The sequence below is a fragment of the Corynebacterium sp. Marseille-P3884 genome, assembly GCF_017942225.1.
Lineage (GTDB): Bacteria > Actinomycetota > Actinomycetes > Mycobacteriales > Mycobacteriaceae > Corynebacterium.
In genome coordinates this window covers 1-112,313 of sequence record NZ_JAGKSD010000005.1, presented here as the reverse complement: position 1 = coordinate 112,313, position 112,313 = coordinate 1, and the positions used below count along the sequence as shown (strand labels likewise).

General features: G+C 62.5%; 109 protein-coding genes and 1 tRNA gene (1 of these 110 running past the window's edge). 59 read left to right on the top strand and 51 right to left on the bottom strand.

The window, feature by feature from the left end; genetic code table 11:
• Both glpR and J5Y21_RS04430 read left to right on the top strand, forming a co-directional pair.
• Window positions 1–564: the 3' portion of a gephyrin-like molybdotransferase receptor GlpR gene (gene glpR / locus J5Y21_RS04435; RefSeq protein WP_210573222.1), read on the top strand. Its footprint begins 495 nt before the window's first position; only the last 564 of its 1,059 coding nucleotides appear in the window; its start codon lies beyond the left edge, outside the window; it ends in the stop codon at window positions 562–564.
• Between the two features lie 46 nt (window positions 565–610).
• Complete coding sequence (locus J5Y21_RS04430) at window positions 611–1,126, top strand: hotdog fold domain-containing protein (RefSeq protein ID WP_210573220.1); 516 nt, start codon at window positions 611–613, stop codon at window positions 1,124–1,126.
• Here the strand turns inward: J5Y21_RS04430 and J5Y21_RS04425 are convergent.
• Window positions 1,107–1,529 carry a DNA-3-methyladenine glycosylase I gene (locus J5Y21_RS04425; RefSeq protein ID WP_210573218.1) on the bottom strand — a complete coding sequence of 141 codons (423 nt, stop codon included), beginning with the start codon at window positions 1,527–1,529 and terminating at the stop codon, window positions 1,107–1,109. The two genes, J5Y21_RS04430 and J5Y21_RS04425, sit on opposite strands and share 20 nt — an antisense overlap.
• Before the next feature lie 55 nt (window positions 1,530–1,584).
• Between J5Y21_RS04425 and J5Y21_RS04420 the strand changes: the two genes are divergently transcribed.
• Window positions 1,585–1,992: a DoxX family protein gene (locus tag J5Y21_RS04420; protein ID WP_210573216.1), complete on the top strand. Its 408-nt coding sequence runs from the start codon at window positions 1,585–1,587 to the stop codon at window positions 1,990–1,992.
• On the top strand, window positions 1,985–2,581 hold the full coding sequence (locus J5Y21_RS04415) for a zf-HC2 domain-containing protein (protein WP_210573214.1): 597 nt from the start codon (window positions 1,985–1,987) through the stop codon (window positions 2,579–2,581). The genes J5Y21_RS04420 and J5Y21_RS04415 overlap by 8 nt, the downstream gene beginning before the upstream one ends.
• Here J5Y21_RS04415 and J5Y21_RS04410 read toward each other — a convergent pair whose 3' ends face one another.
• Entirely contained in the window at window positions 2,582–4,102 is a 1,521-nt protein-coding gene (locus tag J5Y21_RS04410; RefSeq protein ID WP_349236939.1) for a phospholipid carrier-dependent glycosyltransferase, read from the bottom strand. It lies immediately after the preceding gene.
• A 67-nt stretch (window positions 4,103–4,169) separates the two neighbouring features.
• Here J5Y21_RS04410 and rsmI point away from each other — a divergent pair, with 67 nt between their 5' ends.
• The 3 genes from rsmI (at window position 4,170) to metG (ending at window position 8,743) form a co-directional block, all read left to right on the top strand.
• Complete coding sequence (rsmI, locus tag J5Y21_RS04405; protein WP_210573212.1) at window positions 4,170–5,012, top strand: 16S rRNA (cytidine(1402)-2'-O)-methyltransferase; 843 nt, start codon at window positions 4,170–4,172, stop codon at window positions 5,010–5,012.
• A gap of 62 nt (window positions 5,013–5,074) precedes the next feature.
• Entirely contained in the window at window positions 5,075–6,871 is a 1,797-nt protein-coding gene (locus J5Y21_RS04400) for a BCCT family transporter (RefSeq protein ID WP_210573210.1), read from the top strand.
• An 18-nt stretch (window positions 6,872–6,889) separates the two neighbouring features.
• On the top strand, window positions 6,890–8,743 hold the full coding sequence (gene metG, locus J5Y21_RS04395; protein WP_246874939.1) for a methionine--tRNA ligase: 1,854 nt from the start codon (window positions 6,890–6,892) through the stop codon (window positions 8,741–8,743).
• A gap of 6 nt (window positions 8,744–8,749) precedes the next feature.
• On the opposite strand, the gene J5Y21_RS04390 is transcribed toward metG, so the two are convergent.
• A complete protein-coding gene (locus J5Y21_RS04390) occupies window positions 8,750–10,108 on the bottom strand; it encodes an HNH endonuclease signature motif containing protein (RefSeq protein WP_210573206.1) in 1,359 nt (452 codons plus the stop codon).
• Between the two features lie 240 nt (window positions 10,109–10,348).
• Here J5Y21_RS04390 and J5Y21_RS04385 point away from each other — a divergent pair, with 240 nt between their 5' ends.
• Entirely contained in the window at window positions 10,349–11,059 is a 711-nt protein-coding gene (locus J5Y21_RS04385; protein WP_210573204.1) for an ASCH domain-containing protein, read from the top strand.
• On the opposite strand, the gene J5Y21_RS04380 is transcribed toward J5Y21_RS04385, so the two are convergent.
• The gene (locus J5Y21_RS04380) at window positions 11,056–11,445 is read right to left on the bottom strand and encodes a DUF3806 domain-containing protein (protein ID WP_210573202.1); all 390 of its coding nucleotides are present in this window, start codon (window positions 11,443–11,445) and stop codon (window positions 11,056–11,058) included. The genes J5Y21_RS04385 and J5Y21_RS04380 overlap by 4 nt on opposite strands.
• Window positions 11,446–11,469: 24 nt before the next feature.
• Between J5Y21_RS04380 and J5Y21_RS04375 the strand changes: the two genes are divergently transcribed.
• From J5Y21_RS04375 to J5Y21_RS04325, 10 genes are all read left to right on the top strand, one after another.
• Entirely contained in the window at window positions 11,470–12,306 is an 837-nt protein-coding gene (locus tag J5Y21_RS04375) for a TatD family hydrolase (protein ID WP_210573200.1), read from the top strand.
• Window positions 12,307–12,477: 171 nt separating this feature from the next.
• Window positions 12,478–13,596: a resuscitation-promoting factor gene (locus tag J5Y21_RS04370; RefSeq protein WP_210573198.1), complete on the top strand. Its 1,119-nt coding sequence runs from the start codon at window positions 12,478–12,480 to the stop codon at window positions 13,594–13,596.
• 11 nt (window positions 13,597–13,607) lie between these two features.
• A complete protein-coding gene (rsmA, locus tag J5Y21_RS04365) occupies window positions 13,608–14,465 on the top strand; it encodes a 16S rRNA (adenine(1518)-N(6)/adenine(1519)-N(6))-dimethyltransferase RsmA (RefSeq protein WP_210573196.1) in 858 nt (285 codons plus the stop codon).
• Complete coding sequence (locus tag J5Y21_RS04360; protein ID WP_210573194.1) at window positions 14,462–15,451, top strand: 4-(cytidine 5'-diphospho)-2-C-methyl-D-erythritol kinase; 990 nt, start codon at window positions 14,462–14,464, stop codon at window positions 15,449–15,451. The genes rsmA and J5Y21_RS04360 overlap by 4 nt, the downstream gene beginning before the upstream one ends.
• Window positions 15,452–15,487: 36 nt before the next feature.
• Window positions 15,488–15,718 (top strand): ribbon-helix-helix protein, CopG family, encoded by a 231-nt coding sequence (locus J5Y21_RS04355; RefSeq protein WP_210573192.1) that lies wholly within the window; start codon window positions 15,488–15,490, stop codon window positions 15,716–15,718.
• Window positions 15,719–16,080: 362 nt separating this feature from the next.
• Window positions 16,081–17,880 (top strand): ABC-F family ATP-binding cassette domain-containing protein, encoded by a 1,800-nt coding sequence (locus tag J5Y21_RS04345; RefSeq protein WP_210573182.1) that lies wholly within the window; start codon window positions 16,081–16,083, stop codon window positions 17,878–17,880.
• Window positions 17,881–17,956: 76 nt separating this feature from the next.
• On the top strand, window positions 17,957–19,984 hold the full coding sequence (locus J5Y21_RS04340) for a neutral/alkaline non-lysosomal ceramidase N-terminal domain-containing protein (protein ID WP_210573180.1): 2,028 nt from the start codon (window positions 17,957–17,959) through the stop codon (window positions 19,982–19,984).
• A gap of 17 nt (window positions 19,985–20,001) precedes the next feature.
• Complete coding sequence (locus J5Y21_RS04335) at window positions 20,002–20,322, top strand: putative quinol monooxygenase (protein ID WP_210573178.1); 321 nt, start codon at window positions 20,002–20,004, stop codon at window positions 20,320–20,322.
• 81 nt (window positions 20,323–20,403) lie between these two features.
• The gene (locus J5Y21_RS04330) at window positions 20,404–21,633 is read left to right on the top strand and encodes an NRAMP family divalent metal transporter (RefSeq protein ID WP_210573177.1); all 1,230 of its coding nucleotides are present in this window, start codon (window positions 20,404–20,406) and stop codon (window positions 21,631–21,633) included.
• Window positions 21,624–22,403: a putative hydro-lyase gene (locus J5Y21_RS04325; protein ID WP_210573176.1), complete on the top strand. Its 780-nt coding sequence runs from the start codon at window positions 21,624–21,626 to the stop codon at window positions 22,401–22,403. Before J5Y21_RS04330 ends, J5Y21_RS04325 begins: the two co-directional genes overlap by 10 nt.
• A 9-nt stretch (window positions 22,404–22,412) precedes the next feature.
• Here the strand turns inward: J5Y21_RS04325 and J5Y21_RS04320 are convergent, their stop codons facing one another.
• The 3 genes from J5Y21_RS04320 to J5Y21_RS04310 are packed head-to-tail and all read right to left on the bottom strand — an operon-like array spanning window position 22,413 to window position 26,459.
• Window positions 22,413–24,155, bottom strand: coding sequence for a biotin carboxylase N-terminal domain-containing protein (locus J5Y21_RS04320; protein ID WP_210573175.1), 1,743 nt, complete (start codon window positions 24,153–24,155; stop codon window positions 22,413–22,415).
• A gap of 4 nt (window positions 24,156–24,159) precedes the next feature.
• Window positions 24,160–25,701, bottom strand: a complete 1,542-nt coding sequence (locus J5Y21_RS04315) for an urea amidolyase family protein (protein WP_349236935.1) — start codon at window positions 25,699–25,701, stop codon at window positions 24,160–24,162.
• Window positions 25,698–26,459, bottom strand: a complete 762-nt coding sequence (locus J5Y21_RS04310; RefSeq protein ID WP_210573303.1) for a 5-oxoprolinase subunit PxpA — start codon at window positions 26,457–26,459, stop codon at window positions 25,698–25,700. The genes J5Y21_RS04315 and J5Y21_RS04310 overlap by 4 nt, the downstream gene beginning before the upstream one ends.
• Window positions 26,460–26,637: 178 nt before the next feature.
• Between J5Y21_RS04310 and ppk2 the strand changes: the two genes are divergently transcribed.
• Window positions 26,638–27,483 carry a polyphosphate kinase 2 gene (gene ppk2 / locus J5Y21_RS04305; protein ID WP_210573174.1) on the top strand — a complete coding sequence of 282 codons (846 nt, stop codon included), beginning with the start codon at window positions 26,638–26,640 and terminating at the stop codon, window positions 27,481–27,483.
• Here ppk2 and J5Y21_RS04300 read toward each other — a convergent pair whose 3' ends face one another.
• From J5Y21_RS04300 to J5Y21_RS04270, 7 genes are all read right to left on the bottom strand, one after another.
• On the bottom strand, window positions 27,484–28,041 hold the full coding sequence (locus J5Y21_RS04300) for a DNA-3-methyladenine glycosylase (protein WP_210573172.1): 558 nt from the start codon (window positions 28,039–28,041) through the stop codon (window positions 27,484–27,486).
• Between the two features lie 176 nt (window positions 28,042–28,217).
• A complete protein-coding gene (locus tag J5Y21_RS04295; protein WP_246874954.1) occupies window positions 28,218–29,111 on the bottom strand; it encodes an HtaA domain-containing protein in 894 nt (297 codons plus the stop codon).
• A gap of 98 nt (window positions 29,112–29,209) precedes the next feature.
• Window positions 29,210–30,073 (bottom strand): HtaA domain-containing protein, encoded by an 864-nt coding sequence (locus J5Y21_RS04290; RefSeq protein WP_210573168.1) that lies wholly within the window; start codon window positions 30,071–30,073, stop codon window positions 29,210–29,212.
• Window positions 30,074–30,182: 109 nt separating this feature from the next.
• Entirely contained in the window at window positions 30,183–30,992 is an 810-nt protein-coding gene (locus J5Y21_RS04285; protein WP_349236934.1) for a heme ABC transporter ATP-binding protein, read from the bottom strand.
• A complete protein-coding gene (locus J5Y21_RS04280; protein ID WP_210573167.1) occupies window positions 30,989–32,053 on the bottom strand; it encodes an iron ABC transporter permease in 1,065 nt (354 codons plus the stop codon). Before J5Y21_RS04280 ends, J5Y21_RS04285 begins: the two co-directional genes overlap by 4 nt.
• Complete coding sequence (locus tag J5Y21_RS04275; protein WP_210573299.1) at window positions 32,053–33,081, bottom strand: ABC transporter substrate-binding protein; 1,029 nt, start codon at window positions 33,079–33,081, stop codon at window positions 32,053–32,055. Before J5Y21_RS04275 ends, J5Y21_RS04280 begins: the two co-directional genes overlap by 1 nt.
• 63 nt (window positions 33,082–33,144) lie before the next feature.
• Window positions 33,145–35,121, bottom strand: a complete 1,977-nt coding sequence (locus J5Y21_RS04270; RefSeq protein WP_210573166.1) for an HtaA domain-containing protein — start codon at window positions 35,119–35,121, stop codon at window positions 33,145–33,147.
• Window positions 35,122–35,213: 92 nt separating this feature from the next.
• Between J5Y21_RS04270 and J5Y21_RS04265 the strand changes: the two genes are divergently transcribed.
• Window positions 35,214–35,669, top strand: coding sequence for a hypothetical protein (locus J5Y21_RS04265; RefSeq protein ID WP_210573165.1), 456 nt, complete (start codon window positions 35,214–35,216; stop codon window positions 35,667–35,669).
• On the opposite strand, the gene J5Y21_RS04260 is transcribed toward J5Y21_RS04265, so the two are convergent.
• The gene (locus tag J5Y21_RS04260; protein WP_210573164.1) at window positions 35,666–36,331 is read right to left on the bottom strand and encodes a biliverdin-producing heme oxygenase; all 666 of its coding nucleotides are present in this window, start codon (window positions 36,329–36,331) and stop codon (window positions 35,666–35,668) included. The two genes, J5Y21_RS04265 and J5Y21_RS04260, sit on opposite strands and share 4 nt — an antisense overlap.
• 163 nt (window positions 36,332–36,494) lie before the next feature.
• Window positions 36,495–37,301: an HAD family hydrolase gene (locus tag J5Y21_RS04255; RefSeq protein ID WP_210573163.1), complete on the bottom strand. Its 807-nt coding sequence runs from the start codon at window positions 37,299–37,301 to the stop codon at window positions 36,495–36,497.
• Here J5Y21_RS04255 and J5Y21_RS04250 point away from each other — a divergent pair.
• From J5Y21_RS04250 to manA, 3 genes are all read left to right on the top strand, one after another.
• Entirely contained in the window at window positions 37,183–38,343 is a 1,161-nt protein-coding gene (locus tag J5Y21_RS04250) for a 3-hydroxyisobutyryl-CoA hydrolase (RefSeq protein ID WP_349236933.1), read from the top strand. The genes J5Y21_RS04255 and J5Y21_RS04250 overlap by 119 nt on opposite strands.
• 83 nt (window positions 38,344–38,426) lie before the next feature.
• The gene (locus J5Y21_RS04245) at window positions 38,427–39,866 is read left to right on the top strand and encodes a glyceraldehyde-3-phosphate dehydrogenase (RefSeq protein ID WP_210573297.1); all 1,440 of its coding nucleotides are present in this window, start codon (window positions 38,427–38,429) and stop codon (window positions 39,864–39,866) included.
• A 16-nt stretch (window positions 39,867–39,882) separates the two neighbouring features.
• Window positions 39,883–41,004 (top strand): mannose-6-phosphate isomerase, class I, encoded by a 1,122-nt coding sequence (gene manA, locus J5Y21_RS04240; protein ID WP_210573159.1) that lies wholly within the window; start codon window positions 39,883–39,885, stop codon window positions 41,002–41,004.
• Here manA and J5Y21_RS04235 read toward each other — a convergent pair.
• Together J5Y21_RS04235 and J5Y21_RS04230 are read right to left on the bottom strand one after the other, a co-directional pair.
• On the bottom strand, window positions 40,962–42,110 hold the full coding sequence (locus tag J5Y21_RS04235) for a glycosyltransferase family 1 protein (RefSeq protein ID WP_210573157.1): 1,149 nt from the start codon (window positions 42,108–42,110) through the stop codon (window positions 40,962–40,964). The genes manA and J5Y21_RS04235 overlap by 43 nt on opposite strands.
• Before the next feature lie 2 nt (window positions 42,111–42,112).
• A complete protein-coding gene (locus tag J5Y21_RS04230) occupies window positions 42,113–43,303 on the bottom strand; it encodes an NAD-dependent epimerase/dehydratase family protein (RefSeq protein ID WP_210573155.1) in 1,191 nt (396 codons plus the stop codon).
• A 108-nt stretch (window positions 43,304–43,411) separates the two neighbouring features.
• On the opposite strand from J5Y21_RS04230, the gene J5Y21_RS04225 reads away from it, so the two are divergent.
• Window positions 43,412–45,073: an FAD-binding dehydrogenase gene (locus tag J5Y21_RS04225; protein WP_210573152.1), complete on the top strand. Its 1,662-nt coding sequence runs from the start codon at window positions 43,412–43,414 to the stop codon at window positions 45,071–45,073.
• Here J5Y21_RS04225 and J5Y21_RS04220 read toward each other — a convergent pair whose 3' ends face one another.
• On the bottom strand, window positions 45,074–46,294 hold the full coding sequence (locus tag J5Y21_RS04220; protein WP_210573150.1) for a D-serine ammonia-lyase: 1,221 nt from the start codon (window positions 46,292–46,294) through the stop codon (window positions 45,074–45,076). It lies immediately after the preceding gene.
• A gap of 92 nt (window positions 46,295–46,386) precedes the next feature.
• On the opposite strand from J5Y21_RS04220, the gene J5Y21_RS04215 reads away from it, so the two are divergent.
• Window positions 46,387–47,586 (top strand): MFS transporter, encoded by a 1,200-nt coding sequence (locus J5Y21_RS04215; RefSeq protein ID WP_210573148.1) that lies wholly within the window; start codon window positions 46,387–46,389, stop codon window positions 47,584–47,586.
• A gap of 9 nt (window positions 47,587–47,595) precedes the next feature.
• Here the strand turns inward: J5Y21_RS04215 and J5Y21_RS04210 are convergent, their stop codons facing one another.
• A complete protein-coding gene (locus tag J5Y21_RS04210) occupies window positions 47,596–48,054 on the bottom strand; it encodes a hypothetical protein (protein WP_210573147.1) in 459 nt (152 codons plus the stop codon).
• A gap of 49 nt (window positions 48,055–48,103) precedes the next feature.
• Here J5Y21_RS04210 and J5Y21_RS04205 point away from each other — a divergent pair, with 49 nt between their 5' ends.
• From J5Y21_RS04205 to J5Y21_RS04190, 4 genes are all read left to right on the top strand, one after another.
• Window positions 48,104–49,240, top strand: a complete 1,137-nt coding sequence (locus J5Y21_RS04205; RefSeq protein WP_210573145.1) for a YihY/virulence factor BrkB family protein — start codon at window positions 48,104–48,106, stop codon at window positions 49,238–49,240.
• Window positions 49,241–49,266: 26 nt separating this feature from the next.
• Window positions 49,267–50,133: a patatin family protein gene (locus tag J5Y21_RS04200; RefSeq protein ID WP_210573142.1), complete on the top strand. Its 867-nt coding sequence runs from the start codon at window positions 49,267–49,269 to the stop codon at window positions 50,131–50,133.
• 27 nt (window positions 50,134–50,160) lie between these two features.
• Window positions 50,161–51,027, top strand: coding sequence for a patatin family protein (locus J5Y21_RS04195; RefSeq protein ID WP_210573140.1), 867 nt, complete (start codon window positions 50,161–50,163; stop codon window positions 51,025–51,027).
• Between the two features lie 221 nt (window positions 51,028–51,248).
• Window positions 51,249–51,791, top strand: a complete 543-nt coding sequence (locus tag J5Y21_RS04190) for an LppP/LprE family lipoprotein (protein ID WP_210573138.1) — start codon at window positions 51,249–51,251, stop codon at window positions 51,789–51,791.
• Between the two features lie 65 nt (window positions 51,792–51,856).
• Here the strand turns inward: J5Y21_RS04190 and J5Y21_RS04185 are convergent, their stop codons facing one another.
• Window positions 51,857–53,500, bottom strand: a complete 1,644-nt coding sequence (locus J5Y21_RS04185; RefSeq protein ID WP_210573136.1) for a peptide chain release factor 3 — start codon at window positions 53,498–53,500, stop codon at window positions 51,857–51,859.
• 182 nt (window positions 53,501–53,682) lie between these two features.
• On the opposite strand from J5Y21_RS04185, the gene J5Y21_RS04180 reads away from it, so the two are divergent.
• Entirely contained in the window at window positions 53,683–54,216 is a 534-nt protein-coding gene (locus J5Y21_RS04180; RefSeq protein WP_210573134.1) for an NAD(P)H-dependent oxidoreductase, read from the top strand.
• On the opposite strand, the gene J5Y21_RS04175 is transcribed toward J5Y21_RS04180, so the two are convergent.
• Both J5Y21_RS04175 and J5Y21_RS04170 read right to left on the bottom strand, forming a co-directional pair.
• Window positions 54,213–54,875 carry a hypothetical protein gene (locus J5Y21_RS04175; RefSeq protein ID WP_210573132.1) on the bottom strand — a complete coding sequence of 221 codons (663 nt, stop codon included), beginning with the start codon at window positions 54,873–54,875 and terminating at the stop codon, window positions 54,213–54,215. The two genes, J5Y21_RS04180 and J5Y21_RS04175, sit on opposite strands and share 4 nt — an antisense overlap.
• An 8-nt stretch (window positions 54,876–54,883) precedes the next feature.
• Window positions 54,884–55,546 (bottom strand): hypothetical protein, encoded by a 663-nt coding sequence (locus tag J5Y21_RS04170; protein ID WP_210573131.1) that lies wholly within the window; start codon window positions 55,544–55,546, stop codon window positions 54,884–54,886.
• A gap of 84 nt (window positions 55,547–55,630) precedes the next feature.
• Here J5Y21_RS04170 and J5Y21_RS04165 point away from each other — a divergent pair, with 84 nt between their 5' ends.
• Together J5Y21_RS04165 and J5Y21_RS04160 are read left to right on the top strand one after the other, a co-directional pair.
• The gene (locus tag J5Y21_RS04165; protein WP_210573129.1) at window positions 55,631–56,368 is read left to right on the top strand and encodes a hypothetical protein; all 738 of its coding nucleotides are present in this window, start codon (window positions 55,631–55,633) and stop codon (window positions 56,366–56,368) included.
• The gene (locus tag J5Y21_RS04160; protein WP_210573127.1) at window positions 56,368–57,138 is read left to right on the top strand and encodes a hypothetical protein; all 771 of its coding nucleotides are present in this window, start codon (window positions 56,368–56,370) and stop codon (window positions 57,136–57,138) included. The genes J5Y21_RS04165 and J5Y21_RS04160 overlap by 1 nt, the downstream gene beginning before the upstream one ends.
• Here J5Y21_RS04160 and pth (J5Y21_RS04155) read toward each other — a convergent pair.
• Complete coding sequence (gene pth / locus J5Y21_RS04155; RefSeq protein WP_349236932.1) at window positions 57,135–57,737, bottom strand: aminoacyl-tRNA hydrolase; 603 nt, start codon at window positions 57,735–57,737, stop codon at window positions 57,135–57,137. The genes J5Y21_RS04160 and pth (J5Y21_RS04155) overlap by 4 nt on opposite strands.
• Window positions 57,738–57,777: 40 nt before the next feature.
• On the opposite strand from pth (J5Y21_RS04155), the gene J5Y21_RS04150 reads away from it, so the two are divergent.
• On the top strand, window positions 57,778–58,728 hold the full coding sequence (locus tag J5Y21_RS04150; RefSeq protein ID WP_210573124.1) for a nitronate monooxygenase: 951 nt from the start codon (window positions 57,778–57,780) through the stop codon (window positions 58,726–58,728).
• Between the two features lie 7 nt (window positions 58,729–58,735).
• On the opposite strand, the gene pth (J5Y21_RS04145) is transcribed toward J5Y21_RS04150, so the two are convergent.
• Complete coding sequence (gene pth, locus J5Y21_RS04145) at window positions 58,736–59,299, bottom strand: aminoacyl-tRNA hydrolase (protein ID WP_349236931.1); 564 nt, start codon at window positions 59,297–59,299, stop codon at window positions 58,736–58,738.
• Between the two features lie 40 nt (window positions 59,300–59,339).
• Window positions 59,340–59,915, bottom strand: coding sequence for a TetR/AcrR family transcriptional regulator (locus tag J5Y21_RS04140; protein ID WP_210573120.1), 576 nt, complete (start codon window positions 59,913–59,915; stop codon window positions 59,340–59,342).
• An 86-nt stretch (window positions 59,916–60,001) separates the two neighbouring features.
• On the opposite strand from J5Y21_RS04140, the gene J5Y21_RS04135 reads away from it, so the two are divergent.
• Window positions 60,002–60,976, top strand: a complete 975-nt coding sequence (locus J5Y21_RS04135) for an ABC transporter permease (RefSeq protein ID WP_210573118.1) — start codon at window positions 60,002–60,004, stop codon at window positions 60,974–60,976.
• A gap of 76 nt (window positions 60,977–61,052) precedes the next feature.
• Here J5Y21_RS04135 and J5Y21_RS04130 read toward each other — a convergent pair whose 3' ends face one another.
• The 5 genes from J5Y21_RS04130 to J5Y21_RS04110 all read right to left on the bottom strand — a co-directional run bounded on the left by J5Y21_RS04130 (window position 61,053) and on the right by J5Y21_RS04110 (window position 67,172).
• Window positions 61,053–61,712, bottom strand: coding sequence for a 50S ribosomal protein L25/general stress protein Ctc (locus J5Y21_RS04130; protein WP_210573116.1), 660 nt, complete (start codon window positions 61,710–61,712; stop codon window positions 61,053–61,055).
• A gap of 213 nt (window positions 61,713–61,925) precedes the next feature.
• Window positions 61,926–63,305, bottom strand: a complete 1,380-nt coding sequence (locus J5Y21_RS04125) for an MFS transporter (RefSeq protein WP_210573113.1) — start codon at window positions 63,303–63,305, stop codon at window positions 61,926–61,928.
• 146 nt (window positions 63,306–63,451) lie between these two features.
• The gene (locus J5Y21_RS04120; RefSeq protein WP_210573111.1) at window positions 63,452–64,429 is read right to left on the bottom strand and encodes a ribose-phosphate diphosphokinase; all 978 of its coding nucleotides are present in this window, start codon (window positions 64,427–64,429) and stop codon (window positions 63,452–63,454) included.
• Window positions 64,419–65,888, bottom strand: coding sequence for a bifunctional UDP-N-acetylglucosamine diphosphorylase/glucosamine-1-phosphate N-acetyltransferase GlmU (gene glmU, locus J5Y21_RS04115; protein WP_210573109.1), 1,470 nt, complete (start codon window positions 65,886–65,888; stop codon window positions 64,419–64,421). The genes J5Y21_RS04120 and glmU overlap by 11 nt, the downstream gene beginning before the upstream one ends.
• Window positions 65,889–65,939: 51 nt before the next feature.
• Window positions 65,940–67,172 carry an MFS transporter gene (locus tag J5Y21_RS04110; RefSeq protein WP_210573107.1) on the bottom strand — a complete coding sequence of 411 codons (1,233 nt, stop codon included), beginning with the start codon at window positions 67,170–67,172 and terminating at the stop codon, window positions 65,940–65,942.
• Between the two features lie 57 nt (window positions 67,173–67,229).
• On the opposite strand from J5Y21_RS04110, the gene J5Y21_RS04105 reads away from it, so the two are divergent.
• The 3 genes from J5Y21_RS04105 to J5Y21_RS04095 are packed head-to-tail and all read left to right on the top strand — an operon-like array spanning window position 67,230 to window position 70,355.
• Window positions 67,230–68,603, top strand: a complete 1,374-nt coding sequence (locus J5Y21_RS04105; RefSeq protein ID WP_246874936.1) for a multicopper oxidase domain-containing protein — start codon at window positions 67,230–67,232, stop codon at window positions 68,601–68,603.
• A 54-nt stretch (window positions 68,604–68,657) separates the two neighbouring features.
• Complete coding sequence (locus J5Y21_RS04100) at window positions 68,658–70,118, top strand: multicopper oxidase domain-containing protein (RefSeq protein WP_210573102.1); 1,461 nt, start codon at window positions 68,658–68,660, stop codon at window positions 70,116–70,118.
• 45 nt (window positions 70,119–70,163) lie between these two features.
• Window positions 70,164–70,355 carry a hypothetical protein gene (locus J5Y21_RS04095; RefSeq protein WP_210573100.1) on the top strand — a complete coding sequence of 64 codons (192 nt, stop codon included), beginning with the start codon at window positions 70,164–70,166 and terminating at the stop codon, window positions 70,353–70,355.
• A 51-nt stretch (window positions 70,356–70,406) separates the two neighbouring features.
• Here J5Y21_RS04095 and J5Y21_RS04090 read toward each other — a convergent pair whose 3' ends face one another.
• From J5Y21_RS04090 to J5Y21_RS04080, 3 genes are read right to left on the bottom strand one after another with little or no spacing between them, the layout of a single operon-like run.
• A complete protein-coding gene (locus tag J5Y21_RS04090; RefSeq protein WP_210573098.1) occupies window positions 70,407–71,825 on the bottom strand; it encodes a hypothetical protein in 1,419 nt (472 codons plus the stop codon).
• 18 nt (window positions 71,826–71,843) lie between these two features.
• Window positions 71,844–72,470 carry a hypothetical protein gene (locus tag J5Y21_RS04085; protein ID WP_210573097.1) on the bottom strand — a complete coding sequence of 209 codons (627 nt, stop codon included), beginning with the start codon at window positions 72,468–72,470 and terminating at the stop codon, window positions 71,844–71,846.
• A gap of 2 nt (window positions 72,471–72,472) precedes the next feature.
• Entirely contained in the window at window positions 72,473–73,684 is a 1,212-nt protein-coding gene (locus tag J5Y21_RS04080; RefSeq protein ID WP_210573096.1) for a hypothetical protein, read from the bottom strand.
• Window positions 73,685–73,913: 229 nt separating this feature from the next.
• Between J5Y21_RS04080 and mfd the strand changes: the two genes are divergently transcribed.
• A complete protein-coding gene (gene mfd / locus J5Y21_RS04075; protein WP_210573296.1) occupies window positions 73,914–77,531 on the top strand; it encodes a transcription-repair coupling factor in 3,618 nt (1,205 codons plus the stop codon).
• Here mfd and J5Y21_RS04070 read toward each other — a convergent pair.
• Window positions 77,521–78,153 carry a type II CAAX endopeptidase family protein gene (locus tag J5Y21_RS04070; RefSeq protein WP_210573095.1) on the bottom strand — a complete coding sequence of 211 codons (633 nt, stop codon included), beginning with the start codon at window positions 78,151–78,153 and terminating at the stop codon, window positions 77,521–77,523. The two genes, mfd and J5Y21_RS04070, sit on opposite strands and share 11 nt — an antisense overlap.
• A 55-nt stretch (window positions 78,154–78,208) precedes the next feature.
• Here J5Y21_RS04070 and J5Y21_RS04065 point away from each other — a divergent pair.
• Window positions 78,209–78,282: transfer RNA gene (locus J5Y21_RS04065), tRNA-Leu, on the top strand.
• Between the two features lie 9 nt (window positions 78,283–78,291).
• Here the strand turns inward: J5Y21_RS04065 and J5Y21_RS04060 are convergent.
• Window positions 78,292–79,284 carry a suppressor of fused domain protein gene (locus J5Y21_RS04060; RefSeq protein ID WP_210573093.1) on the bottom strand — a complete coding sequence of 331 codons (993 nt, stop codon included), beginning with the start codon at window positions 79,282–79,284 and terminating at the stop codon, window positions 78,292–78,294.
• A 155-nt stretch (window positions 79,285–79,439) separates the two neighbouring features.
• Here J5Y21_RS04060 and J5Y21_RS04055 point away from each other — a divergent pair, with 155 nt between their 5' ends.
• Complete coding sequence (locus tag J5Y21_RS04055; RefSeq protein WP_210573091.1) at window positions 79,440–80,312, top strand: Bax inhibitor-1/YccA family protein; 873 nt, start codon at window positions 79,440–79,442, stop codon at window positions 80,310–80,312.
• Between the two features lie 186 nt (window positions 80,313–80,498).
• A complete protein-coding gene (locus J5Y21_RS04050; protein WP_349236930.1) occupies window positions 80,499–81,569 on the top strand; it encodes an HNH endonuclease signature motif containing protein in 1,071 nt (356 codons plus the stop codon).
• A gap of 102 nt (window positions 81,570–81,671) precedes the next feature.
• On the opposite strand, the gene J5Y21_RS04045 is transcribed toward J5Y21_RS04050, so the two are convergent.
• The 3 genes from J5Y21_RS04045 to J5Y21_RS04035 all read right to left on the bottom strand — a co-directional run bounded on the left by J5Y21_RS04045 (window position 81,672) and on the right by J5Y21_RS04035 (window position 83,174).
• Window positions 81,672–82,028, bottom strand: coding sequence for a hypothetical protein (locus tag J5Y21_RS04045; RefSeq protein WP_210573085.1), 357 nt, complete (start codon window positions 82,026–82,028; stop codon window positions 81,672–81,674).
• Between the two features lie 62 nt (window positions 82,029–82,090).
• Window positions 82,091–82,612, bottom strand: a complete 522-nt coding sequence (greA, locus tag J5Y21_RS04040) for a transcription elongation factor GreA (RefSeq protein WP_210573083.1) — start codon at window positions 82,610–82,612, stop codon at window positions 82,091–82,093.
• A 79-nt stretch (window positions 82,613–82,691) separates the two neighbouring features.
• A complete protein-coding gene (locus tag J5Y21_RS04035) occupies window positions 82,692–83,174 on the bottom strand; it encodes a DUF4307 domain-containing protein (RefSeq protein WP_349236929.1) in 483 nt (160 codons plus the stop codon).
• Between the two features lie 81 nt (window positions 83,175–83,255).
• On the opposite strand from J5Y21_RS04035, the gene mca reads away from it, so the two are divergent.
• The 3 genes from mca to J5Y21_RS04020 are packed head-to-tail and all read left to right on the top strand — an operon-like array spanning window position 83,256 to window position 85,254.
• A complete protein-coding gene (mca, locus tag J5Y21_RS04030) occupies window positions 83,256–84,125 on the top strand; it encodes a mycothiol conjugate amidase Mca (RefSeq protein ID WP_210573080.1) in 870 nt (289 codons plus the stop codon).
• Window positions 84,125–84,433: a hypothetical protein gene (locus J5Y21_RS04025; RefSeq protein ID WP_210573078.1), complete on the top strand. Its 309-nt coding sequence runs from the start codon at window positions 84,125–84,127 to the stop codon at window positions 84,431–84,433. The genes mca and J5Y21_RS04025 overlap by 1 nt, the downstream gene beginning before the upstream one ends.
• 44 nt (window positions 84,434–84,477) lie before the next feature.
• A complete protein-coding gene (locus J5Y21_RS04020; RefSeq protein WP_349236928.1) occupies window positions 84,478–85,254 on the top strand; it encodes an isoprenyl transferase in 777 nt (258 codons plus the stop codon).
• A 19-nt stretch (window positions 85,255–85,273) separates the two neighbouring features.
• On the opposite strand, the gene coaA is transcribed toward J5Y21_RS04020, so the two are convergent.
• Entirely contained in the window at window positions 85,274–86,200 is a 927-nt protein-coding gene (coaA, locus tag J5Y21_RS04015; RefSeq protein ID WP_210573076.1) for a type I pantothenate kinase, read from the bottom strand.
• Between the two features lie 108 nt (window positions 86,201–86,308).
• Here coaA and glyA point away from each other — a divergent pair, with 108 nt between their 5' ends.
• On the top strand, window positions 86,309–87,598 hold the full coding sequence (gene glyA, locus J5Y21_RS04010; RefSeq protein ID WP_210573074.1) for a serine hydroxymethyltransferase: 1,290 nt from the start codon (window positions 86,309–86,311) through the stop codon (window positions 87,596–87,598).
• Here the strand turns inward: glyA and J5Y21_RS04005 are convergent.
• Window positions 87,595–87,939: a DUF5997 family protein gene (locus tag J5Y21_RS04005; protein ID WP_210573072.1), complete on the bottom strand. Its 345-nt coding sequence runs from the start codon at window positions 87,937–87,939 to the stop codon at window positions 87,595–87,597. The two genes, glyA and J5Y21_RS04005, sit on opposite strands and share 4 nt — an antisense overlap.
• Before the next feature lie 22 nt (window positions 87,940–87,961).
• Between J5Y21_RS04005 and J5Y21_RS04000 the strand changes: the two genes are divergently transcribed.
• From J5Y21_RS04000 to J5Y21_RS03985, 4 genes are all read left to right on the top strand, one after another.
• Window positions 87,962–88,726 (top strand): LysR substrate-binding domain-containing protein, encoded by a 765-nt coding sequence (locus J5Y21_RS04000; RefSeq protein WP_210573070.1) that lies wholly within the window; start codon window positions 87,962–87,964, stop codon window positions 88,724–88,726.
• A gap of 65 nt (window positions 88,727–88,791) precedes the next feature.
• On the top strand, window positions 88,792–89,373 hold the full coding sequence (locus J5Y21_RS03995; protein WP_210573068.1) for a hypothetical protein: 582 nt from the start codon (window positions 88,792–88,794) through the stop codon (window positions 89,371–89,373).
• Window positions 89,374–89,565: 192 nt separating this feature from the next.
• Window positions 89,566–90,894 (top strand): PhoH family protein, encoded by a 1,329-nt coding sequence (locus J5Y21_RS03990; protein WP_210573293.1) that lies wholly within the window; start codon window positions 89,566–89,568, stop codon window positions 90,892–90,894.
• A 66-nt stretch (window positions 90,895–90,960) separates the two neighbouring features.
• Window positions 90,961–91,494: a GNAT family N-acetyltransferase gene (locus tag J5Y21_RS03985; RefSeq protein ID WP_210573066.1), complete on the top strand. Its 534-nt coding sequence runs from the start codon at window positions 90,961–90,963 to the stop codon at window positions 91,492–91,494.
• A 26-nt stretch (window positions 91,495–91,520) separates the two neighbouring features.
• Here J5Y21_RS03985 and J5Y21_RS03980 read toward each other — a convergent pair whose 3' ends face one another.
• The 4 genes from J5Y21_RS03980 to glpX all read right to left on the bottom strand — a co-directional run bounded on the left by J5Y21_RS03980 (window position 91,521) and on the right by glpX (window position 96,316).
• Window positions 91,521–93,059 carry an MDR family MFS transporter gene (locus J5Y21_RS03980; protein ID WP_210573065.1) on the bottom strand — a complete coding sequence of 513 codons (1,539 nt, stop codon included), beginning with the start codon at window positions 93,057–93,059 and terminating at the stop codon, window positions 91,521–91,523.
• On the bottom strand, window positions 93,053–93,640 hold the full coding sequence (locus J5Y21_RS03975; protein WP_349236927.1) for a TetR family transcriptional regulator: 588 nt from the start codon (window positions 93,638–93,640) through the stop codon (window positions 93,053–93,055). The genes J5Y21_RS03980 and J5Y21_RS03975 overlap by 7 nt, the downstream gene beginning before the upstream one ends.
• Before the next feature lie 119 nt (window positions 93,641–93,759).
• Window positions 93,760–95,157, bottom strand: a complete 1,398-nt coding sequence (locus tag J5Y21_RS03970; RefSeq protein ID WP_210573062.1) for a class II fumarate hydratase — start codon at window positions 95,155–95,157, stop codon at window positions 93,760–93,762.
• Between the two features lie 151 nt (window positions 95,158–95,308).
• Window positions 95,309–96,316 (bottom strand): class II fructose-bisphosphatase, encoded by a 1,008-nt coding sequence (glpX, locus tag J5Y21_RS03965; RefSeq protein ID WP_210573061.1) that lies wholly within the window; start codon window positions 96,314–96,316, stop codon window positions 95,309–95,311.
• Between the two features lie 162 nt (window positions 96,317–96,478).
• Between glpX and J5Y21_RS03960 the strand changes: the two genes are divergently transcribed.
• A complete protein-coding gene (locus tag J5Y21_RS03960) occupies window positions 96,479–97,096 on the top strand; it encodes a DUF4245 domain-containing protein (RefSeq protein WP_210573060.1) in 618 nt (205 codons plus the stop codon).
• A gap of 5 nt (window positions 97,097–97,101) precedes the next feature.
• Here J5Y21_RS03960 and J5Y21_RS03955 read toward each other — a convergent pair whose 3' ends face one another.
• Together J5Y21_RS03955 and xseA are read right to left on the bottom strand one after the other, a co-directional pair.
• On the bottom strand, window positions 97,102–97,377 hold the full coding sequence (locus J5Y21_RS03955) for an exodeoxyribonuclease VII small subunit (protein WP_210573059.1): 276 nt from the start codon (window positions 97,375–97,377) through the stop codon (window positions 97,102–97,104).
• A gap of 15 nt (window positions 97,378–97,392) precedes the next feature.
• Complete coding sequence (xseA, locus tag J5Y21_RS03950) at window positions 97,393–98,652, bottom strand: exodeoxyribonuclease VII large subunit (RefSeq protein WP_210573058.1); 1,260 nt, start codon at window positions 98,650–98,652, stop codon at window positions 97,393–97,395.
• An 88-nt stretch (window positions 98,653–98,740) separates the two neighbouring features.
• Here xseA and J5Y21_RS03945 point away from each other — a divergent pair, with 88 nt between their 5' ends.
• Complete coding sequence (locus J5Y21_RS03945) at window positions 98,741–99,700, top strand: 4-hydroxy-3-methylbut-2-enyl diphosphate reductase (RefSeq protein WP_210573057.1); 960 nt, start codon at window positions 98,741–98,743, stop codon at window positions 99,698–99,700.
• 3 nt (window positions 99,701–99,703) lie between these two features.
• Here the strand turns inward: J5Y21_RS03945 and J5Y21_RS03940 are convergent, their stop codons facing one another.
• From J5Y21_RS03940 to J5Y21_RS03930, 3 genes are read right to left on the bottom strand one after another with little or no spacing between them, the layout of a single operon-like run.
• Window positions 99,704–100,351 (bottom strand): DUF6542 domain-containing protein, encoded by a 648-nt coding sequence (locus tag J5Y21_RS03940; protein ID WP_210573055.1) that lies wholly within the window; start codon window positions 100,349–100,351, stop codon window positions 99,704–99,706.
• A gap of 52 nt (window positions 100,352–100,403) precedes the next feature.
• Window positions 100,404–101,558 carry a DNA recombination protein RmuC gene (locus J5Y21_RS03935; RefSeq protein WP_210573053.1) on the bottom strand — a complete coding sequence of 385 codons (1,155 nt, stop codon included), beginning with the start codon at window positions 101,556–101,558 and terminating at the stop codon, window positions 100,404–100,406.
• Between the two features lie 21 nt (window positions 101,559–101,579).
• Window positions 101,580–103,076: an AI-2E family transporter gene (locus tag J5Y21_RS03930; protein WP_349236926.1), complete on the bottom strand. Its 1,497-nt coding sequence runs from the start codon at window positions 103,074–103,076 to the stop codon at window positions 101,580–101,582.
• 179 nt (window positions 103,077–103,255) lie between these two features.
• On the opposite strand from J5Y21_RS03930, the gene J5Y21_RS03925 reads away from it, so the two are divergent.
• The 8 genes from J5Y21_RS03925 (at window position 103,256) to J5Y21_RS03885 (ending at window position 112,169) form a co-directional block, all read left to right on the top strand.
• Window positions 103,256–104,743, top strand: a complete 1,488-nt coding sequence (locus tag J5Y21_RS03925) for a metallophosphoesterase family protein (RefSeq protein ID WP_210573052.1) — start codon at window positions 103,256–103,258, stop codon at window positions 104,741–104,743.
• Window positions 104,744–104,763: 20 nt separating this feature from the next.
• Window positions 104,764–106,356: a metallophosphoesterase family protein gene (locus J5Y21_RS03920; protein WP_210573051.1), complete on the top strand. Its 1,593-nt coding sequence runs from the start codon at window positions 104,764–104,766 to the stop codon at window positions 106,354–106,356.
• A gap of 86 nt (window positions 106,357–106,442) precedes the next feature.
• Window positions 106,443–107,531: a redox-regulated ATPase YchF gene (gene ychF / locus J5Y21_RS03915; RefSeq protein ID WP_210573050.1), complete on the top strand. Its 1,089-nt coding sequence runs from the start codon at window positions 106,443–106,445 to the stop codon at window positions 107,529–107,531.
• Between the two features lie 18 nt (window positions 107,532–107,549).
• The gene (locus J5Y21_RS11655) at window positions 107,550–107,954 is read left to right on the top strand and encodes a recombinase family protein (RefSeq protein ID WP_246874935.1); all 405 of its coding nucleotides are present in this window, start codon (window positions 107,550–107,552) and stop codon (window positions 107,952–107,954) included.
• Between the two features lie 227 nt (window positions 107,955–108,181).
• Window positions 108,182–109,966, top strand: coding sequence for a hypothetical protein (locus J5Y21_RS03900; protein WP_246874934.1), 1,785 nt, complete (start codon window positions 108,182–108,184; stop codon window positions 109,964–109,966).
• 112 nt (window positions 109,967–110,078) lie between these two features.
• Window positions 110,079–110,687 carry an ATP-binding cassette domain-containing protein gene (locus J5Y21_RS03895; RefSeq protein WP_349236925.1) on the top strand — a complete coding sequence of 203 codons (609 nt, stop codon included), beginning with the start codon at window positions 110,079–110,081 and terminating at the stop codon, window positions 110,685–110,687.
• Between the two features lie 174 nt (window positions 110,688–110,861).
• On the top strand, window positions 110,862–110,975 hold the full coding sequence (locus tag J5Y21_RS03890) for a helix-turn-helix domain-containing protein (RefSeq protein WP_175935304.1): 114 nt from the start codon (window positions 110,862–110,864) through the stop codon (window positions 110,973–110,975).
• A gap of 171 nt (window positions 110,976–111,146) precedes the next feature.
• Window positions 111,147–112,169, top strand: a complete 1,023-nt coding sequence (locus J5Y21_RS03885) for a DUF4192 domain-containing protein (RefSeq protein WP_210573048.1) — start codon at window positions 111,147–111,149, stop codon at window positions 112,167–112,169.
• 51 nt (window positions 112,170–112,220) lie between these two features.
• Here J5Y21_RS03885 and J5Y21_RS03880 read toward each other — a convergent pair.
• On the bottom strand, window positions 112,221–112,313 hold a 93-nt coding region (locus J5Y21_RS03880; protein ID WP_210573289.1), incomplete at its 5' end, for an IS3 family transposase.

Below are 112,313 nucleotides of genomic sequence, written 5' to 3'. Positions count from 1 at the left end.
CCGGAGGATTACGGCTACACCACCGTGACTCAGCTGGAAGAGCGGACAGAAGAACCCGAAGAGGAACCGGAAGAAGAGCACGAGCCGACTGCGCAGGAGCCTACTGAGGACGAGCTTGCCTTTGCTCGCTCGCGTCGCGGCCGTGGTGGCTGGGACCCGGAAAAAGCGAAGCGGGTGCGCGAGGACAGGTTCCGTCGCCGCCAGCGGACGTTGCTCGGCCTCGTCGTGCTGCTCGGAGTGACCTTCGTCTTCGGCATCGTTTCGGGTGGATGGGCATGGCTGGCACCGGCCGCGGCAGCAGGCCTGCTGATCTGGTTCATGACAGCGTTGCGCACGACGGTGAAGAAGGAACGCGCACTCCAGGCACGCCGAGTGCGTCAGCTGCGCCGCGCACGACTCGGTGTCATCACCGCGGAAGAGGACGCACCGCTGCCGCCGCACATGCGTCGCCCGGGAGCCGTGGTGGTCGAGGTCGACGACGAGAGCGCCGACTTCGCTAACCTGCCCGCCTACACGGCACCGCGGACCGAAACGGAAACCGAGCAGGTCCGCGAAATCGCGTAGTTTTTCCACCAATACGAGGTCGTTATAGCCGGTAATATCGCCGGGTATGACGACCTCTTTTTCTACCAAGGTAAACGATAATCCCGGTAAGTCTGCCCAGCTGTGGGAGAAGTTCAGCGACACGAAACTCAAGCGCCTGATCTTTTCAGCTTTCTACTCGGTGAAGGCGCCGTACTTCCGCACCGTGATGCCGCGTGTCCAGGTCGCTGAGCCAGGCCGCTGCGTGGTGCGGTTGGGTAAATGGTGGGGCGTGCAAAACCACATCGGCACCTTCCACGTCATCGCCGGCCTGAATGGGGCAGAGGCCGCCATGGGTCTTTTGTGCGAGGTGACGGTGCCGGATACGCACCGTTGGATTCCGCGCGGAATGCGCGCCGATTACCCGGCGAAGTCCACCGGTGGTTTGACCATCACCGCCACCGGCGACTTCCCGGACTTCTCCACGATCACCCGCGAAACCGGCGGCCAGCTGGTCACCATCAACTGCGAGATCGTCGACGATGCCGGGGTGGAGCCGATTACCGCGGAGATCGATGTGTGGGTCACCGCGAAGAAGAAGTGACCATCTCGATAAGTCCGTCCATCGTCGTCGGCCCGATGTAGACAAAGCCATAGGGGCGCAGATAGGCAGTCAGGCCTAGTCCGTCCCCGAAGTTATCGTGCTGGATATACCAGTTGATCAACTGCGATAAAGAGCGCTTTTCCCGCATCGCGACAGTGGCTTTGGCATTGGTCACCACCGCCTCGACTTTGCGGCGGTTGCGGATGAGCCTCGGGTCGGTCAACAGGTACTCGATGTCGTCTTCGTCGAATTCAGCAATGAGGTCGGGGTCGAAATCACAAAACGCGTCTTTCAGTGCTTCGCGTTTCTTCTGGATCAGGGCCCAAGACAGGCCGGGGAGAAATACTTCGAGGGTGAGCAGTTCGAATGCGTGGGTGTCGTCGATAAGCAATTGTGTTGTCATACATACTTTGACTGCCGTCACCGTCCAAAAGGTTCCACGTTGTAGTGTTTAACTCATGAATAGTCCCGCCCTCCGCGATTTCGCACTGCTCGTGGCGCGTCTCGTGCTCGGTGTCGTATTCATCGCGCACGGCTACCAGCACTGGGTCGGGACCGGGATGCGGCGCACAGCTGAAAGCTTCGCCGAAGCCGGAGTCCCGCAGCCGCGTCTGTCTGCGTATCTTGCTGGCTCAGTCGAACTCGTCGGTGGAGCGCTGCTTATCATCGGGCTGCTGACCACCATCGTTGCTGGTGTGCTCGCACTATTGATTGTGGCCGGGGCGTATTTCGTTCACCTCGACGCCGGTTTCTTCGCAGCCGACGGCGGCATCGAATACCCGCTGGTGCTCGTTGTTTTGCTGGTCCTCGTCGTGGTGTTCGGCTCCGGGCGCGTCAGTTTGGACAAGGTGCTCATCGATGATTGACCACAGTGACATCCAAGCGGCGCTGTCTGCGCGCATCGACGGGGAGGACTCTAACCTCGACGACGACATCGTCGATGCGCACCTTGCGGAGTGCGACGAATGCCAGAAATACTGGGAACAGTCGCTGCAGCTGTCGCGCTCGCTCAATTTCGCCGCTGGCATGTCTCCGCCGGAAGATCTCACGGAACTCATCTACGCCGGCGTCGAACCTGAATTCCGCCGCGTTTCCGCGCGCCGCATCATGCTTCTGACGGTGTGCCGCGTCGTCCTTGCTCTGCTGGCGTTGGTCTACGTCGTGTGGGCGGGGCGCATCCTCGGCACGGATCTCGAGGGCGCGGCTGTGCGCGTCGGCATCGCCGTAGCATTGCTCTTCGTTTCTTGGAAGCCGTCGCAAATCCCCGGCGTTCTTCTCATCGTCGGAGCGATGTTCGGTTTCAGCCTCAGTTTCGCGGTGCTGGAGGCCATCACTGGGGGAGCCGCACCATGGGCGCAATTGCTGACATTGCTGTTCACCAGCGTGGTGCTGGTGGCCATGTGGGTCGTGGACTACGGCAATCCACTCAAGGTGCTCAACGCGAAGCCGGTGTAATTATTTCCAGCTCGGCAGCCACATGAGCTGCTCGTAGATGCCGTTCGGAATCCGGTACCCGTACAGGATCGGGGAGAAGTACAAGAACATTCCGATCACGGTGGCGAGATACACGACGACCGCGAGCCGGCCCGACGTGATGGGGCCGATTTGTCTGCTCACCCAGTTGAGTTGTTTCCCACGCTTAGACAGCTCGCCCAGTGCGAGTGCGATAAGCACGATCGTGAACGGCACGAGGGGAGCGGCGTAGAAGAAGTACATCTGGCGGTCGAATGCGGCCAGCCACGGAAGGAAACCGGCGCCGAACGCGACGAGGGGAATAATGACCCGACGGTCTTTTCGCGTGATCCAGGCCCACGCAGCCCAGAGCAGAATCGGCACGGTCAGCCACCAGATGGCAGGCGTGCCGAACAGGTAGATCATGCGCCGGGAATCGTCGCTGCTGGTGGAGGAGTAGTACAGGATCGGGCGGGAGGCCACCAGCCACGACCACGGCTTGGAATCCCATGGGTGGGAGTGCCCTGAAGAGGAAGTCAGCTCAGAGTGAAACTTCAGCACCGAGAAGTGGTAATAGAACCACCCGGCAGCCGCCTCAGGCAGCTTGGTCAGCCAGGACCAGTCGGAGTCGGCGATCGTGCCGTCGGAAAGCGCGTGGCGGTAGACCGCTGTTTCGGACGCGAACCACGCGCGCCAGGACCACACGTAGAGCACCGCCGGAATCAGCACGATCGACGCGAGGGCGGAAGGAACATCTTTCAGCAGAGTTTCCCGCACCGGGTTCTTCACTCCGTAGCGGTGGCGCAACCACAGATCGTAAAACGACGACAGCAGGCCGAAGAATGCGATGTAGTACAGGCCCGACCACTTCACCGACAGCGCCAACCCGAGCAGCACGCCCGTGGCGAAACGCCACCAGCGGAAGCCCAAGCGGGGATTCACGATGCCTTCCTCGTACGCGTCGTGGAAGCGCTGGTGCACCTGCCGCATGTCGCCGGCCAGCGTCCAGGCAGCCATGACGACGAAGAGCAGGATGAACACGTCGAGCATGCCGAAACGGCCGATGACCAGCAACACTCCGTCGCAAAGCGCGATGGTGCCCGCAAACGCTGCTATGAGCCACGATTGAGACAAGCGTCGCGCGAGAAGCATCGTGAATATGACGACGGCGGAAGAAAATAGCGCGGCCACGAAGCGCCACCCGAGCGGGGTGTAGCCGAAGACCATCTCGCCGAGCGCTTCCAGCCGCTTCGCCAGCGGCGGGTGAACGACAAGGCCGTAGCCCGGATTCGACTCGATGCCGCCGAGGACCGGGTTGAACCACGACCGTGCGATATCCCATGCTTGCGGCACGTAGTGCTTCTCGTCGAAGACCGGAGTGCCGTTCGAACGTGCCGATGTCAGGCCCACGAAACGGGTGAAAACCGCGAGGATCCCGATGACGACGGTTGAGACAGTGTCGCGCTGCGTCCATGGCACCGTCACGGGCGCTGTCGGCTTTGGTTTTGAAAAGCCAGTTTTCACAGTCTCGGCTGTCGCTGTCGAACTCACGGGAATGATCTTAGCCGGTGGCTGTGTAAAGCTTTAAGGCATGGAAACGGTATCTCTTCCTCCGCGCGGAATTATTCTCGCGGCGACCCCGCTCGGAAATATCGGGGACGCGTCGCCTCGTCTCGTGCATGCGCTCGAACACGCGGATGTCGTCGCCGCGGAAGACACAAGGCGCACACGCAACCTCGCGAATTCCCTGGGGGTGGAGATTCGCGGCAGGATCGTCTCCAATTTCGACCACAACGAGGACAAGAGGGTCGCCGAGCTTATCGACGTCGCCCGCAACTCTTCCGTCCTCGTCGTCACCGATGCGGGAATGCCGTTGGTGTCCGATCCGGGGCACTCACTTGTCGCTGCGGCCCACGACGCGCAGATCCCCGTGACCTGTTTGCCGGGCCCGTCTGCAGTGACCACCGCACTCGCGTTGTCTGGTCTCGGGGTCGGCCGGTTCATTTTTGACGGGTTCGCTCCCAGAAAGCCTGGTGCTCGCAAGGCATGGTTGGAATCCCTGCGTAACGAGAGTCGCGCCGTGTGCTTTTTCGAGTCACCGCACCGAATTGCAACGACGCTCGCGGAAGCCGCTGAGATTCTCGGTGACCGTCAGGCCGCTGTGTGCCGCGAACTGACCAAGACCTACGAGGAGGTCAAACGGGGTACTCTCGCTGAGCTCGCGGTCTGGGTCGAGGAAGGCGTGCGCGGCGAAATCACCGTCGTGATCGACGGGGGACACGAAACGCCGGAGCCCGAGGACGTCCTCGATCTCGTGCAACAGCGGGTCGACGATGGGATGCGACCGAAAGACGCGGTCAAGGAAGTCGCGAAAGCTGCGGGCCTCAAAGCGGGCGAGCTTTACGACGCCTTCATTGCTGCTCGCAGCTCCTAGTCAGTAAATGTGCACCCTGTGCACATTTCTATTACCGTCTTTGGGGTGAGAAAGGAGCCCCATTGAGTAGTGAAGAGAAGCTGACAGACCCGCACGATCCGAATGCCGAGCCGCATGCGGACGATCCGATTGTGACCCAAAACCGCCCCGCTACCGCCGAGTTGCAGGACCTCCTGGACGCGCGGAATGAGGGCGAGCAGCAGAAGATTTCCGACCCGGAGGACGCCATCGAGCGTGCGTCCGAAGACGAAAACCTGAAGATCGACTGGGCGATCGTCGGCCCGCTCGCCGCGATTGTCATCGCAGTAGTCGTCTGGGGCCTCGCCGCGAAGGAGAGCTTCAGTGCTTTCTCCTCCGCCTCGTTCAGCTGGGTGATCGAGAACCTCGGTTGGGCGTACGTCTTCTTCGGCACCGTTTTCGTCGTCTTCGTTCTGGTGATGGCCGTCTCCAAATTCGGCAAGATCCGTTTGGGGGCTTCCGACGAGCAGCCGGAATTCTCCACGATGTCGTGGATCGCGATGATGTTCGCCGCTGGCATGGGCATCGGCCTGATGTTCTTCGGCGCTTCTGAGCCGCTCAGTTTCTACCGCGATGGTGTCCCAGGCATGGATAGCGCGGATGCGGTCGGCACCGCCATGGCGCAGACCATGTTCCACTGGACCCTGCACCCGTGGTCCGTATACGCGATCATCGGCCTTGCCGTCGCGTACTCGACGTTCCGCCTCGGCCGCAAGCAGCTGCTTTCGAGCGCGTTCATTCCGCTCATCGGGCAGAAGCTTGCGGACGGTTGGCTGGGCAAGCTTATCGACGGCCTCGCCATCTTCGCCACCATCTTCGGCACCGCCTGCTCCCTGGGTCTTGGCGCCCTGCAGATATCGACTGGTCTGGAGGCTTCCGGACTCGTCGATTCCCCGTCGACCACGCTGACCGTCGGCATCGTCAGTGTCCTGACCCTGGCCTTCCTGCTGTCCGCCATGTCCGGTGTGGGCAAGGGCATCCAATGGGTTTCCAATTTCAACCTGGTCGTGGCTGCCGTGCTGGCCATCTTCGTGTTCATCTTCGGGCCGACCCTGACGCAGCTCAACCTGCTGCCTACTGCCATCAGTTCTTACCTGGACCAGTTCTTCCTCATGGCGTCGCGCACCGCCGAATCCGCCGACACTGAGGCAGGGGAGTGGCTCGGTGGCTGGACCATCTTCTACTGGGCATGGTGGATCTCCTGGTCCCCGTTCGTGGGCACCTTCCTGGCCCGTATTTCCCGTGGCCGCACCATCCGTGAATTCTTGATCGGTGTCACCCTGATTCCGGCTGGTCTGTCCACCGTCTGGTTCTGCATCTTCGGCGGCACCGCTATCCATCTCGAGCAGATCGGTGAATCGATCTACGGTGAAGGCACGTCCGAGGAGCAGCTGTTCAACCTGCTGCACACCTTCCCCGGCGGCTTCGCCATGGGCATTGTGGCTCTGATCCTCTTGAGCACCTTCTTCATCACCTCCGCCGACTCCGCGTCGACTGTGATGGGCTCCCTGTCCCAGAACGGCAAGACCGACGCGAAGCCGATGCTGACCGGCATGTGGGGCCTCGCTACCGCTGCCGTCGGCCTGACCCTGCTCATCGCAGGTGGCGACGAGGCTCTGGACTCCCTCCAGAGCGTCACCATCGCGGCGGCCACCCCGTTCTTGGTGATCCTCATCCTGCTGATGTTCGCCATTGTGAAGGACGTCAGTAACGACACCATTTACCTGGACATGAAGGAGCAGCAGCGCTTCGCCCACCAGCTGGCGATCGAGCGCCGTATGCACCGCGACGCACTCGCGAAATCCCGCAAACGCCAGCGCATGTTCGGCACCAAGCGGTAGTCACTTATGCTGGGGCGTATGACTGTCTCCCCGAACAACGCCACCTCCGAAAATGTCCTCGTGTGTGTGGCGTGGCCCTACGCGAACGGGCCGCGCCACATCGGCCATGTCGCCGGTTTCGGCGTCCCGTCCGATGTGTTCGCGCGCTACCAGCGCATGGTGGGAAACAATGTGCTCATGGTGTCCGGCACCGATGAGCACGGCACGCCCCTTTTGGTCCAGGCGGATAAAGAAGGTGTGACGGTCAAGGAACTCGCTGACCGGTACAACCGTCAGATCGTCGACGACCTCGCTGGTCTCGGTTTGTCATACGACTTGTTCACCCGTACCACTACCCGCAATCACTATGCGGTGGTGCAGGAATTGTTCAAGGGGCTGTACGACAACGGCTACATGATCAAGGAGACCACGCAGGGCGCTATTTCCCCGTCCACGGGCCGCACCCTTCCGGACCGCTACATTGAGGGCACCTGCCCGCTGTGCGGCGCCGACGATGCCCGTGGCGACCAGTGCGATAACTGCGGTAACCAGCTCGACCCGGTCGACCTGATCAATCCGGTGTCCAAGATCAATGGGGAGACCCCGGAGTTCATCGAGACCGAGCACTTCATGCTCGACCTGCCCTCGCTTCACGACGCCCTCAAGGCATGGCTCGAGGCCCGCCAGGATTGGCGCCCCAACGTCCTCAAGTTCTCCCTGAACCTGCTGGAGGACATGCGCCCGCGTTCCATGACCCGCGATATCGACTGGGGCATTCCCGTCCCCGTCGAGGGCTGGGAGAACGACCCGGGCAAGAAGCTTTATGTCTGGTTCGATGCCGTCATCGGCTACCTCTCCGCCTCCATCGAGTGGGCGGCCCGCACCGGAAATCCCGACGCGTGGAAGCAGTTCTGGCAGGATCCTGCCACCAGCGGCTTCTACTTCATGGGCAAGGACAACATCACCTTCCACTCCCAGATTTGGCCGGGCGAGCTCCTCGGTTACGCCGGCAAGGGTGCGAAGGGGGGAGACCTTCACGAGCTCGGCGAGCTCAATCTCCCCACCGAGGTCGTTTCCTCCGAGTTCCTCACCATGTCCGGCTCGAAGTTCTCCTCGTCGAAAGGCGTGGTCATCTATGTCAAGGACTTCCTCGCCGAATTCGGCCCTGATCCGCTTCGTTATTTCATCGCGGTCGCCGGCCCCGAAAACAACGACACGGACTTCACCTGGGACGAATTCGTCCGCCGCGTGAACAACGAGCTCGCGAACGGCTGGGGCAACTTGGTCAACCGCACCGTGTCCATGGCACACAAGAACTTCGGGGAGGTGCCGGAGCCGGGCGAGCTTATCGACGCCGACCGCGCCATCCTCGATCTCGCCTCCCAGACCTTTGACTCCGCCGGCCACGAGCTCGGACTTGCCCACTTCAAGGCTGCAATCACCAAGGTCATGCATGTTGTCGGTGAGGCAAATGCCTACATCGCTGATCAGGAACCCTGGAAGCTCGCGAAAGACGAGTCCCAGCGTGAGCGTCTGGCAACCGTATTGTGGACCGCCCTTCAGGTGGTCTCGGACTGCAATGCTTTGTTGACTCCGTTCATCCCGCACACCGCGCAGAAGGTTCACGAGACTCTCGGCCGCGACGGCATCTGGGCCGCATCCCCACGCGTCGAAGAAGTTACCGACGACGAGTATCTCGAACTCGTCGGCGTTGGTTTGCCCGAGAAGGGACAGACCTACCCAGTCATCACCGGTGACTACGCCTCTCAGCAGGCAGTGTGGTCTCGCGTCGATGTCGTGCCGGGCACGAAATTGGAGAAGCCGAAGCCGCTGATTGCCAAGCTCGATCCGGAGCTCGGTGAGACCGGCCCGGAGTGGGCGCCTGTTCAGTAGTTTCCACTAGTTCGCCTCCGGGTAGAAGGGGAACTCGAGGCGGTACTCCCGCTCCAGTTCAATGAGTGCCGCCACGCATGCTTCGTAGTCGCGGTCGATGTCGTACGCGTCCAGGATGGCGTGCCCCTTGGCGAAGAACTGTTCGCGATCCCGCTTGATGCGCTGGATATCGTCGAGCGTGCACTTCCAGCGCGGTGCCGTCGGCGTGGTGTGCCGCGCGAAGAGTCCCTCGGGGTCGACCACCGCGTACGTTCCGTCCGCGAAGAGCCACACGATGTCGCCCGTGACCGGATCGGGAACGTAGAACGCCCGGCGATCGGTTTTCACGTTGTGATGGTGCTGGCAGAGCGAGAAGAGGTTCGCCGCGGTGGTCTGTCCTCCTTCCTCATAAGGAACGCGGTGGTCGAGCTGGCACTTCCATGCGGGGTGTTCGCAACCGGGGTAGATGCAGGTCCCGTCGCGACCCTGCGCGTATGCGCGGACCGAGTCGGGCGGAACATATCCGGCGATCGTGTGGTCTTTAGCGCTCCGGAGGTCGACGATGGTCGAGCCCATGGCATGAGCCATCTCGGTGCCAGCTGCCGTCGTGTGACCGAAGCCGGGGACGTAGGCCGATGCAGATTCGTCGATAGTTCCATCCTCGCCCAGCGGCGCGTACGCGAAGATCGTGACGTCCGCCGGCGGAGTGATCTCCCCGGTGATGAGTTTCACCAGGGCCTCGACGGGCGCGATATCGTGCTCCTTCGATGCCTCGAGGATGAACTCCTTGATCGCCGCCATCGTGACATGGTCGGCAGTGAGCGTCATGCCGGAGGTGCCGTGGGTGCCGCCGACATGGAAGTCGAGGTCGCACTGGCCGGGTGCCTCGCTTTCGCGGGACTTCCGCTTGCGCTTGTCGTGCGCGACGGACGAGTCGATGTCACCGATCAGTTTGTTGAGTCGGCTCGTGACCTTATGGGCGCTCGGCAGTTCCTCGTTCGGCTTCGTCGGCGTGAAGAGGTCCACGAGCATCTTGTCGATGATGTCGTAGTTCTCCTGGTCGACGACGCTGCCCAACATGCTCACTGCGCGATCGATCGCCTTGAGCCGCGAAATGTCGAGGCGTGCCGTGTCCTCCTGCAGCTGCCGGAGACGCGGCAGCGAAGCAAGCGTCATGTACGAATAGACTCCCGACTTCACTTCGTTCAGCGGAAGTCCGGTGGTGGAGCGCAACCGTGCCATTTCGGTGTCGTGGTCGGCGGAGCCGTAGAACTCCTCGCCGTCCTCCGCATACTGGCGGAAGACCGCGTGGTGTGCCCTGCGCAGCGCCATTCCGTTCACGGCATCCGGATCGTCCAGGTTCTCAGTGGCGAAGAACGGTTTCATCTTGGTCCCTCCCTTCCAAGCTCGCGATCCTGCGGTTTCAGCAGTGTCATGATTTCCCCCTAAATGTGACTGCGTTTTCTGTTGTGCGAACAGTCTTTCACATAGGGTGAACCATACCTCGTGAAAAGCGTTCGAGGATCGAACAAGTATGCGAAAACTTGGGTAAAGTCCCAGGTCGACAGAGAACGCCCTCGAACAGTGCGGCGCGGCTCCGATCGAAATAGGCGTTAGGGTGGGGGAATGATCACCCATGAATTGCGGGAATTGGCCGCGAGTGCCAAAGAACACGCGGCGCGTTTCAACGATGGAAACGACCATACGGTCTCGGCGGCGTTGCTGACTGCATCAGGAAGGCACGTGCTTGGTCTCAATGCATTTCATTTCCTGGGAGGTCCATGCGGGGAAGTCTCTGCTCTAGCCGCTCATGCGGCCACGTGTCCCGAGGATCCGGTGCGGGCTGTAGTAGCGGTGTACGGGCCCACAGGTAGCGTTATTCCGCCGTGCGGGAAGTGCCGGCAGGTCCTGTTTGACCTTGATCCAGGAATTCAGTGCGTGGTCCGAACAAGTAATGGCTTCGAGGCGCCTACTGTCGCTGAACTGCTTCCCAACGCGTTTGACTGGCGGAATTTGGGCGGGGATCAGCGCGTGTACATGTGGGAGGGTTACGAAGAAGCAATTCGAAGTGGAGCGAAGCGGCAAACAATCCGTGTGGATGACCCCTTCCGGGGAGGTGGTGCGCAGCTTGTCTTCGAAAAAGAGTCCGGAGTCACGGTGACTATGCCTGCACGGATTGTCTCGGTTGCCACAATCCAACGGTCCAGCCTGACAGAAGAACATGCAAAACTGGATGGATTTGCTTCGCTGGGTGAGCTGCACGAGGCGTTGGACGCACATTACCCGGGGCTGGCTCCGGAAGACCCAGTCGACGTCGTCAGCTTCGAGATCGGTTAACCCAAGAACTGCTTGATAAAAGCAGTCAACTTGCCCGGTTCCTCGTCCTCGAAGCGGGTGTCCACGACCACCAGGGGTGCGGTGTACATGTCGTGGTCGGGGGAGGTGACGACGAGGTCGGTGCCGTAGTCGTCGATAAGCAATTGCCATGCGAAGTTGTGCTCGCGGATGAACGCGTCGCCGAGCGCTGTGCCGTACATGCGCGCGATGTCGCCGCGGGAATATGCGCGGCGGAGGTCGGGGTCGAGGGCGAGGTAGTTGCCTAAGGTCTCTTCGAATGAGGCGACGATGTCATCGATCGACCCGTTGATGCCGGCAACGGCGGCTTCGGCGAGGTCGCGGTCGATCTGGGAGCGGGTGGCGGCATCGATGTCGTGGAACTCCATGCGCCCGAGGATAGGCTGGAACACATGTCGAAGAAGAAACCGCGCCCCACGCCCGTTCCGGCCGAGCGAATTGCTGGGCTTATCGACGCCCACACTCACCTCGCTTCCACGGGTGCCCGCACCAAAGACGATGTGGATGCGATGGTTGAACGCGCAGTCGATGCTGGTGTTGAGAAAATCTGCACTGTCGGCGACGGGCTCGACGAAGCTGAATTGGCACTACAAGCTGCTCATTTCAATGACCGTGTGTTCGCGGCGTGCGCGATCCACCCAACGCGCGCGGGCGAACTCGATGATGCGGCACGGAAGCGTCTGACGGAGATGGCTGCGGACGAAAGGTGCGTGGCGGTGGGGGAGACCGGCATCGACACGTACTGGATCAAGCATGATCCTGATCGGACTGCGCCGCTGGACGTCCAGGAAGAGGCATTTCGCTGGCATATCCAGTTGGCCGTTGATTCCGGCAAGGCGCTCATGATCCACAACCGTGAGGGGGACGAGGAGATGATGCGGATTCTAGCCGACTCGCCGCGCCCGGAGCACGTCATGTTGCACTGTTTTTCCTCGCCTGTCGACGTCGCGCGGGAAGCTATCGAGCGTGGATACGTCTTGTCCTTTGCTGGAAATGTGACGTTCAAGCGAAACGATGATCTCCGGGAAGCGGCGAAACTCGCCCCAGTCGGACAGCTGCTGATCGAAACTGACGCGCCGTACATGACACCGGAGCCGTTCCGCGGGGCGCGCAACGAGCCTTCCTTGATCGGGCACACGGCGAAGGTAGTAGCGGGAGCGCGCGGAATGGCGGTGGAGGATCTCGCTACGGAAGTGGGCGGGACCTTCGGGCGTGTCTTCGGTGTGTGAGGTAGCACACTTTTGTATTTGCGCAGGTTGGTGGTGGCGCACGTGTTTGCGGTGGCATGTGTGATTCTTGTGGTGTCAAGCAGCACCCTGGCCAGGTGAATTTCTGGTGTAAGAGCGGTCTTTACCGTATCGTTATATAGGTTCGCTTCCCCTAACTGAGGATTTCTTTCCATGTCGCGTCATCGTCGCATCAATAAGACCTCGACCACCCGCGCCGTCATCGCCTCCACGGCAGTGGGTGCCCTCGCCATCGGTGGAGCCACCACCGCAGTCGCCGCGCAGAAAGCGGTGACCGTGGACGTCAACGGCGAGCCCATCGAGCTGACCACCTACGCCGGTAATGTCGGCGGAGCGCTCCAGGCCGCCGGCGTTGAGGTAGGCGAGAAAGACCTCGTCTACCCCGCACCGTCGGATGCCCTGAATAGCGGCGACACGGTGACCGTCCGCACCGCTAAGCCTGTCGCGGTCACCATTGACGGAGGCGAAGCCCAGGAGTTCACAACCACGGCGCTGACCGTGTCGGATTTCCTCAAAGAGCTGCCGGGCGCAGGTGGTTCTTCCCACGCTTTCGCTGAAGACGATGTGCTCACCGACAACATGACCATCGATCTGACCTCCCCGAAGATCGTGGCTATTCATGACGGAGGCAAGACCACCTACGCTGCCGCAGCCGCCAAGACGGTTTCCGAGCTGCTCAGCTCCCGCGGTGTGCTGGTCGACTCGAACGACCGCGTGACCCCGGGAATGGATGCGCCGGTCACCGGGAATATGGACATCACCATTGACCGCGTCGACTACGACGAACGCACCACCGTCGAGGAATTCGACGTCGAGCCGCACTACGTCGAAGACGAAAGCCTCGCCCCGGGTGAGGAGAAGGTCCGCGAGAAGGGTGAGAAGGGCAAGCGCGAAACGACCCGCCGCATCGTCACGGTGAACGGCGAGGTGGAATCCGATGAGATCGTCAAGCGGGAAGACACCCGCAAGGGGCGCGCGGCTGTGATCGCTCGCGCCAAGAAGGAATCCGCTCCCGCTGTCGCAGGCGGTTCGGTCTGGGATTCGCTCGCGCAGTGCGAGTCCGGCGGCGACTGGTCCATCAACACCGGCAACGGCTTCTACGGCGGTCTCCAGTTCACCGCGTCGACGTGGGCCGCGTACGGCGGCACCCAGTATGCGCCGACCGCGAACTTGGCCACCCGCGAGCAGCAGATCGCTGTCGCGTCGAAGGTCCAGCAGGGCCAGGGCTGGGGTGCATGGCCTGCCTGCACCGCGAGCCTGGGAATCCGCTAACCTCGGAGGACATGACTAGCCCCGATATCCAGTTGCTCGGCCCGGTGGAAATCCGGGCGCTCGCCGACGAGCTCGGGGTGACCCCGACGAAGAAACTGGGGCAGAATTTCGTTCACGATCCGAACACGGTGCGGCGTATCGTGGCGGCGGCTGATATTAGCGCTGACGACACCGTTTTAGAGGTCGGTCCCGGCTTGGGGTCGTTGACGCTCGGCCTGCTCGAGGTCGGGTGCCGGGTGTCGGCTGTCGAGATCGATTCGCGGTTGGCGGAACGACTGCCGCAGACTGCCGCAGAATTCGCGCCGGAGGCAGCGGGCAGGCTGTCGGTGCTCAACCAAGACGCGCTCAAGGTTCAGTCCGACGAGATTGAAGCGCCGACCGCGCTGGTGGCGAATTTGCCGTACAACGTCGCGGTCCCGGTGCTGCTGCACCTGTTGGAGGAATTCCCGAGCATCCGCCGCGTGCTCGTGATGGTGCAGCTCGAAGTCGCGGACCGTTTGGCGGCGGACCCTGGCTCGAAAATCTACGGCGTGCCCAGCGTCAAAGCGTCGTTCTACGGCGACGTGCGCAAGGCGGGCAATATCGGGAAGAACGTCTTCTGGCCCGCGCCGAATATCGAATCAGGGCTCGTGCGTATCGACGTCCGCGATAAGGGGTGGCCAATGTCATTGCGCGAGAGCGTTTTTCCGCTTATCGACGCAGCGTTTGCCCAGCGACGCAAGACCCTCCGCGCCTGCTTAGGCGGGGTATATGGGTCGTCCGCTGCAGCAGAGGAAGCGTTGCGCGCGGCCGGCATCGATCCGCAGCTGCGCGGCGAGAAGCTCGCGGTGGAAGATTTCGTGCGACTGGCACAGGTGGGTGAAAAATGAAATTCACGGCACGCGCGAACGGCAAAGTGAACCTGCACCTCGGGGTAGGGGAGGTCCGCAGCGACGGCTATCACGACCTGTCCACGGTGTTCATGGCTGTGGACCGGCCGGAGACGGTGACGCTGACGACGCTGGAGGGGGACGTCGATAAGCATCCCGATGCTTCTCCGCTGAGCTTCGTCTCGGAGATGCGTACTACCTACCACGTGCATGAACCTGATGAGGATCTGGACAATCCGAAGAACCTGGCGTGGAAAGCAGTGGATTCGATCTGCACTGGGTACATGGGGATTCTCGCGCAGGATATGACGCGGGAAGATATTAGACCGGATTTGCCGATGATGCGGTTGGAGGTCGACAAGACCGTGCCGGTGGCAGGGGGCATGGCGGGCGGATCCGCCGATGCTGCTGCAGCTGTGCAGGCGATCAGTGCTTTGATCGCGCACTACGATCGTCCGCTGCCGGAAGAACTATTCAAGTACTTGGTTCCGGGGCTGGGGGCGGATGTCCCTTTCGCGGAAATGGGCGGCATCGCGCTGGGAACTGGACGCGGTGATTCCCTGGTGCCGATGATGGGGCGCGGCACATACTGGTTCGCCTTTTTGAATCCGAAGGTGGGGTTGTCCACGAAGGCAGTGTTCGAGAAGCTGGACGACCTGCGTTTCAATTACGCCTCCATGGTCCCGCACATGGATACGACCACACTGTCGAGGGCACTCGTGTCAGGGGATCCGCAGCTGGTGGGCGCTGCCATGCACAATGACTTGGAGGCGGCGGCGCTGGCATTGCGGCCGTCGCTCCAGCAGCTCATCCACGACGCCGAAGATGCCGGCGCGATCCGGGCGATGGTGTCCGGTTCTGGCCCGACCATCGCGGCGCTGTGTGCGGATGAGGGGGCGGCGAGGGCGGTCGTCGATAAGCTCGGCTCTGATGCGGTCGAAGCTTTCGCTGCTCACGGACCTGTTGGCGGCGCGCGGCTGCTGTAGGTATCCAAGGGGTATACGAATTGGTATACTTTGGGCATGGCTGAGCAGACAACGATCAAGGTGCCCGTTGATCTGCGTGATGAGATCAAGGTGATCGCGCAGCAGCGGGGGGAAAGTATGCCGAGCATTATCGAGGAAATGCTCGAGCTCTATCGGGAAGAGATTCGCATGCGCAGGCTGGAGAGCCAGGTTCGGGCGACTCCCCCAGAACAGATGGAAAGTTACATAGCTGAAACCGCTGAGTGGGATAAGGCGTACGGCTGGTGAGCGAAGAGCTGATGCCGGGGGACATCGTGTGGGCGGTGCTCGAGCCGACAAGGGGGAATGAACAGGCTGGACGGCGTCCATGCGTGGTCGTGTCTTCCCGTAATCATCTGAGGGTGGTTCCCACGTTGGTTTCGGTTGTTCCGGTGACATCTCGAAACCGTGGGTGGGACAGCCATATTCCGCTAGACCCCGCAGCGGTCTTGCCTAAAGAGAGTTGGGCAATGTCGGAGCAAATGAGGACACTCTCGCGTGATCGCGTCCAAGGAGAAATTGGCCGTGTGAGCGCTGCCTGTTTGCGTGAAATTCTTTGGTGGGTACGTGCGTTCGTTGCTGACCCAGCCCGTGTTTAGAATGGCTCCATCATGGCGAACCTGATCAACCTGGAAAATGTGTCCAAGACGTGGGGTTTGAAGACCCTGCTGGACGAGGTGTCGCTCGGTGTGCAGACCGGGGACCGCATCGGCGTGGTGGGGCTCAACGGCGGCGGCAAGACGACGCTGCTTGAGGTGCTCACGGGCATTGAGCCGCCGGATACTGGCCGTGTCTCGCACACCAACGGATTGCGGATGGCGGTGGTCACGCAGCGGTTCACGCTCCCGGACGATGTGTCGGTCGGGCAGGCCGTGGTGGAGCCGCTCGGGCTCGAGGTCTTCGAGTGGGCGTCGAATGCGAAAGTGCGCGAAGTGCTCGCGGGCACGGGCGTCGCGGATCTGGGTTTGGATACGCCGGTCGGGCAGCTGTCCGGCGGTGAGCGACGCCGTGTGAACCTGGCGGCGGCGCTCGTGCAGGACCTGGACCTGATCGTGCTTGACGAGCCCACGAACCACCTGGACGTGGAAGGCGTGCAGTGGCTCGCCGACCACTTGCTGAAGCGGAAGGTCGCGATCGTGGTCGTGACGCACGACCGCTGGTTCCTCGACACCGTAGCCACCCTGACGTGGGAAGTGCACAACGGACGTGTCGACGTGTACGAGGGCGGCTACAACGACTGGACGTTCGCGCGCGCCGAGCGTGCGCGCCAGGCAGACGCGATCGAGCAGCGGCGCCAGAACCTCGCGCGCAAGGAGCTCGCGTGGCTGCGACGCGGCGCCCCTGCACGGACGTCGAAGCCGCGCTACCGCATCGAGGCGGCGGAGGCCCTGATCGCGGATGTTCCTGCTCCGCGCGACACGGTAGAGCTCATGGCGTTTTCGAAACAGCGCCAAGGCCGCGTCGTGGTGGAGCTCGAGGATGTGCGCATTGACGCGCCTGACGGGCGCACTCTCGTTGACCATCTGACATGGCGGCTGGCTCCCGGCGAACGCATCGGCCTGGTCGGCGTGAACGGCTCTGGAAAGACGACGCTGCTGCGGGCAATCGCGGGAGACTACCCGCTGGCGGAAGGACGTCGCGTCGAGGGCCAGACGACGAAGATCGGATGGCTGCGTCAGGAACTCGATGACTTGGATCCGTCCCGCCGGGTGATCGATGCGGTGGAAGACGTGGCCACCTACATCACGCTGGGCAAAAAGGAGATGTCGGCGTCGCAGTTGGCTGAGCGTCTCGGGTTTTCTCCGAAACGGCAGCGGACACCCGTCGGGGACTTATCTGGCGGCGAGAGGCGCCGCTTGCAGCTCACGCGCGTGCTCATGAGCGAGCCGAATGTGCTGCTTCTCGACGAGCCGACGAACGACCTCGACATCGACACCCTCCAAGAACTGGAGAACCTCCTCGACTCGTGGCCGGGCACCCTGGTGGTGATTTCGCACGACCGCTATCTGATCGAGCGCATTGCCGATGTCACCTACGCGTTGTTCGGCGACGGTGCTTTGACGAATCTTCCCGGCGGGATCGACCAGTACCTGGAGCGCCGCAAGAGCATGACGGAGGATTCTGGAGTGCTGGATCTCGGCGACACCGCGCCCAAGGAAAAGCCCGCCGACGGGCTGAGCGGGCAGGAGCGCCGCGAGCTGATGAAGAAGATGAAGTCGCTCGACCGGAAGATGGAGAAACTCCATGAGGAAGCGGCTGCTCTCGAATCGGAAATCGCGACGATGTCGGGGGAAGCTGACCCCGATTTCGAGGCGATCGGTGCGAAGACGGGGCAGGTCGCGGAACTGCGTGCGCAGCGCGAAGAACTGGAGCTGGAATGGCTTGAGCTGGGAGAGAGACTGGAAGGGTAGTTACCCAGAACTAGATTTTTAAGAAAAATAGTTCAAAACCCAAAATTAAATCGGAGTTCTCTGTACTGTTTCCGCCATGGGGAACAAAGTGAGCTCAGTCACAGAGAAGTTTCGGTTTGGCAGGCGCACGTTTCTGGCAGGCGCCAGTCTGGTAGCCGCCACCGCGGCGATGGGGGTGCCGCGGGCGAAAGGGCAGGAGGCTCTGCTCACTGTGGGTCGCGGCATGGCCGACATGACGGGCGAACCACTCGGCGCCGGCATGAACGGGTACGCGGTGATGAAGCAGTCCACCACCGGAATCCGTTTCCGCCAGTTCGCCAGGGCGTTCATCTTCGAGGACAACGAGGGCGTGAGTAGCGTTTTCGTCATCGCGGAGATGGGGCTGATGTTCCAGTCGATTCAGCTGGAGGTGCTCCGCCGACTGCGCGAGAATTTCGGCGGCAAGTACAACGAGTCGAATGTCTTCATCGCCGCCACGCACACGCACGTTGGCCCCGGCGGCACATCGGGCCACCTCATGGTCGACCTGACCACGCTGGGGTTTCGGCCGGTCACCTTCGAGGCGACGGTCGAAGGCATCGTCGAGGCAGTGGAACGCGCGCACACGGACAAGCAGCCGTCGAATCTGCGTCTCGTGCGCGGTGAAGTCAAGGACGCGGGTGCGAACCGGTCTTTCGAGGCATTCAAGCGCAACCCGGCAGAAGAGATCCGCGAGTTTCCCAACGGAGTGAACCCGGAAAGCTTGACGCTGTTTATCAGCCGCGGCGGCCAGGACGTCGGCTTGATCAACTGGTACGGCTTGCACGCCACGAGCTTCGGGCACGAGCACACGCTTATCGACGGCGACCATAAAGGCTGGTCCTCTTGGCGCATGGAGAAAGAGCGCGGAGTTGTTCACCGGGATGTCGAAAATCCTCCCTTTGTCGCCGCATTCGCTGCAGCACCCCAGGGCGATATCACTCCGAATGCGGGGTTGGAGCCGAAGACAGGGCCGGGCTACGAGGATGAGGCGAAGTCAGCGCAGATCCTCGGTGACCGCCAAATCGACGCTACCGAGGGAGAACTGGTGGACATCAGCGGGACAAGCGTCCGCAACCGGCACCAGTGGGTGGACATGCGGGAAGTGGAGATCCGTGGTGAGTTCACCCCCGACGGCACAAAACAGCGCACCGGTCCGGCGATTCTGGGGGCGGCATTCGCCGCGTCGAGTCAGGAAGACGGTGGTGGTCTGGAGGTCCCCATCTTCAACGAGGGTGAGCGCGGCGGAACACCATGGGTCAAAGAGCTCAACAACGTCACTGTGCCTGATGAATGGAACGAGATTCACGGCGCCAAAGAAATGCTGCTGCCGCTGGGCTATGTCGACGGTATGATCCAGCAAGTGCTCTTGTTCTCGATCACGCAGATCGCGGGCCTGACGATCATCACTAACTCGATGGAGCCGACGTCGATGGCGGGCTACCGCATGAGGAAGCACGTGGCGGACATTCTCGACGTGCCGTTGGAGACCGTCGTGTGCCAGGGCTACACGAGTGGGTATGCGCACTATGTGACCACGCCGGAGGAATACGACAACCAGGACTACGAAGGCGGGGCGACGATCTTCGGGCGCCACGAGTTGTGTGCGATGGTGCAGGTCTACGACAAGTTGGCGCGGTCGTTGAAGGAGGGCTCCCAGATCGATTCCGGCGGGCCGGCGGGCGACCTGACAGGGTGGATTCCAAAGTCCCTTTCTGGTTTGCCGGGCATCGACCGGCCGGCTTGGGGCAAAGAATTCGGTGATGTGATCACCTCGACCGAGAAGGTCAAAGCGGGCGATACCGCCTCGGTGACATTCTCCTTCGCCAACCCCAACTCGGATCTGCGCCGCGGAGTCGGTTACCACACCATCACGAATGCGGCGGGCGAGATCGTGGCGGATGACTTCCACTCGAGCACGATCATCGAATTCGTGAAGAATTCCGATGTCGTCAACGCCCGCATTTCGTGGGACACTGATGCGTTTGATCCCGGCACCTACACCGTGAAGGTGGAGGGAGTCTCGCGCGCGATCGGCGGAAGCCTGACCCCGTTCACCGGCAGCACGGAAGTGACCGTCGTTTAGCTCGTACACTGGGCCCCATGATTTTGATCAACGTTCGTTTCCGTCCCCTGCCCGAGAACACCGAGAACTTCCGCGAGCTCGTCAACGACTTCACCGAGGCGTCCCGCGCGGAGGAGGGCAACCTCTTCTTCGAGTGGTACCGCAGCACCGACGATCCGCGCGAGTACATCCTTGTTGAGGGCTTCAAGGATGACGCCGCGGAGGCGCACGTCAATTCCGACCACTTCAAGGCGGCGCAGGAACTGTTCCCGCAGATCCTGGAGGAGACCCCGCAGATCATCAACACTCTGATCGAGGGTAAGACGGAGTGGGACGCGATGGCGGAATTCCAGGTCTAGTCCATATTCCCGAATGGGCTAGGTGGCCCTCTAAACTGTGCGCAGTATTTGAACCAGATCTGCTTAGAAAGGGGAGGGCCTATGTCTTCACAAGAAGGGTCCACCAAGGTAGAGAACGATTCCGCCGTTCCGAAGGGAATCGGCTCTCTTCTCGGCGCCGTGTTCCTCATGGCGACCAGCTCGATTGGCCCGGGCTTTCTCACCCAGACCAGTGTGTTCACCGTCCGGTTGGGCGCTGCCTTCGCGTTCGCGATTCTCATCTCCATTCTCGTGGATGTCGCGATCCAGCTGAATGTGTGGCGCGTGCTCGGTATCTCTGGGCTGCGCGCTAATGAGCTCGGCAATTCAGTGATCCCCGGGCTGGGATGGGTGATGTCGCTATTGGTCTTCGCCGGCGGCGTGATCTTCAATATCGGCAACATCGCCGGTGCAGGGCTGGGCATGAATGCCATGTTCGGCCTTGACCCGAAGATCGGTGGCGCGATCTCAGCGGTCATCGCCGTATTCATCTTCTTGTCTAAGCGTGCAGGTGTTGCGCTGGACCGCATTGTTGTGGGACTCGGCGCGATCATGATCCTGCTCATGTTGTACGTCGCTATCGTCTCCCAGCCGCCCGTCGGAGATGCGTTGAAGCAGACGGTCCTCCCCGAACAAGTGGACTCTGCAGTCATCGTCACGCTGATCGGCGGCTCGGTCGGTGGCTACATCACCTTCGCCGGTGTCCACCGCATCATTGATTCGGGCCAGACCGGTGTGGAGAATATCAAGAATATTTCGAATGCATCTGTGCTGGGCATCGTGGTGATCGGCATCATGCGTGTGCTTCTCTTCCTCGCGGTGCTCGGCGTGGTTGCTACCGGCGTGGCGCTTTCCAAGGACAATACGGCCGCCGATGCTTTCTACCAGGCCGCCGGAGAGTTCGGTCTTCGTGCCTTCGGTCTGGTGCTGTGGGCGGCGGGCCTGTCGTCGGTGATCGGTGCGTCCTACACTTCGCTGACATTCGTGACCACGCAGAAGACAGATGTGAAGCTGCGTAACTGGCTCACGGTGGCATTCATCGTGGTGTGCACGATCCTCTTCCTCTTCCTCGGTGCTGCGCCGCAGAAACTGCTCATCTTCGCGGGTGCCTTCAACGGGCTTATCCTGCCGATCGGTTTTGCCGTGGTCATGTGGGCCGCGCTGTTCCGCAAGGATCTACTCAAGGGATACAACTACCCGGTGTGGATGAAGGTCATCGGAGTGATTGTGCTCGCAGGAACCTTCTATATGGGTGCCGATTCGCTCGCAGGGTTGTCGGAGATTTGGGCCTAGAAAAAGATCCCGCCCGCGCTCGGGAGTTTTTCCGCACTCATGACGTCGGCACCACTGCGGGGTGGGCGCCGGGGTGCGCGCAAGCGAACCTCATCGCTGTGGATGAGAAGTACGCGTTCGATTTCCTGCTCTTCGCTCAACGCAACCCGAAGCCATGCCCTGTCTTGGGGGTCCTCGAGGCGGGGCAGCTGGAGTCGGACCTCATGCCGGGCGGCGACATCCGTACCGATATCCCCGCGTACAAGATCTACAAGCACGGGGAGCTTGTCGACGAAGTGACCGACGCGACCGGCTACTGGACCGATTCCACGGTGGCTTTTCTCATTGGCTGCTCTTTCACATTCGAAGACGCGCTGTTGGCCGAAGAGGTTCCTGTTGCCCACATTGAGCAAGGGCGGAATGTGCCGATGTTCATGACGAATATCGAAACTGAACGTGCCGGTATTTTTGGTGGCCCGATGGTGGTCTCAATGCGGCCGATCCCGGCGAACAGGGTGGCAGATGCAGTTCGCATCACCTCGCGCTATCCGGCGGTGCACGGGGCACCGGTTCACGTCGGGGACCCAGCAGCGATCGGCATCCGCGACCTCTCAGCCCCCGATTTCGGCGACCCGGTGGAGATCCCGGCAGGAACGATTCCAGTGTTTTGGGCTTGTGGTGTCACACCTCAGTCCGCGGTGATGAGCTCAAAGCCGGAGCTGGCTATCTGCCATGCTCCGGGCAAGATGCTCATCACCGATATCCCGGATCGGTCCTATCAGGTCCCTTAAGCAAATTGCTTAAACAATTGTCGCGATAGTTACCCCAGGCTTCACGCGCGTGCCTTCGTCGGCGGAAACAGAGATGGTGCCAGCCGCGGGGGACTTCAGCGTCGACTCCATCTTCATGGCTTCGACAACGGCCAGCGGCTGGCCCTTTTCCACGGTGTCGCCGTCGCTGACCATCCACTTCACGATGGTGGAATCAAATTTCACCGTCACAGCGCCCTCTCCGCCAGTCTCAGATGACTCAGGTTCGCTCGTTTGTGGGCTACCGCCTCCAGAGAGCATGCGGCGGGGGATGCCGATTTCGTGCAAGCGGCCGTCGATCTCGATGACGACGGTCTCCCGTTCGTCGTACAGATGCTCAATATCGCTGGTTTCGTGGTTGGCACTCGGCGAGTAGTTTCCGTCGACCCAGTCGGTGTAGAGATCGAGGGAATCGCCGTTCAATTCCGGTGCGTCCACCATGTCGCGGTGGAACGGTAGCACGGTCCGCACGCCCTCAATGGTGAACTCCTTGAGAGCCTGGCGGGAACGCGCCAGCGCTGCATCGCGGGTCGGCGCGATGACGATCAGCTTGGCCATGAGCGAGTCGTAGTACGCCGGAATGTCGCTGCCGGTGCGCACACCGGAGTCGACACGGATGCCGGGGCCGGTGGGGACGTCGAAACGCGTGACCGTGCCCGGTGACGGAGCGAAACCATTGGTGACATCCTCGGCGTTGATGCGGAATTCGAAGGCATGTGAGGTGATTTCCGGGTCGGTCCCGAAAGACAGTTCCTGCCCATCAGCGATGCGGAACTGCTCCGCAATGATGTCCACGCCCGTGACGACCTCCGTGACGGGGTGCTCGACCTGCACGCGTGTGTTGACCTCGAGGAAGGAGACGGTGCCGTCTTCCGACACGATGTACTCGACGGTGCCGGCACCGATGTAATTGGCGGAGCGGCAGATCTCGCGTGCGCCGTTTTCGATGCTGCTGCGCTGTTCTTCAGTCAGGAAGGGGGCGGGGGCTTCTTCGATGAGTTTCTGGAAGCGGCGTTGCGTCGAGCAGTCTCGGGTGCCGAGCACGGCGACGTTGCCGTGCGTGTCGGCGAGCACCTGAGCCTCGACGTGACGGGGGTGGGTGAGGAACTTCTCCACGTAGCATTCGGCGCGGCCGAAAGCTTCCTTGGCCTCGCGTCCTGCGGAGGCGAAAGCGTCTTCGATGTCCGCTTCGTCGTGCACGACCTTGAGGCCGCGCCCGCCACCGCCGTAGGCTGCCTTGATCGCGATCGGCATGCCGTGCTCCTCCGCGAACGCGCGGGCCTCTTCCCAGTTATCGATCGGGTCCTCGGTGCCCGGGGCCAGCGGGGCACCGACCTCGACAGCGACGCGACGAGCCGCGATCTTGTCGCCGAGCAGGTCGATGGATTCCGGGGTGGGGCCGATCCACGTAAGCCCCGCGTCGACGACGGCGCGTGCGAAGTCTGAGTTCTCCGAGAGGAAGCCGTAGCCGGGGTGCACGCAGTCTGCGCCCACCTTGTGGGCGAGTGAGATGAGCGCGGGCACATTCATGTAGGTCTCGGAAGCGCTATTGCCGGGGAGGTGGTAGGCCTCGTCGGCGACCAATGTGTGCAGCGCGCCGGTGTCAGCGTCGGAGTAGACGGCGATCGAGCGGATGCCCAAGTCGCGTGCGGAGCGGGCGATGCGAACCGCGATCTCACCGCGGTTGGCGATCAGAACGGCTTTGAGGGACGTTTCTGGTGCGGGAGTGGACATGGGCTTATTCTCCTTCGCTGTAGAGTTCGAAGCGGATGGTGGAACCGGGGGATAGCTGGGCGGCGATGTCGACATCTTCGCTGATCACTGTGGCGATGACGGGGTAGCCGCCGGTCACGGCGTGGTCGCGGAGGAACACGACTGGCTGCCCGCTCGGCGGCACCTGGACACTGCCAGCCACCATTCCTTCTGAGGGCAGCTCGCCACCGCGCTCACGCTGCAATGGCTCGTCAGGTTCCAAACGGACGCCGACGCGGTTGGATTCGCCGGTCACCGTGAAGGTGGTGTCGAGGAATCGTTCGACTTCGGCTTTGTTGAACCAGTCATCGCGTGGGCCGAGGACGCAGCGCACGGTGGCGACATCGTTGGTCACGCGAAGTGGGTTCGAAAGCAGATCGGTGGCGGTGCCGGGTTTTCTCATCGACACCGAGACCGTGTCGCCGGCCTGGATCGGAGCGGGCCCGAGTCCGGACAGCAGATCGGTGGCGGCGGAGTCGAGCTCCGTGTCGGCAATCAATCCACCGCGCACTGCGATATAGGAGCGCATACCGGTCCGCGGCGGGGAGACCACGAGCTGCGCGCCTGCGGGAACGATGATGGGCGTCGCCAACGGGAACGGTTTTTGCCCCACGAAGACCTCGCTGTCCGCGCCAGTGACGCACACGACGGTCTCGGCCAAAGCAGTCATGGACAGGCCGCCGATATTTTCAAGAAGTGTCGCGTTGCGCTTATTGCCCACCACGTCGTTGGCAATACGGGCGGAGGCCCTGTCGGACGAGCCAGACGTGGTCACGCCGAGGCTGCCGTTGCCTTGCCTTCCGAGGTCCTGGTAGAGGGTTTGCAGCCCGGCCTCGTCGACGGTGAACAACGGCATGCGCGGGGGAGTGTCTAGTTCGTAGTGGCTGGTCTCCTGCTCGTCGGTGAGCTTATCGACGCGAACGTAGCGCACTGTGTCACCCGGGCTGACGAGCGCTGGCGGTTCGGCAGTCGAATCCCACATCGGGGTCGTGGTCGTGCCGATCAGCTGCCACCCGCCGGGGGATGTGCGCGGATAGACAGCCGAGAAATCGCCTGCCAGCGCGACTGCGCCCGCCGGCACTTCGGTGCGGGGGGAGGAACGGCGGGGCACGTCGAGTGCGTCGGCCTCATCGGCCGGGACGCAATAGGTGAATCCGGGAGCAAAGCCGCCAAAACCGGCTTTCCACACGGTGGAGGTGTGCCACTCGATGAGCTCCTCGCGGGTCTTTCCCAGCAGCTGGGCGAGCTCGTCGAGATCTTCGCCGTCGTAGCAGACCTCGATCTCAATCTCGCGTGACTCCCTGGCCGCAGCAGCTTCGGGCGTGAAGGTACGCAGAAACTCAGCGGCCTTTTTCGCTGCGGATGTCGAATCGAATGTGACCAGAACGGTCCGGGCACCAGCTACAACGTCAGTCTGGCGTTCGAGCGGGGAGGAGTTCAGAGCTCCGTAGAAGTCCATCACTTCTTCGAGGCTGTCAAGGTCGATCATGAGTGCGCGCGTGCCGACGCGCTTGATGTCTCTACTCACAGAAAGCTCCTGATCTCGATGCCTTCGCCCTTCAATTTAGCGACCACACTGCGGGTCAGCTCCACTGAGCCCGGGGAATCGCCGTGGACGCAGACGGATTCGGCTTGAACGTTGACGACGCTGCCATCGATAGCTGTCACGGCGCCTGTCGACGCGACTTGCAACACGCGGTCGGCAACCTGCTGTGCATCGGTCATCACTGCGTTCGGTTCACGGCGCGACACCAAGGTGCCGTCGGGGTTGTACCCGCGGTCGGCGAAAGCTTCGCGGATGACGCGCAAACCGGCCTTTTCAGCGATGTCCACGGCAATGCCGCCGGGCAGCAGCATGATGGGCAGATCACCGAAAGCCTTGATGCCGTCGATGACGGCCTGAGCATGCTTCTCGTTGTGGACGATGGTGTTGTAGAGCGCACCGTGGGGTTTGACGTAGCGCACCTTAAGTCCCTGCGCCCGCGCAAGGGCGTCTAGAGCGCCGATCTGGTAGAGCGTTTCGTCGGCAAGCTCGCCCGGGTCGTAGTCGATGAAGCGGCGACCGAAACCAGCGGGGTCTTTATAGGCGATGTGCGCGCCGACGACGACGTTGTGCTGCTTCGCGTCAGCGAGAGTGCCGCTGATGGAGTGCGGGTCTCCCGCGTGGAACCCCGTGGCCACGTTCGCGCTGGAGACCATCCCCAGCATGGCCGCATCGTCGGCAACTGGGTTGCCCGCAGTGGTTTCGCCTAAATCGGCGTTGAGGTCGATGTGCTCGCTCACAATGAACCAACTTTCAGAGTTATGGAAGTTATGGGAAATTCTCATAACAGTCTAGTGACCCATTCCTCCGGGGATTCAGGGAGAGACCCCGGACACTATAAACGCTCCCATTGTGGGCCGAACCACATGGGCTGGATGACCGAATTCAAGGTGTGGGAGCAGGCGTATTACCGTTGTAGCTATGACATCCGAGAGCACGAAAAAACCGCCGAAGCTGTCCAAGAAGGCGTACGAGACCGAGCTGCTCCGCCTCCAGGCTGAACTGGTGAAGATGCAGCAGTGGGTCGTGGCCACTGGTGCGCGCATCGTTGTGGTCATGGAAGGCCGTGACGCGGCGGGCAAGGGGTCCGCCATCAAACGCATCACCCAGTACCTGAACCCGCGTGTGTGCCGGATTGAGGCGCTGCCGAAGCCGACGGAACGCGAGCAGACACAGTGGTACTTCCAGCGCTACGTCGAAAAGCTTCCTGCTGCTGGCGAGATCGTGATCTTCGACCGCTCCTGGTACAACCGCGCGGGCGTGGAGCGCGTCATGGGCTTCTGCACGACGGAGGAGTACCGCCGTTTCCTGCACCAAGCACCGATTTTCGAGCGTTTGCTGGTGGAGGACGGCATTCTGCTCCGCAAGTACTGGTTCTCCGTGTCGGATGAGGAACAGCACGCGCGCTTTGAATCCCGCCGGAATGATCCGTTGCGCCAGTGGAAGCTGTCGCCGATGGATCTGGAGTCCATCACGAAGTGGGAGGACTACTCCCGCGCGAAGGACGAGATGTTCATTCACACCGACATCCCGACTGCGCCGTGGTACACGGTGGAATCGGAAGACAAGAAGCGCTCGCGCATTAACGTGATCTCGCATCTTCTGTCCACGATCCCGTACGAGCACATCGAGCCCGACCTGCCGGACGTGCCGGAGCGCCCCGAGTCCGACGATTACGAGCGCCCGCCGCGCGCGGAATTCCGTTATGTTCCGGATGTCGCCGCGAAGCTCGAAAAGGGCAAGAAGGAAAAGAAGAGCAAGAAATAGCTATTTCGGATAGCCGCGCGGCGTGCTCACCGTTTTGTTGCGGGGGATCCAGAAACGGTAGGGCGCGCCCTTGTTCTTGCTGATGCCGATGCGCGGGCCAGCGACCCATTCAGGTTCGGCTTCGCGTGGTGCAAGCACGATCGGGGTGCCGTTATCTTCTAGCGAAAAGCCGAGTGCGCGACCGAGGTTTCCAGGGCCGCGTGCGAGGTTTTCGTATGGGATGATCTTGCCATTTGCTTGTCGACGCTGTCTGGCGAGATCCTCTCCCTCAATGATTTCCCCGCCACGCATGAGGCAGCCTTGGCCAGTGCCTTCGGGTGCGCACACAATATTGCCGTTGAGGTGAATCCCGTAGGACAAATAAACGTAGAGCCGTCCCGGTGGGCCGAACATGGCGGCATTGCGTTTGGTCTGGCCGCGGTAGGTGTGTGCGGCGGCATCTTCTGCGCCGAGGTACGCCTCGACCTCGGTCAGCCGGATGGTCACGCCGTTGTGGCTGATGTAGCAGCCGAGAAGCTGCGGGGCGACGATATCGGCGGGCGCGGAGAAATCGATCATTCCTCAACTTCTAGCGGAAAAGTCCGCTGGTGAGTAGCCAGTGGATGATTCCGCCGAGAGCACAGGGGCTGGAGCCTTGCGCTTCATTGCCATAGTTGAGCTCGAGGGTGAGAACTGTCCCTTCGGGCACCTCGCTGGCCTTGAGCTTGGGGGAGGGCAGGGGGTGGTCCTCGGATTTAGAACTTCGGCAGAGGAGGGAGCTTGATCTCCGGCGGGTGGATATTGAAGATGTCCGCGAATCCTTGGATCAACGCGCCGACCGCCATAACGATGCCGGCGATGCCAAGTAAGACAGCGACACCGTTGGTCAGTTTAGCCAGGAGAGAATCGTCGTCGGTGGAGGAGAGGTTTTTCCAGTCGATGCTGGGCTTGCTGCTCTTTTCGGTGTCCGCACTAGAGTCTTGAGCGGGCGCAGGATCGCCAGAGTCGCTGTACTTAAGATCAAGTGCAATTGGCTCGATTTCCTTGCCTAGCTCGTACGCGAGAAGAGATGCGACACCGCCGTCGGCGAGTTCGCCTCTTGAAGTCGTGGCCTTGTAGTTCTTTCCGGGAGTGATCTTTTGGGGGAGGGTGTAGGTTGCGATGACAGCGTCATCAGCCTCTGAACGCTGATCCGGATCGGACTCGGGAAGACCGCCCACAACCACGTAGTCCGCAACGAACTTGGCTGTGGTGTCTACGATCTCGACCTTCATGTCGGAATAGGTGAGGTTGAGACCCCATTCACCCTCCTTGTAGTGGTCCTTGTGCCCGAGGAACGTCAGCGCGCCATCGAGTTCAATCGTTCCGTTGCCCTGCTCGTCCAGGGTGATGCCGGCTGGGTTGACGGGCAAATCGAAGCCTATGGTTGAGCCAGAAGAATTGGTTTTCTTCTTCGCGCCGTTGTCAGCGGTGATCACTCCACGGGCAATGGGGCCTTGCACATAGTTGAGGAAAGTTGCCTTAATCGGCCAACTCACTGTGCCAGTCGGCCGGGGTGCCTCTTCGGCCTGAGAAAACGGGGCCACAGTGGTGCCGATCAGAACCGTGGCAGCCAGTGCGTACGAAATTCGATGATGGGTTGGGATCATGTTTCTCACTCAATTGATTGTGTTGCGGTTGAAAGAGGTTGACCCCCGCGCGGCGGATTCGCCGAACGGGGGTTTACTCGGGTTGGAAGGTTGACGGTTTAGCGGAAGAACTGCGGGAACAGCTTCGGGCCGACAAAAGCGCCGATACCACCGAGCAGGGCGAGGATCGCACCGACGATGCCGATGAGGCCTCCGGTGCTCAGGCTCGATCCTTCCTTAGGGTCTTCCTTGCCCGGGTCTTCCTTGCCCGGGTTTTCCTTGCCCGGGTTTTCCTTGCCCGGGTTTTCCTCAGTCTTCGGGGGTTTCGGAGCCTTGAATTTAAGCTCGATCGTGAACGGGTTGGCTTCCGGTTTGTAGTCCTCGCTGTATGCTAGGAGCGAATCGTAACCACCCTGCTTCAAGCGGCCTTCCTTGGAAGTCACCTTGACGGTTGAGTTCTCCTCTGGAGTCACTGCCTGAGGCAGTTCGTATTCCGCAATGACAACGTCATCGCCCGTCGGTTTACTTGGTGCGCCAGAGCCCGGAAGACTGCCGAAGAGCTTGTAGTCTGCGATGAACTCAGCCTTGGTGCCGGTCACCTTCACTTTCAAGTCATTGTAGGTCAGGTCCAAGCCCCAGCCGCCGTTCTCGCCGAGCCCCGGGTGTGCAAGGAACTGGATGGCGCCGTCGAGAGCGATTGTACCGTTGCCTTGGGCATCGAGCGTTGTCTTCGCTGCGTCCACCGGAAGGTTGAAACTCTCAGTCTTGCCTTCAGCGGGAACCTTCTTGGCACCATTCTTCACGTGGATTTCGCCCTTCGCAAAGGGCTTCGCGATGTAGCTTAGGAAGCTCTCTTTGAGCTTCCAGTCCATGGTGCCGGATTCGACAGCTGGAACAGTCTGTGCAGCAGCGGAGGGGATGATCAATGCAGTTGCGGCGACTGCCGCGGTGGTGGCAGTTGCCAGAGATTTGGAGAAGCTCATGAAGATCCTTTCGGTATTCTTGGGGTTCACGAAAGCATACTAAGGATTGCCTAACCTAAGCAACCTTTGGTTGTTGATTACACCTTTTGGGGGAGGAGCACAAAGGGATTCACTGCCATTTGATGTCGAAGAGCGTCGAGGTGTCGGCGTCGATACGCTCCTCCTTCTCCGGCCGGACGTAAACGCCGCGTTCCGTGCGTTCGACGTGGATGGGCCAGTCGTAAACTCGAGAGAGCACCTCGTCGGTGTAGACCTCGTCTAGGTTTCCGGCGGCGGAAACTGTGCCGTGGCTCAAGCACACGAAGTGGTCGCAGTACGCGGCGGCGGCTTGTAGGTCATGGAGGACGACGACGACGGTGCGGCCAGCCTGGGCTAGTTGACGCACCGTGCCGAGGGTGCGCTGCTGGAAGCGTATGTCCATCGCTGCGGTGGGCTCGTCGAGGAAGACAATCGGTGTTTGCTGAGCGAGGATCCGTGCGAAAGCGACACGGGCGCGTTCACCGCCGGACAAGGTGGTCACATCTCGGTCTTGCAGATGCGCCACACCGGCGACATTGAGAGCCGCGTCGACCACAACTCGGTCGTGTTCGCGGGTGGACTGCTTTGTCCATGGAGTGCGGCCCATCTCTACGACGTCGCGCACGAGAAATGAAAAGGCGACCGAAATGTCCTGCAACATGACGGAACGGGTCTGGGCGAGTTCGAGCTTGGTCGCGTTGAAAACGTCGACACCGCCTAGGGAAACAGTGCCTGACGCCGGTTGCTCATCGCCCGCGATCGCAGATAAGAGAGTGGACTTGCCTGCTCCGTTGGGGCCGATGACCGCGGTAATTTTCCCGGCGGGGGCTTCGATTGAGACATCCTCCAGGATGCTGGTGCCACTGCGGGCAACATTGATGCCGGATGCAGTTACTGTCACAATGCTCTCCGTTTCCGGATCATCTGGCGTAGTAGGAAGAAGAACGTGGGCCCGCCAATGAGAGCGGTGAAGATGCCGATAGGCAAATCCGCGAAGGGGATGAGCGTGCGGGAAAGGATGTCTGAACCTGCGATCAGTAGCGCACCGCCAAGGGCTGAAGCTGGCAGAAGGAAGCGGTTGGAGGGGCCGGCTATGGTGCGGATGATGTGGGGGATGATCAAACCCACGAAAGCGATGAGGCCGGCGAAGGAGACGGCGGCTGCGGTGAGCAGTGTGGATAAGAAGAGTGCCGCAATCCGCAACCGTGGCACGTTCAAACCAACGTGTGCGGCCGCCGTGTCACCGAGTGCAAGCAAATCGAGTTTTCGGCCGAGCATGACCGCAAGCACCGCCGTTATGGTCACAATAATGGCGACGATGCCTGTGTGCTCCCAGTTCGCGCCCGCGAGAGTGCCCATCTGCCAGAAGATGATCTGCTCGCGTGCGGTTGTGGGCGCGAGGAACACGAGCATTGAAATTGCCGCGCCAGCAATTGCGTTGGCGGCGATGCCCACCAGAACGAGGTTGATCACTTGAACCTTCCCGTCCATGCGGGCGAGCTGGTAAACAACCGCGGTGGTGAGGACACCAGCGATGAATGCGAAAAGCGGCACGGCCCACGTGCCGAAAAGACCGCCACCGAAGACGATCGCGACGGCTGCGCCTACGCCTGCGCCACTGGTTACGCCGATGATTGATGGCTCAGCCAAGGGGTTGGAAAACACCGCTTGCATGAGTGCTCCGGCTAAACCGAGCGCCGCGCCGACGAAGAGCCCGAGGGCGAGACGGGGGAGACGGATCTGCCAGATCACCGAAGAGTCGAGATCGGTCGCATTCATCGGCCCAGCGATCAGAATCGGCCAGAGCTCGCGCACAGACAGGTCGTATTGCCCGACGATTACGGATGCAGTACTCGTCACAGCGAGCAGCGCAGTGGTGATGACATAGATCGCGATGCGGCGCGTTTCCCGTTTATGAAATGTATCGTTCGCACGCTTTTCAACGATTGTGCTGCCTCCCATTACCCCTCACCGTAAAGTGCATGCGCAGCGCGCAGTAGCAGTTCAGGAGTCTGCGGCCCGTAAGCGAGGGAGTCGCCGTCGGGAAGTGTGAGGACTCGCTTGTTCTGTCCGGCCTGAGTTTGCGCGACACCGGGGCGCTGGAGAAGACCTTCGATCTCACCGGCCGATTCGAGGCCGCCGGACATCATGACGAACAATTCTGGATTGACCTGCGCGAGCGCCTCTGGGCTGGCTGGAGAAGGTGCGCCGATACCGTTTTCCGTGTTCACGTCCACCCCGCCAAGGGCCGAAATCAAGTCCTGCGTGTGGTTCTCGTTCCCGAGTAGGTAGAACACACCACCCGTTCCTCGTGCATAAAGGAAAGACATGCGCAGCGGCTCGGCCGGAAGAACTTCAGCGATGGCGGCCTTTGCCTCTTCGAGCTCTTTTTCTGTGCGCTCAGCGAGTTGTTCGCCGATGCTGGGTACTCCCATTACAGCTGCGAGATCGCGGATGTCCTGCCCGATGGAGTCTAACTGGCGCTTCGGTTGCATGACGACAGTGGTCACGCCTGCTGCGCGGATCTGGTCAATGGCTTCCTGTGGGCCGATCGAGTGGTCGACGATGACAAGCGTTGGCTTCAGGTTGAGCACTGCTTCAGGGTTGAGGGTGTGGCCGCCTTCAGTAACCACCGGTACTTGACTGAGCGACTCTTCGGTGGAACTGACCGTGCGGCCGACGATATTGTCGGTGAATCCCAGACCCCGCAAAGTCTTCGAGTATGTGCCGTACAGATCGAGCGCGAGAATGCGGGAAGTGTCTTCGACGACAACATCGTGGCCGTCCGCATCCGTCAGCTCGACGGGCAGAGCTGGCTTCGGGGCGGAAGTGACGGGCTCGACTTCGCCGAGGTTGCTAACCTCCGCAACACCAGATTTCGCGTGCGGGTCCTGCCCCGCCTGCAGTGAGTCTGCGAGATCTTGCGTCTGCGACTGGGTGGGGTTGTCCCACGAGGCGCATCCGGTAGCGAACACGAGGGTGGCGGCCATGGAGGCGCCGAGGAGGGTTCTCTTCACTGGGAGGATCTTTCTTTGGATTTTTCGGCCAAAAGTCTAGTTTCGAGTGACAAAGTGGGTGAGTACACCACCCGCGGTCACGAAGGAAGCGAGGATGGTCAGCATCTGGGCGATGGCCGAGTCGTCCCACGTGAACCCATCCTCTTTGGAGTTCTTGATTTGGAACTGGCTCTCTCCGGTGCCCTTGGACTCGCTCACGCTATCCACGCCCTCAACCTCGTTGAAGACGCTGTCCGCTGTATCGGAGTCCAGAGTGCCTGCCGTGCCGTTGGTGCCGCTTCCACTTCGTAGCGCCGCAGCCTGATCGGCTGAGCCTCCTTGGCCGGTTGCGGATACCGAAACAGAGTCGCCTTGGCCTTGAGCGCAGTTGGACTTGCCGCCGAGGGTGGCAGTGAAAGAGATCGGATCGAGGGCATCGCCGACTGGGTAGAAATGGGCGAAAGCTTCAGCGCCGACCGCGGTGAGTGTTGCGGTCGCGGTACCTGATGCCGAGCCCTCGGACACGTTCAAATCGCTGAATGCCAAGTCCGCCAAGGCAACGCGGCCGTAATCATGGGGGTTGCCCTCTGTGTCGTTGGACGTGGCGTTGACAATGAGTTTCCCGGAATTCCCGGAGAATTGGATTTCCAAGTTGGAGAATCGTGTGTCGAGGATTCCATCGTGTCCGGTAAAACGAGTCGCCCCCGGGAAGAGAATCGAACCAGATTTGTTCTGCACGTTCACGGCACCTTGGTTTCCGGACCACTGGAAGGTGCCGTTTGAATCGCTAACCTTGGACAGCTGCCAATTGCCCTTGGCAATGGTGCCGCGAATGTAGTTCCGGAAAGACTGTCGCACACCCCAGGCAGCTTGAGCGTTCTGCACGCCGCGGGATCCATTGTCAGCGCAGACTGCGCCGGACCCGCCGCCTGCGGTAGCCGGAGCAGCTGCGGCACCGCCAGAGCCAGAGTTGACTGTGGAGTTCCGCGGAGTCGCCGCCGCGGTGCCGCCGCCGACAGGGGCGTTGCTGGTGCTCTGCGAGGCCGTCAGCTTAGATTGGTTCTGGGCGACGCCGACTGGGGATACCTCGGACGCTGTGAGTGTCGGCGAGGTGCCGCCTGATGTGCCGGCACCCGTCGTTCCAGAATTTCCGCCGCGGCGGTTTGCCAGCTTTTCTGCGTTGGTGAGCACATTGTCGGTGTTCACCATGAGGCCGTTGATCTCAACAAGGGTGTCGTTCACAGTGCCCAGGAGATAGGCGGGACCTTCGGTTGCGTTGGAGCGGGTCGCGCCGCGGTCCCCGGAACCCGATCCTGCGCCTGCGCCTTCGCTCCCGAGTCCGAGAGAGGGGGCGGGGCCCGATTCGTCGCGGAGAGAAACTTCGACGTCGATGCCGTCCATGGGTGTGCCGGGTTTGTAGAACGTTTTACCGAACACCTCGAGGGCTTGAGGATTGTTGGGCAGCACGGATTGGTTGGGGGCGCTTTGGATGCGCACGGTGTCTTGCGTGAAGTCGGGTGCGGATGTCAAGGTCATCGTGGCCAAGGGCACGTTCTTCCAGTCCTTGAAGTTGCCCTTTGTCTTCGTGTCGATGAACTCTCGCCCGTACGCGTCCGCGTACACCTGTGCCTGGTTTCCCTTGACCTTTAGACGGATGTTCTTGAGGGTGAGGTTGAGGATGTCGTTGTGGCCGACGAACTGCACCTCACCGTCAAACGCGATGACACCGGTGTCCTTTCCGCTCATGCTGGACTGCTTGGCGGTAAACGTGAACTGTCCACCGGAAAGCGGTGCGGTGCCGCGGATGCTGCCTTTGGCGATGTTCCCCGTGATGTAGTTGCGGAAAGATTCCTTCACGCCCCACTTCATCTGACCGGAATGCACGGCCCGGTGACTGGTAGTGGCTGCGGTGGTGTCGGTCTGTGCCTGAGCCAGCGGAGCAGGCCCGAACCCGAATACCAACGCTGGTGTGCCGGCTCCAAGAACCGAAATGGAGGACGCGGCAAAAAGGGCTACGATTTTGTTCTTGACCATGGAGTTTTCTTTCGGGTATGGGCTTCAAGTTTGTGCGTTGACCAAGGGTAGGCTAACCTTAGATTCCCTAAAGATCAAGCGAAAGGTTGATTGTGAACGCGAATCCTTACGGCGTGACCCAGACGTTCAGCCGAGTGCATGACGATCCGGTGAAGGACCCGTCTAGACGGTTGAAGTTTGAGGCCTGGGAACGCGGCGCGGTCACATTGGCCACGGCGGTCCTCGCTTTCGGTGGGGCCGCCGGCAACACGGTTGTCACGCTGGTAGGGGCCGTGGGGCTCCTCGTGGTGATTGTGGCCATGTCCCAGATGCCGGACCGCAAAGCCCGCCGGGCGGAGAGGGAGAAGCGCCCGGAGTGCGAATGGATCGAGGACCATAACCGGACCGGAGCGGGCATCGTTCTGGGCGTTGCCTGGTTCTGCGTCATGGTGGTTGTGGGGACGATCCTGTTCTTCTTTCCGAATGGTTACGCGCTCACCGGCGGCGTGATCGCGGCGGGGGTCAGCGCCGCGATTGTCATGGCGGCGCTGCTCATCGTGGACCGCTAGAGCTGCTTCACCAGAACTGGGCTGATGCCGGCGAGGTCGGCGAAGACGGCGCTGTTGAGCGTGAAGGCCTGCTTGGCGTGGTCGACGAGGGTGGCGCGCTCGGCCTCGTTGAAGGAGAGCTCGTCGAGGGCTTGCTTGTAGGCGGCGCGGAACGGTGGGATCTTGCCCACGGCGGAGAAGTCGTAGAACGTCAGTGCCTCCTCGGTGAAGCCGTAGTGGTTGGCGAGCATGCGTGCGATGACCTGGCCGCCAGCGATGTCGCCGAGGTAGCGGACGTAGTGGTGCGCGATGATGGCTGGAGCGTCTTCGGGGGAGAGGTTCTCGAGTTTCGCAATGTAACCACGGGTGGCTGGAAGCGGCTCGATTTCTTCGCGCCAGTTCGGTCCGATCATGGAGGCGAGGTCCTGCTCGAGGGCGGGGACGCGCTCGAGGCGGGCGTCGGCAATGGAAGCGACGGCGTCGCTAGTCTCACGGCCGCGGCGGGCGGCCTCTTCGAGGGCGGAGTAGATGAAGTAATACTGTGCGGTGAGGTTGACTGCGTCCTGGCGGGAGAGCTCCCCCTTGGCAAGGCTAGCCATGAAGGCGGTGGTCTCGGCCTCAGTGTGCGCGGCGGCGGTCTGAGTCTTGAGGGTCTCGGAAATAGAAGTGGTGGCAGCGGTCACCGCGTTCCTCCTGTAGATGTCTGTGACGCAATTTAGGGTTCCCTAACCTAACTACAGTAAGGCTTACCTAATAGGCAAGCTTCGAGTGCAGAAGGGCGGAAAATTCAACCGAAAGGTTTAGCACTTTCGTTTATTTATGAAACGTTAGTGTGACTTAAATCAACTAACCCTGGTCGAGCCACTCGCGGATCATTTTTAGCGCGCCGTGCTCGGCATTGGATGCGGCGATGATGTCCGCGATCGGCTTGAGTTTGTCGTGGCCGTTTGCCATGGCAACAGCGGTGCCGGCGGTCTGAAGCATTTCGTAGTCGTTCAGGTAATCGCCGATGGCCGCGGTGTCGGCGATGTCGACGTGGAGGGTGTCTGCAAGGGCGCGCAAAGCGAATCCCTTGTTCGTCTTCGGCGACATGATGTCGACCCAGTTCGCGCCCGAGACCGCGATGTTCTGGCCTGAGGCGGTTTCGGCGACGGGCAGTCCGTCGGTCTCCGCGTCCGTTTCCACGAATAGGGCGACCTTGATGGTGGGGGCGTCGGAAGCCTGGACCGCTTCGAGCAGGGAGGGCACGCGGCGCTGGGAGTGGTAGTACTTCTCGGTCTCTCGTGCTGCTGTTTCCGGCACATCATCGGTGACGAAGGCGAATTCTGGTGTGCAGACCACAGGGTGGATTGGGGAATCGAAAGCAGCAGTGGCGCGCAGGACAGCGTCGACAGCTGCCTCGTCCATGGGCTTTGTGGAGACGATCTCGCCGCGGTGCCACACCACGCCGCCGTTTTCGGCGATGAAGGTGTCGATCCCTCGGCCAGCGAACATATCCTGCAGTGTGGCGAGCTGGCGCCCGGATGCGGGAGCGATGACCATGTTCTTGGTTTTCGCTTCCTCAAGGACGGGCCAAAACTCTTCCGGAATGTCGCCGTGCGGATCCACGAGGGTTCCGTCCATGTCTAAGGCGACGATGCGGGGAAAAGTCATAGCAGTCCTTTGCTCGCTGTGGAACACTGGCTTCATGGCAGAAAGCACCACTGGACCAGCACATTCAGTACACATTGCCGTCCGGCAGTCTACCGGAGTGATCACTCTGGACAGGCCCAAGGCATTGAACTCCATCAACCCGGAGATTCTCTTTCCCGTCATCGAGGCGCTCGAAGAATGGAGGGATGACGAGGGGGTGGAACGCGTCGTCGTGAAGTCCTCTGGGAAGCATTTCTGTGCGGGCGGCGACGTGCGCTACGCACGCGAGGCCGCGCTCGGCGGAAGGGCGCAGGAGGCTGACGAGTTCTTCTCCCGCGAGTACGCGATGAACCTGATGATCGCGGAGTACCCCAAGCCGTATATTTCGCTGATCTCCGGTGTGGTCATGGGCGGCGGGCTCGGTCTGTCGGCGCACGGCAGCCACGTCGTGGTCACTGACGATGTCATGGCATCGATGCCGGAGATGAATATCGGGTTCTTCACGGATGTGGGCATGAGCCACCGGCTGCAGAATCTGCCGAAACGCCCGTCACTCGACCTCGGCATGTTTCTCGCGCTGACCGGCTACCGGATGAACGCGGACGACATGATCGCGACGGGCCTGGCGACGCATCTCGTGGACTCGCTCGACGGGCTTACGGAACGGATCATTGAAGAGGGGCCGGGGGCACTCGATGAGGTAGCCAGCCAACCGGGGGTCTCGGAGCTAGAAAAGCTTTACCCGCTTATCGACGGAGCGTTTTCCGCGCCTTGGTCCCAGATCAAGAAGAACATTGCGGCCGACCCAGAACTGGCGGCGGTTGCGGAGCCGCTGTTACAGCAAGCATCCCCGTCGTCGCTGGTAGCAACGGCTGAGCTGATGCTGGCGAACTCCACGAACGACCTGGCGACAAGCTTGGATAACGAGCGCCGCTACGCCGAAATGCTCGTGCGCGAGCCGGATTTCCACGAGGGTGTTCGCGCTGTTCTCGTCGACAAAACGAACGATGCCGCGTTTGAGCCTGAGCCAGGGCCGGAAAAATACCGCGACGTACTAGAATAGAGGCCGTTTGAGCAACGCGACATGTGAAAGGACGCAGCGTGAACGCTGAAAGCCCGGTCAACCCGAACCCGCACGACAACCCGATGGACGACTGGAACCACAAGCTCCACCTCGCCCAGGAGATGCTGCCGCTGATCAGCCAGCTCCACCGCGAGAACAACGTGGTCACCTCCATCTACGGCCGCCTGCTGGTGGGCATGACGGACATCGAGATCATCAAGGCGCACCGCTACGCTCGCCGCGTCGTGGCACGTGAGCTCCCGCTGGACGACACGCTGCCGATCCTGCGCGAGCTGACCACGATGAATCTGGGCACCGCCTCCATCGACCTTGGCCGGTTGGCCAAGAACTTCTCCCGCACCGAGGGCACCGAGCTGCGCTCCTTCCTGGAGGAAGAGCTGGCAGAGGTCATCGGCGCTGACAGCCACCGCGTCCCGCGCGATGTGGTCCTGTACGGCTTCGGCCGCATCGGCCGCCTGCTTGCCCGCATTCTCATCGCTCGTGAAGCTCAGTACGGCGGTGTGCGTCTGCGTGCAGTCGTGGTCCGCAAGAAGGGCGACGACGACGTGATCAAGCGTGCGTCCCTGCTTCGCCGCGATTCCGTCCACGGCGCCTTCAACGGCACCATCACCGTGGACAAGGAGAACGAGGTCATCTGGGCGAACGGCACCCCGATCCAGATGATCTACTCAGACGATCCGTCGGCTATTGACTACACCGCGTACGGCATCAACGACGCGATCGTCGTGGACAACACCGGCCGTTGGCGCGACCGCGCCGGCCTGTCCAAGCACCTCGAGTCCAAGGGTGTGGCACGCGCGCTGCTGACCGCGCCGGGCAAGGGCGATGTGAAGAACATCGTCTACGGCATCAACCACGCCACCATCGACGATTCCGAGCAGGACCGCGTCCTGTCCGCCGCATCGTGCACGACGAATGCGATCACCCCGGTGCTCAAGGTCGTCGGCGACCGCTGGGGCGTCAAGCACGGCCACGTGGAGACGGTCCACTCCTACACCAACGACCAGAACCTGGCCGATAACTTCCACAAGGGTCCGCGCCGCGGCCGCGCTGCCGGCCTGAACATGGTTCTCACCGAGACTGGTGCGGCCAAGGCAGTGTCCAAGGCGCTGCCGGAATTCGAGGGCAAGCTGACCGGTAACGCGATCCGCGTTCCCACCCCGGATGTCTCCATGGCTGTGCTGAACCTGGATCTGGAAAGCGAGGTCGACCGCGAGGACGTCAACAACTACCTGCGCCGCGTGTCCACCGACTCGAGCCTGCGCCAGCAGATCGATTACATCCAGTCGCCGGACGTCGTGTCCACCGACTTCGTGGGCACCACCCACGCGGGCATCGTGGACGGTCTGGCCACCATCGCATCCGGCAACCACCTGGTTCTCTACGTCTGGTACGACAACGAGTTCGGCTACTCCAACCAGGTGATCCGCATCGTCGAGGAGATCGCCGGCGTGCGCCCGAAGATTCTCCCGACGCGCAAGGAACCGCAGGAGATCCGCTAAAGAGGGGAATCCCATAGTGCTCAAACTCACGGGCAAGGTACAGGACTACGCCTGGGGCGACACCACCAGCATCGCCACCTTGCAAGGTCGCACGCCGTCAGGCGGACCGGAGGCGGAGGTGTGGTTCGGGGCGCACCCGTCCGCGCCGTCAGCCACGGATGAAGGACCTCTCGATGAGGTCATCGCGGCTGATCCCGTGAGTGCACTGGGCGCGGAGGGAACACTGCCGTTCCTGGTGAAGTTGCTTGCGGCGGCGCGCCCGCTGTCGATCCAGGCGCATCCATCGATCGAGCAAGCCCAGGAAGGGTTCGCCCGCGAGGACGACATGGGCATTCCGCGAGGCGCCGCGCACCGGAATTACAAAGACGCGAACCACAAACCCGAGGTCCTGATCGCGCTGACGCCGTTCCGCGCGATGGCAGGTTTCCAGCGGCTCGAAGACACGGTCGCGCTGCTCGACGAGCTCGCGGTGCCGCAGCTGGAAGACGCAAGGGCAGAGCTTAACGACGATAGCGTGGACGTCGATAAGCGCCTGCGCTCCGTACTCTCCGGCTGGCTGGCGATGGATAATCCTGCGCCCGTGGTGGCGGCCGTGCTGGAGCGTGCCGCGCAGCTCGACTCCGATGTGGCGCGGAACCTCGTGTTCATCGGCGAGGCGTTTCCCGGCGATGTGGGCGTGCTCGCGGCGCTGCTGCTGAACCACGTGGAGTTGGCTCCCGGCGAGGCGCTATTCCTTCCTGCCGGCAATATGCACGCCTACCTGTCCGGATTCGGTGTCGAGGTGATGGCCAATTCGGATAATGTGCTGCGCGGGGGCCTGACCTCGAAGCATGTCGATGTCGCTGAGCTTGAAAGCATCGTGAACTTCGAGCCGATCGACGATCCTGTGCTTGTGCCCGTGGTAGAGGGAAATCGTTCAGTGTTCCCCGTCCCGGTGAGCGATTTCGCCGTGACCCGCTACGACGGGGAAGGCTCTGTTTCTGTGACGGGACCTGCGATCGTTCTTCCTGTGGCGGGCGAAATTGAGCTCGGTGAACTGGTGCTGTCTGCTGGTGAGGCGGCGTTCATCGCAGCAGAAGACGGTGACGTGTCCGTTCAGTGTGAGTCTGCGGACTTCTTCGTGGTGCAGACTTCGTAGTATTCAACGAGTTTTTCCGTCGCGGCGCGCCATGACCAGCGCTCGGCTTCTGCGCGGGCGGCGGCGGACATGGCGGTGCGACGCGGGGCGTCGATAAGCAGGCCCGCGAATGCGTCCGCCCATTGTTCTGGCGATGCGTCTTTGTCGACGAGCATGCCGGTCTGCCCATCCTCAATGACGAACGGGATGCCCCCGGCACGTGCGCCAACGACGGGCACGCCCGACGCGAAGGATTCGAGGGCGACGAGACCGAGCGTTTCCGTCAGAGAGGGGAAGGCGAAGACATCGGCGGAGGCGAAGGCTTGGGCGAGGGGCGTGCCCGACATGTAGCCGGTGAACACGGTGTACGCGGGATCGAAATCCTTCTTCATCTGCTCCAACTGCGGACCCGCGCCGACCATGGCGAGGCGGGCGCCGGGAACTTTCTCGCGGAGAAGCGGCATGATGTCGTTGAGAATGGCGAGGTTCTTCTCCGCGCTCATCCTGCCGACGTAAATGAGGAGAGGGGCATTCGGGTTGCCGTCGGTGAGCGTGGCACGCATTTCAGCGGAGTAGTTATCCGGGCGGTAGCCGACGGTGTCGACCGCCTTCGGCCACACAGCAAGGTCCCGCAGACCGTAGCTTTTCGCAGTGTCCAACATCGGGTCCGAGGTGACCAGGTTCATCTCCGCACGGTTATGGAAGGCGCGGATGAGTGCAGTGGCGGGCTTTTTCACCAGCCCGATCTTCAGCGATTCGGTGTAGGCGGGCACATCGGTGTGGAATGACGCGAGCAGCGGCTTCTTCTGGAGTTTTGCCAGTACAGCGCCGTAGCCGGCAAAGAAGACGGGATTGACGGCGTGAATGACGTCGGGATTGAAATCCTTGAGCTTCTTCGCCACTGTCGGCGCCGGCAGGCCCACCTTGATCTCCGGGTAGATGTAGTGGAAGGAGAAGCTCGGGGCGCGCACCACTGGGAAACCGGCGTAGGTCTCCGGGGTGTCGCCGGTGGCGAAAATCATCACCTCGTGGCCCATCTCCGCCAGCTGGTCGACGGTGCGGATCACACGAGTGACCACACCGTCGATCTTGGGGAGGAAGACCTCCGTGAAAATGGCGATCCGCATGCTTATGCGTTCTCCGGAACGCCCTCTGACTGGTTGCGGGTCCACAGGGAACGCGCTGGAATCTTGCTGCGGTCGGCGCGGTCGGCGTACTTCTTCGCCACGTCCTCGACCTCCTGGAGCAGGCCCTCGGCGAGCTTGGTCGGCTCAAGGCCCAGGCTCAAGAACGTGTCGTTGGAAACGTGCAGCTCGTTTTCCGCGGATTCCTTACGCGGGTTCGGAACCAGCGCGTATTCCGTGCCGGAGATCCTTGCCACCAGTTCAGCCAGGTCGCGCACACGGTGCGTCTCGGTCATCTGGTTGAAGATCTTGACGCGGTCGCCCTTTGCCGGCGGGTTCTCCAGCGCGATCTGGACGCACTTGACCATGTCGCGGATGTGGATGAACGCGCGGGTCTGGCCGCCGGTGCCGTGGACGGTGAGCGGGTAGCCGATCGCCGCCTGCATGAGGAAGCGGTTGAGCACAGTGCCGTAGTCGCCGTCGTAGTCGAAGCGGTTGATCAGACGCTCGTCGCGCTCCGTCTGCGGGGTGTGCGTGCCCCAGATGATGCCCTGGTGCAGGTCGGTGATGCGCAGTTCGTCGTTCTTGGCGTAGTAGGCGAAGAGGTTCTGGTCCAGCACCTTGGTCAGGTGGTACACCGAGCCCGGATTGGTGGGGTAGAGGATCTGCTGGTCGACGAGCTCTTCGCCGGTGTCGACCTTGATGTCCAGGTAGCCCTCCGGGATCTTCATGCCAGCGGTGCCGTAGCCGTAAACGCCCATGGTGCCCAGGTGGACGATGTGGATGTCCAGGCCGGACTCGACGACCGCGACGAGCAGGTTGTGGGTGGCGTTGACGTTGTTATCTACCGTGTAGCGCTTCGTCACCGGATTCTTCATGGAATACGGTGCGGCGCGCTGCTCCGCGAAGTGAATGATCGCATCAGGCTGCTCGGTGGAGATGAAGTCCTTCAGGCCCTCGTAGTCCTGGGCGACATCGATATTGCGGAAGGCGATCTCCTTGCCGGAGACTTCTTTCCAGGCGGCGATGCGCTCGTCGATAGACGCGATGGGGGTGAGGGATTCGGCGCCGAGCTCTTCATCAATGCGTCGGCGTGAAAGGTTATCGACGATGGTGACATCGTGACCGATGTCTGAAAGGTGCAAGGAAGCTGGCCAGCCGCAGAATCCGTCGCCGCCGAGAACCGCAATTTTCATGTATCTACCTTTCTGATTGCCTCCCAGTCACGTTACCCGGGATCAGGGTTTTCCGCCGGGTGAGTGAAAAACGGACACGGCGTGAAAAGAATTATGTATGTTTCGTGTATGAAACAAAAATCGGGAGACATTGTCATTGTGGGGGCCGGGCTGGCGGGCTTGGTCGCCGCGCACGAGGCGGTCAAAGCGGGTCGCCGCGTCGTGTTCGTGGAACAGGAGAGCAGGGCGAACCTCGGCGGGCAGGCATTCTGGTCGCTCGGCGGACTGTTCATGGTGGGCACACCGGAACAGAAACTCATGGGGGCGAAGGACTTCGAGGATCTCGCGTGGACGGACTGGGAGAATTCCGCCGATTACGACGACGAGGATCATGACCGTTGGCCGCGCGAGTGGGGCCGTGAATACGTCCGGTTCGCGTCCAACGAGATGCACGGCTATTTGAAAGAGCTGGGGCTGCGTGTGCTGCCCACCGTCGGATGGGCCGAGCGCGGCTCGGGCGATGCGTCAGGCCACGGCAATACCGTGCCGCGTTTTCACTTGACGTGGGGCACGGGCCCGGAGGTCGTGCGTGTCTTCCGCGAGCCGGTTGAGCGTGCCGAACAGGCCGGAAAAGTGGAATTCAAATTCCGTCACCGCGTCGACGACATCATTGTCGAAGATGGGCGTGCCGTGGGAGTGCGGGGCGTGAAGCTGGCAGCTGATTCTCGTGACCGTGGCATCGCCTCCAATAACGACGAGGTGGAGCCGTTCGAGGTGCGCGGCGCAGCCGTGGTCATCTCCACCGGCGGCATCGGCGGCAACCTGGACAAGGTGCGCGAGATGTGGCCGGAGGACCGGTGGGGGCCGTGCCCGAAGGACATGGTCACCGGCGTGCCCGAGCATGTCGACGGCCGCGGCATCGATATCGCGGCCGCCGCCGGCGCGAACCTGGTCAACACCGACCGCATGTGGCACTACCCGGAGGGCATGATCAACTGGGACCCGATCTGGCCGGGCCACGGCATCCGCATCATTCCGGGGCCGAGCTCCATGTGGCTGGACGCGACCGGCAAGCGCTTGCCGACCAACCTGTTCCCGGGCTCGGACAATATCGCTGCGCTCGCGCACGTCGGTAGGACGGGTTACGGCTATTCGTGGTTCATTCTCAACCAGCACATCGCCGACAAGGAGTTCATTTTCTCCGGCTCGGAGCAGAACCCGGATCTGACGGACAAGTCGCTGAAAAAGCTGGCCGGCAAGGTCGGTCCCGGAACGCACCCGGCGGTCCGGGCATTCATGGACAACGGCGTCGACTGGGTCACCGCAGACACGGTCGAGGACCTCGTGCGCAAGATGAATGAGCTCGGAGATGACGGTGTCGAGGTCGATGGCGAACTGGTGCGCAAGCAACTGGTCGAGCGAGATGCCCAGCTAACGAACAATTTCTCCAAGGACGCGCAGGTCAATTACATCCGCACCGCGCGGAATTTCCTCGGCGACAAGATTGTCCGCTGCGCGGAGCCGCACCGCTTGCTGGACCCGAAGAAGGGCCCGCTCATTGCGGTCAAGCTGCATATTTTGACGCGCAAGACGCTCGGCGGAATCGAGACGGACTTGGGCGGCCGAGCATTGCTTGCCGACGGCAGCGTTTTCCCCGGCCTCTACGCCTGCGGCGAGGCCGCCGGTTTCGGCGGCGGCGGAATGCACGGCAAGAACGCTCTGGAAGGAACCTTCCTCGGCGGCTGCATCCACTCCGGCAAGCGGGTGGGCGAGCACGCCGCGCGTGAGTGATCAGCGCTGCCAGTGAAGTGAGGCTGTGGCCGCCTGCCCGCGCAGGCGGTCTTTGTCTTGGTCGGGAATGAGCGAGCCGCCGGTGAGCCACACCAGGTGGGTGGCGGTGTCGGGGAGGTCGGGAAGGCGCCACGGAATGGTGAGTCCGGCGGTCGCCGACGGTTCGGCGATGATGCTCGCGCTCCGCTCCAACCAGTTCACTGCGGCGAGGAACGTGGTGTCGTTGAGCGTGTGGAAACCGCTGACCAGATGCGCCGCGTGCTCAAAAGCGAGCGGCGAGGGGCTCTGGACGGCCAGGCCGTCGGCGATGGTGCGCCCGGATAGGCCGTAGTCAGCACAGGTGACATCCGGGTTGCCGGTGAACGCGCCGAGCAGCATGCAGGGACTGGCGGTGGGCTCGACAAAGTGGCAGGAGACTGCCTCGCCGAATGCCATCTTCATGCCGAAGGCGACACCGCCGGGGCCGCCGCCGACACCGCAGGGGAGGTACACATAGAGCGGGTTGTCTGGGGTGAAGTTCTTGCCTTCCGCCTCGAATTGCTCTTTGAGGCGCTGGCCGGCCACCGCATAGCCGGCGAAGAGTCCGAGGGAATTCTCGTCATCAATGAAGAAGGCATCGCCGGCGGAGTGTCGTGCTGCGGCCACGGTCTCCGTGAACAGCCCGGGGTGCTCGATCACCGTTGCCCCGCGGGAGCGCAGTAGGTCCTTCTTCCACTGTTTGGCGTCCACAGACATGTGGACCTCGGTATCGAAACCGAGCAGGGGGCCGACCGTGCCGATGGACAGGGCAAGGTTGCCGGTGGAGGCGACGGAGAGCGATTCATGCTGTTTTTCCTCAAAGAGACGGAAAACCTCGTGGACTCCACCGCGCGACTTGATGGAGCCGCTGATTGGCAGGGCATCGTCGCGCTTGACCCACAATTCGCCGGGAAGGTCCCGCTGCAGTAGGCGGGAGAGAAAATCGCGGGTTTCAGGAACGTGCTGAATCGGCGATTCGATGGTTCCGTCGACGGTCTCGGGGAAGTGTTCGGCGACCCACGGAGCGAAGCGATCGAAACGCGCGGATGCTTCTTCGACAGCAGTGACGATGTCCGAGGCAAGCGTCGATTCGGGGGTCGGGGTCCAGGAGATCTCGTGGCTGTGGGCAATGCCGTCGAGAAGCGAGAGCGGCTGTGGCGCCGTCTGCGGTGGGTGAGCTGGACGATCCCAAGGCATGGTCATGGGGATCCATTGTAGGAAACGGGCGGGTGTACAGTTACGTGGGTCACATTGTTCATTACAGCGGGCATCGTGCATCCGGAAGGAGACAGAAGATGGAAACAAAGAAGTCTCAACCGCAGCTGGTTTTCGCCAGCGTTGTCGCCTTCCTGATCACGGCGGGGTGGGCCGCGAACCACTTCGCGTCGGTGCTCGTGGTGTTGCGCGAGCACCAGCACATGTCCACGCTGCTGGTCAACAGTGCCTACGGCATTTATGCGCTCGGGCTTTTTCCGTGCCTGATTCTGGGCGGTCTGGTGGCCGATCGGTTCGGTTCACGCCCGGCAGTGATGGTGGGAGCGATCGTCGCGGCACTCGGCAATACCGCCTTGATGTTCTGGCAGGAAATCCCCTGGATATTACTGCTCGCGCGATTCGTGATCGGCCTCGGTGTGGGACTGGTGGTCAGCGCCGGAACCGCATGGGCGGGCAGGCTGCGTGGCGCGGCGGGTACGACGCTGGCGGGCATCTTTTTGACCTCGGGTTTCATGCTCGGGCCGATCGCCTCCGGCATCATCGCGCACCTCGTCGACGCCCACAACGCGATCTATATCCCGTACATCGCGTCGATTCTCCTGTCTGTCGCCGCGGTGGCGTTCTCCGTCGTAGTCGGCGATGCGCCGAATACGCGCGAGGTGTTGGTGGAGAAGAAGGAAGAAGACCAGGGAGTCCGTGCTGATGAACATGACCGGTCTGCGAAGAAAGCACTTGCGACGGCATTCCCGATGGGGCTGTGGGTCTTCGCGTCAATGACGAGTGCGATCGTGGTGCTCTCCGGCCGCGTCGGGCAGCATTTCGAGTCCAGTGCGTTCCTGCCCGGCGTGGCGGCGGTGACGGCATTCGGGTCGGGCCTGGCCATCCAGGCGCTCGGCCGGCGCTTCGAATTCGGCCCAGTATCCGGTGTGGTCGGGGCAGTGTGCTCGGCGGTCGGCATGAGCCTCGCCGCAATCGGCGGGGCGGCACCGTCATTCGCGATGTTCGTGGTGGCTTCGGTCTTCCTCGGTTTGGCGTACGGGCTGTGTTTGCGTGAGGGCCTGCTCGATGTCGAGACATTCAGCCCGCCGGCCAAGCGCGGCGCTGTCATCGGCGTGTACTACGTGGCCAGCTACATCGGCTTCGGGTACCCGCCGTTGATCGAGTGGCTGGCAGGCTTCGTGGGGCCGTCCTTGCCGTACTGGGTGTTGGCGGGATTGGCGCTGTGCTCCGCGGCCGTAAGGACCGTGCAGATCCGGTCGGGCTATCTTCGCCGCGGCTAGTTCGCGTAGCTAATTCTCGACGATGAAAGCCACGTTCGTCGTGGTAAGCTCGTGCTCCTTACCGGCGGGAAGGGCGCGCAATTCGGCTTGAGTCTCCTTCGATACCGGAATGATCCAGCCTTCATTCGGGTCGAGGACCGGCGGGCCGGAGACACCCGGCTGGAAGGTGACGGGGCGGGAGGATGGGGAGGTGAGGCGCAACGGGGCGTCGATAAGCGAAATGCGTTTGAACGCGTCTTCCTCGACTGTGATGATGACGATGATGTCGTCCGATTCTGGGCTGATATTCGCCGTGCGAACCGACAGCGTGTCCGCGTGGTAGACGGTGATGCGGCTGCGCTTTTTGAGGAAGACTAATGCGGCGACGATGGCGGGGATGGCGATCAGCATGAAGATGATCACGAGGATGAGGATCGGCTCCCAGATGCTCGTTTCGAAACCGAGCTCGTTATTTTGTGCCCATGACATGGCCCAACCCTACAACGCGGAGAGCTGTGCGCCCGATAATGTGTGATGCATGAGTCAGGAATCCATCTCGCACGCTGCGGAATTCGTGCAGCCGTACGGGCCCGGGCGCATCGAGATGGTCGAGCCCGACCGCGGCCGCCCTGAACCGTTGCGGCGCGGCAACTGGCTGTCCTGGAAAGCGTGGAAGCTGGTCCTCGCGCGCACCGTGATGGACTTCGGGCCGCTGGCGCTGATGGACCGCGGTGCGACGATGACGTATTTCAGCGTGACCGCGTTCGCGCCGATGCTGCTGGCGTTTTATTCCATGGTTACCCTGCTCTTTCCCACTGATGAGCGCGCGCTGCACGACATGGTGGGCGGGCTGATCGACGATACCGTGCCCGAAGCCCTCCGCTCCCAAGCCTTCGACCTGTTCGTGACCGTCGTGGGCACCCCCGCGCAGAGCACCGTCGCACTGGTGCTCTCCCTCCTCGTGTCGCTGCTGGCGGCGTCGGCGTATGTGCGCGCGTTCTCGCGGTCGACGAATGTGATCTACGGGCGGATGGAAGGGCGGAGTTTGCCCGTGACATGGCTGACCATGTGGGCCATCACGCTGTTGCTCGTCGTCGGGCTCGTCATCGTGGTGGCGGCGCTCGTGCTGCGCGAATCCATCATCAACGCCGTGCTCGGCCCGATTGCTGAGCCCCTCGGATTGACCGGTGCTGTCGACTATCTGAACCAGATCCTGCTGCCGGTGTGGGAGTGGGCGCGTTATCCGGCTGTCGTGGTTGCGGCGATCGTGCTCGTGTCGTGTCTGTTCTACTTCGCGCCCAATGTGCGCCCCGGCCGCTACCGGCTGCTGACCGTCGGTGCGGTGTTCTCCATGCTCGTCATCGGTGCCGAATGGGCGCTATTCGGTGTGTATTTGTCGATTTTCGGTCTGCGGAGCGCGTACGGCGCGTTCGGAACTGTGCTCGCCGTTTTGATCGCGGTGTGGGGCATGAATATCGTCCTGCTGCTCGGCGTGAAGATCGACGCAGAGATTTTGCGGGCGAAAGAACTGCAGGCAGGATACGATTCCGCGGACATGATCCAGGCCGCCCCGCGCGCCGAGGATGGCGTGTTGTTCCAGCGCAAGGTGCGTCTCTGGCTGTACCGGATGGCAGAAGATGTCAAAGAAGAAGCAGCGTCAAAACACCACGAATAGTGTGAAGCGACTTACACTGGTGAACCATGATTGACGCACGCAATACCGCTCTGGTGATTGAGGGCGGCGGAACACGCAATTCGTACACGGCGCCCGCGATCATGAAGCTGATCGAGGAAGAGGTGCAGTTCGGCTGGGTCGGCGGTGTCTCGGCCGGCGCGATCCACGCCATCAACCTCCTGTCCGGGGACGCGCAGCGCACCGAGGAGGCGTTCACGACGTTCATGGGCCACCCGAAGATCGGCGGTCTGCGTTCGCTCGCGCTCGGCCGTGGGCTGATGAATGCGGAGTTCATGTTCCAGGATCGCGGCGGGGAACTGCCGTTCAACCTCGACGCTTTCGTGGCCAACGAGACCCCGATCCACATCGAGGCCGTCCGCGCCGACACCGGCGAATCCGTCGCGTGGAAGAACGCCGACCTGCAGGACGAAGACACGATCAACCTGGTCATGCGCGCATCGTCCACCATGCCGATGCTCATGCCGATGGCGAAGATCGACGGTGTGCCGTACGTCGACGGCGCGCTCGGCGACGACGGTGGACTGCTGGTGGGCGCCGCTGAACGCGCAGGGTTCAGCAAACTACTTGTGCTGGCCACCAAGCCCCGCGACTATGTGCGCGAGCCGGTGAACCGCCCGGCCATGGTGCGCCGCATGTTCCCGAAATACCCCGAGGTCGCCCGCCGCACCATCGACCGCCCAGACGCGTACAACAAGGCCAAGGCGCGTATCGACGAGCTCGCCGCCGACGGACAGGCCTACGTCTTCTACCCGGAGCAGATGATGGTGGAGAACGCGGAGTTCAAGGTGCCGAAGCTGCAGAAGAATTTCGCGGCCGGCAAAGAGCAGTTCGACCGCGAATGGGGTGCGGTCAAGGAGTTCCTGGAGAACTAAACTCCGGTTCGTCCTAGAATCGTCCGCATGATTGATGCCACCGACACAGCTCTCGTCGTTGAAGGTGGCGGCATGCGTAACTCCTACACCGCGCCGGCAATCGTCCGATTGATTCAGGAAGATGTGCGTTTCGGGTGGGTCGGGGGAGTTTCGGCGGGCGCGGCGCACGCGTTCAACTACGCGTCGCGCGATGCTCACCGTGCGCGGGAATCGTTCACGAATTTCGTCGCGCACGAGAAATTCGGCGGCTGGGTCTCGCTGGCGCGCGGCAACGGTTATTTCAACGCCGAGTTCATCTACGAAGGGTCGAACGACATCATGCCGTTCGATTGGGAGACCTTCACCGCTAACCACGAAACCGAGATCCACATTGAGGCCGTGCGCGCGGACACCGGTCACACGGTCACATGGAACCGCAAGGACCTCGTCTCGGCCGAGCTCGTCGGGCAAGTCACCCGCGCATCGTCCACGCTGCCGAAAGTCATGCCCATGGGCACGATCGACGGCATCCCGTACGTCGACGGTGCGCTCGGGGTGTCGGGAGGATTGCTTATCGACGCCGCCCTTGCCGCCGGCTTCTCCAAATTCCTTGTCCTGGCCACGAAGGAACGGAGCTATGTCCGCCCTGACAACACCCGGCCGATCGCGACGCGCCGCCTGTTTCCGAAGCACCCGGCGGTCGCTGAAGCACTGATCGCCCGCCCGCCTCGCTACAACGCGTCGAAGGACAAGATCCTCGAGTTGGAAGAGCAGGGCCGCGCCAAGGTGTTCTTCCCCGAATCCATGAGCGTGGATGCCTCAGAGCGCAACGTGGTCAAGCTCAGCGCCAATTATCTGATGGGCAAGGCCCAGGTAGAGCGCGAATGGGACGAGTGGGTCGACTTCCTGGCGTGACATGGCTGTGACGCGATGCATATGGAATTTTGAAGAACAGGCTGTTGAGGCGGAAACCCCAGCGTGTGTCTTCAGGCAGAACACAAAGTCTGCTGCCAGAGACGTTAAGGGTCTTGTGCTCGGAGTTGACGGGCGTAGCGTGAGTTCCACCGCGGTAATCCCGACCAAGAATTCACGAGAATCCAACGACAGTCGACAACGACAGAAAGCGTGTGGAAATCATGAAGACCCAGCGACGAGCAAACACGACCGCAAAGGCATTCGCAGGTGCCGCGCTAGTCGGCGCGGCGCTGTTGACCCCGGGTACCGCAATGGCGCAGGAAGCTCCCGCCGACCATTGCGCACCGAACCCGAGCGCTCCTGAAATTGCGGAGGCCAACAAGCAGCTCAACGAGGAACACCAGACCGAACGCGGCGGGTGGAGCTACGCGGGCGGTTCGACCTTCAGCCCGTGCGCTGACCTGAGCTACGCCCTCACCAAGCAGGGCGGTCAGGGCAACGGCGCCGAGACCAATGTGCTGCTGCTGTTCCACAAGGGCCAGTACATCGGCATCGACTCCAATCACCCGCAGACCATCGAGCACATCACTCCGCACGAAGACGGCACGTTCACCGTCGTCTACCGCGACACCGAAGCCCAGATGGCTGCCGGCGCACCTAATGCGGATGCCGATAAGTTCACCACTGAGGTGACCTTCTTCTGGGACGGCGACAAGGTCGGCCACCACGGCAAGATCCCGAACGAGTCCCTTCCGGCGTTCTAAAAACTCTCATACCGCGGAGCAAAAACCGCCAGTGCATCGTTCACTGGCGGTTTTCGCGTGTCCCATTAGTCCGCGACGAGCGGCTCCATGGTCAGCTCCGGGTGTTCCTTCTCGATGAAGGCCAGTTTCCACTTGTCGCCGAACAGGGCGATGAGCTCGCCGTCGGTGCGTGTGAAGATTTCCACGCCGCGCTGGCGGCTCAGCTCCGGTACTGACGCTTCGTCCGTGCGACGGGCAACGGAGTAGGGGATCGGCTCGGTGACGGTCTCGACGTTGTACTCGTTTTCCATGCGGGCCTGCATGACCTCGAACTGCATGGGACCGACGGCGGCCATGACGGGGGCGGCGTCGCCGCGGGCGTCGTTACGCAGGATCTGTACGACGCCTTCCGCATCCAGCTGCTCAAGCGCCTTGCGGAATTGCTTGTACTTGCCCAAAGACTTCGCGCGCAGCGTGCGGAAGTGCTCGGGAGCGAACTGCGGCATCGGCGGGAACTGGACCTTCTTGCCGGCGTAGATCGTGTCGCCTGGGGCGAGTGCGCCGGCGTTGACCAGGCCGATGATATCGCCAGGGAAAGCCGTCTCTACCGTGTCGCGGTTGCGGCCGAAGACGGTGAGGGCGTATTTCGTCGAAAAGCTGCGGCCCGACTGGGCGTGAGTGACCTGCATACCGCGGTCGAATTCGCCGGAGACCACGCGCATGAATGCGAGGGTGTCGCGGTGGTTTTTGTCCATGCCCGCCTGGACCTTGAACACCACGCCCGAGAATTCGTCTCCCACCGAACGCTGCTCGTCCATGGCCGAGGTGGACGCTTCGATCGCCTTCGGGTCGGATGCACGGCCTTCCGGTGCTGGGGCGATGGCGCATAGCGTGTCCAGGATCTGGTGCACGCCGAAATTCAGCATCGCGGAGGCGAAGATTAGCGGGGACGTCACGCACTGCTCGAAGAGCTCCTGGTTGTGCACAGCGCCGTCGGCGGCGAGCAGCTCCGCCTCCTCAACGGCGGTCTCCCACGCATCCTCTTCGCGCTCAAGTGCCTGGTCCGGGGAGTATTCCTCCTCCGGGGCGATGGTGGAGCCGCCGGCGGTGCGGATGAAGTGGATGTACTTATCGGCCTCGCCGTCGCCGTTGACGTGCGCGAGGCCACGGAAGTCGCCCGCTTCGCCCACCGGCCAGTAGAGGGGAGTGGGCTGGAGATCGATCTCGGTGACGATCTCGTCGACAAGCTCGAGCGGTTCGCGCCCCACGCGGTCCCACTTGTTGATCACGGTGACGATCGGCAGCCCGCGCGCCTTACAGACACGGAAAAGCTTGAGGGTCTGCGGCTCGAGGCCTTTCGCGGCGTCGATGAGCATGACCGCCGCGTCGACGGCAGAGAGTACGCGGTAGGTGTCCTCGGAGAAGTCCGCGTGGCCGGGGGTGTCCACCAGGTTGATCACGTACGGATCCGTTTGCCCACTCTGCCGGGCTTGGTCCGGCAGATACTCGAACTGGAGAGCCGACGACGCAATCGAGATGCCGCGGTCTTTCTCCATCTCCATCCAGTCCGACACCGTGGACTTGCGGTTGCCCTTGCCGTGCACCGCGCCCGCCTCCGCAATGATGTGCGCGTGCAGCGCCAGTGCCTCCGTCAACGTCGACTTACCGGCGTCCGGGTGGGCGATGACGGCGAATGTGCGGCGGCGTGCGGCCTCGGAAACGGTGCTCATGACCTGTAGAGGGTAGTCGCTACAGCAAGGTCAGGGCTAACCAGCGCAGGACAGCACAATTCACTGGAATTCTTTCGACAATTCTTCGCGTTGAAGACATTAGTTGCTCGCGGAGAGCTTGATGGCCTTCATTAATGTGGGGTCGGGATTTGGTGACTTGTACACAACCGAGAGGAGACGTAATGAAGATCGGCGTGATCGTCGGATCCATCCGTAAAAGCCGCACCGCAGAGAAAGTGGCCGGCTGGATGAAAGAGAATATCGGCGAGCGGGAGGGCGCCGAGTACGAGTTCATCGACCTCGCGGATTACGATCTTCCGCTTTACGACGGCGCCGGGATGCCCATGCTCATGAATAAGCAGTACGACAACGATGAGGTGACCCGCTGGTCGCAGGCGATCGATGCCTGTGACGCGTTCATCTTCATCACGCCCGAGTACAACCACTCTGTCCCGGCCGCACTGAAGAACGCGGTGGACACTCTCGGCCCGGAGTGGGTGGGCAAGCCCATTGCCTTCGTCGGCTACGGAGGTGTTGGTGCGATCCGTGCGATCGAGCACTGGCGTCAGATCGCTGCGAATTTCCACATGCACGACATCCGCGAGCAGCTCGGCTTCATCCAGGCGATGGAAATGAAGGACGGCTTCAACCCGATGCCGAACCGAGCCAAAGAGCTCGCCGCGATGTGCGACCGCCTCGAGGCCGTCACCGGCTAACGGGAAATCCTGCAGGAAAACTCGACCTGGCGGTTGTGGTTGATGGCGACGAAATCTCCGGGCGCGACTGCAGGAGGCGTGTTCACCTTGATGGTGGAGAAGCGGGGCGTGGCGTGCCGTATCGGCACCGGTTTAAGCCGCAACGCCCACGGCCCATGGCCCTCGATGGCGACGACCTGGTGGGCACCCTGCCGGTGCGCGTAGTGCAGTCTCGCGAGACGACGGATGAAGGTGAACAAACCTTTGCGGCGAAATAGCGGCGCGATCCAGATCCATGCGATCACGACGGTCAGCGCAAGCAGGACCGTGAGCACGAGAGTCCATTTCATCGAGGGCACGGTTATACCGACGAGGATCCCGTTCGCTGCCACGATGAGCGGCATGGTCAACCATTGCACCGGCCATCCCTGGCTAAACGCATAGGTGGGGAGGAAAGCCGCGAACCAGGTGACAATGCTGATTGCGAAACGGACCATCAATCCGGTGTCGCCGTCGAAATATATCCGCTGAGTGTCGAGGCGGACCTCGTTTGTCGAGAGGAAGACTACGACGTAAACCAACGTCCAGACGAGGAAGCCGTTGCCGAGGATTTTCGAAGCGGTTTGGTACCGCTTCCAGCCCTTGCCGACGTCGGCGATGAGTTCGTGGTCGGGTCTCATTAGGTCTCCTACCGAGAAAGTGTTTCAGCGATTTCAACGTGGCCATCGCGGTTGACTGCGACGAAATCACCCGGGGCAATGCGTGGGGGCGAGGGGAACCTGACAGCGGAGAAGCGTGGCGCGTCTTTCGGCGACGGCACTGGCTGCAGCCGAAGCATCCACGGGCCGTAGCCCTGTATGGCCAGGACCTGATGCATGCCTTGCCGGTGCTCGGCCCGGAGCCGGACCACCTGACGGATGAACGAGTACAACCCGGCTCGTCTATGCAGGGGAATCAATAGCAGGTAGCTGATTGTGAATATCACGGCGAGGGTCGCGGTCAGGATCAACCCCCACATAAGAGAGTTGGTGCTGAAGCACGCGAGGGGCGCGCTTGCAACGACTATGCCCGGAATGACGACCCAGGGCCTTGGCCATCCCAGAGTGAAAGCAATGCAGGCGAATATCACCAACCATGTCAACACGAAGCACACTATCGCTCGTGCAAAGAGGACGGGGTCGCCGTCGACGTAGAATGCTCTGTTTTCAAGCCGGACGCCACTGAGCAGGAGGAACAATAGAAAGGATAATCCGCACCACGGAACGACGGACCATTCCAAGAACGTGGCTGCCGTCTTGTACCGCTTCCAGCCCTTGCCGACGTCAGCGATGAGTTCGTGGTCGGGCAACATAGCATTTCCTTTCCGGCATGCGAGCAGTGGAAAACAGTTTAGGGTGGAAAGGGATTGTCCACCGGCTGAATGGAGCGCACGAGAATGGACGTGCAGATATTGGCGCAGTCGGACAACGACGTGCCGTTGATCTCACCTCTTGTACTGGTCGCAGTCTTATTTCTGGTGGCGCTGTTGCTTAGCGGTGTGTCGGCGATGAGGGCAAGCTACAAAGAGACGGCAGTGGGCAAGGCTTTCGCGGACACGCACGGGCAGCGCGCGGGGGCGTTGATCGCCGAGACCGACAGGCTGATCCGCGGACTCCAATCGCCGCTCCTGCCGCCCAATGCTTGGGCTGATTGGGAGGTGGCAAAGCAGGAATACGCACAGAATCCGTGGTCGACCGAGGCGATTGAGAAGATCTACGCCGCCTCCGAAAATGTCCGCTACCTGACGGGGATTGAGGGCGGGGACGAGCGGTGTCGTCGTCAGGCAATCAACGAGCTGATGACTGAGGCGCGCACGCGCAACGCCCAACCTGTGTTCCGCGATATCGCGGCATTACGCGGGCGGGAGGCCGCGCCCACCTTCATTGAGGAATATGTCCGCGTAGTTCATTCCGTCGGCCGGTTTTCGACACGGTTTATCGACGACAAGGCGCCGGTGTCGATCACGAACCGGGAATTCCGTCCGGCCGCCGGTGTGGGCGGGTTTGAGCCAGCAGGCGCGGTCTGGAATAGAAGTGGGAAATACGGGGCCAAGTCGTTGGTCGACCCTGACGATCTGCTGCTTTCGTGCTCGGAAGCGCAGGTCTACCGCCGCTTTCGCAAGGGAGTGCTGTGATGATGCAGGCCGCTATTGGCTGGGATGCCGTTTTCGTGTGCGGAGTGTTCCTCATCATCGGCATCATCGTGACGATCAAGCAACGGAACTCGAGTGCCAGCAGGGTCTCACGCATGGGCTTGGAGCGATACGTCGAGCCCATTATCCCGCGGGACGACGTCTTTTATCGCCGCGCCGTAGATTCGATTCCCGCGACCGACCGGATGATCCACCACCTCCGCTCGCCCCTGGCGGCTGGAATGGTCGAGGAGTGGAACAAAATGAAGGAGGAGTTCGCGCCACTGCCAGAAAGCAATCGGACCGGCAAGGTGACAAGAGCGATGCGCACGGCGCGGCGGATCGACAGAATGTCGCGGCGCGTCGCTGTGCTGGCCGCGGCTGAGAACGGCGACGAAGATGCACGCCTGACTATTGTGGACGACCTACTCGAGGACCTGTTCTTCGCCTACGAAACATGCACGCTGGACGACGAAAAGCGGGTGCCGATCCGCGACGGGATCGCCGCAGTCACGCGACGCGCTAGGGCGTTGAAAGGCGACCTCGCATCGCCCCAGTTCTTCCAGCATTTCATGGGCATCTGCTCCCAATACGCTGCTGTCATGCGAGATGCGCGGCCTGTTCTATTCAGATCCATCATGAAAGCCATCGACGAAACGCCGCCGGTATTTAGCGAAGAGTTGTGGGTCTTCGGTACAGGCATCGATGGTCTCGTGCCGTGGATGCACGCCTATGCGGTCAACGAGTACGTCGATTACCGTAACGACGACTAACGCGCGTGGATCTCGTTCTGCGCGCGCTGCAGACCTTCTTCGACCACGAGGCGTGCGGCGTCGGCGGCAGTGGCGATCTGCGCATCGAGCCCCTCATCGTCGACGGGGCTGAGCACCCACTCGGGAACAGGCGTGCCCTTCGGCGGGCGTCCGATGCCGATGCGCACGCGGATATAGTCGCGGGTGCCTAGCTGCTCAGTAAGGGACTTCAGGCCGTTGTGGCCGTTCTCGTTCCCGCCCTGTTTGATGCGGACTTTCTCGGCGGGCAGGTCGAGCTCGTCGTGGAGAACAATGATGCGCTCAGGCGGAATCCCGAGCTTCTCCGCCACCGGGGCAATTCCCTCGCCACTGAGGTTCATGAAGGTCGTCGACCGCAGCGCAAGAGCAGGCGTGTCCGGCACCATCACGCCCTGGGCTTTGAAGGAGGGAAGGGGGCGGAGGGGCGCGTCGATAAGCGCATCTTGCGCCATGTAGCCCACGTTGTGGCGGGTGGCGGCGTATTTCGCGCCGGGGTTGCCCAAGCCGACGATGAGCCATTCGGTGTCGAGGTCGAGTGTGTGCTGGCGGGGTGCGAAAAGAGCGCGTAATTTGTCGAACACGCAGCCCAGTGTAAGTGACGGCTTCGCTAGAGTGGCCACCATGCCACCTGAACTTCCCGCCCGTCTGCCCCGCGTGATCGCCGCCCCCATGGCCGGCGGTCCAAGCACTCCCGAGCTGGTCAATTCCGTCAGCTTTGGTTTCCTCGCATGGGGAACGTGCTCAATCGACCGCGCGCGCGAAGAGCTTTCGCTTATCGACGAACCCTTCGGCATCAATCTCTTCTACCCGCAGCGAGATGAACCGCGCACCGAGGATCTCAAGGCGATCGCCTCTGAGCTCGGCGCAGAGATTCCTGAGCCGGATTACACCTTCGGCTTCCACGAGAAGCTCGACCTTGCGCTTGACGACGGGCGTGCGGCGATCATTTCGTGCACCTTCGGCTGCTTCACTGAGGCAGAGTTCAAGCGCATTCACGATGCGGGCATCCAGGCGTGGGTGACCGTGACCAATGAGGTCGACGCGCTCAAGGCAGCTGAACTCGGCGCTGACGGTGTCATCGTGCAGGGCCCGAAAGCCGGTGGCCACCGCTCCACGTGGACGATCACTGAAGAGCCCGATGAGCGCGACATAGAGCAGCTGCTCAGCGGCATTTTCCGCCACGTCAACATCCCGATCATCGCCGCTGGCGGAGCCCGCACGCCCGAGGATGTCGAGCGCCTCATCGAGTGGGGCGCGAATTCTGTCGCCTGCGGCAGCGCGTTCTTGCTTGCCGACGAAGCCGGCACCTCCGCGACCAACCGCGACGTTCTGCGCGCTGGTGGGACATCCGTGTCCACCCGCGCTTTTTCCGGGCGCTACGCCCGTGGCGTGGAAACCCGGTTCACCCGCGAGCACGACGATCTTCCGCCCCTATACCCGCAGCTCAACGCCATGCAGAAGCCGCTGCGCAGCAACCCCGACCACGGCTACTGCCTCGTCGGCGAGGATTTCACTGGGAAACTCCAGGAGGGGCCCGCCGCGGAGATCGAGGCGAAGCTGCTGGGGCGCTAACGGCGCGCTACGAGATGGCGGCGATGAGCTCGTCAGCGGCGTCGGCAAGCGTGATGGGCAGCTCGACGGTTTCCTGCTTGGAAAATGGCTTGAGCACGTAGTCCGCGGGGGCCTGGCGGCCGGGTGGGCGGCCGATGCCGACGGCGAGGCGGTTGTAATTCGGGGTGCCTAGTGACTTGGTCACGGACTTCAACCCGTTGTGGCCGTGGTCGCCGCCGCCGAGACGGAGCTTGATCTGCCCGAAGTCGAGATCGAGTTCGTCGTAGACGACATAAATACTGTCAGGTTTAACGCCGTAGTAGCTGGCGAGGGCTTTAACGGGGCCGCCGGAGACATTCATGAACCCGCGGGTGCGGGCGAGAATCGTGCGCCGATCGGTGAGACGGCCGGCCGTGAGCTCAGCGACCTCCGTGTTCGTCTTCTTGTGCACGCTCAGCTGCGCCGGCATTGGCGTTGCGCGGTCCAGGAGTTCCTCGATGACCATCACTCCCGCATTGTGGCGGGTCTGCGTGTAAATCGTGCCGGGATTGCCCAAGCCGACGATGAGGACGGGTGAAGAATCAGAAGTCACAGGACCCAAGTCTACTTTCGGATCTCAACCACGTTGCGGCCTACGATGCGCGGGCGCGCAATCCGTCGAGGAACATATCGATGAGTTCTTGCTGGACCTGCGACGCGTGGGCGTTGATGAGCTTCGAATTCGGCAGCGGGCGGGAGGCGATGGCGAGCGCGATGTGGAATTCGAGAGGCTCCAGATCTGCTGGGTACAGGCCCGCTTTCTTTGCCTGAGTGATCAGCGGTTCATAGGCGCTGCGGATCTCCTCTGCGCGATTCTCAATGATGCGTTGGATGCCTGAGATCTGCTCGAATTCCGAGAACAGCGTCTGCCCGAGCAGCGCCAGTTTCAATTCGGCGATGGCGTGAATCGCACCACTCCACGCTTTTTCAGGAGCTTCTTCAAAGAGGGGAAGGTGCTCGCTGATGACGGTCTCGATGTCCTGGACGGCGTTGGCGCCGATGGCGTCGAGAAGCGTGATGCGGTCGGGGAAGTGCCTGCTCACTGAGGCAATTCCGACACCGGCCTCCTTGGCGATCGCGCGCATCGACACGTTTCCGCCGTGTTCGACGAAAAGGGTTCGGGCGGCGGTGACGATCGCTTCACGGTTGTCGGCAGCATCCTGTCTCATGCTTGCATCATACCAAACGGAACACTATGATCCGTTTACGCAAGTGGAACAGGGTGTTCCGAATCGGTTTAAGGAGGAGCCTGAATATGACTACGGCAGTGAAAGAAGAACAAGGAAGGTCGCATGCGGCGAAAGCGGCGGGGGTGATACTCGGCATCCCCGTCATCATCGGGCTGATGCTCTTCGCGTTCCTCGCGCCGACCTTCGCGTCGGGCCCGTCCGGGGTTCCGGTCGCCGTCAGCGCGCCGGAGCCGATGGTGGAGCAGCTGACGCAAGGCATCGAGCAGAAAACGGGCGACGAAGCGCCGGAGATCACCGTGATGGAAAACGCCGATGAAGTGCGAAATGCTGTGCTTGAACGGGAGGCGGTCGGCGGTCTCGCCGTGACTCCGGAAGGCGCCACTGCATTCACAGCTTCAGGTAACGGCGTGCCGTACGCGCAGCTTATCGACGGCATCGCCGGCTCCCTTGAAGCCCAAGGCATGAGTGTCGAGCGCACTGACCTCGCACCGACATCCCAGGATGATCCGCAGGCGACGGGTCTCGCGCTGCTGGGTCTTCCGCTCGCATTCGGCGGCATCATCTCCGCGGTCATCGCCACGTTCCTCTTCCGCGGCACTCGGTGGACGAAGATCGGGGTTCTCACTGGCATCGCAGTGCTGGGCGGTCTCGTGGCTACATGGATGCTGCACTCGGTCTACGGAACGTTGACGGGCAGCTTCGGCATGGAGTGGCTCGCTATCTCTGCCGGTATCTTGGCGACCTCGATGCTCACTGCCGGACTCGGTGCGCTCATTGGTGCTCCCGGCGTCGGGATCGGCGCTGTCTTGACGATCTTCCTGGCGAATCCGCTGTCCGGCTTGTCGACGGGGCCGTGGCTCCTGCCTGCGGGATGGTCCACCCTGGGGCAGTGGATGCCGATCGGCGCGACCGGCCACCTCGTGCGCTCCCTGTCGTTTTTCGACGGCAACGGCGCAGGATCCGCCTGGTGGGTCCTGGCGCTGTGGATTGTGGCGGGGCTGGTGCTGCTTTTCGCGGCCCGTCCAAAGCAGCAGAGCTAAAACTGTAAAAAAAGAAACGGCCGGCAACCCCGCAGCGGGGTTGCCGGCCGTTTAGCCATTGGCGCCGAGAAGCGATTTACTCCTCGGAGTCGCCCTCGCCCTCAGCCGGTGCCTCGTCCTCGGACTCGGCGCCAGCCTCAGCGCCGCCTTCCTCAGCCTCTTCAGCAGCGGCCTCGACCTCTTCGTCAACCTGCTCAAAGGTGACGTTGATGGCCAGGTACTCCGGATCGGTGACGAGCTCGGCACCCTCCGGCAGCGGCAGATCGCCGGCGAAGATCTGGTCGCCGATCTCCTTGCCCTCGATGGACACGGTGATCTCGTCCGGAATGTTCAGGGCGTCGACCTCGATCTCGACAACGTCGATCTCCTGCAGGACCACAGCGTCCGGGGCAGCCTCGCCCTCGTAGACGACCGGGACCTCGACGGTGACCTTCTCGCCGCGCTTGACGCCGAAGAGGTCGATGTGGTCGATGTTCAGGGTCAGGACGTTCTGGTCGACGTGCTTGACCATCGCGAGGTGCTTGTCGCCGTCAACCTCGAGCTCGAGAATGGCGTTGGTGCCGTCGTTGCGCACGAGAGCGGTGATCTCGAGGATGTCCACGTGGAAGTGGAGGTTGTCCTCGCCGTTGCTGTACAGGACGCCCGGGACGCGGCCAGCGGCACGCAGACGGCGGGCGGAGCCCTTGCCGAACTCGTCGCGGTTCTCAGCCTGGATAGTCGGGAACTTATTCGCCATGATGCTTTCTCCTTCTAGTGATGCTTAGGTTCGATGAGCCACAGAAAAAGCCTGCGGCCACGTGTGCTCGTCGAGTGACCGCAGGCTTTCGGGAGAAAAGTCTGTGATGATTCATCGCGTCGATAACGGCCCTGCTTGCGCGTATCCGTGCAAGTGGGGTCCCTCGCCGAGACAGGTCACGAGATTAGCAGACCGGGCGGGGCCGGACCAAACCTAGCGTTGCCAGATGAAATGTCCGGTGCGCTGCAGGTGTTCGTTGCCGGGGTCCAGCGGGATATCGGCGCGCTCCCGGATGCTGAGAGAGACGGCGAGTCCGATGACGCTCGCGCCGACCAGGTAGCCGGTGATGCCCCACGACGAGCCTGTGGCCTCGAAGATCCACGAGGCGATGAACGGGGCGAAAGCGCCGCCGAGAATCGCACCGATGGCGTAGGTGATCGACGTGCCCGACGCGCGGACAGAGGCGGGGAAGAGCTCCGCGTACAGCGCCGCGATCTGACCGTAGGTGAAGCCGAGTGCCAGCGCGAGGAAGATCAGAGCGGCGTAGATCTTTCCCATGTCCGCCGTGTTCACCAGTGGGAAGAGGAAGACAGCGGCGATGATCTGGATGACGAAGCCACCGACGAGGGTGGTCTTCCGTCCGATCCGGTCGGAAAGCCAGCCGGTGAAGAATGTGGAGACCATCCACACCGCGCCGGCGACGGTGACGGCGAAGAGGATCGGCCCGCGTTCCATGGCCATTCCGTCCGGGTTGGTGGTGTAGTTCTGGATGTACCCGCCGGTGGTCATGTACCCGAGCACGCTGTTCGCGGCGAAGAGGAGTGCACCGGCGGCGACGACAGGGAAGTAGTTCCGGAACAAGGTGCCGACGGGGTTAGCGGCTTGGCCTGCAGTGATCTCCGTCATTTCCTCGTAGACCGGGGATTCGTCCACGCCCTTTCGCACCCACCAGCCGAGCAGCACCAGCAGGGCAGAGAAGAGGAAGGGCACGCGCCAGCCCCACTCGAGGAAGGCGTCGCCCGGGGCGATGATATTCATCAGGTACAGCGCCCCGGACGACAGCAGCAGGCCAGCCGGGGCACCGATCTGCGGGCCCGCGCCGAAAAGCCCGCGCTTGCCGGCCGGGGCGTGCTCGACGGCCAGCAGGACCGCCGAGCCCCACTCGCCACCGGCGGAAATGCCCTGTACTAGGCGCAGAAGGACCAGCAGAACGGGGGAGAGGACACCGATCGTCTCGTAGGTGGGGAGCAGGCCGATCAGGGTCGTGGCGCCGCCCATTGCCAGCAGCGTCACCATGAGCACCGCGCGGCGGCCGAGCTTGTCGGCGAAGTGCCCCGCCAAAAACGCGCCGAGCGGGCGGAAGAGGAACGATAACCCGACGGTGAGGAATGCCACCAAGGTGCCGCCGGCCGGACCCAGCGGGGCGAACATCGCGGCCTTGAACACCAGTCCGGCGGTGGCGGCGTAAAGGAAGAAGTCGTACCACTCGATGGCAGTGCCCACCGTCGTGGCTGCCACCACGCGGCGGCGTTCGGAGGTGAGGGAGGGGTCGTCGATAAGCGGTGCGGTTGCTACTTTCGGCGCTGAAACCATGTTTGCGAAGTTTATGCGATTGCGCGCGCACACCGCTCAAAAACGAGAAAACCTACTCCAGGATGCCTATTCACAAGGTCGGCGCGACGGGGCGGTTACGCGGTCGGCGGTGAATAGGTGCCCTGGAGTAGGTACCTGGAAAAACGCTAGGCCTGGCCCTCGAAGAGGGTGGTGACCGAGCCGTTCTCGAAAATCTCGTGGATCGTGCGCGCGAGCAGCGGGGCGATGGACAAAACGGTGAGGTTGCTCCAGCCTTCGGTGGACTGCGGCAGGGTGTCGGTGGTGATGACCTCCTCCGCGCCGCAGTTGGACAGACGCTCGCGGGCCGGGTCAGAGAAGACGCCGTGGGTGGTGGCGATGACCACGGAGCGAGCGCCGGCGTCCTTGAGCACGCCGACCGCGCCGGCGATGGTGCCGCCGGTGTCGATCATGTCGTCGAGCAGCACGCAGTCCTTGCCCTCCACGTCGCCGACGACGCGGTTGGAGACGACCTTGTTGGCCGCGTCGATGTCGCGGGTCTTGTGCACGAAGGCCATCGGTGCGTCGCCGAGCGTGTTGGCCCACTTCTCAGCGGTCTTCACACGGCCGGCGTCGGGGGAGACCACGACGAGGTTGTCCAGAGGGTACTTGGACTTGATGTAGTCCGTCAGGATCGGCATCGCGTGCATGTGGTCGACCGGGCCGTCGAAGAAGCCCTGGATCTGGTCCGTGTGCAGGTCGACGGAGACGATGCGGTCCGCGCCAGCGGCAGTGAGCAGGTCCGCGACGAGGCGCGCGGAAATCGGCTCGCGGCCGCGGTGCTTCTTGTCCTGGCGCGCGTACGGGTAGAACGGCAGGATCGCGGTGATGCGCTTGGCGGAGCCGCGCTTGAGCGCGTCGATCATGATGAGCTGCTCCATCAGCCACTTGTTCAGCGGCTGTGTGTGGGACTGCATGACGAAGCAGTCGGCGCCGCGGACGGACTCGTCGAAGCGGATGAAGATCTCGCCGTTGGCGAAGTCGCGTGCGGTGGTGGGCACGAGGTCGATGCCCAGCTCCTCGGCGACCTTCTCGGCCAGGTCCGGGTGGGCGCGGCCGGTGAAGACCTTGAGGTCCTTGTGGCTTTCGACTTTCTTACCGGTCATTGGTGGTGTCACCTTTCAGTTCACTCTCGCGTGCGCGCTGGGCAGCATCGGCCGCGTCCGTGCCGGGGCGGTTCTTTTCCACCCAGCCTTCGATGTTGCGCTGGTGTCCCTCCTTGACAGCAAGGGCGCCTGCGGGCACATCTTTAGTGACCACTGTACCCGCGCCGGTGTACGCCCCATCGCCGACGGTGACGGGAGCGACGAACATGGTGTCTGAGCCGGTACGGCAGTGGTCGCCGATGGTGGTGTGGTGCTTGTTCACGCCGTCGTAGTTCACGAAGACGCTGGACGCGCCGATATTGGATTCGCAGCCGACGGTGGCGTCGCCGATGTAGGTCAGGTGGGGGACCTTGGAGCCGTCGCCGATCTGGGCGTTCTTCGCCTCCACGAAGCCGCCGAGCTTGCCGCGGGCGCCGAGCTTCGTGCCCGGGCGGATGTAAGTGAACGGGCCGACGGTGGCTTCCGCGCCGACGACCCCGAGCTCGCCGTGGGTGCGCACGACGGAGGCGCGTTCGCCGACCTCGAAATCAGTCAGGGTGGTGTCGGGGCCGATGACGGCGCCATCGCCGATGACGGTGGAGCCCCACAGCTGAGTATTCGGGTGGATGATCACGTCCTTGCCGATCTCCACGTCGACGCCGATCCAGGTGGTGTCCGGGTCGACGACGGTGGCGCCGCCGCGCATGGCGCGCTCGACGAGGCGGCGGTTGAGCTCCTTGCCGGCAGCGGCAAGCTGGACGCGGTCGTTGACACCGGCGAGCTCGCGTGCGTCCGGAGCGGTGAAGGCGGTGACGGTGCGGCCGTCGCTCACCGCGATGCCGAGCACGTCGGTGATGTACAGCTCGCCCTGCGCATTATCGGAGTTGATGCGGGTCAGCGCCTCGCGGAGCACAGCGCCGTCGAATGCGAACACGCCGGAGTTGACCTCGGTGACGGCGCGCTGTTCGTCGTCGGCGTCTTTCTCCTCGACGATTTCGCGCACGTTGCCATCAAAGTCGCGGATGATGCGCCCGTAGCCCGTCGGGTCATCGAATTCGAGGGACAGCACGGTCACAGCAGCTTTCGCGCTTTCATGCTTATCGACGAGCGCCTCCAGCGTCTCCGTCTGCAGCAGCGGCACGTCGCCGTTGGTGACCACGACTGTGCCGTCGAAATCCGGGATGGCGCCCAGGCCGATCTGCACCGCGTGGCCGGTGCCGTTTTGCTCTTCCTGGACGGCCTGGAGGATGGAGATCTGAATGTCCTCGGCGATCGCGTCGACAGCCGGGGAGACCTGGTCGCGCTGGTGCCCGACGACTGCGACGAGGTGGGCAGGCGTGAGTCCCGCCGCCGCATGCAGCGAGTGGGACAGAAGACTGCGCCCGCCGATTTCGTGGAGGGTCTTTTGCGTCGTCGACTTCATGCGGGTTCCGGCGCCGGCGGCTAGGACGACGACGGCGCACTCGGAATGGGTTGCCACGCTTGGGTTCTCCTTAAAGATTCCGGGATTTTTCGTGGACCAGCTTAACGCCTAGTCCGCTCCGGCAGAGACATCACGCAGATTCCACGCTCCGACGACGCCGATATAGCCGATGACTGCGAGAAATATCAGGGCAGCTTGCGTGCCAAAGCTGGCCACGACGGAAGACACCGCGCCCACGACCAGCAAGACGATGCCCATGACTGTGTTGGAGACACCGGTGATCAGTGTGCGGTTGTCGCCGGTGGCCATGTCCACCAAGTAGGTCTTGCGGCTCACGCGCACCGTCGTGTGGGCGAGGTTGACCAAAAAGAAGCCGGCGGGCATGACCCACGCGTTGATATCGGCCGGCGCGAAACGTGCGCTGAGCACCAGCAGAACCAGCACGGTCGAGGCCGCGCCGGCCGCCCATCCCATCGCGTTCTTGGAGGATTTATCCGACCATCTGCCGGAGACACGCCCGCCGAGCAATGCCGCGCCGCCGGAGGCGATGATGAACGCGCCCAGGCCGGTCAGGTCCGAGCCCTGTTCTTGGGCGAGCACGACGATGAACGGCGTCGACAATGCAGTGACGAGCATCAGTGAGCGCACCACGAGGAATTTCTGCAGATCCTTATCTCCGGTGACCAGCGACCACATTTCGTTGAAGCCATGGCTGGCTGCGTTGTCGTCCGGATCGGATTCCGGTTCTTTGATTCCGGTGAAGACCAGCGAGGCGAATGCCCACGTGGACGCACCGACACCGAGCAGCAGCACGAGGATCCAGCGCGGGAGGTCGTTCGGCAGGAATGTCAGAGCCAAACCGACCGCCAGGGTGAATCCGCCGCCGAGCGCCGTTGCACGCCCGGTGATATCGCCGCGATGCCCCTTCGAGATCGTGCGTCCCTGCACATCCTTGACGGCGATCGAACAGATCGCGCGGAAGGTCGCCTGGATCCCTAGGAGAACCAGCACGGCGATACCGAGTGCGGCACCATTCAAGAACATGGCCGCCACCGCGATGAGCGCCGCCGCGATGAACTGTCCCCACGAACCGATCAACCACACTTTCTTGCGGGAGGCAGCCGATGTCACCCACGGACTGAGCGCGAATTGGGGGAGCATCGAGCCGGACTCGCGGATCGGAACCAGAAACGATGTGAAGGCAGCGGGAACGCCCGCGGCGGTGAACAACCACGGCAGCACGGTCTTCGGCGCAACGACCTGGTCGCCGATATTTTGCAGGCCGTTCGACCATATGAACCGGCGCGCGTTGTGCTCTTCATGCGGCATGGGGGAAGACATAACTCGGATAGTAGGGTCGAATCAGTACACCAGCGAACTGGGAAGGCAGTGAAGCCAATGAGTGGTACGAAAGATTCGACACGACCGTTGCCGATTCCGCCGCTGTACGAAGGAACGCTCAAGGGCAATGTGCGCAGCTTCGAGCTGACAGCCCAGGAGGGCGAGTACGAGATCCTGCCGGGCACCACGACGAAGACGTGGGGTGTCAACGGCCCGTTCCTCGGCCCGACGCTGTACATGCGCCGCGGCGAGAAAATCGACATGACGGTGCGCAACGAGCTGCCCGAAGCCACTGTTCTCCACTGGCACGGTCTGCATCTGCCTGTCACCGCCGACGGTGGGCCAGCGCTCATGTTCGACCCCGGTAAGTCGTGGTCGCCGTCGTGGACCGTCGAGCAGCCAGAGTCGACATGCTGGTACCACCCGCATCCGCACGGCAAGTCCGCCATTCACGCCTACCGCGGGCTCGTCGGGTGCATCGTGCTTGACGACGATGCCGCCTCGTCCATCCCCGGCCTGCCCCACGAGTACGGGGTGGACGACATCCCCCTGATCATCAGGGACGCCAATTTCGACGACGACGGTCAATTCGATGCTGACAACGGTTGGCTCGGTGACACCCTGATCGTCAACGGGATCACCAACCCCCGCTTTGAACCGACCACCCGCCGGTTGCGCTTGCGCATTCTGAACGGTTCGACGATGCGCTTTTTGCACCTGTCCCTGGGCGTTCCCTTCACGATCGTGGCGACCGACCAGGGCCTGCTCGATTCCCCGGTCACAGCTGAGTCGATCACGCTGACCTCCGGCGAGCGCGTGGAGATCGTCGTGGATCTGCAACCAGGCACGGACCTAGTGCTGCGCAGCGGAGAACTGCCGAACTACGCGGGCCTACCGGATGAGGACACCGCAGACACATTCGGAGTTACCGACACCTTCGATGTCCTCCAGATCGCCGCGCCGCCGGAGGAAGCCCCGGCTTACCCGGACCTTCCAGATACCCTCGTTGAATTCGCAGAACCGGAGCCTGCCACGAAAACCCGCGAGTTCCGCCTGAAAGACATGGAAATCAACGGCAAGAAGATGGACATGTCCCGCGTCGACGAGGTCGTGGATCACCGCGGCCCGGAGATCTGGCGAGTCACCAACGAAAACCCCGACAAGCTGCACAACTTCCATATCCACAACGCGAGGTTCCTCGTGCAAGAAGTCGAGGGCGGCACCATCGACTTCACGGCTGGTTGGCACGACACGATCGACGTGCCTCCTGGAGCGACCGTCACGTTGCTGGTGGAGATGGGCTACTACCCGGACCCGAGCCTGGCGTACATGTACCACTGCCACATGCTCAACCACGAGGACCACGGAATGATGGGCCAATACGTCATTGTCGAACCGGGTCAGCAGCCGAATTTGCGCACCGAGAGTTAGAAACGGAGAACTAGAGTGCAAAGGGAATTTGGACGACGGACCTTCTTCAAAGGCATGCTTCTCGCCACCGCGGCGACAGCTGCCGCGTGCGCGGGACCGGGCGGAGTCCGCTTCCGGCAGACGACTCCGGAGGGCGCGAAAGAAGACTACCGCGACCTTCCTATTCCGGAGCTCTACGAAGGTGAGCTCGATGGACACACGCGTAAATTCGAGCTTACCGCGCAGACTGGCCAGGCGGAGATCCTCCCCGGCACAACGACCGACACGTGGGGCTTCAACGGGGCGTGGCTCGGCCCGACGCTGTACATGCGTCGCGGCGAGCACATTGAAATGACAGTGCGTAACGACGTCACCGAGCCCACTGTCGTCCACTGGCACGGACTCCACCTGCCCGCGGCTGCCGACGGTGGGCCTGCGCTCATGTTCGACCCCGGCGAGAGCTGGGAGCCGTCGTGGGACGTGGATCAACCAGCTGCGACGTGCTGGTACCACCCGCACCCGCATAATGTCTCCGGCTTGCATGCCTACCGCGGTCTCGCTGGCGGCATTGTCGTCGCTGACGATGAATCTGACGCGCTCGACTTGCCCCGTGAATACGGTGTCGACGACATTCCCGTCATCATCACCGACGCGAAATTCCGTCAAAGCGGCAGCCTCGACGAGACCTTCGACCCCGACTACGGGTTACTGGGGGACACGCCGGTGATCAATGGCATCACCAAGCCTCAGTTCACGGCGACCACGCGCCGGGTGCGCCTGCGCCTCGTCAACGGCACGACGATGCGCTTCCACCACCTTGTCGTGGGAAAGCCCTTCCACGTCATCGCCACCGACCAAGGCTTGCTGGACAAACCGGTCGAAGTCGACGGCATTCTGCTCAGCCCCGGCGAGCGTGCCGAGATCCTCGTTGACCTCGAGCCCGGCGAGGAGCTCATGCTGCGCAGCGACGGCGTCCCCGACGGCGGCGGCCTACCCAAAGAAGATGCCGCCAACGGATTCGGTCTCCGCGACACCTTCGACCTGCTGAAGATCACCGGGCCAGAAGACAATGCCCCGCAGGTGGGGGAGGTGCCGGGGGAGCTGGTGGGCGTCGATAAGCCTGATGCCTCTGGTGCTGTCGAGCGTGAGTTCGCGCTGAGCGGATTCGAGATCAACGGACAGACGATGGATATGGAGCGTGTCGACATCGTCATCGACCACGACGGCCCCGAAATCTGGCGGGTGACCAACGAGAACGCCGACTGGCCGCACAATTTCCACATCCACAACGCGCGGTTCATGGTCGAATCCGTCGAGGGTGGCGACGTGGCGTTCACCGCCGGCTGGCACGACACGATTCATGTCCCGCCGATGTCGACTGTGACCCTGCTCGTCGAATTCGGGCACTACCCGGATCCGAGCCTGGCGTACATGTACCACTGCCACATGCTCTACCACGAGGACCAGGGAATGATGGGCCAATATGTCATCGTCGAACCGGGCCAGCAGCCCGCGCTTGGGAAGCACGAGCACTAGAGTTTTCGCAGCGCACCGCCACCAAAACTAGTTTATTCTGGCCGCATGGCTACCTTCGAAGAAGACTACACCGGCAAGAACATCCGCTTCACCCATGACGACAAGGAATACACCGGCCGCCTGAACCGTCAGGAGCGCTTCAGCGACGACGAAGACGACATCTGGATCGACCTTCCGGAAGGCGACAACATTCGTCTCCGTCTGCGCCGCAACACCAACCTGGACCTGCTCGACTAGAGCCTCAATAAACAAAGGCTCAGCCTCCACTGGGGCTGAGCCTTTCTTGTTTTATTCCGGTGTGCAGTCGCTGTCCGGCGTGTACACCGTGTACGTGGTTCGCGATTCAGCGGCGAAGAGACGGATATGCAGGATGTTGCCGTTCGCCCCTTCGAGGTCCCAATTGTGGATCGCCCACTCGCCCGACTCCTCGACAGTCGGCTCGTGGCCTGGGACGATATCGTCGAAATCGTCGCCCGGTCTCCATGCGTGGATCGGCTGGTTCTCGAAATAGGCGCTACCGTCCTCCCGAACGATCGCCGTGATCACGTCGTTGTCCAGATAGACTGTCGCATCCTCGAAACCATGCTTCGAATACGTCGCGGTGGTGCACCCCTCGACGTCGATGTCTGCCGGTTCAACCGAACCGGAATCGAGGCCTTTGCCGAACGCCTCGTCCTGGTTCATGCCGATGGTCAGGTCCCCGTAGCCCCACGGCGTCATGCTGCCCATTTCTCGGGCCCCCGTGGACAGCGGTCCCTCCTCGGCGTCCTTGTCGGACTTCTCCTCAGTTTTGCTGTTGCCGTACGCTCCGTCGGTGAACTCGCGGTAGAAGTCCAGCGCTGGTCCGGAACGAGCCAGGCCGATCTCGCCTTCGATGTCGTCCCACTCTGTGGCGGTGTAGGTGAGCTTGCCGGTGAGCGTCTCGTCGGCGGAGGTGAATTCCGCCTCGCCCTTCTTCTCGTCGCCTCCGGTGAAGTGCCACGTGCCGCCGCTTTCGCAGTCACCGACGGTGATCTTCTCTGTCTTAGTCACGTTGTCGACGTGCTCGAGCACGCCGTAGCAGCCGCGCTCCGGGTAGGTCACGGTGAACACGTTGGCCTCGCGGGAGCCGCGGAAGATGGCCTTCTCGGTGCGCTTGTTCCCCGAGTCGTCCTTATCGGTCCATTCGATGGTGGCGAGCTCGCGGACGCCGTCGTCAGGGAATTCGATGCCGTCGGGCCCGGCGTCGGGGGCGTTCGGGTTCAAGCCGACCTCGCCGGCATTATTCTCCATCGGGGTCTGAGGCAGCTCCGCGGAAGAGCTGGCGCCGTCGGGGGTGGTGTAGGAAACCTCCATGGCGTCCTCGTCGCCCTTCGGCTCGAAGGTCCATTCGGTGCCGTTGTCGCCGTCACCGTGGACGATCTCTTCGCTGTAGGTGTTGTCGCCGGTCCGGGTGAGCTTTGAGTGACGCTTCAGAGTGGGGGAGGTCAGCTCGCCGGTCTCGCCGCCGTCGTGGAAGCGGACGACTAAAACGACGGGGACGGCGTCGTCGATAAGCCCATCTGCTTTGTCGATGGTGCCGCTGAAACGCGACTCGTTGAACGGCTGAGCGATGTCGTCGCTCGAGCCGAATAGGCCGCTGCGCTTCGCGATCACACCACCAATCACCGCGAGAATCAAAAGCAGAACAGCCAGAACGGCAAACAGAATTTTGTTGGTGCGTGACACGGGGGAAATGAGGTCTTTCTAGTCGGTCGAGGTCAGGTGAGCATCAGTGCGGCTGGCACCCTGCACGGTGTAGCTGACATCCATGCCGTCGTCTGCGGGGATGAATGTCCACGTGACATTCTTGACCCCGTGCTCGAGGATCGGCGCCTCGGAGTAAATCCGTTTCTTATTCGTCTGCTTCTTGTCCACGTCGACCCGCAGCGCCCTGCTGTCCCGACCCGTGGTGAGCGTGGTGCTGTTCTCCGTGAACGTCACGCCGATCTTCGTATTCTCTCCGTCCGCGCCGGGCGGCCATTTGATCATGCCTTCGTAGTTGCCGATGAACTCATCCGGGACCTCGGCCGGGTCGTCGGAGGAATCGCCCTCGTCCTTTTCGTCCTTGTCGTCGGCCTTGTCGCCCTTGTCTTTGTCCTTCTCGTCTTTATCGTCGTCCTTCTCGTCGGACTCGTCTTCCTTGTCGACCTGCTCGTTGTCGCTCTTCTCTTCTTCTTGCTGCTCTTGGGTCGCGGCTGTCTCTTCTTTCGCCTTGGGCGAATCGTCGGCATCCTGGCCGCGCGCCGCGAACACGACGAGTGCCACTAGGGTGCCCAGGATGAGCAGCAGGATGATGAGGATGGTCAGGAGGGTCTTGTTACGTGTTGTCATAATCACTCGCAAACGATCAATTTGTCGATGAATTCTTCGGGGGCATCCATGTCGCGGAGCTTATCTGGATCGTGGCACTGATGGCGGGTTTCACTCGTCCGTCCATCCCTTTCCAGCACTTCCCACTTTCCGTCAACGAAGTGGAAATCGCCGATGACATCCGAGCCCGAGACACCCGCTACGGCCCAGGTCCCGTCGCAGTAAACAACCGTCGTGGATTCGGCTTCCCATCCTTCGACGAGGTCGGCAAACTCAGACGGATCGCAGGAGCCTTTCGCCTCGGTCGCAGTGTCGCCGTCGCCGCCAGTGAAGGAGCGGTAGAAGTCCAGGACCGGCCCGGAGCGAGCGATACCGATCTCGCCGTCGATGGTCTCCCACTCGCTGTGGCTGAAGTTAAAAGAGCCGGTGAGTTTTCCGTCGGCGGAGGTGTATTCAGCCGAGCCGCCACTGGCATCGCCTCCAGTGAATTTCCAAGTGCCGCCGCTTTCGCAGTCGCCGACGGTGATGTTTTCTACTCGGATATTTGGATCGGTGCTTTCGACGGTGCCGTAGCAGCCGCGTCCGGGGTAGGTCACGGTGTGGACCGTGGCGTCGTGAGAGATGCGGAAGATGACCTCGTTGGAGATGTTCTTCGACGGGTCGTCGGCGTGAACCAACTCGATGGTCCCGGTACTGCGCGCGGATTGGTCAGGGAATTCAATCCCGTCGGGCTCGGCGCCGGCGACCTCGGGGTTGATGCCGACCTCGCCGGAGGTCTCCTCCGGGTCGGTCTGGGGGAGTTCGGCAGACGCGGTAGCGCCGTTTGGGGTGGTGTAGGAGACGTCCATGGTGTCGTTCTCGCCAGGCTCGAAGGTCCACTCGATGCCGCTGTCGCCAGCGTCGACATCCTCGCCGTGAACGATGTCCTCACGGTAGGTGTAGTCGTCGGTCCGGGTCAGGGTGGAGTGGCGCTTCAAGGTGGGGGAGGTCAGTTCGCCGGTCTCGCCGCCATCGTGGAAGCGGACGACTAAGACGACGGGGACGGGGTCGGCGGCGTCGATAAGCCCTTCTGCTTTCTCGATCGTGCCGGAATAGCGCGTCTCGTTGTACGGCTGGGCGATGTCGTCGTTCGAGCCGAACAGGCCGCTGCGCGCGACGATGGCACCGCCGATGACCGCCGCAATGAGAAGCAGCACAGCGAGGACTGCAAGGAGGATCTTGTTAGTCTTCGCCACAGGTTTAGGGTAGCTGGCTCACACCTTGCGCACACGAAGACGGAGGGGAATTCGTCTCGCGCGAGCCATGCGGTAAGCTTTTGACCGTCTTTCCCCATGGTGTAATTGGCAACACTACGGTTTTTGGTACCGTCATTCTAGGTTCGAGTCCTGGTGGGGAAGCTTTTTTATCGCCCGGACTATGTTCTACCCAGGGGGTTCGATGGCTGACCAGCCGCAGAATGTTCCGATGCTTGCCGGGGTGCTCACCCAGGCGATGACCGACCCGAAACTGAAGGGTCTGCGCAAGCGGGTGGGGGAGCCGTCGCTGCATGTCACGGGCATTGACCAGGTGCGTCCGTGGGCGGCCGCGACAATCGCGCGCGAAACGCCCGTGCTGCTCGTCACGGCGACAGGACACGAGGCGGAGGATCTCGCGGCGGAGCTCGGCGCGTTGCTCGGCGCGGAGAAGGTCGCGTTGATGCCGTCGTACGAGACGTTGCCGCACGAGCGCCTGTCGCCCGCCGCGGACATCGTGGGCCGCCGCAACAAGGTGCTGCACGAGCTTGCGGAAACATCGGTGGTGGTCGCGTCCGCGCGCGCGACGTGCCAGCCGGTGCTGCCTGCGGTCTCGCCGATCGTCGTCGAGCACGGCGAGGAGTACGACTTTGAGGAATTCACCGCTTCGCTCACGTCGTTCGCGTACGACCACGTGGACATGGTCTCGGGCCGCGGCGAATTCGCCACGCGCGGCGGCATCATCGACGTCTTCCCGACCACGGCCGAGCACCCCGTCCGCATCGAGTTCTGGGGCGACGAGGTCACGGACCTGCGCACATTCGCCGTCGCGGACCAGCGCACCATCGACGATATCGCGCGCGTCGAGCTTCATCCCGCGCGCCAATTGCTTATCGACGAAAGCGTTAAGGCCGCCGCCTCCTCCCTCATCGAGGCCCACCCCGGCAACCGGACCCTGGTCGAGCTGCTGACCCGGATTTCCGACGGGTCGTACGCCGACGGCATGGAGGCGCTTAATCCGGCGCTGACGGAGTCGTCGTACGCCGTGCTACCGGAGCTCATGCCGTCCGGATCTGTAGTGCTGGTGACCTCGCCGGAAAAGGTCCGCACCCGCATCTCCGACCTGCAGGCCACCGACCATGAATTCCTCGAGGCCGGCTGGGAAGCTGCCGCGATGGGTGCAGACGGACCCGTTGCTGCGGAGGGCCTGGATGTGTCGGCGAGCTCGTACCGTTCGTTCGAGTCCCTGGAAGTCTCCGCGCGCGAGGCGGGCAATGCCTGGTGGACGTTCGCACCGCCCGGCATGTTCGCCGACGGTGAAGACGATTCAGCGACGCTGCCGCTCGAATTCGAGCCAGCGCCCGCACCGAAGGGCGACCCGAAGCAGATCGAAGCGCTCTACGGTCAGGTGAAGATGCACCTGCAGAATGGCGGACACGCCGCCTTCGCTGCACCGGCAAGGGGAACCGTGGACCGCATGGCGGAGCGGCTACGCGAAAACGGCATTTCCGCGCGCGTGGCTACTCCGGGTCTTGAGCCCGTCGACGGCCAAGTCACTCTCTACCAGGCCTTGTCGCATGCCGGTTTGACCTTCCCCGGCCCGGGCCTGGTCGTGTTCACCGAGACCGACGTGACCGGCAACCGCGTGGGCGATATTGCAGGAGCCAAGCGCCGCGCCCCGCGCCGCCGCAACCGCGTCGATCCGCTGGCGCTCAAGCCCGGCGACTACGTCGTTCACGACACCCACGGCATCGGCCGGTTCGTGAAGATGGCGGAGCGCACCATCGGCACTGGCGACGATTCCTCGCGCCGCGAATACATCGTCCTCGAATACCAGCCGGCTAAGCGCGGCCAGCCCGCTGACCAGCTGTGGGTGCCCATGGAGTCGCTGGACCTGCTGAGCAAATACTCCGGCGGCGAGCAGCCGAGCCTGTCCAAGATGGGCGGTTCCGACTGGAAAAACACCAAGAAGAAGGCGCGCGCGGCGGTCCGCGAGATCGCGGGCGAGCTCGTGCAGCTCTACGCCAAGCGTGCGTCCGCGCCCGGCCACGCCTTCGCGGCGGACTCGCCGTGGCAGATCGAGATGGAGGACAATTTCCCCTTCGTCGAGACGGAAGACCAAATGGCCGCCATCGAGGCCGTGAAGTCCGACATGGAAAAGCCGACGCCGATGGACCGCGTGATCGTCGGCGACGTCGGCTTCGGCAAGACCGAGGTGGCTGTCCGCGCCGCGTTCAAGGCAGTCCAGGACGGCAAGCAAGTCGCGGTGCTCGTGCCGACGACGCTGCTCGCGCAGCAGCACTACACCACGTTCTCGCAGCGCATGGACGGATTCGGTGTGGATATCCGCGAACTGTCGCGCTTCACCAGCGCAGCCGACGCGAAGAAGATCATGGCCGGGCTTGCCGACGGCTCCGTCGACATCGTCGTCGGCACCCACCGCCTCCTGCAGACCGGCGTGCAGTGGAAGAACTTGGGCCTCATCGTCGTGGACGAGGAGCAGCGCTTCGGCGTCGAGCACAAGGAGCACATCAAGGCGCTCAAATCGCATGTCGACGTTCTCACCATGACCGCCACCCCGATCCCGCGCACCCTCGAGATGTCGCTGACCGGCATCCGTGAGATGACATCGATCACGACTCCGCCGGAAGACCGCCACCCGGTGCTCACTTACGTGGGCCCGCAGGAGGACAAGCAGGTCGCTGCCTCCATCCGCCGCGAGCTGCTTCGCGACGGCCAAGTCTTCTACATCCACAACAAAGTCTCCGACATCGAGAAGACTGCCCGCCACCTGCGCACCTTGGTTCCCGAGGCGCGCATCGTCGTCGCCCACGGCCAAATGGGGGAGCAGCTCCTCGAGCAGACGGTGCAGGGCTTCTGGAACCGCGACTTCGACGTCCTCGTCTGTACCACCATCGTGGAGACCGGCCTGGACATCGCCAATGCGAACACCCTCATCGTCGAAAACACTCAGAATATGGGCTTGAGCCAGCTGCACCAGCTGCGCGGTCGCGTGGGACGTTCCCGCGAACGCGGCTACGCCTACTTCCTGTATCCCAAGGACAAGGTGCTCACCGAGACCTCCTACGACCGCCTGGCCACCATCGCCCAGAACAACGACCTCGGCGCGGGCATCGCCGTCGCGCAGAAGGACCTGGAGATGCGCGGTGCCGGCAACGTCCTCGGTGCCGAACAGTCCGGCCACATCGCCGGCGTCGGCTTCGACATGTACGTTCGCCTTGTCGGCGAGGCAGTGGAGACCTTCAAGGCGCTCATGTCCGGCGAGGTCGTCGATGCCACCGACCAGGGCCCGAAGGAGATCCGCATCGACCTGCCTGTCGACGCGCACATCCCCGAGTCCTACATCAATTCCGAGCGCCTCCGCCTGGAGAGCTACCGCAAGCTCGCCGCCGCCCGTGACGACGCCGAACTCGCCCACGTCTCCGACGAACTCGTCGACCGCTTCGGCGAGATGCCCGAGGAAGTCCAGCGCCTCTTCGCCGTCGCGCGCCTGCGCCACCAGGCCCGCCGCGCCGGCGTCGCCGACATCACGATGCAGGGCACCCGCCTGAAATTCCACCCGGTGGACATGCCCGATTCCAAGCAGGTGCGCCTCAAGCGCCTCTACCCGGGATCCAATTACCGCGCCGCCGCCAAGGCAGTCCAGGTCCCGTTCCCGCGCGAAGGCGGAGCCAAGAAAGCTCTCAACGCGCCCAACCTGCGCGACGAGGAGCTGTTGCAGTGGATCGCGGACTTCTTAAGCGAGATGTTTGACGTGGAGGAGATCGATGTGCGGGGAGCGGGCGTCGATAAGCCTGCGAAAAAGCGGGTCTTTTCCGTCAGCGAGTGATGATGAGGGGCATCACGAGCAGCATCGCCGTGCTCCACGTCAGGTGCACGGCGATGGGGGAGTAGAGACGTCCGCTCCGTGAAGCCTCGTAGAAGCACACCGCGCCGAGCACGCCCGCTGCGAAAACGAGCAACGGCACGCCCATGGCGATGGTGACAGCGCAGTAAATCAGCGTGGACACGATTCCCACACCGAGCTCTGAGAGCCTCCCACGAAGTTGCTTCGGCACCGCGTCGCGGTAGACGAGCTCCTCGCCGATGCCGTTGATGATGAGAACCGTGAGCGTGGGTACCCACCCGCCCGCCTGCGGCATGTTCAACAGCTCCTCAACGGGCCCAGCGAGTAACGGAATCCGGCGCACCACGAGCGCCCCGCCCATGAACACCAGCGCCAACACCGCGCCGATGCCGGCGCCGCGCGCAATATCCGCTCCCGCGGGGCCTGTGAACGCCGAGCGGTCGCCCCACATCCACCACGCCGCCGCGTACACCGTGGCCGTGACCACCGTGAGCGCGTAGAAGACCGGCGTGCCGTCACCCGCCTGCCGAGCAAAGAACAGCCCCAGTCCGCCGAGCACGCACGAAAGGAAGAGCGGCCACAAGGGAGCAGAACGAGTCGTCATGATGGAGCAATTATATGGACGCGCGGGGCAGTGACGTACACTCATTGACCATTACGCCCCTATAGCCCAATTGGCAGAGGCAGTCGACTTAAAATCGATTCAGTCAGGGTTCGAGTCCCTGTGGGGGCACGATTTCTTTCAGCGCGCCGGGTCAATGACGTGAAGTGTTAGCGGCGCAGTCGTCAGGCGGTACGAGCCGGGGGCAGTGTCGAGGACCGCCAGGAATTCGTGGCGCAGCGTCCGGTCGACGCTGACCGTCAGGTGCGGGCCGGAGTCAGGATCGTCGCCGTATGCGACGCCGGGGGAGTGAGCGGGAACGAACCGTGCCCACGCGTCATCGCCGACGACAGCGAAGGGGCGTTCGTACGCTAACCGCCACGTCATGGCCCGGAGCAGATGTACCGCGGTGTGGGTGGTCAGGTCGATGCGCCCCGATGCGTCGACGGTGAAATAGCTCGAGGACACCGCCGCGATGGAGGAGCCGTCCCTCTTGGTGAGGGAGGTAAGGGGGTGGGCAAAGGTGGCGTCGATAAGCGATGAAGCGCGGTCGTGTGGACCGATGCCGAGCGGTAACCTCTCGCCGAGCAAACCTGCGAATTTCAGCGGGTCCCACCGCAGAGCCGCATCGAGCTCGTCTTCGGTGACGGGCACCGCGTCGATGAAGCGAACCCGGCCCGTCGGCGCGCTGAGCAGCGGAACGATCGGATCCGCGACGAAAATGAAGCCCGTCAGCGACGAACCCTCGCACACCGGCGCGCGCAGATCCATGTAATGGCCTGGCTCGATCGGGTTGCCCGACGCGCGGCGGTAACGCGCAAGCCGCCGCAGCCTATCGACGGGCCACCGATCCGGCGCCCCCTCCGCGACAGCCGGCGTGCGCAGCGTCAACTCACCTTGCGTCCCCGCAACGGGCGCCGACGAACGCGTGCCCGACAACCCGTACGTCACGAACAAATAATGCGGCAACGGCTCCTCAAGCCGATACACGAGCACCGCGATCTCGTCCGTGAACGTCAACTCCCCGTGGACCTCAACCGGCGGTTGACCTGCGACGCTTTCTAAGTGCGCGAGCAGATAATCCCCGCCCGTCGGCTTCGCCGCGCGCCCGAGAAAACCCCACCTTATGCCCATGCCCTCATACTATTTTGACGCGCGCGGGAACGAAACAACAAGACGATGCGTTGAACAGTATGATCGGTGATCGATTCGACCAGCGCTTGGAGATCGTGAACAACACCGTGACCGACCACGCGCACACGGCGAAAAACGAAAGGAACTCGAGAAGCGTGAAATCCAACAACCCCGTCCTGACGCGCCTCCCGCAGGCCCAAAATAACACCGGGTACGCCCAGCCCCAGGCCGGCTACCCGCAGCAGTCCCCGTACGGCCAGGCACCGGGCTTCGGCTACGGCCAGCCGCAGGGATATGGCCAACCGCAGGGCTACGGCCAGCAGCAGGGCTACGGCGCACCTGCTGAGCGCCCCATCACGGTCGACGACATCGTGAGCAAGACCGGCATCACCCTCGCCGTGATCGTCGCATTCGCAGTGATCAACTTCGGCCTGGGTTTTGTTAACCCGGTCATCACGATGGCGCTGACCTTCATCGGTGCGATCGGCGCTTTCATCACTGTCTTGGTCCACGCATTCGGCAAGAAGTACGGTTCTGCGGCAGTGACCCTGATTTACGCCGCGTTCGAGGGCTTGTTCGTCGGCGGCTTCTCCATGGTCATTGCCGGCTTCACCGACGACGGTTTAGCCGCGAACATCATCTTCCAGGCGATCCTGGGCACCTTCGGCATCTTCGGCGGCATGCTCTTCGTTTACAAGACTGGCGCTATCCGCGTCACCCCGAAGTTCACGCGCATCATCACGGGCTGCATCTTCGCCGTCGTCGTGCTGGCCTTCGGCAACCTGTTGATGTTCATCTTCACCGGTATCTCCCCGCTGCGTGACGGTGGCCCGATCGCGATCGGCTTCTCCATTGTTTGCATTGTGATCGGTGCCCTGAGCTTCCTGTCCGATTTCGACACCGCCGACAAGCTCGTTCGCTCCGGTGCGCCCGCCAAGATGGCATGGGGCGTGGCGCTCGGCCTGGCAGTGACCTTGGTCTGGCTCTACACCGAGATCCTCCGCCTGCTGTCCTACTTCAGGGATTAGTCCTCACCCGAGGCGGTTTCCGCGGCTCGCGCTTTACGCGTGGGCCGCTTTTTTGCATGCTTATCGACGCTTCCCGCCCTGCTTTTGCCCGTTTTCACCCCTTGTGACCTGCTCGTTTGGGCAATGTCTACTGAAGTAGACATCGTTTGGTGGATCTCGGGTTGCGCGCGGTTTAACGTTTGTGCTGTGAACGATTTTGACGCGTTTCTAACAACACTCGGCAGCCCCATGGACATCCTGGCCGGTTTCGACCGTCAGGCTGCTCAGGCTGCCGGCGTCAAACCCACCACCTACATTGAGTGGGAAAAAGCCCACGAGACCTACTTCGGCGCAACCCGCTCCACCCGCAAGCAAGCCCACGCAGTACGCATCGCCCGCGAAACCGGTAAATCACTGGACCAGATCCTGTTCATCGAGCAGCAAGTCCGCCCGTTGGGTACCGAGAAAGAAAAGTGGAAGATCCGCCTCGCGTTGCTGTCTGTGCGTGGGAACTACGAGACGTTGAAACGCCGCGCGAAAGACATCGTCCCCGAGGTGGATACGCCGGCACCTGAGTCATCAGTGCGGTTCGGTAAACCTAGGAAAGGCAAGCGCACCTTCAGTGCTACTGGTGATGCGCGGGATATCGCTGCTCTTGAGTACGCCCTGCGCCAAAAACTCGACGCCAACCGTCCTGAGGGCCCGCAGATGTATGAGGCATTTCATGACCTGCTTCACAAGGATGGGGCTGTTGCTGATGCTGTTCCACGCCCGTTGGTTCAGATCCCGCTGCCGGATTACATCTCGATCCTCGGCGGCCAAGGCGATGACACCATCCTGGGGTTGTCGGACGGCACCACGATGACTGGTGCGGAGTACCTCACTCGGTTCCACGGGTCCGACTTGGAAGTCGCACTCTTTCACCCACAGGCAGGCCCGGTGAACCTGTACAGCACGAAACGGTTCGCTAATAAGAAACAACGTGATCTCGCTCGGGCAACACTGACGACGTGTCCTGTACCGGATTGTCGGCATGCTGCTGATAACTGCGAGGTCCACCACATCGAACCCTGGGCCCGGGGTGGACAGACGAATATGAACAACCTGTCGGTGTTGTGCAGGTATCACAACCGCACCAACGACGATGCCCCCGACCGGACAAACAGGGGTCGAATACAGGTGCGCGATGGGACACCGACATGGGTTTCACCGCGCGGAACACCAGTACCGAACAGCACACACCAATACGGTGCCATGCACCTACTGTTCGGGAAATAGCGAAAAGGCCGCAGACAAGATCTGACCACGCTTATTGCGTGAATCAGGCATGTCCACGGCCAGTTCGGCGCGCCCTAGTAGAAGTACGTGGGCGAGGTGGGACTAAAGCTGCGCGGGTGTGGCCTCGGTAGGCTCACCCGGCTCGACGACGTCCGGCTCGCCAGCGTCGGTGACTGCTGCATCGGTCGCAGTGGCGTCGGTGGCGTCCACTGCCACAGAGGAGGTCGCAGTTTCCGTCTCGGTCTCGGTAGCTACCTCGGTGGCGGTTGCGGTGGTGGTAGCCGTGCCGGTCGCGGAGGACTGGCCAGCGCTCGGCAGGGAATCAGGGTCCTGGCTGGTGGCGGTGTCGACCTTCTGATCCGAATCCTTCTGGTGCGGCGGGGAGCACGCGGTCACAGCAAAGGCGGTGGTGGCGGCGAGAGCGAGGGCGGCAACTGTGCGGGAAAAGCGGGAAGTCACTGCGGGGTCCTTATCCTTAACGAGTGCGTCGAAACGCGATGAAATGCTTCTGTGCGGGCGTTCTATTTCGCGCGCGGGGTCTTGGCCTTAACCGAATCATACGGGTTCGCGGATTCGATGGTGACGGAAATCTCGCGGCCGTTCGGTGCGGTGTAGGTGCGGGTTTCGCCTTCGGTGGCACCGAGAACGGCGGCGCCGAGAGGGGACTGCTCGGAGTAGGTCTCCAGGTCCTTGTTGTCGGTCGACGCGGCGCGGGTGCCGATGAGGAAGGTCTCCTTATCGTCCTTGTCGCCGTTGTAGTAGACGTGGACGACGGAGCCGACGACAGCCATGCCGTCGACGACACCTGCGCGCTCAGTGGTGGAATTAGCCAGCAGCTCGGAGATCTGCTTGATGCGGGCTTCTTCCTGGTCCTGCTGCTCGCGGGCGGCGTCGTAGCCGGCGTTCTCCTTGAGGTCGCCTTCTTCGCGGCGCTCGTTGATTTCGGCGGCGATCACCGGGCGGTTGTCGATGAGCTGCTGCAGCTCGGCCTCGAGCTTGGCCTTCATTTCCGGGGTGATGTACTGCTGCTGCTTGTCAGCCATGGAGTTCGGACCCTCGTTTCCTCACGGTCGGTTGCTTATTCGTTCGGATATTAACATGAGCATCGCTTATCGACGCCTCCTACCTCGCCTCCACGAATTCCGTATCAGCGTCGAGGAATGACGGGATCGTGGTGGAGCATCCGTACACGCCTCCTGAGACGGGGACATCGCGGACGGGAATGTCGACGTACTTGCGCATCTCTTTCTCTCCGCCGGCGGGGATGACGATGTCGCGGCGACCGATCTCGGCGTGCTCGTAGTTCAGGGAAGTAATGATGCAGTAGCCGGGAACAGCAGGGTCATTGCGGGACACGTCGAACCAGACGCGGGAGGTGGATTCGTCGATACGCTCATGCGCGACGAGGTTCGCTGTGATCGGTTCGGCGCGGCGCTGCATGATGTAGCGGCCAGCGAAAACCACGATGAGCACGACGAACAGCACGCTAATGACCGCGATGATGCGTCCCGCAGTGATGGACGGCGCGGACTTCTCGGAGGCGCTGCCGTAGCGGGCGCGGGTGTCGTCCGGGGTTGTGGCGGACGAGGAATCGGGCTCAGCCACTGAGGGTTCTCTTTCTGATGAGGTGAGGTACTAAACTTGTCTCGCGATCAACCTTAACCCCAAGTAGAGGTGGAACACTAAGTGACGGGATACCGTTTGCTGGCCATTCACGCGCACCCGGACGACGAGTCCAGTAAAGGCGCGGCGACGATGGCGAAATACGCCCACGAGGGCAACCGCGTCAAGGTGCTGACCTGCACCGGCGGGCAACGGGGCGACATTCTCAATCCGGCGATGGACCGGCCCGGAGTCATTGAGCGGATGACGGAGATCCGCCGCGAGGAAATGGCGACGGCTGCTGCTGCGCTGGGCATCGAGCACGAGTGGCTCGGGTACGAGGATTCCGGCCTGCCGGAAGGCGACCCGCTGCCGCCGCTGCCGGAGGGCTGTTTCGCACTCGAAGACCCCGTCGAAGTAGCGAAGGTCGTGGTGGGCAAGATCCGGGAGTTCCGCCCGCACGTGATCATTACTTACGACGAGAACGGTGGTTATCCGCACCCGGACCACATCATGGTGCACAAAATCTCCATGATCGCGTGGGAGGAAGCCGGCAACCCGGACTTCGCACCGGAGCTCGGTGAACCGTGGACTCCGTTGAAGCTCTACTACAGCCACGGCTTCGTCGCCCAGCGCATGCGCCTGCTTCACGACCGCCTCGTCGCCGACGGCAAGCCCAGCCCCTACGAGCCGATGCTCAAACGCTGGGAGGCCAACGCGTCCGACATCATGCAGCGCGTGACGACCCAGGTGGAGTGCGGCGACTATTTCAGCAACCGCGCTGAAGCGCTCACGGCGCATGCGACCCAGATTGACCCGGCTGGTGCGTTCCTCGCCAGCCCCGTCGACGTGCAAAAAGAGGTCTGGCCAACCGAGGAGTTCGAGCTCGCGCAAACCCGCGTGCAGACCTCGCTGCCGGAAACGGACCTGTTCGCCGGGATTGAAGGAGAATGATGATGGGGACCGACGCTCTGACAGGCTCGCTGACAGGCACGGTGACAGTGCTCGCGCAGCAGATGAATAAGGACGCTCCGGTCGGCCCGGAGTTCGGCAAGGCGGAGCCGATCGGTGCGCTCATCGTGGTGAGCATGATGGTGGTCATCCTGCTTCTCGGATGGGCGTTTCACCGCCGCCACTCGCGCTTCAACCGCCGCAAGCGCTTCGCGGAGGAGCGCGGCTTGGACGTCTTCGACGAGAAGGCGGTCGACGAGGCGATGGAAGCTGAGGGGCTTCTGGACCGCCGCAAGAAGTCGTTCTTCTAGTTTCGCCACCCGCCTAACCGGCTTCGCAGAGTAAGCTTGTGCGCGTGATTATGCTCGACCGGCTCCTGTACCCGCTCTATGAGAAGCGGCTGAAGCGCGAGCTTCTCGACGACAGCGTTAGCCGCCCCGCACACATCGCCGTCATGGCAGACGGGAACCGTCGTTGGGCGCGCGAGGCGGGGTTCACCGATATTTCCCACGGTCATCGCGTCGGCGCGGCGAAGATCGGGGAGTTGGTGCAGTGGTCGGCGGAGATGGGGGTCGATGTCGTCACGATTTATCTGCTGTCCACGGAGAATCTCTCCCGCACGGCAGAAGAGGTGCAGCTGCTATACGACATCATTTCGGGAGTCGTCGACGAGCTGTCGGGTGACGAATACGAGGCGCGCATCCGCCTCGTCGGGCATCTGAACCTGCTGCCGGAAAAGGTGGCTAACCGGATGCGTTCCGCGGCGGCAGCGACGGAGGACAAGACCGGCATCGTCGTCAATATCGCAGTGGGTTATGGCGGCCGCCAGGAAATTGTCGACGCCGTGCAGAACTTCATCACAGCCAAAGTCGCCGAGGGAGTCCCCGCGCAGCAGCTTGCCGACGAAGTCTCCGTCGAGTCCCTCTCCGAACACCTTTACACCTCTGGCCAGCCGGACCCCGATCTAGTGATCCGCACCTCTGGCGAACAGCGTCTTTCCGGTTTCTTATTGTGGCAGTCGGCGTATTCGGAGATCTGGTTCACCGACACGTATTGGCCGGCCTTCCGCAAGATCGACTTCCTGCGCGCGCTGCGCGACTTCTCGCAGAGGTCGCGCCGGTTCGGTAAGTAGGGCGTCGACAAGCGTGCTTTTAAAGCTTGCGCATGCGCACACGCTGAACTGAATGATCCGCTGCTTTCGACAGGACCAGTGAGGCGCGCACACGCGTCGGCTGAATATTCTCGACGAGGTTCGGCAGGTTGATTGTCTGCCAAATGCGACGTGCCTCCGCCGCAGCTGCCTCGTCCGTGAGGTCGGCAAACCGCGCGAAGTGCGCGCCCGGCTCGCGGAACGCCGTGTTCTTCAGCTTGATGAAGCGGTCGATGTACCACTTCTCGATGTCCGTCGTCTTCGCGTCCACGTACACCGAGAAATCGAACAGATCCGACACCATGAGCGTCGGGCCCGTCTGGAGGACGTTGAGCCCCTCGAGAATGAGAATGTCCGGGTGATCCACCACCTGGTACTCGCCCGGAATGATGTCGTAGGCGTCGTGGGAATAGACCGGCGCCTTGACATTGTCGCGCCCCGCCTTGACCTCCGTGACGAAACGCAGCAGGTCGCGTCGGTTGTAGGACTCCGGAAAGCCCTTCCTCGTCATCAGGTTGCGCTCGCGTAACTCGGCGGCGGGAAGTAGGAAACCGTCCGTGGTCACGAGATCCACGCGCGGGTGTGAATCCCACCTTTGCAGCAGCGCCTGAAGCACGCGCGCCGTCGTCGACTTGCCCACCGCGACGGAGCCCGCGATACCGATGATGAACGGCACGTGCCCCGGGTTCTCCCCGAGGAATGTCTCCGTCACGGCTGTCAGCTTCTGGCGTGCGCGAATCTGCAGATGAATGAGACGCGACAACGGCAAATAAATCTCGGCGACCTCCTGGAGCCCCATGCTCTCGCCGATGCCGAGGAGCTGCTCCAGGTCGTCTTCGTCGATCACCTGGGGCATCGTGTCGCGGAGTTGACTCCACGCGTCGCGCGGGAAATCCAGGTACGGGCTCGGGTCTGCGGGTCGCGGCATGGCCACCATTGTTGCACTCGCCGGCGGAAACTTTGGCTTATGGGGCGTGTCGCGTGCGCGGTAGTGCATACTGGCGGAGAACTGCCGTACGGAAAGGAATCCCGGAACATGACTGAAGATCTCCGCTACCAAGACCTCGCGTCGCTCGACCCGGACGTCTACGAGCAGATTCTTGGGGAGGTGTCCCGCCAGCGCAACACGCTCGAGATGATCGCGTCGGAGAATTTCGTGCCGCGCGCCGTGCTGCAGGCGCAGGGCTCCGTGCTGACGAATAAGTACGCAGAGGGGTACCCGGGGCGCCGCTACTACGGTGGCTGCGAGAACGTCGACGTCATCGAGGACATCGCCCGCGACCGCGCAAAGGCGCTTTTCGACGCCGAGTACGCCAACGTCCAGCCCCACTCCGGCGCCCAGGCGAATGCCGCCGTCCTCCACGCACTGATCAAGCCCGGCGATACCATCATGGGTCTGTCCCTGGCTCACGGCGGGCACCTGACGCACGGCATGAAGATCAACTTCTCCGGTCGTCTGTACAACGTTGTGGCCTACGAGGTCGACCCGGAGACCATGCTCATCGACATGGACAAGGTCCGCGAGCAGGCTCTGGAGCACCGTCCGAAGGTCATCATCGCCGGCTGGTCCGCGTACCCGCGCACTGTCGACTTCGCTGCGTTCCGCGCCATTGCCGATGAGGTCGGCGCGTACCTGTGGACGGACATGGCGCACTTCGCGGGTCTTGTCGCTGCAGGTCTGCACCCGTCGCCGGTGCCGCACTCGGATGTCGTGTCCACCACGATCCACAAGACGCTCGGTGGCCCACGTTCTGGCATGATCCTGGCGAAGCAAGACTACGCCAAGGCACTCAACTCCGCTGTCTTCCCGGGGCAGCAGGGCGGTCCGCTCATGCACGTCGTCGCGGCGAAGGCGACTGCGCTGAAGATCGCGGGCACGGAAGAATTCAAGGACCGCCAGCAGCGCACACTCGACGGCGCGCGCATCCTCGCTGAGCGCCTCACCGCATCCGATTGCAAGGAAGTCGGCGTTGACGTGCTCACCGGCGGCACCGACGTGCACCTCGTCCTCGCGGACCTGCGCAACTCCGAGCTCGACGGCCAGCAGGCAGAGGATCTGCTCCACTCTGTCGGCATCACTGTTAACCGCAACGCCGTGCCGAACGACCCGCGTCCGCCGATGGTCACCTCCGGCCTGCGCATTGGCACGTCAGCTCTTGCGACCCGCGGTTTTGACGAAGCAGCATTCACCGAGACCGCAGACATCATCGGTACCGCGCTCGCACAGGGGAAGAATGCGGATGTGGAGGCGCTGAGGGGGCGCGTCGATAAGCTTGCTGCTGAATTCCCCCTCTACCCGGACCTGGAAGACTGGAAGCTGCTCTAAGCCTCCCGCTCTTCGGCGTGTGAGCGGCGCGCCTCGGAGAGCCACGCCGGCTGATCGCTAAGGAGCGTCTTGATCTCCTGGGTGGTCAGCGGCTTATCCATGTCGTTCTTCTTCAGCGCCGTGATCGAAATGCCCAGCTTGCGCGCAACCTCCGGGCGGGGGTGAGGGCCGTTTGCGCGCAGCTCGGTGAGCCATGACGGCGGGTTGTCCTGCAAATCGCGCAGTTCAGCGTGCGTGACGCCGCCATCCTGGAATTCCTGCGGGGTTGCCGGCAGATAAATGCCGAGTTTCTTCGCTGCGGTCGCGGGCTTCATCGCTGTGCTTGACGGCTGTTCGCTCATGCCCAAACGGTAGCATCGGGGCATGCTGCGTCTCGCCTTCGTCACCGGAACCGAGCCCGGAAAATGGTTCGCACGCTACCGCGACACCACCGTTCACGGCCTCGAGGAGATCCCCAGCGACGACCCATTCGCATCGCTTATCGACGACACCGCCCACCTCGCCCTCCTCCGCCTTCCCGACCCCCGCGTCGGCGAGCCAGGGGAGCAGTTCCATCAGGTGCGTCTCTACGCCGAGAAACCCGGTGTCGCTGTCCCCAAAGACTCCGTGTACGCCGAGGTCGGCGAAGCTGTCCGCCCAGATGATCTTGCCGACGAGCACGTCAACTACCGCTTCATTCCGGGTGCGGGAGAGGGGCTTGAGTCTGGCTCCGGGGTGCCAACAGGCTCCTCCATCGACGAGCTTCGCACCGCTCTCCAGGTCGTTGCGGCGAACGTCGGCATCGCCTACGCGCCTGCGCCGCTGCTGAAAGTCCTGTCGAAGAAGCAGGTTGTGGTGCTTGAAGTCCGCGGAAACGGCGGGGGAGCGGAAGGCCCAGCGGCGGGTGGAGAAGCTGCGTCGGAGATCGCGTTGGTCTGGAAAGTCGACCAAGATTCGGAGGCGATTCAGGATTTCGTCGGGGTGGCGAAAGGGAGGACGAGGAACACGTCGAGGGGCGGCGGGGGAGCGTCGAAAAGCGTGCGAAGCTCAACGAAATCAAACCGTAAAGTAAACGGCAAAAACCGTGCGCAGCGCAAGGGGTACGGAAGAAATCACCCTAAAAAAGGGGTGTGTAAACGTCCTTGGTGACCAAATTTCTGCATAATGGTGAACGGTCAAGATTAGGAATTGTATTTAGAGAGGAATTTTTATTCATGAACCGCAAGTTTGGCGCAACCGTTGCTGCTCTGGCACTGACCACCGGTCTCGTAGCCTGCTCTGAGGGTGAAGGTGACGTGGAGAAGGTCGAGGCCACCGAGACCAATACCGTGACCGCTTCTGAGGACGCTGGTGCTTCCGGCTCCGAGTCCGAGGGTGCAGACGCTTCCGAGTCTGAGGGTGCTGGCGCAGGCGCTGCTGACGGCGACACCACCGAGCTGACCACCAAGGACGGCGAGAAGGTCGTTGTTCCGTCCAAGGCTGCTAACGCTCAGGAAGAGCTGGGCCTGGGCAACTGGGGCGACCCGATCAGCGTCGAGACCAAGGATGACGGCGCTACCCTGATCGAGTACGACGCAGATAAGAACATCGTCTACTCCGAGGAGACGGGCGCTGTGCCGCTGGTCGGCATGATCGCTGAGACCTGGAAGAAGGACGGCGGCCTGGACAACGAGATCGGTCTGCCGCTCAAGGCAGAGGACAAGCGCGACGATAACAACGGCTGGATCCAGGACTTCCAGAACGGCACCATCGAGTGGCTCGAGGAGAACGGCGAGTTCGGCGCTAAGATCAGCTAGCTAGCTGCGCCGATCGGCGCGTCGTAGGTTTAACGGAAGTTAACCTTACATCGATGTAATTTACACTTTGCTCCCCTAGTGTGGCAGGTGTCAGGTACCGCGAAGAACGGTCCTGGCTACCACCAACCGCACTAGGGGAGCAAGTTCATGTTTGACCCTTCTGTTAGCAATCTCGACACTGCCGGCGCTCGAATGGAAAGCGCCGGCCACAATCCGGAACAACTCACCTCACCCACCGCACTGAAAACATATGTGCTGGATACATCGGTTCTTCTGTCCGATCCGTGGGCGTTGAGGAAGTTCGCGGAACATAGCGTCGTCCTTCCGCTCGTGGTCATCACGGAACTCGAGCAGAAACGTCATCACCCAGAGCTTGGCTGGTTCGCCCGCCAAGCTCTTCGCTTTTTGGAGGACATGCGCTCCGATTACGACCGACTGGATGAGCCGATGCCGGTCAATATAGACGGGGGCACTGTCCGCGTGGAACTGAACCACCAGGACCAGTCGAATCTGCCGGCCGCGCTGCGCGGTCCGGAGAACGATAACCGCATTCTCGCCTGCGCCTACAACTTCATGCAGGAGGGCAATGACACGGTTCTGGTGACCAAGGATGTTCCGCTGCGCGTGAAGGCGGGCGCTGTGGGTTTGGCTGCGCAGGAGTACCGCGCGCAGGACGTTGTGTTGACGGGCTACACAGGTATGGCTGAGCTGGAGGTCTCCGGGGAAGAGATCGACGAGCTGTATGCCACTGGGTTCGCGGCGATCGACACGGGCGACTTGCCGGTTCACTGCGGGTTGACGCTGAACGCGGGGTCGCAGTCGGCGCTTGCTCGCGTGGCGCCGAGCGGCGGGGTCAAGCTCGTGCGCGGCGACGCGGACGCGTTCGGGTTGTCGGGCCGGAGCGCGGAGCAGCGGGTCGCGCTCGATCTGCTTCTCGACGATACGGTGGGCATCGTCTCCATCGGCGGCCGCGCCGGCACTGGTAAGTCGGCGCTGGCTCTGTGCGCTGGTCTGGAGTCGGTGCTGGAGCGCGGGGAGCACAAGCGCATCATCGTCTTCCGTCCGCTGTATGCGGTGGGCGGCCAGAACCTGGGCTACCTTCCGGGCGACGAGATGGAGAAGATGAATCCGTGGTCGCAGGCGGTGTATGACACGTTGGAAGGCGTCGTATCGGACAATGTGCTCGACGAGGTCGCTTCGCGTGACCTGCTCGAGGTGCTGCCGCTGACGCACATCCGCGGGCGCAGCCTGCACGACGCGTTCGTCATCGTCGACGAGGCGCAGTCGCTGGAGCGCAACGTGCTGTTGACGGTGCTGTCGCGCTTGGGTCGCGGCTCCCGTGTGGTGCTCACTCACGATGTCGCACAGCGCGACAATTTGAGGGTGGGGCGCCACGACGGTGTGCAGGCAGTGATCGAGAAGCTGAAGGGCCAGGATCTCTTCGCGCACGTGACGCTGACGCGTTCGGAGCGTTCGCCGATCGCGGAGCTGGTCACAGACTTGCTCGAGGACCATGCTTAAGCGCGCTGACATGCACGCTAGGCTGCCGATTCACAGGTAGGGGAGGGCGGTTGTACGATGGTCGCCATGTCGAATCGCGATTTCACGATCCGCCCGATCCGCCCTGAGGATTACCCACAGGTCCGCGAAATCTACGAGTCTGGTCTGGGTACAGGCCACGCTTCGTACGAGACGGAAGGGCCGACGTGGGCGAAGTTTGCCACCAACAAGATCATTGAGACGGTGTTCGTCGCCGTCGAACCGGATGACGACGATAAGGTGCTTGGCTGGGTCGCTGCCGCGCAGGCGTCGACACGCTCGGTGTTCCACGGCGTCGTCGAGGACTCGATCTACATTCACGAGGATGCGCGCGGCCGCGGCGTGTCCGGCGCGCTGCTGGACAAGCTCATCGAGACGTGCAAGGCGCTGAATAAGTGGTCGATCCACTCGTGGATTTTCCCGGAGAACGAGGGCTCGGCGGGGCTGCACGTCTCGCGCGGTTTCGTCAAGGTGGGCACGTACCACCAGATGGCGAAGATGACGTACGGCGAGCTCGCCGGCACCTGGCGTGACACGGATATCTACGAGTTGCTGTTGCCCAAGCCAGGCAAGGAGAACTAAAAGCAACGCTTATCGACGTCGCCCTGCTACTCGATTGTCTCCTTTAGCGTGTCCTCGTGAACTGGTACGAGGAGAACCGCCGCTGCCACCACGAGAGGGATGAGCAGTAGGAAAATGGGGGTCAAACCGTCGTTGTAGGAGGTCGAGATGGCGTCGTGAAGCGGCTGCGGCAATTGGTTAACGGCGCTTGGCGTCATTGATTGAGTGCCGCCATCGTTGAATGATTCAGCGTATTTCGCGCCTTCCGGGCCGAGCGCGGCGAGCGCACCCGGGAGGCGCTCTTCCATATTCTGCTGCATGTTGTGGATGAATACGGTGCCCACGACCGACGCGCCGACGGACATGCCGATCTGGCGGAAGAAGTTGTTCGCGGCGGTGGCGGTGCCGACGACGGCGATGGGGAAGGAGTTCTGGACGATGAGGATGAGCACCTGCATGACCATGCCGAGGCCGAAACCGTAGATGAAGATGTACAGCCCGAGCGTCCACAGGCCGGTGTCGACCGTGAGGCGTGACAGCAGGTAGCAGCCGAGAGCGACGACGCCGAGGCCGACGATCGGGAAGATTTTGTAGCTGCCCGTGCGGCTGATCAGGGCGCCGATGCCGATGGAGGTGAGGATCATGCCGCCGACCATCGGGATCATCATCAGGCCTGCCTCCGTGGGAGTCATGGAGTGGACCATCTGCAGGTAGGTCGGCAAGTACGCCATGACGCCGGTCATGGAAATACCCAGCACGACGCTGGCGGCGGTGGTCAGCGCCATGTTGCGGTTGCGGAACAGGTGCATCGGCACCAGCGGGTCTGTCGCACGCAGTTCGACGACCACGAAGAGCGCCGCTGCGACAGCCGACGTGACCAGCAGTCCGACGATGCGCGGGGAGCCCCACGGGTACTGCAGCCCGCCCCATGTCGTGGCGAGAATGAGCGTGGAGGTGGACACCGCCATGAGTGTCGCGCCGAGCCAGTCGAAGCGGAAGCCGTCGCGGTTGCCTTTGGAGAGGTCGAGGACGATCGAGGCGACGGTCATGGCGAGAAGACCGAGGGGGATATTCATCCAGAGGCCCCAGCGCCAGCCAGGACCGTCGGTGAACCAGCCGCCGAGGACGGGGCCGAGGACGGAGGAGATTCCGAAAACAGCGCCCATCACACCCATGTATTTGCCGCGCTCGCGGGCGGGGACGACCTCGGCGATGATCGCCTGAGAATTGATCATCATGGCGCCGGCACCGAAGCCTTGGACGGCGCGGCCGATGATGAGCAGCGTCATGGTGTTGGCGAATCCGCCAAGGGCGGAACCGATGATGAAGAAGGCGATGCCGGAGATGTAGAACCATTTGCGGCCGAGGCCGTCGCCAAGCTTGCCGTAGAGCGGGAGCGCGATGGTCATCGTGACCATGAAGGCGGAGATGACCCAGCTCATGTGCTCGACACCGCCGAGTTCACCGACGATGGTGGGCAGCGCGGAGGAGAAGATCATCTGCCCGAGCGAGCTCATCAGCATCGTGATGAGCAGCGCGGTGAAGACGAGGCCGACGTTCGGGCCTTTGTGTTGGGTGTCTACCATTCGAGCCTCCTGGCGTAATCGGTGATGAAGGATGCGGCGCCGCGGACGTTGTCGCGGAGGTCGCAGTGGGCGGTGATGCTGACGGCGCTTTGGACGATTTCGATGATCGCGTGGATCTCTGCATTCACTGGCTGGTCGGGCAGGAGCCGGTCGCCGGGAAATGACTCGAAGTGTTCTTCTAGCGCGCCGGCGATGGCGGTGAAAGTGGTGCGCCGTCGCGTGAGTGCGAGAGCGGCCAGGGTCGGGTTCGCGACGAAAATCGCGCGCCGGCGTTCGACGGTGGCGTGGTCGGGAATGTCGCTGCACGGGTGGCTCGTCGCGGAAATGATGAGGTCGACGAGGTTGTCGGCTTGTGTTTCGGCGATGCGGCGTAGAGCGTCGTCGGTGACGGTGAGCGGGGCGGGGCCGAGTACGGCTTCGTCCTTACCGTCCATGTAGTTGAAGAAAGTGCGTCGCGAGATGCCTGCTTTGGTGCAGATATCTTCGACGGTGACGTTATCGAAGCCGTGTTCTTCGACGAGGTCGGTCGCGCTCTCGACGATGCGTTCGCGAGTTTCGCGACGCTTAAGTTCTCTATCCACGAGCAGCAAGAATACACCCAGTGCAAAAAAGCGCAAGAGCGCGCTTATCGACGCCCCATGCACGCCAAAAGACCCTGGCAGCCTTGCACTGCCAGGGTCTTAAAGGGAGAGGCTCGACGTTAGTTGCGGTCGGTATTAGCCATGTCGAGGACGTTGAGGCGGCGGTCCAGCTCTTCCTCGGTCAGGTCGTCGCCGATGAAGCCGAGATCGATGACGGTCTGACGGATGGTCTTGCCTTCCTTGAGGGCGGTCTTAGCCACCTTCGCGGCGTTCTCGTAGCCGATGGCAGAGTTCAGGGGAGTCACGATGGACGGGGAGGACTCTGCGAGGGTCTGCATGCGCTCGACGTTGGGCTCGATGCCGTCGACAAGCTTGGTGGCGAACTGGCGTGCCGTGTTGGCGAGCAGACGCGCGGATTCGAGGACGTTGCGCGCCATGACCGGGATGAACACGTTGAGCTCGAACTGGCCCTGCGTGCCGGAGAATGCGACGGCTGCGTCGTTGCCGATGACCTGGGCGGAGACCTGCGTTGCGGTCTCGCACAGGACCGGGTTGACCTTGCCCGGCATGATGGAGGAGCCCGGCTGGAGGTCCGGGAGGTGGATCTCGGCGAAGCCGGTCAGCGGGCCGGAACCCATGAGGCGGATGTCGTTGGCGATCTTGTACAGGGAAACAGCGACGGTGCGCATCGCGCCGGAGAACTCGACGAGGCCATCGCGGTTGGCCTGTGCCTCGAAGTGGTTGCCGGCTTCGGTGAGCTCGTTGATGCCGGTGAGGCTCTTGAGTTCTTCGGTGACCTTCGCGCCGAAGTCAGCCGGGGTGTTCAGGCCAGTACCGACTGCGGTGCCGCCGATCGGCAGCTCGCCCAGGCGCTCCAGGGTAGAGGTGACGCGGGCGATGCCTAGCTCGATCTGGCGTGCGTAGCCGGAGAATTCCTGGCCGAGGGTGACCGGGACAGCGTCCATGAGGTGGGTGCGGCCGGACTTGACCACGGACTTCCACTCGTCGGCCTTCTTTTCCAGGGACTCCTGCAGGACCTTCAGGCCCGGGATGAGGTCGTTGACGGCTGCTTCGGTGGCGGCGACGTGGGTCGCGGTCGGGAAGGTGTCGTTGGAGGACTGGCCCATGTTGACGTCGTCGTTCGGGTGGACCTCGACGCCATTGTTCTTGGCGATGGACGCGATGACCTCGTTCGTGTTCATATTCGACGAGGTGCCCGAACCGGTCTGGAACACGTCGATCGGGAATTCAGCGTCGTGCTTGCCGTCGGCGATCTCCTTGGCAGCTGCGATGATGGCGTCTGCCTTGGCTGCGTCGAGCGCGCCGGAGGCCTTGTTGACGGTCGCGCACGCCGCCTTGAGCAGGCCGAGCGCACGAATCTGCTGAGCTTCGAGACCGCGGCCGGAGATGGGGAAGTTCTCTACCGCACGCTGCGTCTGCGCACGCCACAGAGCCTGCGCGGGAACCTTCACTTCACCCATGGTGTCGTGCTCGATGCGGTATTCCTGATCAGCCATTATCTTCCTTCGTGTGAGTCGCGTACACGTCGCGAAACGAGCCGGGATGCGGGTTGTTTCGCGCGTGCCTTTCCACCCGTGATTATGCCCCAACCGGAGGTGTTCGGGCATACAAATGCCCGGATGGTGCCCCCGCTTTGAGGGGGAGCGTTTAGTTGAACGGGCCGGAGTAGTCGATCGCGGAGTACTCGCGCAGCTTCGACAGCTTGTGCCGGGACTCGACGAGGCGGACGGTGCCGGACTTCGAGCGCATCGCGAGCGAACGGGTGGTTGCGCCGTCAGCGCGGTAGGACACGCCGCGGAGCATGTCGCCGTTGGTCACGCCGGTGGCGGCGAAGAAGCAGTTGTCGGAGCTGACTAGGTCGTTGAGGCCCAAGACGCGGTCGAGGTCGTGGCCGGCGGCGAGAACCTTCTCGCGTTCTTCGTCAGACTGCGGGGCGAGCATGCCCTGGATTTCACCGTCGAGGCACTTCAGTGCACATGCGGTGATGACGCCTTCCGGCGTGCCGCCGACGCCCATCGCGATGTCGATGGAGTTGTTGTTGCGCGCTGCGGCGATGGCGCCGGCGACGTCGCCGTCCATGATGAAGCGGACTTTCGCGCCTGCTTCGCGGATCTCGGAGACGAGCTGGGAGTGGCGGGGGCGGTCGAGAACGACGACGGTGACATCGCGCGGGTCGATGCCCTTCGCCTTGGCGACAGCCTGGATGTTGTGCGCGACGGGCGCGGTGATGTCGATCTTGCCGGCGCACTCGGGGCCGACAGCGATCTTGTTCATATAGAACGCGTCGGTCGGGTCGTACATGGTGCCGCGCTCAGCGGCTGCGATGACGGAGATGGAGTTGGGGCGGCCTTCGGCCATAAGCCGCGTGCCGTCCACGGGGTCGACGGCGATGTCGAGCGGTGCACCCTGGCCGTTACCGACGTTCTCGCCGTTGTAGAGCATCGGCGCTTCGTCTTTTTCGCCTTCGCCGATGACGATGACGCCGTCCATGGTGACGGAGTTGATCATCTTGCGCATGGCATCGACTGCGGCGCCGTCGCCCTCGTTCTTCTTGCCGCGGCCGACCCACCGGCCGGAGGCGAGCGCCGCCGCTTCTGTCACGCGAACGAGTTCCATCGCGAGGTTGCGGTCCGGAGCTTCAACGGAGTTGGACATTGTTTGTGCCTCCTGGGCAGTGGGGGTGATACGTCGGTGAAATGATGACACCTTTCGGCCCATTCTGGCACCTTTGCGTGTCCGGTATGCCCGGTTTCTCACCTGATTGGGGGCGACGGTCTTATTTCGGGAGTGTCGGCGCGCCGTGTCATACTGTCTGGCGTGGCTAAGGAGAAACCCCGGATTTTCCAGGACGGCAGGGACATGACGATCAATGTGATCGTCATTGTCTTGCTGATGATCGGCGCTGTCGGGTTCACCGGCATGTGCAGCTTCAGTCCAGGTCGCCCGGAAAACGGCCCAGTGAAGGAGGTCGACGGCGCGACGTTCATGGGCATGGAGGCCCGTGCCGCGCAGTTCCCGGTGCGTTTCCCGCAGATGCCGGAGGGCTGGGTGAATAACTCGGCGCGCCGCACGACGATCGGTGAGGCGCCGGCACCGGTGGTGGGCTGGGTGACTCCGCAGGAGGGGTACGTGCAGCTCACGCAGACGGACGTGGACGTGGATACGGCAGTTGAGCGCATCGATTCCGCGCCCCGCGAGGAATCAGGCACACAGCTTATCGACGATTCCCACCACGCCACCGTCTACTCTTCCCCCGAGGCAGACATCCGTGATCTGTGGGTCGTGGATTTGGGCGATGTGCGCCTGCTCGTGAAGGGCGAAGCAGTAGACGATGAGTTCCGGGAGCTGCTCGCTGCGACTATCGCGACGGAGCCGTTGCCTGTAGAGGGAGACGCAGACACAGACGCTGGTACTGAGACCGGAGCAGCTTCTTAGTTTTCCTAGTTTTCTTCCGGTTCTTCTTCGTGAGAGTCTGCGGCGGAGCCGAGGGCGGTTTCGACGCGGCGCTGGGCGCCGTCGAGAAGCACTTCGCAGCGTTTCGCGAGGGCTTCGCCGCGTTCCCAATACTTGAGTGATTCGTCGAGGCTCATTTGGCCGAGCTCGAGGATCTTGACGGTCTCGATGAGCTCGTCGCGGGCCTGTTCGTAGGTGAGAGTGGTGGGGTCGGGGAATGCCTCGTCGCCCGGGGTGCCTTGTCCGAAAGTGTTGTCTGCCATTGTTTTCTCCTTGAGTTATTCGGCGGGTGTGGTGGCCATGCCAGCGGCGGTAATCGAGCCGTCGCCGACGCGGATGCGGAGCTGAGAGCCCGGTGGTGCTTGGTCGATGCTGGTGACTACTTGTGCTTCAGTGCCGTCGCGGGGCTGGACCTGAACGACGGCGTAGCCGCGCGCGAGCGTCGCGGAAGGGCCGAGTGCTGAGACCTGGGCGCGCAGGGCGCGGACCTCAGCGGATTCGGTGGAAATGAGCCGCGTGATGTCGCGGCGGATGGACGCGCGGGCGCGGTCGAGCTCGTCGCGGCGCTGGGTGATCGGTGTCAGCGGATTCGCCATGACGGGGCGGGAGCGCATCTGGCGCAGACCCTCGCGTTCGCGGCTCACCCACCCGCGCAAGGCGGCGGCCATGCGGGAACGAGCTTCGGCGATGAGCTCGAGTTCAGCGGCGACATCGGGGACGACGCGCTTGGCGGCATCGGTCGGTGTGGCGGCGCGCAGGTCGGCGACATTGTCCAGCACCGGATTGTCGGGCTCGTGGCCGATCGCGGAGACGACAGGAGTCTGGGCGACAGCGACAGCGCGCTGGAGGACTTCCTCGGAAAAGGGGAGCAGGTCTTCGACCGAACCGCCGCCGCGGGCGATGATGATGACGTCGACGGCAGGGTCGGCGTCGAGAAGCGTGAGCGCGTCGACGACCTCCGGAACGGCGTTAGCTCCCTGTACTGCTGTGTTGATGACGCGGAAGTCCACGGCCGGCCACCGGTCCTTGGCCACGGACATCACGTCGCGCTCGGCGGCGGAACCGCGGCCGGTGATCAGGCCGATCCTGTTGGGCAGATAGGGGAGGGGGCGCTTGCGGGAGACGTCGAAAAGCCCCTCTGCGGCGAGCATTTTGCGTAGCTGTTCGATCTTGGCCAACAGCTCGCCCTCGCCGACGTGGCGGATCTCCGTGATCCACATCGAGAACGACCCGCGGCCGGCGTAGAACGCGGGCTTGCCGCGCACGACCACGTGGTCGCCGTCCTTGAGCTGCGTCGGCATGCTGCGCAACAGCTCCGTCGACGCGGTGAGCTGCAGACTCATCTGCTCCTGCGTGTCACGCAACGTCAGATACGACAGCTTCCACGTCGGCTTCATGTTGACCTGGGTGAGTTGCCCCTCGATCCATAGCCAGCCCAGCCGCTCAATCCACTGCTTGACCGTCTGGTTGACCTTTGACACCGACCACGGAGTCTCAGGTGTGCTCTTCGGCGGCCCTCCCGCCTGTTGTCCTGCCATCAGCTAGCGCCCCCTTTCTTCTGCGATTCGATGCTGCTCGAGCAAGCCAGCTTACCTTTTAGACTGCCTTTCCATTACCCTTGGTTCCATGTCGACAACCGGAAAAAACGTCCTTCTTGCAGCCCCTCGCGGATACTGTGCCGGCGTGGACCGCGCAGTCGAGACCGTGGAGAAGGCGCTGGAGAAATACGGCGCCCCCATTTATGTCCGCAAAGAAATCGTGCACAACAAATATGTTGTGGAGACGCTGTCGCAGCGTGGCGTGATCTTCGTCGAAGAGACTGACGAGGTGCCGGAAGGCGCCCACGTGGTGTTCTCCGCGCACGGCGTGTCCCCGGCTGTTCGCGAATCCGCCCAGCAGCGCAACCTCATGGCGCTCGACGCATCGTGCCCGCTGGTGACCAAGGTGCACAACGAGGTCAAGCGTTTTGCTCGCGACGGCTACCACATTCTGCTCGTCGGTCACGAAGGCCACGAGGAGGTCGAAGGCACCGCGGGCGAGGCGCCGGATGTCGTGCACCTCGTCGACGGCGTCGAAGGCGTCGAGGCCGCCCCGGACTTCCCTGAAGACCAGAAGCTGGTGTGGCTGTCGCAGACCACGCTGTCGGTGGACGAGACCATGGAGATCGTCACCCGCTTGCGCGAGAAGTACCCGAATCTGGAGAACCCGCCGAGCGACGACATCTGCTACGCCACCCAGAACCGCCAGGTCGCGGTGAAGGCGATCGCCGAGCGCGTCGAGCTGATGATCGTGGTCGGCTCCCAGAACTCGTCGAATTCCAAGCGCTTGGTGGAAGTCGCTCTGCAAAATGGCGCGGATGCCGCTTACCTGATCGACTACGCCAACCAGATCGATGACACGTGGCTCGCAGGCGTCGAGACCGTCGGTGTCACCTCCGGCGCATCGGTGCCGGAGATCCTGGTCCGTGAGGTCGTCGAGTACCTGGGCGAGCGCGGCTACGACAACGTTGAGCAGGTCACCACGACGACGGAGACCATCACGTTCGCGCTGCCCCGCGACCTGCGTGCGCCGCGGACAAAGGCTTAAGAGCTAGGAGTCGTAGAGGTCGTCGCTAAGCTTGCGGCTCAAGCCGCGGCTGCTTTCGCCGTCTGCTTTCTGGCGCTCGGCGCGGCGCGCGAGGAGCTCTTCGACGGTGACTTTCTTGTCTGAGCCGCGCTGACGCAAACGGGAAGCCTCGTGGCTCGTGCGCCGGTTCGTGGCGCTGACGCTGCGGCGGTGGCGTTCTTCGTGCGCGCGGATCTCTTCGTTCTGCTTCTTTAGCAGGCGGTAGCGCAGCAGCGCGATGAGGATCGAGCCGAGCACAGTGAAGAGCAGCACTGGGAAATACTGCGTGAGCGGGTACAGGATCAGAACCGCAGAGGTCTTACCCAGCGAGGTTTGACCTTCGGGGAGCTGGAAATGCGCGATCAACGTGCCGGTGAGCAGCAGGAAGAACGTGTACAGCAGCGGGATCGACGCGACGGTGACGAAGAGGCCGCGGGGGTTGACGAACGTGGTCACCACGATGGACGCCACCGTGAAAAGCACGAGGAACGGCAGGCCGACTGCTTCGTTGTACAGCGCGATCAACCCGCCGGTGACGAGCGCGGCGACGATGATGGCGATGCCGGAACCCGTGGAGAAGCCGGACAGCGTCGATGAAGACGTGGACGACGAGCGGGGTGAAGCGTGAGACACGCTGAAACATGTTACCTGCCGGCTTTGCCAGCTCCGTGTTCACTCGGCCCGTCTACCCCCATTTTTCTTCGGCGGGGTCAGCGTCGGTGCGCGGTAGCGCTGTGCGCGTGCGGGTGGACACCGGGTTCAAGGTGGCGGGCGCGGCGGATGTGTGCGCGGGGACGTTGAGGTCTTTGAGGCGCCGCGCGGTGACCATGACGCGCGAGTCCATGGAGCCGAGTGTTGCGTTGAACGCTTCGACGGCCTTGTCGAGGGAGGCGCCGAGGCGGTTGTAGTGTTCCGCCATGGTTCCCAGACGCGTGTACAGCTGCGAGCCGAGGCGCTGGATTTCGTGAGCTTTTTCAGCGGCGGTCTCGTGCTGCCAGCCGAGGCTCACGGTGCGAAGCAGCGCGAATAGCGTCGTCGGGGTTGCGAGGACGACACCGCGGGAGAAGGCGAAGTCAAGCAGTTCCGGGTCTTGCTCGAGAGCGGCGTCGAGAAAGGGGTCGGCGGGAATGAACAGCACGACGAATTCCGGGGTGGGCGAGAACGCTTCGAGATAGCCTTTCGACGCCAACGTGGTCACATGGCCCCGCACCAGGTGGCTGTGCCGGCGCAGGTAGCCCTGCTTTTCTTCGGGGTCTTCCGTGCCAAGGGCGTCGAGGTAGGCGCCGAAGGGAACCTTCGCGTCGACGACGATATTGCGGCCGCGGCTGAGACGGATCACCATGTCGGGGCGGACCATGCGCCCGTCGACCATGGCGGTGGCCTGGACATCGAAATCGCAGTGCCGAGTCATGCCGCCGAGCTCCACGACGCGTTCGAGTTGCATTTCACCCCACCGCCCGCGGGTATTGGGGGAGCGCAGCGCTGCGACGAGCTGATCAGTGCGGTCGCCCAAGCGTGACGACGCCCTTGTTACCGCCTGCACTTGCCCCGCCAGCGCCGAATATGCGACGGCACGGTCCTCGTCCATCTCACGCAGCTGCGCCGAGAGCTGTTCCATGGTGTGGCCGAGACGGTCGAATTCGCGTTGGCGCTGCGCTTCCAGGGCGCGGGTCGCGGGGGAGGGCTCGACGTCGTCGGGGTGGGGCGAGCGGGCGGACTCGTGAGCCGGGGTGCGCCGTTGTATCCGCACCGCGTAGAAGGCGGCGCCGACAAACACGCCGGCGGCGAATGCGAGTACGGCGACGATGAGGATCAAGCTGACGGCAACGGTGGTGCTCATGCACCACACAATTGCATACGGCTAGGACACGTCGTCGTCGCCACCCTTACGCGAGCCGAACACATTTTCGATTCGCCAGTCTTTTGGTGAGCGCAATGAGATGCCTTTGACCTGTTTTGCCAGGGCTGATGCACGACGGCTGCGTGGCGCAGCAGGAGCCTGTTCCCGTTCGTCGTCGTCCTCGTCGACGGTGGGCGGGGACCAGGCGTGCTGGGACAAAAGGTCGGTGCGGGCTGCGTCGCTTTCACGCTCCTCGGCTTCGGCGAGCGCGCGGCCGACATCGGTGGCGAAGGTGAGATCGGCGGCGCTGACTTCGCCTGCGTGTAGACGCAGCATGTCCTGGATATAGCGGAACACCACAGCCAAGGTCGCTGCGACGGGCACGGCGAGGAAAGCGCCGACGAGACCGAAGAGACCGCCGCCGACGGTGACGGAAACGAGGACGATCACCGGGTGCAGCTTCATGGCGCGGGACTGCAACAGCGGAGATAGGACATTGCCTTCGAGTTGCTGCACGGCAAGGACGATGGCCAGCACGATCAGTGCCTTGGTGAAACCGAGGGAGACCAGGGCGATCAGCACGGCAAGGGCACCGGCCACGATCGCGCCGACGAGAGGAATGAACCCGGCGATGAAGGTGATCACGCCCAGTGTGAACGCCATCGGTACGCCGAGGATCCAGATGCCGATGCCGATAAAGAGGGCGTCGATAAGCGAAACGACGGCTTGCGCGCGGATGTAGCCGCCGAGCGTCCCCCCCGCGCGGGTGAGCAGCTCAGTCGCGTGCAGGCCCGCGCGGCCGCCGGTGGCGCTGCGTACCCACGGCAGGAATTTCGGCCCGTCTTTGAGGAAGAAGAAGGTCAGAACCACGACAACGACCAGGGTGATCGACATCGATGTGGCGGTGCTGATGCCGCTGAAAATGCCGCCGGCGATGGCGCCCGCCCGGTCTTGCATCCACGTGGCCACGTCTTGGACGATGCTGTCGACTTGGCCCGCGTCGATATTGAACGGCAGGCTGTCTTGGTTTTGCAGCCAGAGCTGGAGTCCTTGAATGCCTTGGCCGGCCTGAATCACAAGAACCCGTGAATTGCGCAGGATATCCGGGAGGATGATGGCCACGAAGAAGACCAGCACGGCGAAGAAGATCAGCAGCGAGAATAGTGCGGCGAGCCCACCGGGGACTTTGTGTCTGCGCAGGAAATTCGTGATCGGGGAGAGGACCGTGCACACGATGAGAGCGAGAATCACCGGGAGGATTCCGGCCCAGAATTTCCCGACGAGGAAGAAGGTCGCGCCGAGCAGGATGACGATGATGAGCGTCCGCAGCGAGAATTGCGCGGTGGATTTCATCCAGGAGTTCACGATCACAGATCGGTCGACACGGTTGCCGTATTCGTGCACGTCGGCGGAGCCGTTCGACTGGGCGTCCGTCGCTTTGACCTTCTCAGCCAGCGTCTGCGCGTCGTCGGTCACGGTTTCTTTGCCCGCTTCGGGGTCAGTGTGTGCAGAACTCACGCGCCCTATTGTGCCCTAACCGATCGGGGTGCAGGTACGGGTTCGCACTTCGCTTTTCGACGAGCGCCCCAAAGTGACCTGTGCTACATTCTTGTGCGCAGACGCAGGAGAAGCTGTATTTTCCCTGTCTGAAGCGTCTCCCGTACCGCCTTCCGCCGATTGATGTTGATGAGGTTGCTATGCGCCTGAAGACCACTGTTGCAGCCGCCGCGCTGACGGTAGCCCTGGCCGGTTCGACTTTCGCGGTGCCGGAGGCATCCGCGCAGGCACAGGGTGGTCCGATCACCTTGAGCTCGCTGCAGATCGGCGCGGATGCTGCGGCCGTGAACTTCGCGTGGCGCACCACCTACCGCGGTGATGAATTCGTCCGTTATTACAAGACGAGTGAGGGGTCCGAGTCCGCGGAGACCGTGCGTGCGCACTGGAAGCCCGGCGCGGCGCGCTACCGCGCGATGCACGCAAGCATCTCGGGCTTGGAGCCCGGCACGCAGTACAGCTACGAGCTCGGATCCGAGGAGGGCGGGTGGAGTGGCACAGCCACATTCACGACGCAGAGTGCGTCGGATAGCTGGAATTTCCTGGCATTTTCCGACGCCCAGATCGGAGCGAGCCACGATAACGCCAGCGATGGTGCCGGCTGGCAGCAGACCCTGACGAACGCCACGCAGGCGTACCCGGATTCCGCGTTCATCTTCCACGACGGCGACCAGGTCAACGCCGAATCGGACCCGGTGCTGCAATACGAGCAGTTCCTTGCGCCCGACGAGCTGGACCAGTACCCGCTGTCGGTGTCCAAGGGCAATCACGAGCTGCTGCTCGATCTGGGGCAGCACTTCCATTCGCACTTCAACTTGCCGAATGCACGGCGGGCGAACTACCACTTCGAGCGCAATAACGCCCTGTTCGTGGTGCTCGACTCGAACCAGCCTGTCTCGGCGATGGAGGACAATGTGCGCCGGATGGTGAAGGCGCACGGTGCCGGCAAAGACTGGATCATCGTCGGATTCCACTATGCGCCGCATTCCTACGGCGGGCGCTACGACGAGATCAAGCAGCGGGTGATGCGCAAGGATCTCGGGGCCACGATGTCGGAGTTGGGCGTCGACCTGGTGCTCAACGGCCACGACCACATGTACAACCGCTCCCACTTGATGGATGGGGAGACCCCGGTCGTCCCGGAAAACCCTGCGCAGCCGGGCGACGTCCTTCACCCGCAGGATGGCGAGGTGCTGTACCTGACCATGAACAGCCCGTCGGGCTCGAAGTTCTACAAATTCAAGGGCAACGACGGCCAGCGTTACGACGACATGACGCCGGAGCGTGCTCGCGAGCTCGGTCTCGAACAGCCCACCATCGCGTACTTCAGCCAGGACCGCACTCCCGATTACACGGCTGTCGAAATCACGCCGGACACGCTCGTCGCCCGCACCCACAACTCGGACGGCACGCTTGTCGACGAAGTCACGCTCGACCACCGCGCGCCGTCCCAGCCAGGGGAGGGGGATTCGTCGGACACGAATGACACCGATACGGCCGCTGCTTCCGCAGGCTCGTCGACTGGGGGCATTGTGGCCGTGATTCTCGCTCTGCTCGCTGTCGGGCTGGGTGCCGCTGCGGTGCATTTCCAGCCGCAGATCCGCGACATGCTCGCCAATATCCGTTTCTGAAAATTAGAAAGAAGACCCACATGACTCTCCGCCGTCCATCCGCACTGGCTGCTGCGTCCATGACGCTGGCACTGACCTGCTCTTTCGTCGCTGTTCCTGATGCTGCGGCACAGTCCACGGGCACGAACAAGGCGACTGTGAGCCACATCGGCGTCGGTGCGACATCGACGGACATGAACTTCTCGTGGCGCGCGACGTCCAACGGGGACGAAGCCGTTAAGTACTACCCGTCCGGTCATCCGGAAGAAGCAAAGACCGTCGCGGCGAAAGAAGCCGATTACGGCGCGCTGCTCTACCGTTCTATGCACGCGAGCATCTCCGGGCTGCAGCCGGGGGCCGAGTACACCTACCAGATCGGCTCCGACAAGGGCGGGTGGACCGACCCGGAGACCTTCCGCGTGCAGGCCGAAGGCGACAGCTGGTCCTTCCTCAATTTCGCCGACGCCCAGATCGGCGTCGATCTCAAGGTCGAGGAGCAGGCCGATGCGTGGCGCACCGCCGTCAAGCAGGCGACCGGAAAGTACCCGAACTCCGAGTTCATTCTGCACGCCGGCGACCAGGTCGAGGGTTGGGGCAACCCGATCAAGCAGTGGGAAGCGTTCTTCTCCGCGGAGGAGTTGAAGAACTACCCGGTCGCGCTGACGAAGGGTAACCACGAAACCTACAATTTCTCGGATAAGCACTTCGACGAGCACGGCAACCTCCCGAACCGAGACGGCCGCACCGCGAACTACTTCTTCGAGCGCAACAACGCACTGTTCGTCGTGCTCGACTCGAACGAGAGCTCGAAGGGCGACATCGAAAAGCATGCTGACTTCGTGCGCAAGACCGTCGCCGAGCATGGTTCGGGCAAGGACTGGATCATCGCCGTCATGCACCACGCGCCGTTCAGCCACGGCTCGCACGCGATGAAGGACTCGGACGTGAAGGCGCTGCGCAAAGGGCTCGCCCCGGTCTTCTCCGAGGCGGGCGTGGACATGGTCATGTCCGGCCACGACCACATGTACAACCGTTCCCACCTGCTGAACGGGCTCACCCCGACGGTGCCGGACGCGCGCCCCAATGCCGGCGACGTGCTGAAACCGAAGGCCGGCGAGGTCCTGTACGTCACCACCACCACGGCCGGTGGCGGCAAGTACTACGACTTCCACAGCCCCGACGGTAAATCGCACCCGGAGATCACTGACCGCTCCCAGACCGAGGGCACGGACCTGCAGGCCAAAGAGATCGCTTTCTGGACCCAGGACAAGACCCCGGATTACGCCGTCGTGGACGTGGATAAGGACAGGCTGACCATGCGCACGTTCAATGTCGCGGACCATTCGCTTGTCGACGAATTCACCCTGGACAAGTCCAGCACCGACCGCCCCGCGCCGGGGACCGTCGACCCCGGAGTTGTGACCCCGGGCGGCGGCGACGCAGACGAAGATGGGTCTAGCGGCTCGTCTGCCGGCGAGATCGACGCTTCTTCTGCCGTCGGTATCGGCATCGGCATCGCCGTCCTGCTCGGCCTGATCGGCGGGGCAGTGCTGGCTGCCCCGCAGCTGCGCGAAATCGCCGCTCAGGTTCCGCAGCTGCGCCAGTTCGCCGACCAGTTCGGCATCAAGCTCTAGTCGCTGCCTCTTCGCGCACGCTTCGTCCACGCCCCATCCACGCCCGTCGCCCGGGCTGGCTGGGGCGTGCGTTATCATTGGCCACCGTGAGCCTTACTCTTGGAATCGTCGGCCTGCCCAATGTGGGCAAGTCCACCCTGTTCAACGCACTGACCCGCAACGAGGTCCTGGCGGCCAACTACCCGTTCGCCACCATCGAGCCGAATGTCGGCCTGGTGCCGCTGCCGGACAAGCGCCTCGACCGCTTGGCTGAGATCTTCGGCTCCCAGGAGATCCTGCCGGCCACGGTGTCCTTCGTGGATATCGCCGGCATCGTCAAGGGCGCCTCTGAGGGTGAGGGCATGGGCAATGCCTTCCTCGCAAATATCCGCGAGGCGGACGCGATCTGCCAGGTCGTGCGCGCGTTTTCTGACGACAATGTCATTCACGTCGACGGCCAGGTGGATCCGGCCAGCGACATCGCTGTGATCAACACCGAGCTCATCCTCGCTGATCTCCAGACCATCGAGAAGGCGCTGCCGCGCCTGGAGAAGGACGGCCGCAAGGACAAGGACCTCGCCGCCGAGGCCGAGGAAGCAAAGAAGGCGCAGGCCATCCTCGAGAACGACACGACTCTCTTCGCAGCATCCAAGGCCGGCGAGATCGACCTCTCTCTCGTTCGCGACCTGCACCTCATGACCGCGAAGCCGTTCCTCTACGTCTTCAACTCCGACGAAGGCGTGCTCACCGACGATGCGAAGAAGCAGGAACTCCGCGAGCTCGTCGCCCCCGCCGAGGCCGTCTTCCTCGATGCCCAGACCGAGACCGAGCTCCTCGAGCTCGACGACGAGGATGCCGCAGAACTTCTCGCGGCCGTGGGCCAAGACGAGCCCGGCTTATCGACGCTTGCTCGCGCCGGTTTCGAAACCCTCGGTCTCCAGACCTACCTCACCGCCGGCCCCAAAGAATCCCGCGCCTGGACCATCCACAAGGGTGACACCGCGCCCAAGGCTGCCGGCGTGATCCACACCGACTTCGAGAAGGGCTTCATCAAGGCCGAAATCGTCGCCTTCGATGACCTCGACGCGCTCGGCTCCATGGCCGAAGCCCGCGCGAACGGCAAGGTCCGCCAGGAGGGCAAGGACTACGTGATGGCTGACGGCGATGTCGTGGAGTTTCGTTTCAATGTAACCTAAATGCGCTATGAATAGCGTATGACTACACGCGCTGCTATTTACCTCCGTATCTCGTTAGATGCTGCCATGGACGGCCTCGCCATCGACCGGCAGCGTCAGGACTGCGAAGCCCTCGCCGAGCAACGCGGCTGGGACGTCGTGCATACCTACGTCGATCAATCGATCTCTGCATCAAAGAAGGACGTGGACCGCCCCGACTACGACGCGATGGTGGCGTCCTTTGAGCGCGGCGAGATCGACGGATTCTGGAACGCTAAGGCGCGTTCTTATTTCACCGTGAATCGGTGCCATACTTCGACTGTGACCGTCAACGGCAGAACGCAACGAAGCATCAACACCCGCGGCGGCCAGAAGTCGATCGCCGAGCTTTGGGCAACGAATTTGCCGGGCACTAAGGACAGCTACTACTACAACTTCTGCTAGAACTCATGCGCATTCGACCCCTAGTACTTGGGCTTTTGAGCCTACTTCTTGCTGCAGTCATCGCGACTACTGGGTGGCTGCTGACAGCCCTGGTTGACTCCACCAAGCCCTTGTCCTTAGGGGTCGAATCAACCTTTAGTCTTGACTACGTCGAGCCTAAGACTTCACTCGCGGAGGAACTTGAGTCAGACTACGCACCGACGGTAATCCGTAACTCACTGGTTTCATTGGCCGAGCAGAACGGCTACTCCATCTACCGGCTGACTGGCACCGATGACGCAAGCGGGACTTCCCACGAGGTTTTCATCCCGCTGGAGCAAAATTATCCAGCACCGGAACGCATTCCCCGGCTCAACCGGCCGGATGCCTTGAGCCAAGCGTCCAGTGAGCTTGGGTCGCTGGATTACCACGGTGACTACGTCTTGGTTCCCAAAGCAACGGGTGGCAATGCGAACCACTTCTACGAATCGGCCAGGAATGACGGGCTCAGGCTAAGCGAAAAGACGCAGTTCCTTCACCTCATCCAATCGGTCGTATTCCGCCTGCCCGCGTTGGTGGCGATCCTGTTTCTATTTGTCGTTTCCCTTTTTGCCCTGGTATTTGTTCTTCGGGTTTCCGGTCTTAGATTGGCAGCGCTGCGCACAATAAATGGCGGGCACCGCAGTCAAAAAGGCAATTGGCGGCAATGGACCTTTGTCATCCTCCCGCACCTAGTTCTCATTGGCCTTGCGAGTACATTCCTCGCCCGCCAAGGGAGCTATTCTTTTGCCCTCCTGTTCCTCAGGTTCTACGCCGCCGGGATAGGCTTGGCCCTGGCTACCACCGGTTTGGCCGTAGCCGTCACCGCCCCATTGTTGCGCCGCGCAGTAGCGCTGCTGGGGCAGCGTGCCCCCGCAGAGAAGGCGGCGGGAAAAGCGCTGAAAGTAATTTCGGTCTTTACCTGCGTGACCTTTGTAGCAGCGGGTCTTAGCTCAGCGGCTGCGCTCCGCTCCTACCAGCAGGAATCCGAGGCCCAGCAGACCTGGAAATCTCTCGCGGAGTTTGGAGCCTTGCATTTTTCAGCCAACTTCGACGGCCCTGCTGGCCGCGTGGAAGGAGGCGAGCTCTTGCCGCCCAGTCTGCAGCAGAACTTCCGCGACTTCGCGCTCAGCTGGGAACGGGAGCACGGGGCTGTCCTCAGCCATACTTTGCCGAAAGAAGGTACCGGTGTGCCGGACTCCTGCCCCGTGGCACTTGCTAACCGCCAATGGCACGATCTGCAGGATTATCAGTTCCGTCCCGGAGACGACAACCACTCGGTCGACTATTCCGCAGCCCAAGAGCATTTCGCAGCTTCCGTGGATCTGTGGGCTCAGGAATCCGGCGACCTGCTCCTTAAATCTGCGCAAATTGGTCCGGTCAGTGCCGATCATGCGGTCGGATTCATTAGTGGAACAATGTCGGGGGAACTGGTTCCCGGCGATTGTTTTTACGTGCTTGAAACGGACGATCTATCCGGCTTCGACGCAGACTTCCTAAGCTCCACAGCTTCGAGTGAAAATTTGCTCTTCGCGGATTTCTCGGAACTGGGTCCAGAACTTACCGCTGCCGGCCTCGAAGGCTACGTCTACCCGGTACGCGCCGCCGATCGCGGTCTGGCCGAACTAGTAGCCAGCACGGCGCTGTTCTGGCTGAGTATCCTGAGCGCCCTCGGAGCTTTGCTCGCCACGCTTGCGGCCTTGATAGTCCAGGCGCGCATCCAGCTCCGAGTTCACCGTCGCCTCCTGGTACTCCTCCACAGCGCTGGGCAATCACCGGACAAAACGATGTGGCGACTATTCAAAAGCCAACTGGTCAGCCTGACAGTTGTCGTCATATTGTCCGTCCTGGCTCCGCTACTGCTTCCCAACCCGTTCCTCTACACCTTCACCGCGCTAAGCTGCCTTGTCTTAATCGTCTACCTCGGTTTTGTCCGTCTCAGTATTTCTCAGCACATGTCCGCCTCCCCTAGGAGTCACAATGTCATTGGCTAGCCCCAATCAGCCCCCCACTCTGCCGCCGGAGATTTCCACCTCTCATCTCTGTCTCGCCGCGGAGTCGACTTTTTCTGTGGGGCGCAGCACGCGGATGGTGAAGAAGTCCCTCGTGGAAAATGCAACGTTTTCCCTACCCGGGCCAGGCTTTGTCGCCATCTGTGGAGCCAGCGGTTCCGGAAAGACTTTGCTGCTCAACACCTTGGCCGGGCTCCTGCCGCCGGCGGACGGCCTCCTCCGGATAGACGGTGAGAATGCCTCCGCGTGGAGGATGAAGCGGAGGCGGAGGTTCTGGCGAGAACGCGCAGCGATAATCCACCAAGACCACGGAATCATTCCCGAACTAAGCTGCGAAGATAACCTCACCCTCGGGCTATCCAGGAAGCAATACTCCAAAGAAGAATTGCTGCACTCCCTCGGCGAAGTCGGTCTTGATGTCCCCTTCGACGGGCCGGCAGCTATTCTCAGCGGAGGCGAGCAGCAGCGGCTGGCGATCGCCCGAGCCCTGCTCCGCGGCGCGGCTTATGTGTTCGCTGACGAGCCGACCGCCTCCCTCGACCCCACTAACCGCGACCAAGTTATCGCGCTCCTGCGGCGAGCTGCGGACGGGGGCGCACTCGTTCTGGCCGCCACGCACGATGCCGCAGTTATTGCTGCCGCTGACAGCACCTTGCGCATCAATGATCGCCAGGTCACAGTCTCCGGCTCTGCGCGGGATTAAATCGCGATGCCCGCGGCCTTGGCCACCTTCCGGTACCCGGCCGCATGGTCCGCGACGCTGGCGTGGGCGTTGAGTCCGCTGGAGTTGTCGAGCACGGGCCTGACCCCCGGAAAGTAGACACGTCGGGGGTTAGCTATGCTGCTTGGGTCAGCGTAGCTGACTGAGCAGGCGCAGATGGCAAAGGAGCTTATCGAGGGCGGTAAGTCCGTCAGCGCTGTAGCGCGCACCTTCAACGTCTCGCGGCCGACGATCTATCGCGCTCTCAAGCGCATCGAAGCCGACGCTTAGGCACAGGCTGCGTCGCTAGCGCCCGCACCCGGCAAGCCGAGCACCAGGCTGCGCTAGCGACGCTCGGCGCACATGAGTGCTGCACTGCTGGGATACGCCTGCGACCGGCAGAGCCGGGCCGAATACGGGATTGACCACGTACACCCCGTATTCGTGCAAAGGAGCACTGCCATGTCCACTCATTCCCACACGCTTGCATCCCACGGCGAGATCCTCGCGAACCTCCCCGGCATCCTCGGCTTCTACCCGAACAACTCGCTGATCCTCGCGTTCTTCGTCGACGACGAGGGTGTCGACACCATCCGCCTCGGCCCGGTCGCACGGTTCGACCTGGACGAAGCTGTTGCAAAGCTCACCGAGAGCCGCGAGCGGTTCGCAGCGTGGGTCCACCACCTCGAACTCGACGCTGTTATCGCGTACATGATCAGCGACGACATTGCACAACCGATCTTTGACGAAACGGCCACGTACCTCGCCAGCGGGGCAGTGCACCTACCGCCGCTGCTCGGGGTGGTGCAGGTGCCTGAGATCGTCACCGGGGCTGCGTGGTGGTCTGTGTATCAGCATCCGCTCATCGACGAGCCGCGCCACGGCGTTGTCGGCGAGGTCGCCGCATCGGCGGCGCTGCGGCAGATGCTAGAGCACACCGGCGAGCTGCCGGAGCCGAGCAAAGACGACATTGAGGCACGGTTGAACAGCACCGATCACGGCATCGACGCCGCCGAGCACGCCGACATTATTGAAGACGCGCTGGCCTACGTCCCGCCCATGTTCTCAGACATGCTGCAGCGTGAGTATGAGCAGGCGGCGGCAGGGATCACCCAGCCGAGCACTCGCGCTGTTCGATCTGCGCTGAAATGCTTCACCACGCCGCGCTTGCGAGACACGCTGCTTGCCGCACTGCTCGATGAGCCGCAGGCTGGCCTTGCGTTCATAGAGAAGGTTATGCGTGCTGTCCCGACCAGCTGGCCGGGGATGCGGGCGCAGCTCACCGCCACTGTTGCCGTGCTCGCTCACGCCACAGGCCAGCCGGGACTAGCTGGCGTGGCTGCGCAGCGAGCCACCGAGATCGGGCCAGACGAGAACTTCCCGTCGTTGGTGGCGAAGCTCACCGACATCGGCCAGGGCGAGCGGATGGTCGAGCTTGTCCGCGAGGGCGCCGAGAAGACCCGTACCATCTTGTTCACCGAGTAACACCACCTACCCCGTTGTGAACTGGCCCCCGAAAGTTGGACTGGTTTAATTCTAGGCGGTTAGGGGTTCAAGGGTCTGATTCCGATATTGCATCGGGGTCAGGCCCTTGAGTCGTTGTTGGATGCGTTCGGTGTTGTACCACCC

What these genes read in the sequence shown, in the direction of transcription:
- J5Y21_RS04430 (WP_210573220.1), top strand. Translation starts at nt 611, where the DNA reads ATGACGACCTCTTTTTCTACCAAGGTAAACGATAATCCCGGTAAGTCT.
- J5Y21_RS04425 (WP_210573218.1), bottom strand. Translation starts at nt 1,529, where the DNA reads ATGACAACACAATTGCTTATCGACGACACCCACGCATTCGAACTGCTC.
- J5Y21_RS04420 (WP_210573216.1), top strand. Translation starts at nt 1,585, where the DNA reads ATGAATAGTCCCGCCCTCCGCGATTTCGCACTGCTCGTGGCGCGTCTC.
- J5Y21_RS04415 (WP_210573214.1), top strand. Translation starts at nt 1,985, where the DNA reads ATGATTGACCACAGTGACATCCAAGCGGCGCTGTCTGCGCGCATCGAC.
- rsmI (WP_210573212.1), top strand. Translation starts at nt 4,170, where the DNA reads ATGGAAACGGTATCTCTTCCTCCGCGCGGAATTATTCTCGCGGCGACC.
- metG (WP_246874939.1), top strand. Translation starts at nt 6,890, where the DNA reads ATGACTGTCTCCCCGAACAACGCCACCTCCGAAAATGTCCTCGTGTGT.
- J5Y21_RS04390 (WP_210573206.1), bottom strand. Translation starts at nt 10,108, where the DNA reads ATGAAACCGTTCTTCGCCACTGAGAACCTGGACGATCCGGATGCCGTG.
- J5Y21_RS04385 (WP_210573204.1), top strand. Translation starts at nt 10,349, where the DNA reads ATGATCACCCATGAATTGCGGGAATTGGCCGCGAGTGCCAAAGAACAC.
- J5Y21_RS04380 (WP_210573202.1), bottom strand. Translation starts at nt 11,445, where the DNA reads ATGGAGTTCCACGACATCGATGCCGCCACCCGCTCCCAGATCGACCGC.
- J5Y21_RS04375 (WP_210573200.1), top strand. Translation starts at nt 11,470, where the DNA reads ATGTCGAAGAAGAAACCGCGCCCCACGCCCGTTCCGGCCGAGCGAATT.
- J5Y21_RS04370 (WP_210573198.1), top strand. Translation starts at nt 12,478, where the DNA reads ATGTCGCGTCATCGTCGCATCAATAAGACCTCGACCACCCGCGCCGTC.
- rsmA (WP_210573196.1), top strand. Translation starts at nt 13,608, where the DNA reads ATGACTAGCCCCGATATCCAGTTGCTCGGCCCGGTGGAAATCCGGGCG.
- J5Y21_RS04360 (WP_210573194.1), top strand. Translation starts at nt 14,462, where the DNA reads ATGAAATTCACGGCACGCGCGAACGGCAAAGTGAACCTGCACCTCGGG.
- J5Y21_RS04355 (WP_210573192.1), top strand. Translation starts at nt 15,488, where the DNA reads ATGGCTGAGCAGACAACGATCAAGGTGCCCGTTGATCTGCGTGATGAG.
- J5Y21_RS04345 (WP_210573182.1), top strand. Translation starts at nt 16,081, where the DNA reads ATGGCGAACCTGATCAACCTGGAAAATGTGTCCAAGACGTGGGGTTTG.
- J5Y21_RS04340 (WP_210573180.1), top strand. Translation starts at nt 17,957, where the DNA reads ATGGGGAACAAAGTGAGCTCAGTCACAGAGAAGTTTCGGTTTGGCAGG.
- J5Y21_RS04335 (WP_210573178.1), top strand. Translation starts at nt 20,002, where the DNA reads ATGATTTTGATCAACGTTCGTTTCCGTCCCCTGCCCGAGAACACCGAG.
- J5Y21_RS04330 (WP_210573177.1), top strand. Translation starts at nt 20,404, where the DNA reads ATGTCTTCACAAGAAGGGTCCACCAAGGTAGAGAACGATTCCGCCGTT.
- J5Y21_RS04320 (WP_210573175.1), bottom strand. Translation starts at nt 24,155, where the DNA reads ATGTCCACTCCCGCACCAGAAACGTCCCTCAAAGCCGTTCTGATCGCC.
- ppk2 (WP_210573174.1), top strand. Translation starts at nt 26,638, where the DNA reads ATGACATCCGAGAGCACGAAAAAACCGCCGAAGCTGTCCAAGAAGGCG.
- J5Y21_RS04300 (WP_210573172.1), bottom strand. Translation starts at nt 28,041, where the DNA reads ATGATCGATTTCTCCGCGCCCGCCGATATCGTCGCCCCGCAGCTTCTC.
- J5Y21_RS04295 (WP_246874954.1), bottom strand. Translation starts at nt 29,111, where the DNA reads ATGATCCCAACCCATCATCGAATTTCGTACGCACTGGCTGCCACGGTT.
- J5Y21_RS04290 (WP_210573168.1), bottom strand. Translation starts at nt 30,073, where the DNA reads ATGAGCTTCTCCAAATCTCTGGCAACTGCCACCACCGCGGCAGTCGCC.
- J5Y21_RS04280 (WP_210573167.1), bottom strand. Translation starts at nt 32,053, where the DNA reads ATGGGAGGCAGCACAATCGTTGAAAAGCGTGCGAACGATACATTTCAT.
- J5Y21_RS04275 (WP_210573299.1), bottom strand. Translation starts at nt 33,081, where the DNA reads ATGGCCGCCACCCTCGTGTTCGCTACCGGATGCGCCTCGTGGGACAAC.
- J5Y21_RS04270 (WP_210573166.1), bottom strand. Translation starts at nt 35,121, where the DNA reads ATGGTCAAGAACAAAATCGTAGCCCTTTTTGCCGCGTCCTCCATTTCG.
- J5Y21_RS04250 (WP_349236933.1), top strand. Translation starts at nt 37,183, where the DNA reads ATGACCATGTTCTTGGTTTTCGCTTCCTCAAGGACGGGCCAAAACTCT.
- J5Y21_RS04255 (WP_210573163.1), bottom strand. Translation starts at nt 37,301, where the DNA reads ATGACTTTTCCCCGCATCGTCGCCTTAGACATGGACGGAACCCTCGTG.
- J5Y21_RS04245 (WP_210573297.1), top strand. Translation starts at nt 38,427, where the DNA reads ATGGACGACTGGAACCACAAGCTCCACCTCGCCCAGGAGATGCTGCCG.
- J5Y21_RS04235 (WP_210573157.1), bottom strand. Translation starts at nt 42,110, where the DNA reads ATGCGGATCGCCATTTTCACGGAGGTCTTCCTCCCCAAGATCGACGGT.
- J5Y21_RS04230 (WP_210573155.1), bottom strand. Translation starts at nt 43,303, where the DNA reads ATGAAAATTGCGGTTCTCGGCGGCGACGGATTCTGCGGCTGGCCAGCT.
- J5Y21_RS04225 (WP_210573152.1), top strand. Translation starts at nt 43,412, where the DNA reads ATGAAACAAAAATCGGGAGACATTGTCATTGTGGGGGCCGGGCTGGCG.
- J5Y21_RS04220 (WP_210573150.1), bottom strand. Translation starts at nt 46,294, where the DNA reads ATGACCATGCCTTGGGATCGTCCAGCTCACCCACCGCAGACGGCGCCA.
- J5Y21_RS04215 (WP_210573148.1), top strand. Translation starts at nt 46,387, where the DNA reads ATGGAAACAAAGAAGTCTCAACCGCAGCTGGTTTTCGCCAGCGTTGTC.
- J5Y21_RS04210 (WP_210573147.1), bottom strand. Translation starts at nt 48,054, where the DNA reads ATGTCATGGGCACAAAATAACGAGCTCGGTTTCGAAACGAGCATCTGG.
- J5Y21_RS04205 (WP_210573145.1), top strand. Translation starts at nt 48,104, where the DNA reads ATGAGTCAGGAATCCATCTCGCACGCTGCGGAATTCGTGCAGCCGTAC.
- J5Y21_RS04200 (WP_210573142.1), top strand. Translation starts at nt 49,267, where the DNA reads ATGATTGACGCACGCAATACCGCTCTGGTGATTGAGGGCGGCGGAACA.
- J5Y21_RS04195 (WP_210573140.1), top strand. Translation starts at nt 50,161, where the DNA reads ATGATTGATGCCACCGACACAGCTCTCGTCGTTGAAGGTGGCGGCATG.
- J5Y21_RS04190 (WP_210573138.1), top strand. Translation starts at nt 51,249, where the DNA reads ATGAAGACCCAGCGACGAGCAAACACGACCGCAAAGGCATTCGCAGGT.
- J5Y21_RS04185 (WP_210573136.1), bottom strand. Translation starts at nt 53,500, where the DNA reads ATGAGCACCGTTTCCGAGGCCGCACGCCGCCGCACATTCGCCGTCATC.
- J5Y21_RS04180 (WP_210573134.1), top strand. Translation starts at nt 53,683, where the DNA reads ATGAAGATCGGCGTGATCGTCGGATCCATCCGTAAAAGCCGCACCGCA.
- J5Y21_RS04175 (WP_210573132.1), bottom strand. Translation starts at nt 54,875, where the DNA reads ATGAGACCCGACCACGAACTCATCGCCGACGTCGGCAAGGGCTGGAAG.
- J5Y21_RS04170 (WP_210573131.1), bottom strand. Translation starts at nt 55,546, where the DNA reads ATGTTGCCCGACCACGAACTCATCGCTGACGTCGGCAAGGGCTGGAAG.
- J5Y21_RS04165 (WP_210573129.1), top strand. Translation starts at nt 55,631, where the DNA reads ATGGACGTGCAGATATTGGCGCAGTCGGACAACGACGTGCCGTTGATC.
- J5Y21_RS04160 (WP_210573127.1), top strand. Translation starts at nt 56,368, where the DNA reads ATGATGCAGGCCGCTATTGGCTGGGATGCCGTTTTCGTGTGCGGAGTG.
- J5Y21_RS04150 (WP_210573124.1), top strand. Translation starts at nt 57,778, where the DNA reads ATGCCACCTGAACTTCCCGCCCGTCTGCCCCGCGTGATCGCCGCCCCC.
- J5Y21_RS04140 (WP_210573120.1), bottom strand. Translation starts at nt 59,915, where the DNA reads ATGAGACAGGATGCTGCCGACAACCGTGAAGCGATCGTCACCGCCGCC.
- J5Y21_RS04135 (WP_210573118.1), top strand. Translation starts at nt 60,002, where the DNA reads ATGACTACGGCAGTGAAAGAAGAACAAGGAAGGTCGCATGCGGCGAAA.
- J5Y21_RS04130 (WP_210573116.1), bottom strand. Translation starts at nt 61,712, where the DNA reads ATGGCGAATAAGTTCCCGACTATCCAGGCTGAGAACCGCGACGAGTTC.
- J5Y21_RS04125 (WP_210573113.1), bottom strand. Translation starts at nt 63,305, where the DNA reads ATGGTTTCAGCGCCGAAAGTAGCAACCGCACCGCTTATCGACGACCCC.
- J5Y21_RS04120 (WP_210573111.1), bottom strand. Translation starts at nt 64,429, where the DNA reads ATGACCGGTAAGAAAGTCGAAAGCCACAAGGACCTCAAGGTCTTCACC.
- J5Y21_RS04110 (WP_210573107.1), bottom strand. Translation starts at nt 67,172, where the DNA reads ATGTCTTCCCCCATGCCGCATGAAGAGCACAACGCGCGCCGGTTCATA.
- J5Y21_RS04105 (WP_246874936.1), top strand. Translation starts at nt 67,230, where the DNA reads ATGAGTGGTACGAAAGATTCGACACGACCGTTGCCGATTCCGCCGCTG.
- J5Y21_RS04100 (WP_210573102.1), top strand. Translation starts at nt 68,658, where the DNA reads ATGCTTCTCGCCACCGCGGCGACAGCTGCCGCGTGCGCGGGACCGGGC.
- J5Y21_RS04095 (WP_210573100.1), top strand. Translation starts at nt 70,164, where the DNA reads ATGGCTACCTTCGAAGAAGACTACACCGGCAAGAACATCCGCTTCACC.
- J5Y21_RS04085 (WP_210573097.1), bottom strand. Translation starts at nt 72,470, where the DNA reads ATGACAACACGTAACAAGACCCTCCTGACCATCCTCATCATCCTGCTG.
- mfd (WP_210573296.1), top strand. Translation starts at nt 73,914, where the DNA reads ATGCTTGCCGGGGTGCTCACCCAGGCGATGACCGACCCGAAACTGAAG.
- J5Y21_RS04070 (WP_210573095.1), bottom strand. Translation starts at nt 78,153, where the DNA reads ATGACGACTCGTTCTGCTCCCTTGTGGCCGCTCTTCCTTTCGTGCGTG.
- J5Y21_RS04060 (WP_210573093.1), bottom strand. Translation starts at nt 79,284, where the DNA reads ATGGGCATAAGGTGGGGTTTTCTCGGGCGCGCGGCGAAGCCGACGGGC.
- greA (WP_210573083.1), bottom strand. Translation starts at nt 82,612, where the DNA reads ATGGCTGACAAGCAGCAGCAGTACATCACCCCGGAAATGAAGGCCAAG.
- J5Y21_RS04025 (WP_210573078.1), top strand. Translation starts at nt 84,125, where the DNA reads ATGATGGGGACCGACGCTCTGACAGGCTCGCTGACAGGCACGGTGACA.
- coaA (WP_210573076.1), bottom strand. Translation starts at nt 86,200, where the DNA reads ATGCCGCGACCCGCAGACCCGAGCCCGTACCTGGATTTCCCGCGCGAC.
- glyA (WP_210573074.1), top strand. Translation starts at nt 86,309, where the DNA reads ATGACTGAAGATCTCCGCTACCAAGACCTCGCGTCGCTCGACCCGGAC.
- J5Y21_RS04005 (WP_210573072.1), bottom strand. Translation starts at nt 87,939, where the DNA reads ATGAGCGAACAGCCGTCAAGCACAGCGATGAAGCCCGCGACCGCAGCG.
- J5Y21_RS04000 (WP_210573070.1), top strand. Translation starts at nt 87,962, where the DNA reads ATGCTGCGTCTCGCCTTCGTCACCGGAACCGAGCCCGGAAAATGGTTC.
- J5Y21_RS03995 (WP_210573068.1), top strand. Translation starts at nt 88,792, where the DNA reads ATGAACCGCAAGTTTGGCGCAACCGTTGCTGCTCTGGCACTGACCACC.
- J5Y21_RS03990 (WP_210573293.1), top strand. Translation starts at nt 89,566, where the DNA reads ATGGAAAGCGCCGGCCACAATCCGGAACAACTCACCTCACCCACCGCA.
- J5Y21_RS03985 (WP_210573066.1), top strand. Translation starts at nt 90,961, where the DNA reads ATGTCGAATCGCGATTTCACGATCCGCCCGATCCGCCCTGAGGATTAC.
- J5Y21_RS03980 (WP_210573065.1), bottom strand. Translation starts at nt 93,059, where the DNA reads ATGGTAGACACCCAACACAAAGGCCCGAACGTCGGCCTCGTCTTCACC.
- J5Y21_RS03970 (WP_210573062.1), bottom strand. Translation starts at nt 95,157, where the DNA reads ATGGCTGATCAGGAATACCGCATCGAGCACGACACCATGGGTGAAGTG.
- glpX (WP_210573061.1), bottom strand. Translation starts at nt 96,316, where the DNA reads ATGTCCAACTCCGTTGAAGCTCCGGACCGCAACCTCGCGATGGAACTC.
- J5Y21_RS03955 (WP_210573059.1), bottom strand. Translation starts at nt 97,377, where the DNA reads ATGGCAGACAACACTTTCGGACAAGGCACCCCGGGCGACGAGGCATTC.
- xseA (WP_210573058.1), bottom strand. Translation starts at nt 98,652, where the DNA reads ATGGCAGGACAACAGGCGGGAGGGCCGCCGAAGAGCACACCTGAGACT.
- J5Y21_RS03945 (WP_210573057.1), top strand. Translation starts at nt 98,741, where the DNA reads ATGTCGACAACCGGAAAAAACGTCCTTCTTGCAGCCCCTCGCGGATAC.
- J5Y21_RS03935 (WP_210573053.1), bottom strand. Translation starts at nt 101,558, where the DNA reads ATGAGCACCACCGTTGCCGTCAGCTTGATCCTCATCGTCGCCGTACTC.
- J5Y21_RS03925 (WP_210573052.1), top strand. Translation starts at nt 103,256, where the DNA reads ATGCGCCTGAAGACCACTGTTGCAGCCGCCGCGCTGACGGTAGCCCTG.
- J5Y21_RS03920 (WP_210573051.1), top strand. Translation starts at nt 104,764, where the DNA reads ATGACTCTCCGCCGTCCATCCGCACTGGCTGCTGCGTCCATGACGCTG.
- J5Y21_RS11655 (WP_246874935.1), top strand. Translation starts at nt 107,550, where the DNA reads ATGACTACACGCGCTGCTATTTACCTCCGTATCTCGTTAGATGCTGCC.
- J5Y21_RS03890 (WP_175935304.1), top strand. Translation starts at nt 110,862, where the DNA reads ATGGCAAAGGAGCTTATCGAGGGCGGTAAGTCCGTCAGCGCTGTAGCG.
- J5Y21_RS03885 (WP_210573048.1), top strand. Translation starts at nt 111,147, where the DNA reads ATGTCCACTCATTCCCACACGCTTGCATCCCACGGCGAGATCCTCGCG.